At 69.4% G+C, this 112,019-nt stretch carries 109 protein-coding genes, 1 tRNA gene and 4 pseudogenes (2 of these 114 cut by a window edge); 62 read left to right on the forward strand and 52 right to left on the reverse strand.

The genetic code is table 11. The features are described 5' to 3' along the window. Nucleotides 1-34: the beginning of a non-homologous end-joining DNA ligase gene (gene ligD, locus ACIPSJ_RS13570; RefSeq protein ID WP_359220773.1), read on the reverse strand. Its footprint begins 851 nt before the window's first position; only the first 34 of its 885 coding nucleotides appear in the window; its start codon is at nt 32-34; its stop codon lies off the left edge, out of view. A gap of 68 nt (nt 35-102) precedes the next feature. On the opposite strand from ligD, the gene ACIPSJ_RS13575 reads away from it, so the two are divergent. Together ACIPSJ_RS13575 and ACIPSJ_RS13580 are read left to right on the forward strand one after the other, a co-directional pair. Next, nucleotides 103-1,029 (forward strand): Ku protein, encoded by a 927-nt coding sequence (locus tag ACIPSJ_RS13575; RefSeq protein ID WP_401345639.1) that lies wholly within the window; start codon nt 103-105, stop codon nt 1,027-1,029. A 286-nt stretch (nt 1,030-1,315) separates the two neighbouring features. Continuing rightward, a tRNA-Arg gene (locus tag ACIPSJ_RS13580) sits at nt 1,316-1,387 on the forward strand. Nucleotides 1,388-1,571: 184 nt separating this feature from the next. Here the strand turns inward: ACIPSJ_RS13580 and ACIPSJ_RS13585 are convergent. The 9 genes from ACIPSJ_RS13585 to ACIPSJ_RS13625 all read right to left on the reverse strand — a co-directional run bounded on the left by ACIPSJ_RS13585 (nt 1,572) and on the right by ACIPSJ_RS13625 (nt 7,713). Next, nucleotides 1,572-2,027 (reverse strand): hypothetical protein, encoded by a 456-nt coding sequence (locus ACIPSJ_RS13585; protein WP_401345640.1) that lies wholly within the window; start codon nt 2,025-2,027, stop codon nt 1,572-1,574. 158 nt (nt 2,028-2,185) lie between these two features. Continuing rightward, entirely contained in the window at nt 2,186-3,580 is a 1,395-nt protein-coding gene (locus ACIPSJ_RS13590) for a tyrosine-type recombinase/integrase (RefSeq protein ID WP_401345642.1), read from the reverse strand. Further along, complete coding sequence (locus ACIPSJ_RS13595) at nt 3,577-3,789, reverse strand: helix-turn-helix transcriptional regulator (RefSeq protein ID WP_401345644.1); 213 nt, start codon at nt 3,787-3,789, stop codon at nt 3,577-3,579. Before ACIPSJ_RS13595 ends, ACIPSJ_RS13590 begins: the two co-directional genes overlap by 4 nt. Continuing rightward, entirely contained in the window at nt 3,779-5,152 is a 1,374-nt protein-coding gene (locus tag ACIPSJ_RS13600; RefSeq protein WP_401345646.1) for a replication initiator, read from the reverse strand. The genes ACIPSJ_RS13595 and ACIPSJ_RS13600 overlap by 11 nt, the downstream gene beginning before the upstream one ends. Then, nucleotides 5,149-5,412, reverse strand: a complete 264-nt coding sequence (locus tag ACIPSJ_RS13605) for a hypothetical protein (RefSeq protein ID WP_401345648.1) — start codon at nt 5,410-5,412, stop codon at nt 5,149-5,151. The genes ACIPSJ_RS13600 and ACIPSJ_RS13605 overlap by 4 nt, the downstream gene beginning before the upstream one ends. Before the next feature lie 104 nt (nt 5,413-5,516). Further along, entirely contained in the window at nt 5,517-5,807 is a 291-nt protein-coding gene (locus tag ACIPSJ_RS13610) for a hypothetical protein (protein ID WP_401345650.1), read from the reverse strand. 32 nt (nt 5,808-5,839) lie between these two features. Continuing rightward, nucleotides 5,840-6,034: a hypothetical protein gene (locus ACIPSJ_RS13615; RefSeq protein ID WP_393799602.1), complete on the reverse strand. Its 195-nt coding sequence runs from the start codon at nt 6,032-6,034 to the stop codon at nt 5,840-5,842. Nucleotides 6,035-6,046: 12 nt separating this feature from the next. Beyond that, nucleotides 6,047-7,366 carry an FtsK/SpoIIIE domain-containing protein gene (locus ACIPSJ_RS13620; RefSeq protein ID WP_401345652.1) on the reverse strand — a complete coding sequence of 440 codons (1,320 nt, stop codon included), beginning with the start codon at nt 7,364-7,366 and terminating at the stop codon, nt 6,047-6,049. Further along, nucleotides 7,366-7,713, reverse strand: a complete 348-nt coding sequence (locus ACIPSJ_RS13625) for a hypothetical protein (RefSeq protein WP_401345654.1) — start codon at nt 7,711-7,713, stop codon at nt 7,366-7,368. Before ACIPSJ_RS13625 ends, ACIPSJ_RS13620 begins: the two co-directional genes overlap by 1 nt. Before the next feature lie 204 nt (nt 7,714-7,917). Between ACIPSJ_RS13625 and ACIPSJ_RS13630 the strand changes: the two genes are divergently transcribed. Continuing rightward, the gene (locus ACIPSJ_RS13630) at nt 7,918-8,658 is read left to right on the forward strand and encodes a GntR family transcriptional regulator (protein WP_401345656.1); all 741 of its coding nucleotides are present in this window, start codon (nt 7,918-7,920) and stop codon (nt 8,656-8,658) included. A 183-nt stretch (nt 8,659-8,841) separates the two neighbouring features. Here the strand turns inward: ACIPSJ_RS13630 and ACIPSJ_RS13635 are convergent, their stop codons facing one another. Continuing rightward, entirely contained in the window at nt 8,842-12,021 is a 3,180-nt protein-coding gene (locus tag ACIPSJ_RS13635; RefSeq protein WP_401345658.1) for a metallophosphoesterase, read from the reverse strand. Between the two features lie 368 nt (nt 12,022-12,389). Here ACIPSJ_RS13635 and ACIPSJ_RS13640 point away from each other — a divergent pair, with 368 nt between their 5' ends. Next, nucleotides 12,390-12,929: an SLATT domain-containing protein gene (locus ACIPSJ_RS13640; RefSeq protein ID WP_401345660.1), complete on the forward strand. Its 540-nt coding sequence runs from the start codon at nt 12,390-12,392 to the stop codon at nt 12,927-12,929. A gap of 720 nt (nt 12,930-13,649) precedes the next feature. Here ACIPSJ_RS13640 and ACIPSJ_RS13645 read toward each other — a convergent pair. Together ACIPSJ_RS13645 and ACIPSJ_RS13650 are read right to left on the reverse strand one after the other, a co-directional pair. Continuing rightward, the gene (locus ACIPSJ_RS13645; protein ID WP_401345662.1) at nt 13,650-13,961 is read right to left on the reverse strand and encodes a hypothetical protein; all 312 of its coding nucleotides are present in this window, start codon (nt 13,959-13,961) and stop codon (nt 13,650-13,652) included. Continuing rightward, nucleotides 13,951-14,502: a bifunctional DNA primase/polymerase gene (locus ACIPSJ_RS13650; protein WP_401346252.1), complete on the reverse strand. Its 552-nt coding sequence runs from the start codon at nt 14,500-14,502 to the stop codon at nt 13,951-13,953. The genes ACIPSJ_RS13645 and ACIPSJ_RS13650 overlap by 11 nt, the downstream gene beginning before the upstream one ends. A 420-nt stretch (nt 14,503-14,922) precedes the next feature. On the opposite strand from ACIPSJ_RS13650, the gene ACIPSJ_RS13655 reads away from it, so the two are divergent. Together ACIPSJ_RS13655 and ACIPSJ_RS13660 are read left to right on the forward strand one after the other, a co-directional pair. Beyond that, nucleotides 14,923-16,170 carry a hypothetical protein gene (locus ACIPSJ_RS13655; RefSeq protein WP_401345663.1) on the forward strand — a complete coding sequence of 416 codons (1,248 nt, stop codon included), beginning with the start codon at nt 14,923-14,925 and terminating at the stop codon, nt 16,168-16,170. Between the two features lie 40 nt (nt 16,171-16,210). Further along, on the forward strand, nt 16,211-16,819 hold the full coding sequence (locus ACIPSJ_RS13660; protein ID WP_401345664.1) for a hypothetical protein: 609 nt from the start codon (nt 16,211-16,213) through the stop codon (nt 16,817-16,819). A 21-nt stretch (nt 16,820-16,840) separates the two neighbouring features. Here ACIPSJ_RS13660 and ACIPSJ_RS13665 read toward each other — a convergent pair whose 3' ends face one another. The 3 genes from ACIPSJ_RS13665 to ACIPSJ_RS13675 form a co-directional block, all read right to left on the reverse strand. Beyond that, complete coding sequence (locus ACIPSJ_RS13665) at nt 16,841-17,770, reverse strand: phosphotransferase enzyme family protein (protein ID WP_401345666.1); 930 nt, start codon at nt 17,768-17,770, stop codon at nt 16,841-16,843. Nucleotides 17,771-18,166: 396 nt separating this feature from the next. Continuing rightward, nucleotides 18,167-18,589 carry a hypothetical protein gene (locus ACIPSJ_RS13670; protein ID WP_401345667.1) on the reverse strand — a complete coding sequence of 141 codons (423 nt, stop codon included), beginning with the start codon at nt 18,587-18,589 and terminating at the stop codon, nt 18,167-18,169. A gap of 154 nt (nt 18,590-18,743) precedes the next feature. Next, complete coding sequence (locus tag ACIPSJ_RS13675; protein WP_401345669.1) at nt 18,744-19,367, reverse strand: hypothetical protein; 624 nt, start codon at nt 19,365-19,367, stop codon at nt 18,744-18,746. Between the two features lie 610 nt (nt 19,368-19,977). On the opposite strand from ACIPSJ_RS13675, the gene ACIPSJ_RS13680 reads away from it, so the two are divergent. Then, a complete protein-coding gene (locus ACIPSJ_RS13680) occupies nt 19,978-20,187 on the forward strand; it encodes a hypothetical protein (protein ID WP_359220763.1) in 210 nt (69 codons plus the stop codon). A 145-nt stretch (nt 20,188-20,332) separates the two neighbouring features. Here the strand turns inward: ACIPSJ_RS13680 and ACIPSJ_RS13685 are convergent, their stop codons facing one another. The 6 genes from ACIPSJ_RS13685 to ACIPSJ_RS13710 form a co-directional block, all read right to left on the reverse strand. Continuing rightward, complete coding sequence (locus ACIPSJ_RS13685) at nt 20,333-21,808, reverse strand: sialidase family protein (protein ID WP_401345671.1); 1,476 nt, start codon at nt 21,806-21,808, stop codon at nt 20,333-20,335. Nucleotides 21,809-22,140: 332 nt separating this feature from the next. Then, the gene (locus tag ACIPSJ_RS13690; RefSeq protein WP_401345673.1) at nt 22,141-22,350 is read right to left on the reverse strand and encodes a hypothetical protein; all 210 of its coding nucleotides are present in this window, start codon (nt 22,348-22,350) and stop codon (nt 22,141-22,143) included. Between the two features lie 58 nt (nt 22,351-22,408). Continuing rightward, nucleotides 22,409-22,684 (reverse strand): hypothetical protein, encoded by a 276-nt coding sequence (locus ACIPSJ_RS13695; protein WP_355721088.1) that lies wholly within the window; start codon nt 22,682-22,684, stop codon nt 22,409-22,411. Between the two features lie 963 nt (nt 22,685-23,647). Then, nucleotides 23,648-23,872, reverse strand: coding sequence for a hypothetical protein (locus ACIPSJ_RS13700; RefSeq protein WP_359220754.1), 225 nt, complete (start codon nt 23,870-23,872; stop codon nt 23,648-23,650). Nucleotides 23,873-23,935: 63 nt separating this feature from the next. Continuing rightward, a complete protein-coding gene (locus tag ACIPSJ_RS13705; RefSeq protein ID WP_355721082.1) occupies nt 23,936-24,154 on the reverse strand; it encodes a hypothetical protein in 219 nt (72 codons plus the stop codon). A gap of 25 nt (nt 24,155-24,179) precedes the next feature. Then, nucleotides 24,180-24,962: an alpha/beta fold hydrolase gene (locus ACIPSJ_RS13710; RefSeq protein ID WP_401345675.1), complete on the reverse strand. Its 783-nt coding sequence runs from the start codon at nt 24,960-24,962 to the stop codon at nt 24,180-24,182. Nucleotides 24,963-25,092: 130 nt separating this feature from the next. Here ACIPSJ_RS13710 and ACIPSJ_RS13715 point away from each other — a divergent pair, with 130 nt between their 5' ends. The 7 genes from ACIPSJ_RS13715 to rho all read left to right on the forward strand — a co-directional run bounded on the left by ACIPSJ_RS13715 (nt 25,093) and on the right by rho (nt 34,280). After that, the gene (locus ACIPSJ_RS13715; protein WP_359220749.1) at nt 25,093-25,611 is read left to right on the forward strand and encodes a response regulator; all 519 of its coding nucleotides are present in this window, start codon (nt 25,093-25,095) and stop codon (nt 25,609-25,611) included. A 114-nt stretch (nt 25,612-25,725) separates the two neighbouring features. After that, entirely contained in the window at nt 25,726-26,724 is a 999-nt protein-coding gene (gene nrtL, locus ACIPSJ_RS13720; protein WP_401345678.1) for an ArgS-related anticodon-binding protein NrtL, read from the forward strand. 19 nt (nt 26,725-26,743) lie between these two features. Continuing rightward, a complete protein-coding gene (lysA, locus tag ACIPSJ_RS13725; protein WP_355721070.1) occupies nt 26,744-28,135 on the forward strand; it encodes a diaminopimelate decarboxylase in 1,392 nt (463 codons plus the stop codon). A 134-nt stretch (nt 28,136-28,269) separates the two neighbouring features. Further along, complete coding sequence (locus ACIPSJ_RS13730) at nt 28,270-29,562, forward strand: homoserine dehydrogenase (RefSeq protein WP_401345680.1); 1,293 nt, start codon at nt 28,270-28,272, stop codon at nt 29,560-29,562. Between the two features lie 6 nt (nt 29,563-29,568). Further along, nucleotides 29,569-30,627: a threonine synthase gene (thrC, locus tag ACIPSJ_RS13735; protein ID WP_393666779.1), complete on the forward strand. Its 1,059-nt coding sequence runs from the start codon at nt 29,569-29,571 to the stop codon at nt 30,625-30,627. A gap of 288 nt (nt 30,628-30,915) precedes the next feature. Next, nucleotides 30,916-31,845 carry a homoserine kinase gene (gene thrB, locus ACIPSJ_RS13740; protein ID WP_355721061.1) on the forward strand — a complete coding sequence of 310 codons (930 nt, stop codon included), beginning with the start codon at nt 30,916-30,918 and terminating at the stop codon, nt 31,843-31,845. Nucleotides 31,846-32,249: 404 nt separating this feature from the next. Next, nucleotides 32,250-34,280, forward strand: a complete 2,031-nt coding sequence (gene rho / locus ACIPSJ_RS13745; protein ID WP_401345682.1) for a transcription termination factor Rho — start codon at nt 32,250-32,252, stop codon at nt 34,278-34,280. A 272-nt stretch (nt 34,281-34,552) separates the two neighbouring features. Here the strand turns inward: rho and ACIPSJ_RS13750 are convergent, their stop codons facing one another. After that, complete coding sequence (locus tag ACIPSJ_RS13750) at nt 34,553-35,236, reverse strand: hypothetical protein (RefSeq protein ID WP_401345684.1); 684 nt, start codon at nt 35,234-35,236, stop codon at nt 34,553-34,555. A 176-nt stretch (nt 35,237-35,412) separates the two neighbouring features. Here ACIPSJ_RS13750 and ACIPSJ_RS13755 point away from each other — a divergent pair, with 176 nt between their 5' ends. From ACIPSJ_RS13755 to ACIPSJ_RS13855, 21 genes are all read left to right on the forward strand, one after another. After that, the gene (locus tag ACIPSJ_RS13755; RefSeq protein WP_359220731.1) at nt 35,413-37,074 is read left to right on the forward strand and encodes a phospholipase A2; all 1,662 of its coding nucleotides are present in this window, start codon (nt 35,413-35,415) and stop codon (nt 37,072-37,074) included. Nucleotides 37,075-37,260: 186 nt separating this feature from the next. Further along, entirely contained in the window at nt 37,261-40,029 is a 2,769-nt protein-coding gene (locus ACIPSJ_RS13760) for a S8 family peptidase (protein WP_401345686.1), read from the forward strand. A 226-nt stretch (nt 40,030-40,255) separates the two neighbouring features. Beyond that, a complete protein-coding gene (locus ACIPSJ_RS13765) occupies nt 40,256-42,007 on the forward strand; it encodes a trypsin-like serine protease (RefSeq protein WP_401345687.1) in 1,752 nt (583 codons plus the stop codon). Between the two features lie 227 nt (nt 42,008-42,234). Next, on the forward strand, nt 42,235-43,350 hold the full coding sequence (locus ACIPSJ_RS13770) for an LCP family protein (RefSeq protein WP_401345689.1): 1,116 nt from the start codon (nt 42,235-42,237) through the stop codon (nt 43,348-43,350). A gap of 165 nt (nt 43,351-43,515) precedes the next feature. Continuing rightward, a complete protein-coding gene (gene rpmE, locus ACIPSJ_RS13775) occupies nt 43,516-43,740 on the forward strand; it encodes a 50S ribosomal protein L31 (protein WP_030672379.1) in 225 nt (74 codons plus the stop codon). Between the two features lie 113 nt (nt 43,741-43,853). Then, the gene (gene prfA, locus ACIPSJ_RS13780; protein ID WP_359220722.1) at nt 43,854-44,930 is read left to right on the forward strand and encodes a peptide chain release factor 1; all 1,077 of its coding nucleotides are present in this window, start codon (nt 43,854-43,856) and stop codon (nt 44,928-44,930) included. 30 nt (nt 44,931-44,960) lie between these two features. Then, nucleotides 44,961-45,806 carry a peptide chain release factor N(5)-glutamine methyltransferase gene (gene prmC, locus ACIPSJ_RS13785; RefSeq protein WP_355721044.1) on the forward strand — a complete coding sequence of 282 codons (846 nt, stop codon included), beginning with the start codon at nt 44,961-44,963 and terminating at the stop codon, nt 45,804-45,806. A 94-nt stretch (nt 45,807-45,900) separates the two neighbouring features. Then, nucleotides 45,901-46,548 (forward strand): L-threonylcarbamoyladenylate synthase, encoded by a 648-nt coding sequence (locus ACIPSJ_RS13790; protein ID WP_217555092.1) that lies wholly within the window; start codon nt 45,901-45,903, stop codon nt 46,546-46,548. Further along, entirely contained in the window at nt 46,545-47,228 is a 684-nt protein-coding gene (locus tag ACIPSJ_RS13795; protein ID WP_355721041.1) for a protein-tyrosine-phosphatase, read from the forward strand. Before ACIPSJ_RS13790 ends, ACIPSJ_RS13795 begins: the two co-directional genes overlap by 4 nt. Before the next feature lie 84 nt (nt 47,229-47,312). Further along, nucleotides 47,313-48,584, forward strand: coding sequence for a serine hydroxymethyltransferase (gene glyA / locus ACIPSJ_RS13800; RefSeq protein ID WP_359220716.1), 1,272 nt, complete (start codon nt 47,313-47,315; stop codon nt 48,582-48,584). A gap of 138 nt (nt 48,585-48,722) precedes the next feature. After that, nucleotides 48,723-50,075, forward strand: coding sequence for an MraY family glycosyltransferase (locus ACIPSJ_RS13805; protein WP_401345692.1), 1,353 nt, complete (start codon nt 48,723-48,725; stop codon nt 50,073-50,075). A gap of 313 nt (nt 50,076-50,388) precedes the next feature. Further along, nucleotides 50,389-50,802, forward strand: a complete 414-nt coding sequence (locus ACIPSJ_RS13810; protein WP_355721034.1) for a hypothetical protein — start codon at nt 50,389-50,391, stop codon at nt 50,800-50,802. Nucleotides 50,803-51,027: 225 nt separating this feature from the next. Further along, nucleotides 51,028-51,849, forward strand: a complete 822-nt coding sequence (atpB, locus tag ACIPSJ_RS13815; protein WP_355721031.1) for a F0F1 ATP synthase subunit A — start codon at nt 51,028-51,030, stop codon at nt 51,847-51,849. Nucleotides 51,850-51,921: 72 nt separating this feature from the next. Beyond that, complete coding sequence (locus tag ACIPSJ_RS13820) at nt 51,922-52,158, forward strand: ATP synthase subunit C (protein WP_019060721.1); 237 nt, start codon at nt 51,922-51,924, stop codon at nt 52,156-52,158. A 38-nt stretch (nt 52,159-52,196) separates the two neighbouring features. Continuing rightward, entirely contained in the window at nt 52,197-52,742 is a 546-nt protein-coding gene (locus tag ACIPSJ_RS13825; protein ID WP_393542354.1) for a F0F1 ATP synthase subunit B, read from the forward strand. Continuing rightward, nucleotides 52,739-53,554 carry a F0F1 ATP synthase subunit delta gene (locus tag ACIPSJ_RS13830; protein WP_401345694.1) on the forward strand — a complete coding sequence of 272 codons (816 nt, stop codon included), beginning with the start codon at nt 52,739-52,741 and terminating at the stop codon, nt 53,552-53,554. The genes ACIPSJ_RS13825 and ACIPSJ_RS13830 overlap by 4 nt, the downstream gene beginning before the upstream one ends. 126 nt (nt 53,555-53,680) lie before the next feature. Further along, the gene (gene atpA / locus ACIPSJ_RS13835; RefSeq protein WP_046730639.1) at nt 53,681-55,270 is read left to right on the forward strand and encodes a F0F1 ATP synthase subunit alpha; all 1,590 of its coding nucleotides are present in this window, start codon (nt 53,681-53,683) and stop codon (nt 55,268-55,270) included. A gap of 21 nt (nt 55,271-55,291) precedes the next feature. Continuing rightward, nucleotides 55,292-56,236: a F0F1 ATP synthase subunit gamma gene (locus ACIPSJ_RS13840; RefSeq protein WP_401345697.1), complete on the forward strand. Its 945-nt coding sequence runs from the start codon at nt 55,292-55,294 to the stop codon at nt 56,234-56,236. Further along, nucleotides 56,236-57,672 (forward strand): F0F1 ATP synthase subunit beta, encoded by a 1,437-nt coding sequence (gene atpD / locus ACIPSJ_RS13845; protein WP_359220708.1) that lies wholly within the window; start codon nt 56,236-56,238, stop codon nt 57,670-57,672. The genes ACIPSJ_RS13840 and atpD overlap by 1 nt, the downstream gene beginning before the upstream one ends. A 134-nt stretch (nt 57,673-57,806) precedes the next feature. Continuing rightward, entirely contained in the window at nt 57,807-58,181 is a 375-nt protein-coding gene (locus ACIPSJ_RS13850) for a F0F1 ATP synthase subunit epsilon (protein ID WP_355721021.1), read from the forward strand. Nucleotides 58,182-58,310: 129 nt separating this feature from the next. Further along, complete coding sequence (locus ACIPSJ_RS13855; RefSeq protein WP_355721018.1) at nt 58,311-58,757, forward strand: DUF2550 domain-containing protein; 447 nt, start codon at nt 58,311-58,313, stop codon at nt 58,755-58,757. 25 nt (nt 58,758-58,782) lie between these two features. Here ACIPSJ_RS13855 and ACIPSJ_RS13860 read toward each other — a convergent pair whose 3' ends face one another. Beyond that, the gene (locus tag ACIPSJ_RS13860) at nt 58,783-60,609 is read right to left on the reverse strand and encodes a glycoside hydrolase family 18 chitinase (RefSeq protein WP_359220704.1); all 1,827 of its coding nucleotides are present in this window, start codon (nt 60,607-60,609) and stop codon (nt 58,783-58,785) included. Between the two features lie 122 nt (nt 60,610-60,731). Next, a pseudogene (locus ACIPSJ_RS13865) lies at nt 60,732-60,875 on the reverse strand (LuxR C-terminal-related transcriptional regulator); the annotation flags it as partial. 97 nt (nt 60,876-60,972) lie between these two features. On the opposite strand from ACIPSJ_RS13865, the pseudogene ACIPSJ_RS13870 reads away from it, so the two are divergent. Beyond that, a pseudogene (locus ACIPSJ_RS13870) lies at nt 60,973-61,205 on the forward strand (hypothetical protein); the annotation flags it as partial. Here the strand turns inward: ACIPSJ_RS13870 and ACIPSJ_RS13875 are convergent. From ACIPSJ_RS13875 to ACIPSJ_RS13885, 3 genes and pseudogenes are all read right to left on the reverse strand, one after another. Beyond that, entirely contained in the window at nt 61,206-61,778 is a 573-nt protein-coding gene (locus tag ACIPSJ_RS13875) for a cob(I)yrinic acid a,c-diamide adenosyltransferase (RefSeq protein ID WP_359220701.1), read from the reverse strand. Between the two features lie 13 nt (nt 61,779-61,791). Continuing rightward, a pseudogene (locus tag ACIPSJ_RS13880) lies at nt 61,792-61,956 on the reverse strand (ABC transporter permease); the annotation flags it as partial. Between the two features lie 3 nt (nt 61,957-61,959). Further along, nucleotides 61,960-62,176: pseudogene (locus tag ACIPSJ_RS13885) on the reverse strand (ABC transporter ATP-binding protein); the annotation flags it as partial. Here ACIPSJ_RS13885 and ACIPSJ_RS13890 point away from each other — a divergent pair. The 4 genes from ACIPSJ_RS13890 (at nt 62,081) to ACIPSJ_RS13905 (ending at nt 66,917) form a co-directional block, all read left to right on the forward strand. Further along, the gene (locus ACIPSJ_RS13890) at nt 62,081-62,608 is read left to right on the forward strand and encodes a TetR/AcrR family transcriptional regulator (RefSeq protein ID WP_401345700.1); all 528 of its coding nucleotides are present in this window, start codon (nt 62,081-62,083) and stop codon (nt 62,606-62,608) included. The pseudogene ACIPSJ_RS13885 and the gene ACIPSJ_RS13890 overlap by 96 nt on opposite strands. A 151-nt stretch (nt 62,609-62,759) precedes the next feature. Continuing rightward, entirely contained in the window at nt 62,760-63,608 is an 849-nt protein-coding gene (locus ACIPSJ_RS13895) for a 3-hydroxyacyl-CoA dehydrogenase family protein (RefSeq protein WP_351321981.1), read from the forward strand. A gap of 186 nt (nt 63,609-63,794) precedes the next feature. Further along, nucleotides 63,795-64,118 (forward strand): STAS domain-containing protein, encoded by a 324-nt coding sequence (locus tag ACIPSJ_RS13900; RefSeq protein WP_053753244.1) that lies wholly within the window; start codon nt 63,795-63,797, stop codon nt 64,116-64,118. A 291-nt stretch (nt 64,119-64,409) separates the two neighbouring features. Beyond that, a complete protein-coding gene (locus ACIPSJ_RS13905; protein WP_401345702.1) occupies nt 64,410-66,917 on the forward strand; it encodes an ATP-binding protein in 2,508 nt (835 codons plus the stop codon). Nucleotides 66,918-67,314: 397 nt separating this feature from the next. Here the strand turns inward: ACIPSJ_RS13905 and nucS are convergent, their stop codons facing one another. Next, nucleotides 67,315-67,986 (reverse strand): endonuclease NucS, encoded by a 672-nt coding sequence (gene nucS / locus ACIPSJ_RS13910; protein WP_355721009.1) that lies wholly within the window; start codon nt 67,984-67,986, stop codon nt 67,315-67,317. A 344-nt stretch (nt 67,987-68,330) separates the two neighbouring features. On the opposite strand from nucS, the gene ACIPSJ_RS13915 reads away from it, so the two are divergent. Next, entirely contained in the window at nt 68,331-68,723 is a 393-nt protein-coding gene (locus ACIPSJ_RS13915) for an SCO5389 family protein (protein WP_355721006.1), read from the forward strand. A 103-nt stretch (nt 68,724-68,826) separates the two neighbouring features. Here the strand turns inward: ACIPSJ_RS13915 and ACIPSJ_RS13920 are convergent, their stop codons facing one another. Then, complete coding sequence (locus ACIPSJ_RS13920; RefSeq protein WP_355721004.1) at nt 68,827-69,855, reverse strand: LLM class flavin-dependent oxidoreductase; 1,029 nt, start codon at nt 69,853-69,855, stop codon at nt 68,827-68,829. 222 nt (nt 69,856-70,077) lie between these two features. Here ACIPSJ_RS13920 and ACIPSJ_RS13925 point away from each other — a divergent pair, with 222 nt between their 5' ends. After that, a complete protein-coding gene (locus ACIPSJ_RS13925) occupies nt 70,078-70,419 on the forward strand; it encodes an ATP/GTP-binding protein (protein WP_359220689.1) in 342 nt (113 codons plus the stop codon). An 11-nt stretch (nt 70,420-70,430) separates the two neighbouring features. Here ACIPSJ_RS13925 and ACIPSJ_RS13930 read toward each other — a convergent pair whose 3' ends face one another. The 7 genes from ACIPSJ_RS13930 to mce form a co-directional block, all read right to left on the reverse strand. Then, complete coding sequence (locus ACIPSJ_RS13930; RefSeq protein WP_401345705.1) at nt 70,431-71,309, reverse strand: ABC transporter permease; 879 nt, start codon at nt 71,307-71,309, stop codon at nt 70,431-70,433. Continuing rightward, on the reverse strand, nt 71,306-72,550 hold the full coding sequence (locus tag ACIPSJ_RS13935; RefSeq protein WP_401345707.1) for an ABC transporter ATP-binding protein: 1,245 nt from the start codon (nt 72,548-72,550) through the stop codon (nt 71,306-71,308). Before ACIPSJ_RS13935 ends, ACIPSJ_RS13930 begins: the two co-directional genes overlap by 4 nt. Nucleotides 72,551-72,670: 120 nt before the next feature. Beyond that, entirely contained in the window at nt 72,671-73,447 is a 777-nt protein-coding gene (locus ACIPSJ_RS13940) for an ABC transporter permease (protein ID WP_359220682.1), read from the reverse strand. A 1-nt stretch (nt 73,448) separates the two neighbouring features. Further along, nucleotides 73,449-74,405 (reverse strand): ATP-binding cassette domain-containing protein, encoded by a 957-nt coding sequence (locus ACIPSJ_RS13945; RefSeq protein WP_359220679.1) that lies wholly within the window; start codon nt 74,403-74,405, stop codon nt 73,449-73,451. 234 nt (nt 74,406-74,639) lie between these two features. Then, nucleotides 74,640-75,575: a cellulose-binding protein gene (locus tag ACIPSJ_RS13950; RefSeq protein ID WP_089098739.1), complete on the reverse strand. Its 936-nt coding sequence runs from the start codon at nt 75,573-75,575 to the stop codon at nt 74,640-74,642. Nucleotides 75,576-75,770: 195 nt separating this feature from the next. Next, nucleotides 75,771-79,619: a polarized growth protein Scy gene (scy, locus tag ACIPSJ_RS13955; protein WP_401345710.1), complete on the reverse strand. Its 3,849-nt coding sequence runs from the start codon at nt 79,617-79,619 to the stop codon at nt 75,771-75,773. A 222-nt stretch (nt 79,620-79,841) separates the two neighbouring features. Then, nucleotides 79,842-80,282 carry a methylmalonyl-CoA epimerase gene (gene mce / locus ACIPSJ_RS13960; protein WP_351714588.1) on the reverse strand — a complete coding sequence of 147 codons (441 nt, stop codon included), beginning with the start codon at nt 80,280-80,282 and terminating at the stop codon, nt 79,842-79,844. 149 nt (nt 80,283-80,431) lie between these two features. On the opposite strand from mce, the gene ACIPSJ_RS13965 reads away from it, so the two are divergent. From ACIPSJ_RS13965 to ACIPSJ_RS13975, 3 genes are all read left to right on the forward strand, one after another. After that, entirely contained in the window at nt 80,432-81,637 is a 1,206-nt protein-coding gene (locus ACIPSJ_RS13965) for an acetyl-CoA C-acetyltransferase (RefSeq protein WP_359224226.1), read from the forward strand. A gap of 39 nt (nt 81,638-81,676) precedes the next feature. Beyond that, complete coding sequence (meaB, locus tag ACIPSJ_RS13970) at nt 81,677-82,633, forward strand: methylmalonyl Co-A mutase-associated GTPase MeaB (protein ID WP_359224228.1); 957 nt, start codon at nt 81,677-81,679, stop codon at nt 82,631-82,633. 156 nt (nt 82,634-82,789) lie between these two features. Further along, the gene (locus ACIPSJ_RS13975; protein WP_401345713.1) at nt 82,790-84,058 is read left to right on the forward strand and encodes an MFS transporter; all 1,269 of its coding nucleotides are present in this window, start codon (nt 82,790-82,792) and stop codon (nt 84,056-84,058) included. 71 nt (nt 84,059-84,129) lie between these two features. On the opposite strand, the gene ACIPSJ_RS13980 is transcribed toward ACIPSJ_RS13975, so the two are convergent. The 5 genes from ACIPSJ_RS13980 to ACIPSJ_RS14000 form a co-directional block, all read right to left on the reverse strand. Further along, nucleotides 84,130-84,606 carry a MarR family transcriptional regulator gene (locus ACIPSJ_RS13980; protein ID WP_355727435.1) on the reverse strand — a complete coding sequence of 159 codons (477 nt, stop codon included), beginning with the start codon at nt 84,604-84,606 and terminating at the stop codon, nt 84,130-84,132. 92 nt (nt 84,607-84,698) lie between these two features. Continuing rightward, a complete protein-coding gene (locus ACIPSJ_RS13985; protein ID WP_355727433.1) occupies nt 84,699-85,496 on the reverse strand; it encodes an AIM24 family protein in 798 nt (265 codons plus the stop codon). Then, nucleotides 85,493-86,143, reverse strand: a complete 651-nt coding sequence (locus ACIPSJ_RS13990) for an AIM24 family protein (RefSeq protein ID WP_359224231.1) — start codon at nt 86,141-86,143, stop codon at nt 85,493-85,495. Before ACIPSJ_RS13990 ends, ACIPSJ_RS13985 begins: the two co-directional genes overlap by 4 nt. A 1-nt stretch (nt 86,144) precedes the next feature. Continuing rightward, nucleotides 86,145-86,777 carry an AIM24 family protein gene (locus tag ACIPSJ_RS13995; RefSeq protein WP_401346254.1) on the reverse strand — a complete coding sequence of 211 codons (633 nt, stop codon included), beginning with the start codon at nt 86,775-86,777 and terminating at the stop codon, nt 86,145-86,147. A 76-nt stretch (nt 86,778-86,853) separates the two neighbouring features. Next, a complete protein-coding gene (locus ACIPSJ_RS14000) occupies nt 86,854-87,180 on the reverse strand; it encodes a DUF6191 domain-containing protein (protein ID WP_359224233.1) in 327 nt (108 codons plus the stop codon). 135 nt (nt 87,181-87,315) lie between these two features. Between ACIPSJ_RS14000 and ACIPSJ_RS14005 the strand changes: the two genes are divergently transcribed. From ACIPSJ_RS14005 to ACIPSJ_RS14025, 5 genes are all read left to right on the forward strand, one after another. Beyond that, the gene (locus ACIPSJ_RS14005) at nt 87,316-87,660 is read left to right on the forward strand and encodes a DUF3817 domain-containing protein (protein ID WP_401345716.1); all 345 of its coding nucleotides are present in this window, start codon (nt 87,316-87,318) and stop codon (nt 87,658-87,660) included. Further along, complete coding sequence (locus ACIPSJ_RS14010; protein WP_401345718.1) at nt 87,657-87,950, forward strand: MTH1187 family thiamine-binding protein; 294 nt, start codon at nt 87,657-87,659, stop codon at nt 87,948-87,950. The genes ACIPSJ_RS14005 and ACIPSJ_RS14010 overlap by 4 nt, the downstream gene beginning before the upstream one ends. A 196-nt stretch (nt 87,951-88,146) precedes the next feature. After that, nucleotides 88,147-88,890 (forward strand): hypothetical protein, encoded by a 744-nt coding sequence (locus ACIPSJ_RS14015; RefSeq protein ID WP_359224239.1) that lies wholly within the window; start codon nt 88,147-88,149, stop codon nt 88,888-88,890. Further along, nucleotides 88,887-89,567 carry a DUF4166 domain-containing protein gene (locus ACIPSJ_RS14020; protein ID WP_401345720.1) on the forward strand — a complete coding sequence of 227 codons (681 nt, stop codon included), beginning with the start codon at nt 88,887-88,889 and terminating at the stop codon, nt 89,565-89,567. Before ACIPSJ_RS14015 ends, ACIPSJ_RS14020 begins: the two co-directional genes overlap by 4 nt. Continuing rightward, nucleotides 89,564-90,214, forward strand: a complete 651-nt coding sequence (locus tag ACIPSJ_RS14025; RefSeq protein ID WP_401345722.1) for a TetR/AcrR family transcriptional regulator — start codon at nt 89,564-89,566, stop codon at nt 90,212-90,214. Before ACIPSJ_RS14020 ends, ACIPSJ_RS14025 begins: the two co-directional genes overlap by 4 nt. Here the strand turns inward: ACIPSJ_RS14025 and ACIPSJ_RS14030 are convergent. Continuing rightward, on the reverse strand, nt 90,211-90,429 hold the full coding sequence (locus ACIPSJ_RS14030) for a hypothetical protein (protein ID WP_359224245.1): 219 nt from the start codon (nt 90,427-90,429) through the stop codon (nt 90,211-90,213). The genes ACIPSJ_RS14025 and ACIPSJ_RS14030 overlap by 4 nt on opposite strands. Then, on the reverse strand, nt 90,426-91,430 hold the full coding sequence (locus ACIPSJ_RS14035) for a DUF5937 family protein (RefSeq protein WP_359224247.1): 1,005 nt from the start codon (nt 91,428-91,430) through the stop codon (nt 90,426-90,428). The genes ACIPSJ_RS14030 and ACIPSJ_RS14035 overlap by 4 nt, the downstream gene beginning before the upstream one ends. A gap of 85 nt (nt 91,431-91,515) precedes the next feature. Here ACIPSJ_RS14035 and ACIPSJ_RS14040 point away from each other — a divergent pair, with 85 nt between their 5' ends. The 4 genes from ACIPSJ_RS14040 (at nt 91,516) to ACIPSJ_RS14055 (ending at nt 95,483) form a co-directional block, all read left to right on the forward strand. Continuing rightward, nucleotides 91,516-92,718, forward strand: coding sequence for an MFS transporter (locus tag ACIPSJ_RS14040; protein ID WP_359224249.1), 1,203 nt, complete (start codon nt 91,516-91,518; stop codon nt 92,716-92,718). Nucleotides 92,719-92,784: 66 nt separating this feature from the next. Continuing rightward, nucleotides 92,785-93,294 carry a MarR family transcriptional regulator gene (locus ACIPSJ_RS14045; protein WP_355727416.1) on the forward strand — a complete coding sequence of 170 codons (510 nt, stop codon included), beginning with the start codon at nt 92,785-92,787 and terminating at the stop codon, nt 93,292-93,294. Nucleotides 93,295-93,360: 66 nt separating this feature from the next. Next, a complete protein-coding gene (locus ACIPSJ_RS14050; RefSeq protein ID WP_401345725.1) occupies nt 93,361-93,699 on the forward strand; it encodes a DUF3817 domain-containing protein in 339 nt (112 codons plus the stop codon). 83 nt (nt 93,700-93,782) lie between these two features. Further along, on the forward strand, nt 93,783-95,483 hold the full coding sequence (locus ACIPSJ_RS14055) for a methylmalonyl-CoA mutase (protein ID WP_401345727.1): 1,701 nt from the start codon (nt 93,783-93,785) through the stop codon (nt 95,481-95,483). Between the two features lie 22 nt (nt 95,484-95,505). On the opposite strand, the gene ACIPSJ_RS14060 is transcribed toward ACIPSJ_RS14055, so the two are convergent. Next, nucleotides 95,506-96,141: a TetR/AcrR family transcriptional regulator gene (locus ACIPSJ_RS14060; RefSeq protein WP_359224256.1), complete on the reverse strand. Its 636-nt coding sequence runs from the start codon at nt 96,139-96,141 to the stop codon at nt 95,506-95,508. Nucleotides 96,142-96,374: 233 nt separating this feature from the next. On the opposite strand from ACIPSJ_RS14060, the gene ACIPSJ_RS14065 reads away from it, so the two are divergent. The 4 genes from ACIPSJ_RS14065 (at nt 96,375) to ACIPSJ_RS14080 (ending at nt 100,628) form a co-directional block, all read left to right on the forward strand. Further along, nucleotides 96,375-97,349: a tetratricopeptide repeat protein gene (locus ACIPSJ_RS14065; RefSeq protein ID WP_359224257.1), complete on the forward strand. Its 975-nt coding sequence runs from the start codon at nt 96,375-96,377 to the stop codon at nt 97,347-97,349. A gap of 621 nt (nt 97,350-97,970) precedes the next feature. Then, nucleotides 97,971-98,603 (forward strand): DUF6230 family protein, encoded by a 633-nt coding sequence (locus tag ACIPSJ_RS14070; RefSeq protein WP_355727408.1) that lies wholly within the window; start codon nt 97,971-97,973, stop codon nt 98,601-98,603. Between the two features lie 116 nt (nt 98,604-98,719). Further along, a complete protein-coding gene (locus ACIPSJ_RS14075; protein WP_359224259.1) occupies nt 98,720-99,274 on the forward strand; it encodes a DUF6114 domain-containing protein in 555 nt (184 codons plus the stop codon). Continuing rightward, nucleotides 99,264-100,628 (forward strand): hypothetical protein, encoded by a 1,365-nt coding sequence (locus ACIPSJ_RS14080; RefSeq protein WP_401345730.1) that lies wholly within the window; start codon nt 99,264-99,266, stop codon nt 100,626-100,628. The genes ACIPSJ_RS14075 and ACIPSJ_RS14080 overlap by 11 nt, the downstream gene beginning before the upstream one ends. 98 nt (nt 100,629-100,726) lie before the next feature. Here ACIPSJ_RS14080 and pyk read toward each other — a convergent pair whose 3' ends face one another. From pyk to pta, 3 genes are all read right to left on the reverse strand, one after another. After that, a complete protein-coding gene (gene pyk, locus ACIPSJ_RS14085) occupies nt 100,727-102,157 on the reverse strand; it encodes a pyruvate kinase (RefSeq protein WP_359224263.1) in 1,431 nt (476 codons plus the stop codon). A gap of 73 nt (nt 102,158-102,230) precedes the next feature. After that, on the reverse strand, nt 102,231-103,439 hold the full coding sequence (locus tag ACIPSJ_RS14090) for an acetate kinase (RefSeq protein WP_401345732.1): 1,209 nt from the start codon (nt 103,437-103,439) through the stop codon (nt 102,231-102,233). Beyond that, the gene (pta, locus tag ACIPSJ_RS14095; protein WP_401345734.1) at nt 103,436-105,526 is read right to left on the reverse strand and encodes a phosphate acetyltransferase; all 2,091 of its coding nucleotides are present in this window, start codon (nt 105,524-105,526) and stop codon (nt 103,436-103,438) included. The genes ACIPSJ_RS14090 and pta overlap by 4 nt, the downstream gene beginning before the upstream one ends. A 206-nt stretch (nt 105,527-105,732) precedes the next feature. On the opposite strand from pta, the gene ACIPSJ_RS14100 reads away from it, so the two are divergent. Then, on the forward strand, nt 105,733-106,758 hold the full coding sequence (locus ACIPSJ_RS14100) for an ATP-dependent 6-phosphofructokinase (RefSeq protein WP_355727397.1): 1,026 nt from the start codon (nt 105,733-105,735) through the stop codon (nt 106,756-106,758). Between the two features lie 112 nt (nt 106,759-106,870). Here the strand turns inward: ACIPSJ_RS14100 and ACIPSJ_RS14105 are convergent, their stop codons facing one another. From ACIPSJ_RS14105 to ACIPSJ_RS14120, 4 genes are all read right to left on the reverse strand, one after another. Beyond that, a complete protein-coding gene (locus tag ACIPSJ_RS14105) occupies nt 106,871-107,587 on the reverse strand; it encodes an XRE family transcriptional regulator (RefSeq protein WP_401345736.1) in 717 nt (238 codons plus the stop codon). Between the two features lie 100 nt (nt 107,588-107,687). Then, nucleotides 107,688-108,518: a carbohydrate ABC transporter permease gene (locus ACIPSJ_RS14110; protein WP_359224271.1), complete on the reverse strand. Its 831-nt coding sequence runs from the start codon at nt 108,516-108,518 to the stop codon at nt 107,688-107,690. 8 nt (nt 108,519-108,526) lie between these two features. Further along, entirely contained in the window at nt 108,527-109,399 is an 873-nt protein-coding gene (locus ACIPSJ_RS14115) for a sugar ABC transporter permease (RefSeq protein ID WP_359224273.1), read from the reverse strand. Then, the gene (locus ACIPSJ_RS14120; RefSeq protein ID WP_359224275.1) at nt 109,396-110,763 is read right to left on the reverse strand and encodes an extracellular solute-binding protein; all 1,368 of its coding nucleotides are present in this window, start codon (nt 110,761-110,763) and stop codon (nt 109,396-109,398) included. The genes ACIPSJ_RS14115 and ACIPSJ_RS14120 overlap by 4 nt, the downstream gene beginning before the upstream one ends. A 180-nt stretch (nt 110,764-110,943) precedes the next feature. Between ACIPSJ_RS14120 and ACIPSJ_RS14125 the strand changes: the two genes are divergently transcribed. The 3 genes from ACIPSJ_RS14125 to ACIPSJ_RS14135 form a co-directional block, all read left to right on the forward strand. Next, nucleotides 110,944-111,360, forward strand: coding sequence for a PPOX class F420-dependent oxidoreductase (locus ACIPSJ_RS14125; protein WP_401345738.1), 417 nt, complete (start codon nt 110,944-110,946; stop codon nt 111,358-111,360). A gap of 346 nt (nt 111,361-111,706) precedes the next feature. Continuing rightward, nucleotides 111,707-111,973 carry a type II toxin-antitoxin system Phd/YefM family antitoxin gene (locus tag ACIPSJ_RS14130; protein WP_359224281.1) on the forward strand — a complete coding sequence of 89 codons (267 nt, stop codon included), beginning with the start codon at nt 111,707-111,709 and terminating at the stop codon, nt 111,971-111,973. Beyond that, on the forward strand, nt 111,966-112,019 hold the beginning of the coding sequence (locus ACIPSJ_RS14135) for a type II toxin-antitoxin system RelE/ParE family toxin (protein WP_401345740.1). The gene runs 210 nt beyond the window's last position; 54 of the gene's 264 nt are visible here — the first part of the coding sequence; the start codon lies at nt 111,966-111,968; its stop codon lies beyond the right edge, outside the window. Before ACIPSJ_RS14130 ends, ACIPSJ_RS14135 begins: the two co-directional genes overlap by 8 nt.

The following is a 112,019-nucleotide window of genomic DNA, read 5'->3' on the forward strand; positions in this document are numbered from 1 at the left end:
CCCTCCGCCCGTCCACCTCAGTGATCGGCGTCATACGATGACAATCTCACACAAACCTCTCCTGCCCCGACCCCCCCGACCGTCGGCCGGAAGGAGCCACAAGTGCGATCCATCTGGAACGGCGCGATCTCCTTCGGTCTCGTCAGCATCCCGATCAAGCTGGTGAACGCCACGGAGAGCCACTCGATCTCCTTCCGCCAGGTCCACACCGAGGACAACGGCCGCATCCGCTACCGCAAGTTCTGCGAGCTGGAGGACCGCGAGGTCACCCAGTCGGAGATCGGCAAGGGGTACGAGGACGCCGACGGCACGATCATCCCGATCACCGACGACGACCTCTCCCACCTGCCCATCCCCACCGCCCGCACCATCGAGATCGTGGCCTTCGTCCCGGCCGAGCGCATCGACCCGCTCCAGATGGACGCGGCGTACTACCTGGCCGCCTCCGGCGCCCCCGCAGCCAAGCCGTACACCCTGCTCCGCGAGGCCCTGAAACGCAGCCACAAGGTCGCCATCGCCAAATACGCCCTCCGCGGCCGCGAACGCCTCGGCATGCTCCGCGTCGTCGGCGACGCCATCGCCATGCACGGCCTCCTCTGGCCCGACGAGGTCCGCGCCCCCGAGGGCATCGCCCCCGACACCGACGTCACCGTCCGCGACAAGGAACTCGACCTCGCCGACGCCCTCATGGACACCCTCGGCGAGGTCGACCTGGAGGACCTCCACGACGAGTACCGCGACGCACTGGAAGAGGTCATCGCCGCAAAGGCGGCGGGCGAGACCCCACCGGAAACCCCCTCCACCGCACCGGCCGGCAAGGTCCTCGACCTGATGGCAGCCCTGGAGAAGAGCGTGCGAGCAGCGAAGGAGTCGCGAGGAGAGCCGGCGGAGGCGGAGATCACCCCACTACCCAGCAAGAAGCAGACGCCGAAGAAGACCACAGCCAAGAAGACAACCCCGAAGAAGCCCACAACAACGAAGAAGCCCACGACGGCAAAAAAGACCACCCCCCGCAAACGCCCCGCCTAACACCAACACACCCCAAACCAACGCACCGAACCACACAGTCAGCCCCCAGCCGCACGCATACCCTCTCCCCCCGACATCGAAAGCCACGACGACACCACCCACCACCGTCCCTGCCGCCGGCATCCGCGGAGCCGGACCCCCTGCAGCCTGGCGCAACCCTCACGCCAGCCACGATCAGCTTCGCCCCACCCCAAGCCCACCCACCGCCCGGAAACCCGTTCATGAACACCCCGCACGAGCTGGTAGTGTTCTACCCGTCGCCGCGAGCAAGCGCTCAACGCCAGACGCCCCCGTAGCTCAGGGGATAGAGCAACGGCCTCCGGAGCCGTGTGCGCAGGTTCGAATCCTGCCGGGGGCACTTCGCATGAGGTGCCTAAAGACCCCGCCGCCAGCGTGTTCGCTGGGTGCGGGGTCTTGTTGTTGGTGCAGGGGGATGCGGCTCGACGCAGCCTCATGACAGTGATCACGTAATGACGACGTAATGATCTTGTCGGGCTTTCAGGCAGGTCAATGGCATCTTTCAGGCCCTCCGAGGCAACCTCCTAAAGATCCAAAGCAGCAACGAAGACAGAGAATGTGGGCGCCACGACGCGCCACTCGTATGACACGGGGTCCGTCCGGACGTAGCTGCCCACAACCCGTGGGTCCGCGGGGTCGGTGCGGTAGTCGAGGGCCAGGGCGACATCATCGCCCAGCACGCGGTTCACCGCGATGAAGAACGCCTGCTCGACGTCCAGCCAGGGCAGTTCGACCGGCGTCTCCTGGCTACTGCCCCACGCCACGTGCAGAAAGGCGGAGTACGGCTCGTCGTCGAAGGTGTCCAGTGACCTGGACTCGGATTCCATCTGCTCCGTGCTTCTCAGGAAGTCAAGTGGACTCTCGAACCACGGGATCAGTCTCGCCATCTCGACGTCGCCCGGATGGCGCCACCGGCCCTGATCGAGCAGGAACGTCAGCTGTGCGGGCAAGGTCAGCCCCCGGACCGTCGCGTACTCCATGACGGACAGCGTGGCACAGCCGGTGTCGACCTCGACGGCCCTTGGCCAGCCACTACTGATCAACTGCTCAGCACACCGGTATGAACTCCCTGTCCCAAGATGAGCGCGAGCTCCGGATCTCTCCGGAGCTCGCGCTCATCGCAGTCCTGCGGGCCGTTTCACGTCTCGTTCTCGGTGTCGTCCTCCTCCCCCAGACCCTTCAGGATCCGGTCGTTCATCACCTGCTCCTGGCCATCGATGCACTTGGCGTAGATCTTCAGGAGGACGTCCACCGAGTGGCCTGCGCGAGCCGCCACCTCTGGGGCGGGAACGCCCGAGTTGAGCCACTGGGAGACGCCCGCGTGCCGGAGGTCGTACGGACGAGCCGCCAGGACGGAGCCGACCTGTTCGGGTGGGAACGCCAAGGCTCGGGCCTGCTTCCACGCGCGCGAGTACGACGAGGCGGCGATCACGTTGCCCCGCTCGCTGGAGAACAGCCGGCCGTCGTCGGCCGTACCGAACTCCTTGATGTGATCCTGAAGCAGTCGCACGAGCGGGGGCGGTATCGGCACGATGCGTACCTCACCGTCCGCCCGCTGCTTCAGGCCGCGCCGATCGTGTGCCTCGCCGGAGTCGGTCCACGCCTTACCGGCGGTGGGCCTGGTCTCTGCCAGATCAATCCGGCCCCAGCCCCTTTCCGGAAGCGTGCAGTCCGAGAGTCGCAGTCCGAGCGCCTCACCGGGGCGCATGGCCGCGTAGTACAGGCAGCCGAAGAACGCCCGTAACCGCCGGCCGCTCGCCCGCTCATACCCTCCGACGTACGTGACCGCCGCCATCAACTCCCGCGCCTGCCGGGGGTTGACCACGACCCGACGGTCAACCTCCTGCACCGCTCGCTTCCCCCTCTTACGCCGCACTCGGCTCAGCGGGTTCGAGGGCAGCGCCTCCAGCTCAACCCCGTATTCGAGAACGTTGAAGACCACCGCACGCCGCCGACGGTACGTCTGCGTCGCCGCAGGCTTGCCGTCGAGCTTCCGCGTGAGCGCGTCGATCAGGTCGTGCACCCGGGTGATCTCCTGAAGCTCGGCCACCGGGAGCGACGCCTTCTCGATCCATTTCGCTGCTGCCGTGATCTCCTCGGGCCGCTCGCGGTCCCTCCGAGGCGGAGGCAGGACGTACGAACGCAGTGCCCGCCGCAGATCCGCCGGGACAGGACGCCCCCGGACCGACTTGACCAGCGCGGGCATGACCGTTGCCAGGGCATCCGTCATACTGTCCCGCTGCTTCGCTGACGCCTCGGGCCACCGGGCATCGAGGTACCTCAGCGCCAGCTCCAACAAGGACAGAGCGGCCTTGCCCCCGCGCAGGGAGTCGGGCAGACCGGTCACCGTGTCGAAGGGCTCGCCCTTGTCCGCCGCCCGAAGCAGCTTCGCCCGGAAGCGATCGGCGAGCGCCGTGGTCTTGTGCGACTCGTGGAACGGCTCGCCGTCCACGGACCACCGGACGAGGTACGTCGGTTTCTTCGCCGAACGGTTGATGCTGAGCTTCCAGATGACGACCTTGTACGACTTCACGACGCCGCCCCCTCCGCCCGCTCCTCCAACCAGTCGTTCAGCACGTCCCGCCGAACCCGGAGCTCCCCGTTCGGCAACCGGATGCATGCAGGGGCGATACGCAGTTCCCGCCAGCGGTAGAAGGTGCGCCGGGAGATACCGCCCAGTTCGTCGAGCACCTGCCGCACGGTGAGCAGCTCAGCCGCCCTACCTCGGTTCTCACGCGCCATGACGACCACCGCCGTCCCGCACAGCGGCAGCCAGGAGCGCCGCCGCCGGCGAATAGCCGCGCCCCGCGTAGCGCCACTGGCCGACCGTGACGGTCGAGCAGTCGGCCAGACCGAGGGACGCCCGCTGCTGCTCCGCGCGATGGTCGGCACTGGCCTGCCGAAGCGCGGTCAACGTGGTCGAGTACCGGCGTGACTTGGTCGAGAAGTGCCCGCCGTACCCGAGCATGTGAGCCCAACGGCGCAGCCCGAGCGACTCGAACTCCGGCAGGCCACCGAGCCACCAGCACGTGCCGATCATGCGCAGCACGTGTGCTCGCACGGGCAGCATGACCAGGTCCCGCGCGTGATAGATCCGACCGTCCACCGCGCCAGCGGACTCCGCCCCCTTCGTGGCGTACTTGGCGATGTAGCCCGCCACGGCCGCCGCGGAGGCAGGCCGCTCCTCTGCATCCGGTCGGTACGTGGTGACCGGTCGTGCGTCGACCTGCTTGCCGAAGCGGATCTCCCGGTGACCGACGACGCCCGCCCCCGGAGCGGTCAGCTGCACCCGGCCGGCCACCGCCCTCACGGCATCCATTAGGACCGGCACGGTCGCCCAGCCCGGCGGGGACGAGTCGGGACCGTCCGGTCCGTCGAGCCGGATCACGCCATGGAAGTGGACCAAGCCGCGCCGCTGGTATTCGGCGACCTTCGCGTACGAGAGCCGAGCGACTTCCCCGAACTCCGTGCGCGACACCCCGACCCGCCGTGCGACCTCCCGCCGTAGCTCCAGCCCGAACCGGTGCCAGAGCCGACCAGCGAGCGCATGCCAGAGGACGGCGCCCGCGTAGTCGTAGCAGCGCGGGCAGAGCGGTTCACCGAGGCGGGGATCGTCGGCCGAGTGGTGCGCACGGCATCCGATGGGATACCCGTGGGGGCAGCGCTCTCCGGGCCGACGGGGACGACAGGCGCGTACGAGCCCGTCGCGTTCCCGGCGCGTGTGGACCGGGCCGAAGCCGGGAGCGGTGAGCGTGGCGAACACGCGCGGGTGCCCGCTGACCGCCTCCGTGACGTTCTTGCCGCCGACGAGTCCGGCCCGGACGAGTTGGTACGTGTCCGCCCGGTACAGCGCCGAGCAGGCAGGGCAGACCGTTGCCCGCCGGTTGCCACAAGCGATCAGCATTCGACCGCCGTAGACGTCCGACCCGTACGAGAGCAGAGCCGTGCCGGTGGTTGTGTCGAAGACAGTCGCCGAACCGACCAGGTGAATCGGATTGGTGCAGCCACCGAGCCGGACTATGTTCCGGCGCCAAGCGGCGAACTCCGGTTCCGCAGCCCTGGCGACCAGGGCCGCAGCGCTCCCCGGTACGAGAGAGGTGGTCATCGGCGACCACCCCCGCCGCCACCGAACGCGTGCCCCATCACGGCCGAGATGCCCTCCGGCCGAGTCTTGGCGCTGAAGCGCAGCGTCGGATCCGTGAGCCAGAGCGCCGCAGCGTGCGCGGGGCACAGGCGGTGCTCCGTGTCGTCGAGCCCAACGAGGACGATCTGTTCCCGTCCGGCGCAGGTCGAGACCTCCGAGTCACGCTGCCTGAGTTCGCAGTCGGGCAGCGGGGATTTGCGCGAATGATGCGCGCTGGTCAAAGTGTGAGTGCTCCTTTCACTGCTCATGTGGCGGATGGAGTGGGTTCCTGACGGGGTCGGGTTTGGCGACTTCGCGCCCCGTCGGGAGCCCTTCGTACGGGCGATCACTGCTGTTCCTCGGGCGGGATCGCGACTACGACGTACGCGATCGGTCCGAACTCACGGCGTGCGTCGAAGTACCCCTGGCCGAGGTCCTCCGTCGGCACGCCGAGCGGAGCGGCAACGGACTCCACTCCCTCTCGCCGACCGGCGGAGTCGGATGCGTCCACCAGGACGGCGACGGGTGCACGCCGCGGTACGACGACCGCGGGGTTGGCTGTCAGGAAGTCGATCAGCTCCCGCAGACCGGCCAGGAACTCGGCGCGATCACCGGAGCGGATGACGTACGCGGACACGGGGTGTCCCCCTCTCGGGTCAACGGGGTTTTTCAGAAGCGGAGTTGGCCGAGGAAGCCGTTCACGCCGTCGAGGACCGTCTGAACGAACGGTGCCGCCACGGTTTTGGCCAGCAGGAAGCCGAAGGCTCCGCAGAGCAGCGTGTCGGCCCACCTCAGGTACCGGATGCGCAGGAGGAACCAGATCAGCAGGCCGAGCAGCAGAGCGGCGGACATGGACACCAGCACGACAGGCCCCTTTCACAGCGCTTCGACGTGCAGCTCGGACAGGACGGGAGTCAGGTGCGCGTACTCGGCAGCGACGGCTTCGGCCTCCGCTTCCGTGATCAGGTGTGACCGGGCTCGTTCCCAGCCGTCGCCGGAGGCGAGGACGGCCGTACCGGCCTGTTCCGGGGTGATGGCCTGCGCCACCTTGAGCGCGTCCGGGTTGAGGTCGCCGAGCGCCATTTCGGCCGTACCGGGGTCGGCGACGCGATGGCAGACCCGGCCGCCGAGTTGTGCCCGCAGGGCGGTGACGCCGGGCCCCAGGTCGGAACCGACACGCTGGCCGGCGACGACCAGGAACACCCCGAGGGCCGCGCCCAGTTGGGCCAGTCGGATGAGCGCAGTTCCGGCCGCCTGCGCTTCGTCCTTCTCGTTCCGGTTCGCGACGAGGAACAGTTCCGCCAGCTCATCGACGATCACGACGACGGGAACAGGGCGTTCCTCGTCGGGCAACCCCCAGATGTTGCGGACGCGAGCCGCTCGGCAGACGGTCATCCGGTCGAGGGTCATGTCCACGAGCGCGGTCAGCAGCCGGACCGCCTGTTCGCGGTTGGTGGCGAGGGCCGACAAACGCGGCTCGTAGAGGGACAGTTCCATGCCGCCCTTGCAGTCGATCCCGACGAGGGCGACGTGCTGCGGAGCCAGACCGGCCACGAGGGCGTTGATCAGGGTGGACTTGCCGGAACGGGTGGCCCCCACGATCAGCCAGTGAGGCACGCGCCGCAGGTCGACCACCCACGCGACCCCGGTCTCCAGCACGCCCACGGCCACCCGCAGCAGATGACCGGGCCCCCGCTGCTTCGGAACCCGGGGATCGGCCAATGGATCGGCCGCCGACGCGACGATCCGTACGACCCCTGGCTTCCAGGAGGTCACCCGCACCGCGTGAACCTGCCAGTCCTCCGCCATGGCGGGCGCAGCCTTGACGAAGTCCTCCGGCACCTGGCCCGGCAGCAGTCGCACCAGCACGACGAAGCCTCCGGAGGCCGGTCGTATGAGACCGTGCCGGGGTACTCGCGGCTGCGGCGGAGGCGCCCCGTTGCCGACGAGCCCGGACACGACGGTCAACGCCGGCCGCCGACTCACGGCGAGGCCGCACCCGGCCATCAGAGGCCGCCAGGTCCGCATGACCCGTAAGGCGGCGGCCGGGAAGCCGAGTAACAACCACCATGCGATGGGGTAGCGGCGGCGCAGGGCCGGGCCCGCCAGAAGCAGACCCAACCCCAGCGCTGCGGCCACCACCAGAACCCAACTCGGCCCGGTGGAACCGGCCGAAGTGGTGGCGGCGAAGTTCATCACTGCCCGGCCCCCTTACCCGCCGGAGCGGGAGCGCTCAGAGGCCGAATCTCCGCCGCGCGGAAGGCGATGCCGTGCCGTCCCTCGTTCTCCCAGGGTGTTGCGACCAGGTCGCGCACGGCGACCGGCATGCCGAGCTGCACACCGGCCGGCTCACCGGCCACGCTCACGTTCACGACGTCCGCCGACGCTCCGGCCATCAGGCAGAGGCCGACTTGGTACATGGTCTTGCCGGTCTCACGGTCCACCCGCAGCTGACCGGTCTCTCGGTTGGCGACCCGCGGAGCCGGGGGCACGGCGCAGATGATCCCCGTGTACTTCGCGGTGTCGATCGGAAGGCTTGCCACTGTTCGTCTCTCCTCGTCTCAGGCACCCGGAGGCCGATCCTCCGGGCTGCTAGACCACCCGTACTACGGGTGACACCAACAAGAGTGGCGACCCGTAGTACGGGTTGTCAACCGCCTTCGAGTGGGAGAAGCTATGACCATCCATGGACGGCACGTACCAACCACGGATGGAAGAAGCAGCGACCACGGCCACGGAGGGCCCGCATGCCGCCGAAGGACACGCAGCCGAAGTACCGGCAGATCGCCGACTACCTGCGCGATGGCATCTTGGACGGCACCTTCCCGGCCGGCCAACCGCTTCCGTCGGAGGAGGCGTTGGCGAAGCAGTTCGGCGTGACGCGCCCCACAGTCCGTCAGGGCCTGGCCGAGCTAAGAGCGTCCGGTCTCGTCGAGGCCATCATGGGCCGCGGCACCTTCGCCCGCTCCCCGCACAGCCGCCCCGGCCTCACCCGCCCGCGCGGCGTACGACGAGCATCGGACGGCCGCTACATCGAGGCCGACGGCATCCGCTGGACCGACGCCGAACCACCAGTCGCGACCCGCACCGACGCCCCGTTGGTCCTCGCGGACCTGCTCCGCATTCCGCCGGGCGAGCCGATATTCACGTACGACGCCCTACAGACGGCAGACAACGGCCACCTCCGCCAACTCCACCGGACGTACGTGCCGTTCTCGGTGCTCATCGACACCAAGTACGAGGAAGAGGCGCCTCCGCCGGCACCGGAGCTCTACTCCGCGCTCGCCGACCTGGGCCACGAACTCCACTTCACCGAGTACATCCGCACCCGCATGCCCCTACCAGACCAGGCCCAGGCACTGCGACTGTCGGACGGGGTGCCACTCCTGCACGTCCTCCGCGTGACCCTCACGGAGGGGGACAAGCCCTTGGCCCTGGAGGAATTCCACCTACCGGGCGACGAGTTGGAACTGTCCTTCAGGCTGTAGTCAGGGCTCTGGTGGCTCACACTTTCTCTACATTATCAAGGCGGCTCGCTCTGCGAGCCGCGCCCGGGCCCGGCTGATACACCGGCCGCTGTGCACCACCAGAAAATACTGATAGTGCATGGCGACTTTTTCACAACACCGGCAGGAGCGGCCCCTCGCAATGGGCTTGGCCGCCCACTGAGACTAAATCCCGGGTCCTATGAGTCCATCGGACTCTCCACTTGCAGACGTCGGGCTAATCATTTTTCGTTGACGTTGATTACGAAGCTCTCGACCGATTCGTGCACGAACCTCCTCACGAACTGCGTTATCCGGAAACGTCCGCAAAGAAACCAGGCAGGATGAGATTATTCCCTCCAGTTCCCGTTGACGACCAGGCTGAGTATTCGGATCCATATAAACTCCGGTGGAAATAAACCGGATAGCCTCTTGAACAGCCTTCCTTTCTCCGTGTCGACGCAGAACTTCCTTCGCGTACTTAACCCATTCCGGGTGATTTATTTGCTGCGAAAAAAGTACCCCTAGGAGGGCTCGCCCCGGATCGGCGGTGAAATTATCGTCCTTCATCGCCTCCGAAATCCCCTGAGAAAGTCGTGCAGTAGCCATCGAGTCAGCCATGGCAGCCCAAGCGGACAAAATTGGGGCCAAAACCATGACCCGCTCCACTATCTCAGCGGTATCGTCCTCCGACACACCAGCGGTGCGCAGCATGCCCTCTAGGATATCCGAGGAAGTGAAGAACTCTCGCATGTTCCCGGATATTATAGCGGCGAAATTAGCCCTCCCCTCAATCGCATCTCGAAGGACGCTGCTCTTCAGCGGTATGTCCTGCACCAGCTCACTGTTGCGCAAGACAGACGACATGAGATCCAAAGACTCCGCAAAATCGGCGAACTTGTTTCTGCGCCGAACGATTTCCTCATCTTCATCTCTGATGGAGAAGAGTGCGTCCATCTGATCGAGCATGTCCTCGATATCCCGTTCCGATTCCTCCGAATCGCCCGGAGTGGACTTTTCTGACGGGATCACCTTACTCAAGAGCTTTGCAGTATCGTCGTCGCCTCCCCAACCTTCTTTGAGCGCCGTACTTGCAAATAGGTCGACACCCCCCAGGCCCATATTGTCGCGACACTCCGTATAGAGATCCCACACATGCCGCAAGAGCTCTTTGTCGCTTCGCCTGAGTGCGGCAACATGACGGATTACAGGCGCGTACAACAACGCATCTGATAGGACGAGTTGTCGAAGGTCATCCGAGTCTTGAACTCCCTGTGCAGCCAGGAGGTACATAAACATAAGATGCCGAAAATAAATCTTTTGATCTCGCTCCACGAGAACGCGCCGCGCGACAAATGATTTGATTACATCACCCGGAGGCTCAGACCAACCAACAGCCTCAAAGTAGTCCAGAAGAAACCGTTCGACTTCTATGCGGGGCAGGCGTCTGACGTTATCTCTGATAAACTTCTCCGCCAGGCAAGAAAGGATGTGCTGTCGCTGCCTGTAGTCGAGTTTGTGATCACGCTCCTCGCCTTCTTCTCCGCGCCCCAGGAGCATTCCCAGATAAGCCTCCAAGACCGCTGTATCGTTTTCTCCCTGGGCCACCGATTTTCCTGCGGCTACGATAGAAACGAGTGCGGCGATAATAGAGGGTGTACGCGGGAGACGCTCGCGCTTCAGAAGCGACAGGACAGCTCCTACAGTTTCTTCCGCATGTTCCGTCCCCGATAGCGCGACAAGACTTCTAATCTCTCGGCGACCAAATACACCCAAGTAGCGCGTGCATGGTGTGATACCTTCACTTTGGAGCAACTCCACTATCAAGTTCTCGTCGTCTCGTCGACAACCGATAGCGAATATGTGGTCTGGCTGCGCGCGAATAAATTCCATAATGCGCTGGGTCTTACGGGTGCGCGCCACATCAGTAACATCGATGGCCAAAGCCATCTTAGGCAGGGGATCTCTCGGCCCAGCGGGGATGCCCGCAAGAGCCAATTCTTTACGTACAGCCGCCGACAGTGGGTCCTTGCCCGGCCCAATTTCTCCTTTATCGACCAAGACAGGTGTCAGGTTAGGGTCCAGGGCGTAAGCTTGATAGACGAGCCACTGCAGTGCACTTGTGAGCCCACTGGAATCTTCACCCACAAATACAAAATGCCTGTCGGTTGCAAGTCGTTCCCTGACGTCATCCCGTTCAATCGCATTGACGCCTTCCTCCGGGTCACTTGCTGACAGGTATTGTTCCAACGGCAGAGGGAGTAGGACTGGCGGGATCAACAGATCATTGATATTTGCGTCCGCAGGGCTATCCACGGCCAGAATGCTTCGTTCTTTAACGGTGTCCAGCAACGCCGACGCAGCGAGGTCGGCGGAGCTGTGAGTTATCGCGACAGAGGCAATCTGTTGTGTTTCTTCAAAGCTGAAATTTATTTCTCCTCCTGGCGCAATATTCACCGCCATGTCGAAGTCATCGCGCATCTCGTAGTAAGTGCGCATACCCACATTGCCGCCGGACAAATCTGGCTTAACATTTATGATCGAGTAGGAATTTTCGTACTCGCGAGAGTTATACAGAGAACCTGCTGCACTGTGAACAAGATTTCCAAGGGTGCCCTGTATGGCGCGAGGTTCATTGACGTGTGTGTGTCCCGTGCATAGAATCTGAAAGCCCTTGTTCAGTTCGCGCTTTGCGTCGTTCTGATCGAACTCAGCCAGCCAGTCAATCGGATGATGCATTACCGCGATGCGTATGTCCGCCCCAGCCGCAGCGTCGGCCGCCATCGAAAGCTGCCGGTCGCCCACTATCAGGTGCGCGCGATCCGCGTCGTCGCCGGCTCCCGTAGCCCTCCACGCCGAGTTTAGCGTCACGACGGCAACGGATTTCCCTTCAACGGAGAATCTATGGACAGACGCCAATGGAGATATATTCTCAACTTCAGCGCCTTCGTAGTAATCCTCGTGAAATTGTCGCCACGGGCGCATCCTGTCGATCGCCCTCATGAGGTTGCTTTCGCTATCTAGGAGATAATTTACAGAGCCTCGATCTGAGAGTCGAGCGCGCATCCCGTCTTCGGCATATTCATCAATAAGTGAAATATCGACATCGTGATTGCCTGGGGCGATAATAATTCGAGAACGATCAAGCGATAGCATTTCTTGAATCGGGTCAAGCAAGTGGCTGCGGGCAAAACTGAACTGATCCGCCTGTGCGCTGAAAGCTATATCTCCACTGAGTATAACGGCATCAATCTGCTCTTGCGTGTGCTGCAATTTCAAATCACGCAAGAACGCGTTCACGATCTTGCCTTGGTCTGCTTGCCACGCAGGGCGGATGTGAAGATCGCTAATGTGGAGTATGCGCATGGCTTGAATCCCAGTCCGTGTCAGCAACGTGTGGATGCCGTTAGAGGGGACACTACGCTGGGTCGGATCCTCGCGGACCCGCTTGTCGAACCTGCCTGCACAGCATGGTCCCAAAAATATAGTCAATTTTACCGTAAAGGTAAAATCGCACATATGGCGCATAATGCTATATATAGCCCTTTATTGCTGGTGCCGACCCGACTCCTGTGGTCATGCGGTGTAAGGAAAAGGCAGGATAGTATGCGCTCCTACTTCAGTGACTTGTGCGATCAGAAAGCAGGGGGTCGACGGTGTGGTCTCGGCGGATATCAGACTTGCATCCCTCCAGGTTGAAGGGATTTCCATCCCCTCAGGACAGTCGCCTAGCGATGGTTGTTGAACTTTTCACCCTCGCCGAGAGCTACGTGATCGATACTTCCATATGGTATCTTGAGCGCCGAATATCGCCTTCCCGGAAATCCAAGCTTCTCCGCGCTGTCGCGGCAGTGTCCGTAATTATCGGAGCGGTTTTGCCATTGATACATTCAGCGGCGCCCGCTCTGGTGTCTGCGGAATGGGGCTTCGTCTTTCTTGCCTTGGGTGGCGGGGCTGTACTATTTGATCGGGTTTTTGGGTACTCGGCATCCTGGACTCGATACATCAAGGCCGGACTCCTTCTGCAACAGTCTCTGGCGGATGCTCAAATCAAGTTTTCAAGGGCCTATCTGTCTGTAAATATCGAATCTCCCACTGGTCAAGAGATAAATTCTTTGCTGGATATAGTTTCAGCTCTTCGAGGGGAAGCCGGCAAGGCAGTCGAAGACGAGACCAATTCGTGGACTGGTTACATTTCCGAAAGCGTGGAGGAGCTGACACGGTCCACAGGCAGGGGGGCTTCGATTTCCGTGCAAGCGAAAAGTGATCGGTAGGCCTTGGTGGAGGTCGGCAGGGCCTTCAACATGGCTAAGGCCCGAAGGGGTGCAGCGAGACACACGCGTGCCTGATCGGTCGGCGCACCGACCATTTTGGCTGGCTTTCTTTGGCGGAGGAACCTACTAAACCCAGTTGGGGCCTCTGTCCAGCGTTTGATCAAGAATGGCAGCGCTCCAGGCATGCGCCGGCCTGCCGCTTCGTCCGGGCTGCGGCGCTGGGGCGCCGGTCCCGGCCGAGCGGCAGACGACAGACGAAGGGTCGGCGTGCAGCAGAAGGCCCCGCACATCGGCCGTCGGGGGAGGCGACGATGTGCGGGGCCGGCCCGGTCGACCGCAGGAGCCTGCCAGCACTGCGGCCGACCGGAGTCTCATCGGTCGATAGGTTCAGGCTGCTGATGACCTTCGGCGGATTGGGCGCCTCGCTGTCGGCAGTGCGTCGGGGCTCGTCTCCGCCTCTGCCGCGAGGCCCGAAGTGATCAATTCGGCCAGCACCATTGCCGCCTCCGGCCGGATGGTCCCAAGGTGTACCAGGCCGTCGCCGGAGACATTCACGTCAGCCGCGAGGCCAGGGAAGTCCGACTCCACACCCAGGGCCGATAGTTGTGCGGCCAAAGCGCGTGCGCTGCGTCGAGCCTGACCCCAACCACGGACGTAAGGAACTCCGGGCATCAGGTTCTCGGCGCGCTTGGCGACGACTCCCCGTCGGTCGGTCATGGCTCAGTCCTCTCCTGCGCGATGTTCGGTGGCGCCGTCGCCGCTCTTCTCAAGCCGCTGCACGCCCGTAGCCAGCCCCAGGCGCAGCAACTCGGCCAGCCGCTCCGCGGTCGCCGGCGAAATCCGCCCGAGTTCGACCAGGCCGTGCCCGAAGGCGTTCAAGTCGGCGCGCAGATAGGGGAAGTCTTTCTCCATCCCCGCGCGGATCAAGGCGTCTCGTAGAGCGGTCGTGGCATTGCGAGCGGCATACCAGCCGTCCCTTTCCAAAGGTGACCAGGTGGCAGCGTCTCGCCGTTCCGAGGTGTCATCCGGCATCGGCCGCGCTCCCCTCGAATGTGGCCTGAGCCAAGGCAGCGGCAGACGGGTAGCGCTCCCCATACCGGTCCACACGAGCGAGCAGTTCGGCGGAAGCAACGAGCATCGTGGCCAAGGCGACCGGGCGGAGCGGGTTGGCGATCGGTCGACGGGTCGGGGCACGGAGCCACTCGTAACGGTCACCGGGCATAGGCATAGGGCCGGGGACGACGACCACCGATCCGCCGCTCAGGTAGCGGTACGAAGGGGGAGTGCCCTCTTCGCGTTCGAGGTAGTGAGTGAAGTCCTCCCGGCTCTGTGAACCAAGGAAGAAGCCCACCCGCCGGCTCCGGTGATCGAGCACCGTCGGGCCGAACGGCAGTCCTCGCCGAAGCAGCTGATCGAACGCCTCCATACCGACTCGCTGCTCGACGGTCACCATGTCGAAGAGGTGGCCGGTCGGGAGCATGTAGGGCGCCTGAGGATCGTCCGCCCAGGTAGCCCGGCAGTCCGTAGGATCGTCAGCGGCAGCGGAGAGCCATTCGATGCCCCTCCTCGTCATCCTCTGCACGTCATCTCACCTCGGTCAGAACCGGAGACAGTTGCGGCTGCGACGCCGCCTTGTGTCCAGAGTCGAGGTCAGCCCCCTGGCCAGGGCAGATGACGAGAGGTGACGGGGGATGACGCGTCACGCGTGGACGCGTCATCCCCCGTCATGGGGCCAACGCCCTTCGGTCTCTGACTACTTGCAGCGCGCGGTCATGAACAGCGCGTACATTCGGTCGTAAGGTCAGAGAACCGTGCGCCCCGGAAGTCGCGCCCGTTCACAGGCGGGGAGGGAATGGTCACGTCTTCGCTGGAATCGACCAGCGTTCGCTTACGGCAAGCCCGCGTGACCCGAGGCTGGAGCCAGCCGCGGTTGGTCCGGGAGTTACGCCAGGCTGCCATGCGCCGTGGCCATCAGCTCCCGTCCGACGCGAGCGTGAAGCGCCGCGTCGCCAGCTGGGAGAACGGACACAGCGTGCCGGACGACTTCTACGGTCCGCTTCTGTGCGAGGTCTACGATCTCAGCGCCGCCGAGCTGGGGCTGAACCACGAAGGCGAGCGGGACACGGGCCTCTTGGACGCCAGCTACCCCGGGAGCCCCGAAGGAGCGATCGAGACCGTCGGTCAGTTGTGGCGCGCCGATCTCAACCGGTACGAGCCTCTGCTGCAGGCCGAGCCGTCCGAGCCAGCTTGGAACGAGGCGTCGCTTCGGTGGTTGGTCGCGCCCGAGCCGGCTGTTCCTCAGCAGCGTCGGGACGGCATGCGCGTCGGTCTCGGAGATGTGGCCGCCATCAAGACCACCGCGGACATGTTCGCCCAGTTGGACGACCGGTTCGGCGGCGACCATGCACGGCATGCAGCTGTGCAGTACCTCAGCACCGAAGTGACGCCACTCCTCCGTGGGCAGTACAACGAACAGGTTGGCCGAGCTCTCTTCTCCACCGTGGCGGAGGCAACGCTCCTGGCCGGTTGGATGTCCTACGACGCCTGTCGGCACGGCTTGGCACAGAGGTACTTCCTCCAAGCTCTCCGGTTGGCCCAGGACGCCAATGACCGCCGACTCGCCGGAAGCATTCTGTCCGCCATGAGCCATCAGGCAACGTTCCTCGGCCGATATACGCAGGGTGCGACGCTCGCCCGTGCTGCTCTCATGGGTATCTCTCCCGTGGCCACGCCCACGCTTCGCGCCCAGTTCCACGCCATGGAGGCACGCGCGCTTGCCCGGACTGGAGACGTTCGGGCTTGTGAAGCCGCCTTGAGCGCGGCTACGAAGGCGCTGGAGAGCCGGAACAACGACGACGAGCCCGAGTGGATCAGTTATTTCGACGAGGCAGAGCTTGCTGCAGAGGCCGCCCACTGCTTCCGTGACGTCAACAGCGCCCGGCAGGCCGTCGCTCATGCCGAGAACGCCATGAGCGGCAGCCATGTCCGGAGTGACTTCTTCGCAACCATGGTTCTCGCCGACGCCCACCTCCGCGCCGGCGACGTCGAGGAGGCATGCCGGGTGGCACTTGACGCGCTGGACCTGGGCGAGCAGCTCAAATCGGCGCGATGCGTCAGCTATCTTGCGGAGTTCCGTCAGAACCTCGCGGTGGCCAGCAGCAGCGCCGATGCGCAGGCGTTCACCGAGCAAGCCAGGGAACACAGGTTATGGGTGGCGGCAGCCCCGACATCGGCAGTCTAATTCTCACCCAGATCGCCCAGCACGGAGAGAGGATCTATTCATGGGTGACCTGCTGACGCCCATCATCGCGGCTGCTTCAGCTCTGCTGGGCGTCGGTCTGACCGGCGCCATTAATGCTCGCTCCGATAAACGCAAGGACAAAGCTCTTGAGCGGCAGCAATTGCATCAGGAGGCCGTTCAGGAGCGCAATCACATACGTGAGCTTCATGCGGAACATAAGAAATGGCTGCGCGAGCAAAGACTGGCCGCGTATCAGTCGCTGTTGACTGCCATGGCCCAAGCGCGTGAGGCAAATTGGCAATACTTCAACGTGCTGCAATCGACTTCCTCCCCCTCGCCCGACTCTCAGGAGAAGAGAACCGCAGCGCGACAAGCACGCAGCGTGGCCAGTCAAGCAAGCCACACAGTCCAGTTGGAGGGCCCTGAGCCGGTCTCAGCTGTTGCTGTGCGCTGCCTGGCAATCATGGAGCTTGAATACGAACGTGTTGCCACTCTCGTAGAGGGCGCGCTCACCAACAACCTGAGCCCGCAAAGGGAAGCGGAAATACGCGCGGCATTCACGGACGGCGATCAGGAGTATAGCGATGTCATGGACCTGTTCGTTGAGACCGCAAGAGGAGCACTCGGCGAGATCCTAGCCGTCGGCTAGGGCCGGCAGTGTAGATAATCACTAGAACGGGCCCCATTCGTCCCGCCCCTGTCCGGTGCGAAGGGACCGCACCCGACGAGCGAATTCCGCCGCGGCTGAGTCGCTGGTCGTGACCTGGTGGCCGAGCCACGCGACCATCATCAGCTCGCGCAGGTCGGCGAGGGTGTCGTACCCAGGCCAGTTCATCAGGTCGAAGCCGTAGCGATGAACGAACTCCGCGTACTCCGCCTCGGTGTGCCAGTGGTAACGCTCGTAGAACATCGCCGTCAGGACCAGATCCCACTCACGCGGAGCGAGCGCGACGCCGTCGAGATCGATGAGCACAGCGTGCCCGTCGCGGTGGCGGAGGATGTTTCCGATATTGGCGTCGCCATGGATCATGCCGAAGGGGAGGACGAAGTCCAGCCGGTCGTAGTCCTTGGCGAGTCTTGTCGCTCGCTCGTCCAGGAACGTCCGGTCCTCATCCGAGATGCCGTCGAGGCCTTCCATGGACGCCGTCAGCTTGGCCAGCGGGTCGAAGTACGGCAGGCCGAGAGAATCGGGTTCTTCGAGCCAGTGTAGACGGCGGAGCAGGTCGGCCAACTCGCCGACCGTTGCGTACTCCTCGCGCTCCTGGACGCTCTCCCAGAAGGTGACCACGCGGTCGGCGATGACGAGCGGCTGGGCTATCGAGGCCGGCACGCGCATGGCGGGGAAGTCCTGTGTCTCCAGCCACCTGGCCGCGCCCACGGCTCGATCCATCTCAGTGAGGACGGAAGGATCACGCGCGATGCGGATTACGACGGGTAACGAGGTGAGACGGTAGACGGCGTTCGAACCGAGCCGCAGCAGCTCGGCGTCTCGGGAGTCCAGCCCGGCCGTCGCGCAAGCCTCCTGGAGCACGGGCCCCAAGCCCTCCGCAGTGAACTCCGTGCCGTCGCCGTCCGGTCGCCCGCTGCTACCCGAGATCATGCCTCGACCATACGGGCCGGGCCGGGACCTCAACAGGGCACCCGCGTAATAGGGGCGTAATGATCTTGCGTGGCGGAGTCCTGGCGATGCCTTCCGCCGCAGGTCACAGGATCAATCGCGTCAGCAGCTCATCTGGGCTCCGGAGCCGTGTGCGCAGGTTCGAATCCTGCCGGGGGCACTTCGTATGAGGTGCCTAAAGACCCCGTCACCAGCGGAAACGCTGAGGTCGGGGTCTTCGCGTATGTGCAGTCAGATGCAGCCCGAAGCGGCTCCATGTCGGGGTCTGTGGGCGAGGCGCGGACGGGGTCTTGGGGCATCACGCCAGGTGAGGCTCGCAAATCGACGTACCCTCGGAACAGGTGCGGGGCCACATCGCCAGGCGCTACTGGTTCCCTGCTAGTCGGTGGTGACGCCCCAGTACCCCATGCGCACGGGCCTACCGTCGCGGTAGAGCACTGTGCAATTCCCTTGGCTTCGGCCCGGGAAGTCCAACCACCCGGAGTCGAGAGCGGCGTTCCACTCCTCGTAGGTGGGCCGGCCGTGAGGAGCCCACGCGCGCACCTCACTATCGGTGAGCGGCCGCATGAACGGACCGTCGTCCGTGTCCTCGGCTTCGATCATGAGGGGGAAGTCCAGCACGGTTCCCGTGCCCCCGGTGAAGATGTACTCCTGCCACTCCGGGTCGTGCCAGAGTTGCTCAACGGACCGTCCCCCGAAGCCGCGGCTGTCCCGCGCCAGCTCGTCTTCCTGGGCCTGCCGGAACGCGGCCGCCAGATCACGCTGATACGGGCCAGTGCGGGCCCATTCGTCGCCGCCCATCCGCATCCTCCCTCCGTTCGAAGTGCTTGATCGAAAGCGGAGTGTAGGAGACGGCACTGACAGGTCATCTCGCCCAGCCGGGGGTCAAGCTCATGCTTTGAAGACCACCCACAGAACACGCATCGAGTACGGCGCTTCGCTGGGACGCACCGGCTCATGCCCGGATCCAAGCCTGACGATGGCGAGCTACGCCGTACACCCGCTCGACCTGCTCGGCCGTCAGCACCCCGGAAAGCGGCGCCAGTGCCGCCACTTCAGGCTCCCTGTACACACGTACGCTGAGCTGCGTGGCGACCACGTTCAAATCGGTCACACCGACAAAGACGAGCATCGGTTCCACCGGTACGGGAAAGCCGCAATAGTGCTCAAGCACGCGAGCTACTCGCTTGGCCTCAGCCCGGCTTTTACGCGCATAGGGTGCCGGCTTCCCGTGATCGACCTTGACTGAGTCGTCACCGACCTCCTGCCAAACCCGGTAGTAGGTCGAGGACGGGACGGTCGTCAGGAGATTCCGAGCCGGTTCGGGGTTCGCGACAACGCGAGGATCGACCTGGTTGGAGACCTTCGGCTTCTGTCGGCGGACGGCCGTGATCGGGTTCTCGCGCAGCTCCCCCAGGTCGACCGCATAGTTGGCAGCGTTGACAAGGGTCCGCCGCTTACGCCGCACTGTCTCGGCTGCCGCAGCCTTGCCGTCGAGCTCGAGTTTCAGCGAGTCAAGCACCGCACGGGCCGTGGCCGGTTCAGCAAGATCGGTCAGCAGTCGCGATGCCTTCGACACCCAGTGAAGGCCGATCGGACGGCCGTCCAGCCCGCTCGTCGAGGAGCTCCACGGTCACGCTGGTGAGTGACTCATTGATGCCGTTGCGCGTATTGGGGGCGGCGTGGGGCCATTTCATGGCGAGGTATCGGGGGGCGAAGTCGTATCAGGACACAGCCGACTTCTTCGGTTCCTTCGAGTCCGGAAGCCCGGATGCCTTGTCGAACTCCTCGCCGGTGCACACAGCAATCAGCCACCTGACGTAGGGGAGTGGTGCGGTGTAGCTGGGGTGGTTCTCTACAGGGTGCACACGGGCAAGACAGGCGAGTGCTGGCCCCCAGGGAGTGAACCTCGCGGAGTGGCTGACGGGCACGCTGGCAGGAAGCCTGACGGTGGACACAGTGCTGGAGAGCCAGCCCACTTCGTAGACCAGCTTGAGCCCACTACCTGCTTGGGCCGGTGTGTTCCTGCAGGCCGGGAGCAATTTCGGGGCCAGGGGCGCCGCACCGCCGCGCACCCGGTAGCGACATCGCGATATCACCCGAATGGCCCAACGTGACGTGCCACCCACTTGGGTGAAGATCAAACTGGCTAGTGCCCCGACCGAGGTAATCCGTGAAAGGGGAACCACATGCGCATTCGTCGAATCCTCGCCGCCGTCATCGCTACGGCAGCCCTCGCCGGACTCGGCCTCGCAGGCGCCGCCACCGCCACCGCCGCCACGGCACAGGGTGCCTCGTCCTACGTCACCCCTTCTCAGTGCAATCAGGGCGGCGGAACGGCCGATCTGGCGAACAACGTCTGCAAGGGCGGTACGCACGACGGGGAGACGATCGACTGAAACCCACAAGGCGCCCCGCAGCCACGCGCCGCGGGGCGCCCGCCCCCGCGCGAGCGTGAGCGTAGGGGGAGTCGCAGGGACCGTGCCGACCCGTCGGGCACGTCAGACAGGTCCGAGTCGACCCACCTCGCGGCGTCCGTGTCGGTCAGGGGGTGCGGAGGCTGCCGGTGTACACGTCCGTACGGTTCTGCGGGGCGCCGGAGTTGGTGAGGGTGAGCACGGGCCGTACGCCCTTGCCGTCCGCTGCCAGGCCTTGGTAGTCGCCGAGGAAGTAGCCCCCGGAGAACGGTGCCTGGAGCCAGTCGAAGACCCGGGAGATCCGTCGTTCGGTCCGGAGTTTCGGGTTTCCGTGCCGGAGCGTGGCCAGTTGGTAGGCGGTGGGGAGGGTGGTGGTGTTGCCGGGCTTGAGGAAGCGCAGGTCGTAGTAGGTGAGCGCGACCGTGCCCGCCTCGGTGACCGCGATCGACGGGGAGAAGGCCGGAACGTTCTTGGGGCTGATCAGCTCCGGGGTTCCCCAGGTGTGTCCGCCGTCGGTGGACCGTACAAGCTGGACGGAGTCGAACTTTCCGCCGGAGAAGTCCGCGCCCTCGTAGGCCATGTAGAGCGTGCCTGTCGTGGGGTCGACGGCCGGGCTCGGCAGGGTGGTCCCGTCGCGCAGCGGTTTGGCGGGGTCGTTCGGGTCGACCTCCGGTACGGAGGTGTCCCGGGCCACGGTGACCGGGGCGCTCCAGGTCTCTCCGGCGTCGGTCGAGGTGACCATCTGGTAGTGGGCCTCGACGACGGTGGTCAGGTCGTCGGCGTAGGTGATCCGGTCGAAGAAGTCGTACAGGGTGCCGGTGCGCCGGTCGGCGACGATCAGATGGCCGATGGTCTGGGTGTTGGGTACGGCGCTGGTGTCGACGAACCGGCGGGCCTCGCTCCAGGTGCGGCCGCCGTCGCGGGTGAGGGAGATGTAGCCGGGGCCGTCGAGGGAGCTGGGGCCGGGCGGGTCGTTGTCGAGGCGGTTCCAGACCTGGTAGGCGGTGCCCTTGCGGACCGGGTCGGCGGTGAGGGAGGGCTTGTCGTTGAAGAACGGCTGCTCGTCGACGTGCGTGGTGGTGAGGTTCCGCCACGTGCGGCCGCCGTCGCGGGAGGTGGCGGCCAGGAGGGCGGTGCGCGTGCTCTTCGTGAAGTCGACGCCCTCCCCGCCGGCGTAGACCGTGCCGTCCGGTCCGGTGCTCACCCAGGGGTCGGTGGCCCGTTCGTAGTCCGCGCCGCCGGGAGCGCACAGGCTGAACGGCAGCGTGCTCCGGTGGAACGTGCGGCCGTCCGTGGACCAGCCGGCCACCAGGCCACGGGCGCCGCCGTCGTTCCAGCGGTCCTGCTGGAACACGGTGACCACGCGCCTCGGGTCACGCGGATCGACGGACAGGTACGGCTCGACCTCGGTGCCCGGGTGGACGACGCTGTCGGCGGACCTCGCTCCGATGGTGCACTTCGCGTACGGGTCGCCGTGGGACACCTTGACCAGCAGTGGTGTGCCGTCGGGGTTGCGTTCCGCCGCGGCGGGAGTCGTGCCGGTGACCGTGACGAGCAGCAGCGCGGCGGTGGTGACGGCGGTCAGGGGCAGGCGGACGCGCATGCGGGATCTCCTCCGGGCCTGTCGGCCTGCGTACGGGTCCGCCGTCATCGGGGCGGGCCGGGGCGCGGAGGTGTACCGCCGGAACGCGAGGGTGGGGCGACTCCGCCTGGTCCTTTTCGGCGTGGCGGCCGGGGCCCTTGATGGGCCGAACGACGGAGTCGTCGCCGGGGTCGTGCCCCGGGTCGTCCCCCGGGTCGTCCCCGGGTTGTCCAGGAGCGCGGCGGAGCCGACCGGCGGGTGCACTGTGCCGGTCGGCTCCTTGGTCTGGCTGTGCTGTTACGGCGCTGACGCCATGCCCACCCGTGCCGGTCGCCCTGCGGTGCGGCGACCGGTCAGGTGATCGTCTGCGTGGTCCCGTCGGGCAGCGAGCAGACGTAGCCGGCGTAGGGGCGTGCGACGACCTGCCCGCCGGCGGCCGTGCAGTCGTCTCTGGAGATGTTCGGAGACGAGGCGGCGGCCCCGGCGCCGACAGCGCCGACGGCGCTCACGCCGGCAAGGGTCGCCGCGGCCAGGGCGAGGCCCAGGATTCTTCGTATGCGCATGACTTCCTCCTCCTCTTGGGCGCCGCGTCCGGGCGGTGACTGCCCGGGCGCGGAGAGGCTAACGCGGTTCGTGGGCCGCGGCCCGGCAGGCAGCGGTCGCGGCGCCGCCCGCCACTCCGGCCCCGGTCAGCCCGGTCACGCAACTCTGCAGGTCTCCGACCACGCCACGGCCGCAGGCCGCTGTGACCGAGTCGGAGGCGGTGGCACCGGCCAGTTCGGCCATCTTCGTGCAGGCGGGGATGTCCGCCCGGGCCGCGGGAGCGGCGAGTACCACACCGCCGAAGGTGAGGGTCAGGCCGGTGACGGCACCGGCGATACGGGTCGACGTGCGCATGGGACGCACCTGCCTTCCGGGCTGGTCGCGCGCTCCTGGCCCCGGCGGGCCGGATCCACGCGGTACGGCCGCCTGGCGACGCTCGGTGAGTGGTGCCCGGCCGGTGGGTTCACCGACCCACCGCACGATTCCGAGCCGCCGCATCCATCGCATCCGTACCGGAACGGGGTCGCCAGGCCGAAGGAGAGGGCCCCGGACCGGTCGAGACGCGCGCGGACCGCCACTCGCCGGTCCCTCACTCCAGCGTCGCATCCTCTTCCCCGCCCGTCCTGGGCATCCGAGGGGCCAGGCGGAACCGGGTTTCCTCGGGTCGGTCCGTCCTCGGGTCGGTCCGTCATCGGGTCGGTCCGTCACGGCTCGGTCCGTCCTCGGGTCGGTCCGCCGTCGAAGGCGGCGTCCGGCCACGCCCTGGGGGATCGTCCGGCATGCTGATGGTCATGACCATGTACCGAAAGGCCGATGCCGCGTAGGCGGCCCGGCGTGCTGCGCGCCGAACAGGAACCTCGCGTTGAGTGGAGCGTGCCGCCAGGCCGCATCCACGGTCTCTCCGCCCGAACCAGCGCCGCGATCGACCGCATGGAGCGGCTCTCGGGCGACTACTACGTCTACCCCGGTGCCACCGACCGCGCTCTGCGACGGTATCGGGCCTTCCTGCGAGTGCCGGGGCGACGGCCTCTCTACCCGCGGGATCCGGAGTGCTCGTGCCGGGGCTGTTCCTTCGACGATGTGCGCCATGCCCGTGACGTCCTCGCTGAGGTCGTGCGGCAGTTGCCGCTGCGGCCTCGGGCGGAGCTGGCACACACCGTGCGTGCCCTGGACGACAGGTATGTGATGCGTACGCTGCCGGATCCGTTCGCCGCTGACCGGCAGTGGGGTTCTGAGCTGTGGTGGAGGCGTCGGCTGGCCGGCGGGTAGGAGGCTCGCCGCGCAAGTCCCGTCCACGCCAGCTGATGTGACGGTGTGTCAGCCATCTGTCTCCGGCCCCCAGCGCTCCGGCCCCACCCCGCGCCAATCGATCCACGGTGCTTCCGCGACCTCCGCCGGGTCGACCTCCAGTCCGGCTCGGCGGAGGAACTCGGCGAGGTCGGTGGCGTTGTGGGCGAGGCCGAGGATCTCGCCGTCGACGCGTACGCGGCGGCCGCCCGTGGGGGACGGGGGATGCACGATCACGCGTATCGGTCCGGCCATGCCTTCAGGATCTTCCGGGACGTACGGTCCCGCACTCCGGCTTGTCATTCGGGGACCCTCGGTTCAGTGTCCGGACGGCGGGACGTGCCGCGGGTGGCGCAGCTCCCACCATGCCGCGGGGCTCGGTCGCCGTTGCTGCCAGTAAGGGTGGAAGAACAGCTGGGTCGACAGCCGATGCAGCCGTCGGCGCAGCTCGGTGCGGCCGGGCCGCTCGGCGAGCTGCCGGTAGGTGGCGCTCCATTCCTGCTGCGCCCGGGCCAGGTCGGCGGGAAACGATCGCATGCCCGAATTCAAGCACGTGTTCGATTTACGCGTCCATCGGTGCCCGGTCGAGTGCGGTGGCGGTGGCTCGGGCGAACGCGTCCGGGTTGTCCAGCATGATGTTGTGGCCGCAGTCGGGGATCGGGACCACGGTGACGCCGGACGCGGTGAGGGTCTCGGTGCCGGGCAGCGGAGCGTCTGCTTCCGGCAGCAGGTAGGTGCGGGGGATCCGCAGGGCCAGGAGGAGTTCGCGCATGGTGGGGGTGGTGCCGCGGGTGAGGTGGACGGCGCTGCGGTGCAGGGCCTCGCGGCCGGCGAGGCGCATGGTGGACCACCAGTGCGGGCCGGCCAGGTCGCGGATCTCCTGCCAGCCGCCGGCCAGGAACTCCTCCTCGGAGCGGGCGGCGATACCGCTGCTGCCGAGGGCGCCGGGCCGGGGCGTGATCGGGTCGAGGTTGGCGTCGACCAGGACCAGCCGGGAGACCAGGTGCGGGTGGCGGACGGCCAGGACGATGGCCACCGAACCGCCCATGCTGTGGGCGATCAGGTCCGCCCCCGTCACATCCGCCTCGGTCAGGGCCCGGGCCAGGGCGTCGGCGTGTGCCTCCAGGGTGTAGTCGAAGGCCGTGGGGCGGTCGCTGATGCCGTGCCCGAGGAGGTCGATCAGGAGTGAGCGGTGGCCGGCCAGCGAGGGGTGGACGGCGGTCTCCGTGAAGTAGGCGGGCGAGCTGGCGCCCAGACCGTGGACGTAGACCCGGGTGGGCTCGCGCCCGGGGAGTTCGACCCAGCGGATCCGGTCACCCTGGGGCGTGGCGGCGGCGCTGTGCACAGTCCGGCTCCTTCGCTCGTCTTCCCTCGCCACGACCGGTCGCGGGATCGACGGCGGGATCGATGGCAAGATCGGTAGAGCGAGAGGCTAGCCGCCCGGCCGCCCGGCGGGCACGGCTCGCCCGCACGAGGTGGAAGTCCGGAAAACCCGGACGCGGTGGCCGGTCCGGACCTACTCTCGAGTTGTGCCAGGCGCGTCGGGGCGGGTGCTTGTTGTGGACGACAACAAGGTCATCCGACAGCTGATCAGGGTCAATCTCGAACTGGAGGGTCTCGAGGTCGTGACCGCGGCCGACGGTGCCGAGTGTCTGGAAGTCGTTCATCGGGTACGACCCGACGTGATCACCCTCGATGTGGTCATGCCCCGGCTCGACGGACTGCGGACGGCCGCCCAGCTGCGTGCCGATCCACGAACCCGTGATCTTCCGCTGGCCATCGTGTCTGCCTGTACGCAGTACGAGGTCGAGACCGGCCTCGACGTCGGCGTCGACGCGTTTCTCGCCAAGCCCTTCGAACCGGCCGAACTCGTCCGCATGGTGCGGGAGTTGATGGAGCGGCGGACGGGGCGGCAGGAGCGCGCGCAGGAAGGGGAGGACGGCGAGGTCGAGTACTCCGGGGAGCGGGCCGGGGGCAACCCCGTCTACCCGTGACCGGGGGAGTGCCGTAGACCCGCCCGTCACGGAGTCCTGGACACACCGTCCACATGCCGGACCGTCCCCGAACCGACTCGCCTACCCACCCCCCTCCTCCCCTACGCTTGTCCCGTGACCCCCGTCGAGCTCTCCCGTACCGTGCTGCGCGCGGTACGTCGTGCTGTGGACGACGGGGAGCTCAGCGTCAGCGTGCCGCAGTGGGCCGCGGTGACCCCGCCGGGGCCCGGAGGCTGCGGGGACTACGCCACGAACATCGCGCTGCAGCTCGCCCGGCCGGCCGGGCAGCCGCCGCTGCGGGTCGCCGAGATCCTGCTGCCCCACCTCGCGAACTGCGCCGGCGTCGACGACGTCGTCGTCACCGGACCCGGGTTCCTCAACATCAGCCTCAGCTCCGCCGGGTCGCCCACGGCCACCCTGGTCGCGGAGATCCGCGCCCTCGGGCCCCGCTACGGCCACGGTGACGCTCTCGCCGGGCAGGTGGTCGCGCTGCGGGTGCCGTACGAGATCCGGGCCGAGGTCGTCGCCGACGCCGTGGTGCGGATCGTCGCCGCGCAGGGCGGGCGCGGTGAGGTCGATCACGGCGACCCCGTGAACCTGCGGCCCGTACCGGCACCGGAGGACCCCCTGCCGCTCGGGCCGGACGCCGCCCAGTGGGCTCTGCTGCATCCCGCCGCCCACGACCGGCCCCGGATCACCGCCGACCACCTGGTGCAGCGGGAGGGCAACCCGCTGTTCCGGGTGCGGTACGCCCACGCCCGCACCCGCGCCGTCGGGCGCGGCGCCGGACGGCTCGGGTTCGCGGCCGTCCCCGGCGACGCGGTACACGGCGACGCCGCACCTGGTGACGGCACGAGCGCCCTCGTCACCGCCCTCGCCGACTACCCCCGCATCCTCACCGCCGCGGCCACCCACCGCGCCCCCGACCGGCTCGCCCGGCACCTCGTCACCGTCGCGGATGCCGCCCTGCCGTACCTGACGACCGTGCTGCCCCGCGGCGACGAGAAACCCTCGGCCGCCCACCGTGCCCGGCTCGCCCTCGCCGAAGCCGCCGGGACGGTGCTGGCCGGCGGCCTGTCCCTGCTCGGCATCGACGCACCCGATCACCTCTGAAGAGAGCGCCAGAAGAGCAATGAGCCGTTCCGCACACCCTGCCGGGCCCCGGCACGCCGACGTCCTTCCCGAGGGCCACTACGCCGCTCCGCCCACCGACCTCAACGCCCTCGACCCCAAGGTGTGGGCCCAGACCGTCAGCCGTGGCGAGGACGGTGTGGTCACCGTCGGCGGTGTCGACGTGAAGACCCTCGCCGAGCAGCACGGCACCCCCGCCTACGTCCTCGACGAGACCGACTTCCGCGCCCGGGCCCAGGCCTGGCGCGGCGCCTTCGGCCCGGACGCCGACGTGTTCTACGCGGGGAAGGCGTTCCTGTCCCGTGCCGTCGTGCGCTGGCTGCACGAGGAGGGGCTCAACCTGGACGTGTGCTCCGGCGGTGAGCTGGCCACCGCGCTGTCCGCCGGCATGCCCGCCGACCGCATCGCCTTCCACGGCAACAACAAGTCGACGCACGAGATCGAGCGGGCGGTCGACGCCGGTGTCGGGCGGATCGTGCTCGACTCCTTCCAGGAGATCGTCCGGGTCGCCCACATCGCCCAGTCCCGGGGCAGGCGCCAGCGCGTGCAGATTCGTATCACCGTCGGCGTCGAGGCCCACACGCACGAGTTCATCGCCACCGCCCACGAGGACCAGAAGTTCGGGATCCCGCTGGCGGGCGGGCAGGCCGCCGAGGCCGTGCGGCGGGCGCTGCAACTCGACGGGCTCGAACTGATCGGCATCCACTCGCACATCGGGTCGCAGATCTTCGACATGTCCGGGTTCGAGGTCGCCGCGCACCGGGTCGTGGGGCTGCTGAAGGACATCAGGGACGAGCACGGCGTGGAGCTGCCGGAGATCGACCTGGGCGGCGGACTCGGGATCGCGTACACCAGCGACGACGACCCGCGCGAGCCGCACGAGATCGCCAAGGCGCTGACCGAGATCGTGTCGCGGGAGTGCGAGTCCGCCCGGCTGCGTACGCCCCGGATCTCGGTGGAGCCCGGGCGGGCCGTCGTCGGGCCGACGGCCTTCACCCTGTACGAGGTCGGCACCGTCAAGCCCCTCGACGGGCTGCGCACCTACGTCTCCGTCGACGGCGGCATGTCCGACAACATCCGGACCGCGCTCTACGACGCCGAGTACAGCGTCGCTCTCGTCTCGCGGACCAGCGACGCCGAGCCGATGCTCGCCCGCGTCGTCGGCAAGCACTGCGAGAGCGGGGACATCGTCGTGAAGGACGCGTTCCTGCCGGGCGACCTGGCACCCGGTGACCTGATCGCCGTACCGGCGACCGGCGCCTACTGCCGGTCCATGGCGAGCAACTACAACCATGTGCTCCGGCCGCCCGTCGTCGCGGTGCGCGACGGCGAGGCCCGGGTGATCGTCCGCCGGGAGACGGAGGAGGACCTCCTGCGTCTCGACGTCGGCTGAGAGGGGCGGAAGATCTCCTGTCTTCCGCCTCCCGAAAATGAAATAGATGTCTCACGATCCGGACGAAGGGTAGAAACTGCCGTCCAGTGAGTGAGACTGGTCCAACCGTAGACGGTATGAGGAAACGAGGTCGGATGATGCGTACGCGTCCGCTGAAGGTGGCGCTGCTGGGCTGTGGGGTTGTCGGCTCAGAGGTGGCGCGCATCATGACGACGCACGCCGACGACCTCGCCCAGCGGATCGGCGCCCCGGTGGAACTCGCCGGGGTCGCCGTGCGGCGGCCGTCCAAGGTCCGCGAGGGCATCGACCCGAACCTGGTCACCACCGACGCGACCGCCCTGGTCAAACGCGGGGACATCGACGTGGTCGTCGAGGTCATCGGCGGTATCGAGCCCGCCCGCACCCTGATCACCACCGCCTTCGAGCACGGCGCGTCGGTCGTGTCGGCCAACAAGGCGCTGCTCGCCCAGGACGGCGCGGCCCTGCACGCGGTCGCCGAACAGAACGGCAAGGACCTGTACTACGAGGCCGCCGTCGCGGGCGCGATCCCGCTGATCCGGCCGCTGCGCGAGTCCCTCGCCGGCGACAAGGTCAACCGGGTGCTCGGCATCGTCAACGGGACCACCAACTTCATCCTCGACAAGATGGACAGCACGGGGGCGGGGTACCAGGAGGCGCTCGACGAGGCCACCGCGCTCGGGTACGCCGAGGCCGACCCGACCGCCGACGTCGAGGGCTTCGACGCCGCCGCCAAGGCCGCCATCCTCGCCGGGATCGCCTTCCACTCGCGGGTCCGCCTCGACGACGTCTACCGCGAGGGCATGACCGAGGTCACCGCCGCCGACTTCGCCTCCGCCAAGAACATGGGCTGCACCATCAAGCTGCTCGCCATCTGCGAGCGCGCCGGCGACGGCGGCTCCGTCACCGCGCGCGTGCACCCCGCCATGATTCCGCTGACCCACCCGCTCGCCTCGGTGCGCGGTGCGTACAACGCCGTCTTCGTCGAGTCCGACGCGGCCGGCCAGCTGATGTTCTACGGGCCCGGCGCCGGCGGTGCGCCCACGGCCTCCGCGGTCCTCGGCGACCTGGTCGCCGTCTGCCGCAACCGGCTCAGCGGGGCAACGGGGCCCGGCGAGTCGGCGTACGCCGCCCTGCCCGTCTCACCGATGGGCGATGTCGTCACGCGCTACCACATCAGCCTCGACGTCGCCGACAAACCGGGTGTTCTCGCCCAGGTCGCCACCGTGTTCGCCGAGCACGGGGTTTCCATCGATACGGTTCGGCAGACCGGCAAGGACGGCGAGGCCTCCCTCGTCGTCGTCACCCATCGGGCCTCCGACGCCTCCCTGTCCGGGACCGTCGAGGCGCTGCGCAAGCTCGACACCGTGCGGGGTGTCGCCAGCATCATGCGGGTTGAAGGAGAGTAACCAGCAATGACCCACCAGTGGCGCGGAATCATCGAGGAGTACCGGGACCGGCTGCCCGTCTCCGACACCACGCCGGTCGTGACGCTCCGCGAGGGCGGCACGCCCCTCGTGCCCGCGCAGGTGCTCTCCGAGCGCACGGGCTGCGAGGTCCACCTCAAGGTGGAGGGCGCGAACCCGACCGGGTCCTTCAAGGACCGCGGCATGACCATGGCCATCAGCAAGGCCAAGGAGGAGGGCGCGCAGGCGGTCATCTGCGCCTCCACGGGCAACACGTCCGCCTCCGCCGCCGCGTACGCCGTGCGCGCGGGCATGGTCTCGGCCGTGCTCGTCCCGCAGGGCAAGATCGCGCTCGGCAAGATGGGCCAGGCGCTCATCCACGGCGCGAAGATCCTCCAGGTCGACGGCAACTTCGACGACTGCCTCACCCTCGCCCGCAAGCTGAGCGAGAACTACCCGGTGGCGCTGGTCAATTCGGTCAACCCGGTGCGCATCGAGGGCCAGAAGACGGCCGCCTTCGAGATCGTGGACATGCTCGGCGACGCGCCCGACATCCACGTCCTGCCGGTCGGCAACGCGGGCAACATCACCGCGTACTGGAAGGGGTACAAGGAGTACGCCGGTGACGGCATCTCCGCCAAGACCCCCCGGATGTGGGGTTTCCAGGCCTCCGGCAGCGCCCCGATCGTGCGCGGCGAGGTCGTCAAGGACCCGTCGACCATCGCCACCGCGATCCGGATCGGCAACCCCGCCTCCTGGCAGTTCGCGCTCGCCGCGCGGGACGAGTCCGAGGGCCTCATCGACGAGGTGACGGACCGTGAGATCCTGCGCGCCTACCGGCTGTTGGCCGCGCAGGAGGGGGTTTTCGTGGAGCCCGCCTCCGCCGCCTCCGTGGCCGGTCTGCTGAAGGCCGCCGAGCAGGGCAAGGTCGACCCCGGCCAGCGCATCGTCTGCACGGTCACCGGCAACGGCCTGAAGGACCCCGACTGGGCCGTCGCCGGCGCCCCGCAGCCGGTCACCGTGCCGGTCGACGCGGCCGCCGCGGCCGAGCGCCTCGGGCTAGCCTAGAGAACCGCTCAAGGGGTACTCGAGACGTACCCCAGGAGTGCCTCAGAGGCAGGGAGTGCGAGGGCACTCCCTACGAAGGGGGCACAGGGGGCTTACGACACGCATCGTGCGCCTCCTGTGCGCCCTATGTCGCCACAGAACCTTCCTTCGATAGGCTGTACCGAACCCGCCCGCTGCATATGCCTCCGCATATGGCGCGGTGCCGCGCCGTCTCCACGGCCCGAGGGTCGTCACGTACCTATCGAGTGTCATTCGACCATCACGCAGCTCAAGGAGAGTCATCGAGCGATGGCCGGTCCAGCGTTCCGCGCCGCCGCCGTCCGGGTGCGCGTCCCCGCCACCAGCGCCAACCTCGGCCCGGGCTTCGACGCCCTGGGCCTCGCGCTGGGGCTCTACGACGACGTCGTCGTCCGGGTGGCCGACTCAGGGCTGCACATCGACATCGCGGGTGAGGGCAGCGAGACGCTGCCGCGCGACGAGAGCCACCTTCTCGTCCGCTCCCTGCGCACCGCCTTCGACCTGCTGGGCGGACAGCCCCGCGGCCTGGAGATCGTGTGCGCCAACCGCATCCCGCACGGCCGCGGCCTCGGCTCCTCCTCCGCCGCGATCTGCGCCGGCATCGTCGCCGCACGCGCCGTCACCATAGGCGGCGAGACCCGGCTCGACGACGCCGCGCTCCTGGAGCTGGCGACCGAGATCGAGGGCCATCCCGACAACGTCGCGGCCTGTCTGCTGGGCGGCTTCACGCTCTCCTGGATGGAGTCCGGCGCCGCCCGGGCGATCAGGATGGAGCCCGCCGGTTCCATCGTTCCGGTGGTTTTCGTGCCCGGGAAGCCGGTCCTCACCGAGACCGCGCGCGGACTGCTCCCGCGCACCGTGCCGCACGTCGACGCCGCCACCAACGCGGGCCGTGCCGCCCTGCTCGTCGAGGCCCTCACCCGGCGCCCCGAGCTGCTGCTGCCCGCCACCGAGGACCGTCTCCACCAGGAGTACCGCGCCCCGGCGATGCCGGAGAGCGCGGCACTGGTGGAGCGGCTGCGCGCCGACGGGATCCCGGCCGTGATCTCCGGCGCCGGCCCCACCGTGATGGCGCTCGCCGACGCCGAGAGCGCCGACAAGGTGCAGGCCCTGGCCGGTGCGGACTGGGCCGCCAACCGCCTGGACCTGGACCTGTACGGCGCGAGCGTGCTGCCGCTCGCGCCCTCGAGTGACATGTGACGCGCACGATTGCCGGATTTGGAGAGGGGGAATGTTTGTTGGATCCGGTAGTGTTAACCTCAAGTCTGCACCCGACCCCACCATGGCGAGGTGCTTCGTGTCCCCGTCCGGGACAGACATTCTTCCGGGAGTCTCCCAAGCCACTCAGCGTTTCGTATGTCGTACATGGGCAGTACGCCGTACGCGGGCACTGAGCGGGCCGCTGGGCACGCTCCGGAATTGGTGCGACCTCGCCTCGTGACACCGGGTGCCACGGCTGCGGAAGCGCCGTCATCAGAAATTCTCTCCGCCGCTTTGGCGGACCACCGCCCCGGCACGGTCCACACAGCAAGGACCGAAAGCCGGACAGCACAACCGGTCGCCGAGCCAGACAGGCCGACGTCCGCTCCAGGGAAGGACCCTTCGTGAGCGACACCACCGATCTGATGGGCGCACGTGTCGAGGAGACCGCTGCCGCGCCCGCCACGGACGCCTCCGCGCCTGCCACCGGTGCCGGCTCCCGGCGGCGCCGCGGTACCGGCCTCGAGGGCATGGTGCTGGCCGAGCTTCAGCAGGTCGCATCCGGCCTCGGCATCAGGGGCACCGCGCGGATGCGCAAGAGCCAGCTGATCGAGGTCATCAAGGAGGCGCAGGCCGGCGGGGGAGCCCCCGCCAAGGCCGAGACGGCCACCGAGACCAAGCCGAAGCGCCGGGCCACCTCCAAGGCCCGTACGGGCGAGGACGCCGCCGAGAAGAAGGCGGAGCAGCCCGTCGCGGCCCCCGCCGAGCAGGCCGTGGCCCAGCAGCAGATCGAGATCCCCGGCCAGCCGGCCAGCGAGGACGCGCCGGCCGAGCGCCGCCGTCGCCGCGCCACCGCCGAGGCGGGCAGCCCTACCGCGAACGGTGCGGACACGATCGTCGCCGAGGCGAAGAGCGAGCCGAAGGCGGAGACCCCCGCCGCGCAGCCGCAGCAGGGCGAGGCCAAGGGCGACGCCGCTGACGGCGAGGGCCGCGGCCGCCGCGACCGCCGTGAGCGTGGCCGTGACCGCGACCGCCGCAACAAGGGCGACGAGCAGCAGGGCGGCGGCCAGGGCGGTCGCCAGGACCAGGGCGGTCGCCAGGACCGGCAGGACCGGCAGGACCGTCAGCAGCAGCAGCCGCAGCAGCAGGGCGGCGGCCGTCAGGACCGCAACACCGGTCCGCAGGACGAGGACGACTTCGGTGACCGTCGTGGCCGCCGTGGCCGTTACCGGGACCGCCGTGGCCGCCGTGGCCGTGACGAGATCGGCGGCGCCGAGCCGCAGCTCGCCGACGACGACGTCCTGATCCCGGTCGCGGGCATCCTGGACATCCTCGACAACTACGCGTTCATCCGGACCTCCGGCTACCTGCCCGGCCCGAACGACGTGTACGTCTCCCTCGCCCAGGTCCGCAAGAACGGCCTGCGCAAGGGCGACCACATCACCGGCGCGGTCCGTCAGCCCAAGGAGGGCGAGCGGCGCGAGAAGTTCAACGCGCTGGTCCGCCTCGACTCCGTCAACGGCATGGCGCCCGAACACGGCCGTGGCCGCCCGGAGTTCAACAAGCTGACCCCGCTCTACCCGCAGGACCGGCTCCGTCTGGAGACGGACCCGGGCATCCTCACCACCCGCATCATCGACCTCGTCGCGCCGATCGGTAAGGGCCAGCGCGGTCTGATCGTGGCCCCGCCGAAGACCGGCAAGACCATGATCATGCAGGCGATCGCCAACGCGATCACGCACAACAACCCCGAGTGCCACCTGATGGTCGTCCTGGTCGACGAGCGTCCGGAAGAGGTCACCGACATGCAGCGGTCGGTCAAGGGCGAGGTCATCTCCTCGACCTTCGACCGTCCGGCCGAGGACCACACCACGGTCGCCGAGCTCGCCATCGAGCGTGCCAAGCGTCTGGTGGAGCTGGGCCACGACGTCGTCGTGCTGCTCGACTCGATCACGCGTCTGGGCCGTGCGTACAACCTGGCCGCGCCGGCCTCCGGCCGCATCCTGTCCGGTGGTGTCGACTCGACCGCCCTGTACCCGCCGAAGCGCTTCTTCGGCGCGGCCCGCAACATCGAGGACGGTGGCTCGCTGACCATCCTCGCCACCGCCCTGGTGGACACCGGGTCCCGCATGGACGAGGTGATCTTCGAGGAGTTCAAGGGCACCGGCAACGCCGAGCTCAAGCTCGACCGGAAGCTCGCCGACAAGCGCATCTTCCCGGCGGTGGACGTGGACGCGTCCGGCACCCGTAAGGAAGAGATCCTGCTCGGCAACGAGGAACTGGCCGTCGTCTGGAAGCTGCGCCGGGTGCTGCACGCGCTCGACCAGCAGCAGGCGATCGAGCTGCTGCTCGACAAGATGAAGCAGACGAAGTCGAACGTCGAGTTCCTGATGCAGATCCAGAAGACGACGCCGACGCCCGGCAACGGCGACTGAGTGTTGTCGTCCAGGTCGTAAAGCAGGGAAAAGGGCCGCCCTCCGCAAGCAGCGGAGGGCGGCCCTTTTCGATGTGCGGCACCTTTACCTCCACTTTGCCAAGGTGAAGGGGGTGGCAGTGGGATCGGTGAGCGTGGACGGGCTTATTAATATGGCCGAGATCGTTCGGGGCTGACCTGATCCGGCAGGGCATTCGGCGCCGGGCTCCACTCGGAGAGTCGATCAGGCTCCGTCGGTGCGGCCGGAATCCGGTCTCGGTGGAAGGCGGGCGGTCACGTCCCGTCGGACAACAGCTTCTTGACTGCGAACGATCCGGTGGCGGGCGCTGTACACGGGGTGACATCCGTTTCCTCGCCCGCCGCCGTACCCGCCTCGCAGAGTCGGCCGCCCTTCTCGCGCAGGTCGAGGTAGAAGCGCGTGACCTTGCCGTCCTGCTGGAGGCCGTGGATGCGCTCGTCGATGTAGCCGAGGCCGTTCAGGCTCTTGCGAACCTTGGCGGGGGTGGGGTCCGGGACCGCCTGCAACGCCTGGATGATGCGCTGTTCGTGCTGGACACTCGCACACCGGTCCCGGTCGCTGAGTTGAGCCTCTGTGGGGGCGCCGGGCTCGATCGGTTCAGCCGGGGGAGTCTCGCCAGGGGCGAGGGTCTGCTCCCCCCCTTCCGGACCGGTCGGTTCCTCTTCCGTGGGTCCGGATGCGGACTCGGTGGTCGAGGAACACGGCCGCGCGACCTTGTCGAGCATCGCCGCGAACGCCGCCTGCTCGGGAGTCGACCGTGTGGCACTCCCGCTGTCGCTCGAGGCGTTGCCACTCAAGCCGTTGCCGCCGCAGCCGGTTAGTGCCAGTGCGGCGAGGGCGGCGGCCACGATGACGCGCCGGCGGTGGGCGAACGCGCTGATGGGGGCAGCGATGGGTGTCATGCGCGCAGTCTCCAGTCGCCACTCCACGCTGCGCATGAGTACGCGTACTCATTTACACGGGCTTTTCTCGGTCAATAGGCGCCGCTTTACCCGTCCATGGGAAGCGGGATTTTGTATTCCGTTTCTGATGCTTGTGGAAGTGATCGGAGTTGATCTAGTGTCCGCGGTGATCATTCAGGTAATTCACGCTTTGCTACACGAGGGGGGAACTCGTGCGCAGAATTGCGATACCCGTATTCGCCGCGCTGTCCTTGTCCCTGCTGCTCCCACAGGAGATTGCGGGGGCGGCGCCTGCGGGCACGTCGCTCGCCCTGGCGGCCACGGTCGTCGATCCGCCGCTGGCGGAAGGCGAAACCGAACAGGTCGGTCCCGGGGTCTACTCGACCGCGGACAAGTCCTTCGAGATCTACGAGACGGATGTGGCAGCAGGCCTCATGAGCCGCAGCCACACGGTCAACGCCCAAGCGGGCGGTGTCGCCAAGCCGGAGTCCGCACCCGCCTCCCGCCCGGAGATGGGCGTCTTCGGTCCGGGCTGGGAAGCCGAGTTCATGGGCGGCCAGCTCAACCGCAAGCTGGAGCAGAAGGCCGACTCCGTCGTCGTCACCGACCTCGACGCGAACGTCCCGATCACCTACGCGCTGACGAGCAGCGTCGACTTCCCGAGCGGCGGCGGAGTCCAGAAGTACGCGACCACCGCGGGCGGCAAGCTCACCGTGACCACCAGGTTCGACGAGGCGGCCGGCACCCTGGTGTCCACCGCCGCCGAGGTCATCGGCGCGCCCGCGTCGACCGTGGACGCGGACCAGTCCGCCGACACCGACGCCGGCGCTGCCGTCGGCATCGCCACCCTGACCCCCACCTACACGTGGAAGCAGATCACCGGGGCTACCGACACCTGGCGCGTCACCGGCGTCGGCAACGTCGCCGACGGCAGCCTCTCCACCGCCGGCTACGACGCCCAGGGCCGCATCTCCACCGTCAAGGAGGCCGCCGCCGGGGACACCCCTGAGCAGTCGCTGTCGGTCAAGTACTCGGCCGCCACCACGGCGACCGGCACGACTCTCGGTGAGTTCGCGGGCCGCGCCAAGGAGATCAGCCTCACCGTCGGCACCACCACGCAGACGCTCGCGCGGTACTCCTACGACGCCTCGGGCCTGCTGCGTTCCGTGGTCAACCCGGTCGAGGCCGCCGAGCCGGTCGCGTCGTACGCCTACGACTCCACCGGGCGGGTGTCCGACGTCACCTCGCCGTCCAACGGTGCCTGGGAGCTGACCTTCCCGGGTGACTCGGCCGCCCCGAACGTCGAGAACGACGGCCCCGCGCGTCCCACCGCCGAGTCGACCTTCCACGGTGCGGCCGACATCACCAACGCCGCCGCCACCGCCCCGCCGGCCACGGACTTCACCAGCGGGGAGATCTCCGACCCGGAGGCCTACCCCCGCCACTGCAACCGCGCGACGGACTGGCTGTGGTACCTGGAGGACGGCTGCGCCGCGTGGGCCGCGCACTACGGCTGGCACAAGCCGCTGTGGAAGCAGACGCCGACCGGCAACTGGGTCGTGGGCATCAACAACGACGGTTGCAGTACCCCGGGGCCCAACATCAGCAAGCCGGGCGGCTTCAACTTCCGGAGCGCGTGCGACATGCACGACTACGGCTACGGCCTGATCGGCAACACGTACAAGGGCTACAAGTACTACCTCGACCGCAGCAAGAAGTCGAACGTCGACAACGCCTTCCACACCACGATGAAGACCTACAGCTGCAAGGCGTACTTCATCCTGAGCCGGCCCGATTGCTACAGCTACGCGTACATCTACTACAAGGCCGTGGGTCTGAAGGGCAACCCGAAGAACGGCGCCAACGCCACGTGATCCGCAGTACTGCCTTCTGACCGATCACGCCCACGAGCGGTCTGGCCGGACGACGGAACCTTTCGCCGTCCGGCCATTTCGCGCTCGGCTCCTCGCTCTTTCCCGCATACGCGTCAGCGGGCTCAGCCATGCCCGCTTCCCACCGGAGTTTCAGTGAATAAACCCCTATGGACCACGGTCGTCACCGTGGTGACGGCCTTGACTCTCGGCGCCGTTCCGGCCCAGGCCGCTGTGCCAGACAGTGCCGCGGCGGCCGCGGCGACCGGTGATCCGATCGATCCGCCGCTGTACGACGCGACCTCGTCCGGCGGCATCGCCCGCGTCAACGTCGTCACCGGGAACCGCACGGACCTCTCCGCCGCGGCGTCGGCCGGTGAGACGGTGCAGTCGTTCAAGACCCTGCCGGTCGTCACCCTCAAGGTCGACCGCGGCGGGCTGGACCAGCTGGCCGCCCAGCCGGGTGTGGTCAGTGTCACGGAGGACGTCCCGGCGCGGCCGTCACTGGACGAGAGCGTCCCGATCATCGGCGCCGACCAGGCCTACGCACAGGGCCTGACCGGTGCGGGCAGCGTGGTGGCCGTCCTGGACACCGGGATCGCCACCCATCACCCGTTCCTCAAGGACCGGGTCATCTCCGAGGCGTGCTTCTCGACGACCGACCCCGACCTCGGCGCCACCAGCCTGTGTCCTGACGGGACCGACCACCAGGAGGGGACGGGCTCGGCCGACTCCGGGACCGGCCCCTGCGCGACCATCACCGAGTGCGACCACGGGACACACGTGGCCGGCATCATCGCAGGCAACGGCGAGGGCATCACCGGAGCCCCCAAGCGCGGTGTCGCCCCGGGTGCGAACATCGTCGCCCTCCAGGTGTTCAGCAAGTTCGACTCCGAGGACTACTGCGGCCCCGGCGCCGCACCGTGCGTGGGCAGTTTCACCAGTTCCCAACTGGCCGCCCTGGAGAAGGTGCTGCAACTGCGGCAGTCCGGGACACCGGTGGTGGCGGCGAACCTGAGCCTGGGTGCCGGCCGGTACGCCTCCGCCTGCGAGAACGACGCGCGCAAGGCAGCCATCGACAGCCTGCTCGCCGCCGGGGTCGCCACCGTGGTCGCGGCCGGCAACAGCGGGTACACCGACGCGGTGAGCGCCCCCGGCTGCGTTCCCTCAGCGATCACGGTGGGTGCCACCACCGACGACGACCAGCTGTCCGCGTTCACCAACCGCGGCCCGCTGCTGGATCTCCTCGCTCCCGGTACGAGCATCGTCTCCTCGGTTCCGGGGGACGGGTACGCCTCGAAGAGCGGCACCTCCATGGCCGCGCCGCATGTGGCCGGCGCGCTCGCGATCCTGCGGCAGGCGTTCCCGAACGACAGCGTCGCGAACCTGGAGGCACGGCTGGAGAACAGCGGAAAGACCGTCTCCTACACGGGCGCCGACACGCCTCGCATCGACGTCGCCCAGGCGCTCGGCGCCACCGTTCAGCCGGCGACGACCGGCAGCGACTTCAACTGCGACAAGAAGGAGGACATGGCCGTCGCCGACCCCGAGGCGACCGTCGGCGGTGACGCCAAGGCGGGCCTCGTCCGGGTCGTCCACGGCGGTGGCAAGGGCACGTCCGAGCTGAACCAGGACCTCGCCTCGGTGCCCGGCGACGCCGAGCCGAACGACTACTTCGGCGACTCCCTCGCCACCGTCGACTACAACAAGGACGGCTGCACCGACCTGGTCGTCGGCACCTCCCGAGAGGACGTCGGCAGCGCGACGGACGCCGGCACCGTGGACGTGATCTACGGGGCCTCCGGCGGTCTCGGTACCGGCAAGGCGGCACTCCACCTCGAACAGGGCACGGGCGCCGAGGGCATCCTCGCCGCGTCCTCGGAGTCCGGCGACCGCATGGGCGCCGCCGTCGCCGCCGGCCTCACGCTCGACCAGGAGCCGTACCTGGTCATCGGGGTCCCCGGTGAGGACATCGACGGCAAGGCGGACACAGGTGCCGTCTTCTATCTGCGCGGCAGCGTCAACCGGACCCTGGTCCAGGGCAGTTCGGGCGTGGCGGGAACGCTGGAGGCGGGTGACAAGTACGGGTCCTCCGTGGCCGCGAGCCCCGAGTACGTAGTGGTCGGCATACCGGGCGAGGGCCTTGTGGCCACCCCCGGCCCGAACGCGTCCGAGGCGGTGGCGGGTCAGGTCGACGTGATGACCCATGAACTGAACGACAGCGGCGTCCCGGCCCATGCGGGATCCGTCGACGAGGTCAGCCCGTACATCAGCGACCAGGCCGAGGCGGGGGACCAGTTCGGTGCGTCGGTCTCGGCCGCTCAAGCCCTGTACTACAGGGGCCTCCCGTGGCCGATCCGGGCCACGTACATCGGCATCGGCGTCCCGGGTGAGGACCTCACCTACGGAGGGGCGAACAAGGCCGACGCCGGACGTGCCGTCGTGGTCAGGGTGGACAAGGTCTTCGGGATCTCGGAGGTCAACAGCGGCTACGACCAGTCGCCCGACGACGTCTCCGGAGCACCCGAGGCCGGCGACCGCATGGGCGCCCAGGTCACCCTCGCCAACCGGGACCCGGCGTCGACCGTGACCGACGCGAGCCTGGTGATGGCCGTCGGCGTCCCGGGCGAGGACATCGGCACCGTCGCCGACGCGGGCGCGGTGCACGTCTTCGGTCTGTACAGCGCGCCGGGCGTCGCCGACCGGTGGATCGAGGCCGGCAACGGTACCGGCATGCCGGGAACCCCGACCGCCGCGCACGCGGTGGGCACCAGCCTGCACGGCACGCGGGCCGGCCTCTACATCGGCATGCCCTACGGACCGGGTGCCTATGGCTCCCTCTACGCGATGCCGTGGGCGAACGTGACCGGAGGCACCGCGCAGCCGGTCACCACCTACGCCCCGGGTACGGGCGGACTTCCGGCCGCCGGACTGCGGTTCGGCATGTCCGCCCGGTGAACGACGGCACTGCGGACGCGTAGCCCCGGTCATCCCGGAGCAAAGAAAAAGGCCGCCCCCCGCAAGACGCGGGGGGCGGCCCTTCGCGTTTCCTTCTGCGATGTACGATCACGCCCTTCGGTCAATTGACCGATTCACGAACTCCTGATCCCGAGGGGGGACTTAGGTGGGTACACCCACGTCCGGGAGCGGTCGTCACAGACGCCGGATACGTTTCGCTCTGCCCGTGGCCGCGGCCGGAATCGCCGCCGCCGTCACGGCCGCACTGATCTCGACGTCCGCCAGCGCGGCCACCCAGCCGGTGCCCACGGTCAAGCCGGTCGTCAGCACGCCGTCGCAGGCCACGCTGAAGCAGCGCGTCACCGACGCCGTCGCCGCCGTCAACGCCAAGTCCACCACGACGAAGACGTCGAGCAGCGGTTCCGCCGTCTCGCCGAAGATCATCGGTGGCAGTACGACCACCATCTCCTCGGCGCCCTGGATGGCCCAGCTCTGGTACGACGGCACCGACATCAGCTTCTTCTGCGGCGGCACGGTCGTCTCGCCGACGAAGATCCTCACCGCCGCGCACTGCGTCAAGGACGAGAACGGCAAGGCCTACAACTGGGCCGCCTACGGCACGGTCATCACCGGCACCGCGAGCCTGCCCGACAGCACCGGTGTGCACGGCGGCACCCTCACCGGCGTGGCGCGCCAGTGGAACCACCCCTCGTTCAGCCCGACGACGATCAACAACGACATCGCCGTGCTCACCCTGGACGTCCCGGTCAAGGCCACTCCGATCAGGCTGACGACCAGCACCGACACGGCCTCCTACAAGGCCGGCACGAGTGCCAAGGTCTACGGCTGGGGCCGTACCAGCTCCACCTCGGACGACATCTCCCCGACCCTGAAGACCGCCACCCTGCCGATGCAGTCCGACAGCACCTGCTCGGGCTACTTCGGCAGTCTGTACACCAAGACCCACATGGTCTGCGCCGGCAAGCCCGCCACCGGCTCCGACACCGGCTCCACCACCACCTGCAACGGTGACTCCGGCGGCCCGCTGGTCGTCGGCGGCCGGATCGTGGGCGTGGTCTCCTGGGGTGTCACGGACGGCACCACGGAGTGCGTCGTGAGCGGCTCCTACAGCGTCTTCACGAAGGTCAGCACCTATGTCGGTGCCGCCTACGCGCAGATCACCGACACCAACCTGAGCCAGTTCAACAAGGTCGTCGACGGCAAGGCCGACCTGTTCGCCCGCAAGTCGTCCACCAAGGTCGGCTACGAGCTGGACTCCAAGGGCAGCTCGCTCGCCTCCCGCGTCTCCTGGGGCGACTTCAGCGGCGTCAACGTCATCCTGCAGGCCGACCTCGACCGCGACGGCTACCAGGACCTCGTCTACCGGGTGGCCTCCAGCGGCAACGTCTACTGGGACCACGTCGTGCTGAACAGCGACCGGACCAAGGGCACCTGGACCACGACGAAGCTCTTCACCAACTGGAAGACCCGCAAGGCCATCGTGATCCCCGGCGACCTCACCGGTGACTACCTGCCGGACGTCCTCTCCGAGGACTCCAGCGGGGTGCTGTGGCTGTACCCGGGCAAGGGCAACGGCACCTTCGGCGCCCGCGTCAGGATCGGCAGCGGCTGGAGCCAGTACAACCAGCTGCGCGGCGTCGGCGACTTCAACGGCGACGGCAAGGCCGACCTGCTGGCCCGCAAGAGCACCGGCGGCGACCTGTACCTGTACAAGGGCACCGGCAAGGCCGGCACCGGCCTCTTCTCGGCCCGGGTGAAGGTCCGCTCCGCCTGGACCGGCTTCAACACCCTCGCCGCGGTCGGCGACATGACCGGCGACGGCAAGGCCGACCTGCTGGCCCGTACGACCGGCGGCACGCTGTACCTCTACCCGGGCACCGGCAAGGGGACCAGTGAGATCTTCGGCACAAGGAAGTCGCTCGGTACCGGTTTCCAGCAGTACGACATCTTCGGCTGACATGGCTGGTGAGCGGGGGTTCGCCCCACTTGCCCGATGACTCCCGATCACTCAGTGTGCCCATCGCTCCACGCGGTGGGCACGCTGCGTTGTGCAACCCTTTCCCGAGTTTCGCCGTCTGACCAGGCGGAGCGACGATGGTCCGGTACGTGCCGATGATCCGGGTACGCCGGACCTGACCCTGAAAGCAGGGGGTACCGAGCAGTCGCAGGAGAACAGAGGAGCCCATGTCCGCGGAGAGCACACCCGGTCCGGGCATACCCGGGCCCGGCACGAAGGCCACGAACCACCGCAAGCCCCGAGGGGCGGGCCGCAGGGCGCTTCTCGTCACGGCCTGGACGGCGGCGGGCATCCTCGTGCTGGGCGGCACCGGCGTCGGGTACCTGTACTTCAAGCTCAACGGCAACCTGAAGACCGTCGACATCAACCAGGCGCTCGGCAGCGACCGCCCCACCAAGGTCGACAACGGCTCCGAGAACATCCTGGTCCTCGGCTCGGACTCGCGGTCCGGCGCCAACAAGAAGCTCGGCGGCGGCGCGGACGACGGCAGCGCCCGCTCCGACACGGCGATGATCATCCACGTCTACGAGGGCCACAAGAAGGCCAGCGTGGTCTCCGTCCCCCGGGACACCCTGATCGACCGCCCGTCCTGCACCGACGCGCAGGGCGTCAAGCACTCCGCCGCGACCGGCGTGATGTTCAACTCCGCCTACTCCACGGGCGGCGCGGCCTGCGCGGTCAAGACGGTCGAGTCGATCACCGGCATCCGGATGGACCACTACCTGGAGGTCGACTTCTCCGGCTTCGAGAAGCTCGTCGACGAGCTCGGCGGGGTCGAGGTCACCACCACCAAGGCCATCGACGACCGGGAGAGCCACCTCGACCTCAAGGCCGGCACCCACACGCTCACCGGCCGGCAGGCGCTCGGTCTGGTCCGCACCCGGCACGGCGTCGGCGACGGCTCCGACCTGGGCCGCATCCAGCTCCAGCAGGCGTTCGTGAAGGCCCTGATCAACCAGGTCAAGCAGGTGGGCATCTTCACCAGCCCCAAGAAGCTGTACGACCTGGCCGACACCGCGACCAGGACTGTCACCACCGACTCCGACCTGGGCTCGGTGAACTCCCTGATCGACTTCGCGAACGGCCTGAAGTCCATCAGCGCCAAGAACATGCGCATGGTCACCATGCCGGTCGAGTACGACCCGTCCAACCCGAACCGGGTGATCGTCGCCGAGGCCAAGGCCAAGCAGGTCTGGAAGGCGCTGAAGAACGACGAGCCGATCCCGGCGTCGGCGACGAAGGGCACGGCGACGGGCCAGGCCAAGGGCGTCGTGACGTCGTAGTCCGGCCGCGCGACGAGCCCCCGCCGGCCCGCGGGGAATAGATCACCGCACCCCTCGGTTTTGGGGGATGCGGTCAGTCCTGGCAGACTGATACGTCGGCCCCGGTTCACGCCCCGCAAGCCCGCGAAGGCGACCCGGTGCCCTCCCGAAATCTAGGAGAATCCCTTGAAGCGCGACATCCACCCCGAGTACGTCGAGACGCAGGTCAGCTGCACCTGTGGCGCGTCGTTCACGACTCGCAGCACCATCCAGTCCGGCACCATCCGTGCTGAGGTCTGCTCCGAGTGCCACCCGTTCTACACGGGCAAGCAGAAGATCCTCGACACCGGTGGCCGTGTGGCCCGCTTCGAGGCCCGCTTCGGCAAGGCTGCCGCCGGCTCCAAGAAGTAGCGAGCCCTCTTTCGCCGGTCCACGGCCACGCCCCCGTGAGGGGTGTGCCCGGGACCGGCGTTTTTGGTCGCCCGCCTTCCCTTCCGTCGCAGTAGCAGTATCAGGAGCCCAACATGTTCGAGGCCGTCGAGGAACTCGTCGTCGAGCACGCAGACCTGGAGAAGAAGCTCGCCGACCCGTCGGTCCACGCCGACCAGGCCAACGCGCGCAAGCTGAACAAGCGCTACGCCGAGCTCACCCCGATCGTCGCCACGTTCCGCTCCTGGAAGCAGACCGGCGACGACATCGAGACCGCGCGTGAACTGGCCGCCGACGACCCCGACTTCGCCGCCGAGGTCAAGGAGCTGGACAAGCAGCGCGACGAGCTGACCGAGAAGCTGCGGCTGCTGCTCGTGCCCCGGGACCCGTCCGACGACAAGGACGTCATCCTGGAGATCAAGGCGGGGGCGGGCGGTGACGAGTCCGCGCTGTTCGCCGGTGACCTGCTGCGCATGTACCTGCGGTACGCCGAGCGCGTCGGCTGGAAGACCGAGATCATCGACTCCACCGAGTCCGAGCTCGGCGGCTACAAGGACGTCCAGGTCGCCGTGAAGACCAAGGGCGGCCAGGGCGCCACGGAGCCCGGGCAGGGCGTCTGGGCGCGGCTGAAGTACGAGGGCGGTGTGCACCGCGTGCAGCGCGTGCCGGCGACCGAGTCGCAGGGCCGGATCCACACGTCCGCGGCCGGTGTCCTGGTCACGCCGGAGGCCGAGGAGGTCGACGTCGAGATCAACCCGAACGACCTGCGGATCGACGTCTACCGGTCCTCCGGGCCCGGCGGGCAGTCCGTCAACACCACCGACTCCGCGGTGCGCATCACGCACCTGCCCACCGGAGTCGTGGCCTCCTGCCAGAACGAGAAGAGCCAGCTGCAGAACAAGGAGCAGGCCTTGCGTATCCTGCGCTCCAGGCTGCTCGCCGCGGCGCAGGAGGAGGCGGAGAAGGAAGCCGCCGACGCCCGCCGCAGCCAGGTCCGCACCGTCGACCGCTCCGAGAAGATCCGCACGTACAACTTCCCGGAGAATCGCCTCTCGGACCACCGTGTCGGCTTCAAGGCGTACAACCTGGACCAGGTCCTGGACGGCGACCTCGACGCGGTGATCCAGGCCTGCGTCGACGCGGACTCGGCCGCGAAGCTGGCAGCTGCATAAGAGGTACGAGTTACTACACGGAGGACCAGCGTGAACCTGCTGCTCGCCGAGGTGGCCCAGGCCGCCCAGCGGCTGGCCGACGCCGGCGTGCCCTCGCCGCGCAACGACGCGGAGGAGCTCGCCGCGTTCGTGCACGGCGTGAAGCGGGGCGCGCTGCACACCGTGCAGGACTCCGACTTCGACGCCCGCTACTGGGAGGCCATCGCCCGCCGCGAGCAGCGCGAGCCGCTCCAGCACATCACCGGGCGGGCATATTTCCGGTATCTCGAACTCCAGGTGGGCCCTGGCGTGTTCGTGCCCCGGCCGGAGACCGAGTCGGTGGTCGGCTGGGCCATAGACGCGGTGCGCGCGATGGACGTGGTCGAACCGTGCATCGTCGACCTGTGCACCGGCTCCGGCGCCATCGCGCTCGCCCTCGCCCAGGAGGTCCCGCGGTCCAGCGTGCACGCCGTGGAGCTGTCCGAGGAGGCGCTCCAGTGGACCCGCAAGAACGTGGCGGGCTCCAGGGTCGACCTGCGCCAGGGAGACGCCCTGGACGCCTTCCACGACCTCGACGGCCATGTCGACCTGGTGATCTCCAACCCGCCGTACATCCCGCTCACCGAGTGGGAGTACGTCGCCCCCGAGGCCCGCGACTACGACCCGGAGCTGGCCCTGTTCTCCGGCGAGGACGGCCTGGACCTCATCCGGGGCATCGAACGCACCGCGCACCGGCTGCTGCGCCCGGGCGGTGTCGTCGTCATCGAGCACGCCGACACCCAGGGCGGCCAGGTGCCGTGGATCTTCACCGAGGAGCGGGGCTGGGCCGACGCGGCCGACCACCCGGACCTCAACAAGCGCCCCCGCTTCGCGACCGCGCGCAAGGCGCTGCCGTGAGCACCCCCCAGACTGTTTGCCGCAAGTCCCGGAATCCCCGGAACCGGATGTCCCGGAAGTACGTGTACTTCGTGTACGAGGAGGCCCGCTAGACATGGCACGGCGATACGACACCAATGACGCGACCGACCGCGTGACGGGTCTGCGCGAGGCCGCGTCCGCCGTCCGCCGGGGCGAACTGGTGGTGCTGCCCACCGACACGGTGTACGGCATCGGCGCCGACGCGTTCACCTCGGAGGCGGTCGCCGACCTGCTCGACGCCAAGGGCCGGGGCCGCAACATGCCCACCCCCGTGCTGATCGGCTCCCCGAACACGCTCCACGGTCTCGTCACCGACTTCTCGGAGATGGCCTGGGAGCTCGTCGACGCGTTCTGGCCGGGCGCCCTCACCCTGGTCGCCAAGCACCAGCCGTCCCTGCAGTGGGACCTCGGCGACACCCGGGGCACGGTCGCCGTCCGCATGCCCCTGCACCCGGTCGCCATCGAGCTGCTCACCGAGGTCGGCCCGATGGCCGTCTCCTCCGCCAACCTCACCGGCCACCCGTCCCCGGAGACCTGTGACGCGGCGCAGGAGATGCTCGGCGACTCCGTCTCCGTGTACCTCGACGGCGGCCCGACCCCGGGCAACGTGCCCTCGTCCATCGTCGACGTCACCCGCGAGGTGCCGCTGCTGCTGCGCGCCGGCGCGATCTCGGCGGAGGAGCTGCGGAAGGTCGTACCCGACCTCGAGGTGGCGAATTGACAGCCCCTGACGCGGGGCGTGGCATAGGCAACGGGGAGAGCGCGGCGGAGATCACGACGACGTTCGTGGGGCTGCCTCGTGACAGCTTCCGGATCCTCCATGTCAGCACCGGCAACGTGTGCCGCTCGCCGATCACCGAGCGGCTGACCCGCCATCTCGTGACGGACCGGCTCGGCACCTTTCTCGGCGGCGGGCTGATCGTGGAGAGCGCGGGCACCTGGGGCCACGAGGGCGCCCCCATGGAGGCCAACGCGGAGGCCGTGCTGGCCGACTTCGGCGCGGACCCGACCGGGTTCGTGGGGCGGGAGCTGCTCGACGAGCACGTCATCCGCGCCGACCTGGTGCTGACCGCCACCCGTGACCACCGCGCCCAGGTCATCTCCATGGGCCACTCGGCGGGCCTGCGCACCTTCACCCTGAAGGAGTTCACCCGTCTGGTCCGCGCGATAGACCCGGCGACCCTGCCGCCGCTCACCGAGGGCGTGGTGATCCGCGCCCGCGCCCTGGTCCGCGCGGCGGCGGCGCTGCGCGGCTGGCTCCTCGCGCCCACGGCCGAGGCCGACGAGGTGTACGACCCGTACGGCGCCCCGCTGCCGTTCTTCCAGTCCATCGGGGACGAGATACACGAGGCGCTGGACCCGGTCGTCACGGCGCTCACCGGCGTCCCGGCACGGATGTAGCCCGAGGCGCCGCACACACCGCGCACCCCACGCACCCCGGGCCTACATTGGACCTACGTCACCGTCGACCGCCCGGAGCCCGTCATGCCGGTCACCCCTACCCTCGATGAGGCCGGTCCGCTGCTGCGGCGGCAGGACCCGGAGCTGGCGGAGATCCTGCTGGGGGAGCTGACCCGGCAGTCGACGTCGCTGCAGCTGATCGCCGCCGAGAACTTCACCTCCCGGGCCGTGCTGGCCGCGCTCGGCTCACCGCTCGCCAACAAGTATGCCGAGGGCTACCCGGGCGCCCGCTACCACGGCGGCTGCGAGATCGTGGACGTCGCCGAGCGGCTCGCCGTGGACCGGGCCAAGGCCCTCTTCGGCGCCGCGCACGCCAATGTGCAGTCCCACTCCGGGTCCTCCGCCGTGCTGGCCGCCTACGCCGCCCTGCTGCGCCCCGGCGACACCGTCCTCGCCCTGGGGCTGCCCTACGGCGGTCATCTCACCCACGGGTCGCCGGCCAACTTCTCCGGCCGCTGGTTCGACTTCGTCGGGTACGGGGTGGACGCCGAGAGCGGGCTCATCGACTACGACCAGGTGCGGGCGCTGGCCCGCGGCCACCGGCCCAAGGCGATCGTGTGCGGTTCCATCGCCTACCCCCGCCACATCGACTACGCCTTCTTCCGCGCCGTCGCCGACGAGGTGGGCGCGTATCTGATCGCCGACGCCGCGCACCCCATCGGGCTGGTCGCCGGGGGAGCGGCACCCAACCCGGTGCCGTACGCCGACGTCGTGTGCGCGACCACCCACAAGGTGCTGCGCGGCCCCCGTGGCGGGATGCTGCTGTGCGGATCGCCGGAGCTGGCCGAGCGGCTCGACCGGGCCGTGTTCCCGTTCACCCAGGGCGGCGCGCAGCTGCACACCATCGCCGCGAAGGCGGTCGCGTTCGGGGAGGCGGCAACACCGGCGTTCACCGGGTACGCCCATCAGGTGGTCGCCAACGCGCGGGTTCTCGCGGCCGCGCTGGCCGACCAGGGGCTGGCGGTGACCACGGGCGGCACGGACACGCATCTGATCACGGCCGACCCGCTGCCGCTCGGCGTGGACGGGCGGGCCGCCCGGGGCCGGCTGGCCGCGGCCGGGATCGTGCTGGACTGCTGCGCCCTGCCGCACGGCGACGCCCGCGGGCTGCGCCTGGGCACCGCCGCCGTGACCACCCAGGGCATGGGGGAGCCGGAGATGACCCGGATCGCGGCCCTCCTCGGCGCCGTGCTGCGCGGCGGGGCGGACGGGGCGCGCGTGCGGGCGGAGGTGCGCGGGCTCACGGCCGGGTTTCCGCCGTATCCCGGCTGGGACGGGGTAGGCGGAGGGTCGTAACGAACCTGGTGAAGACTGTCTTATGTCCGGCTCACAGCCACCCGTGCAACCATCTTCGCTACCCGGAAGTCCCCATGCATATGCGTCCCTCGCTAGGGTGTGGGGCTGTGATGGCCAGCGAGACCTGTGGGGAAGCCCGTGCGTGAATACCTGCTGACGCTCTGCATCACGGCCGCGGTGACGTATCTGCTGACAGGGCCGGTACGGAAGTTCGCGATCGTGGCCGGGGCCATGCCGGAGATCCGGGCACGTGACGTGCACCGAGAACCCACTCCGCGGCTCGGCGGGATCGCGATGTTCTTCGGCCTGTGCGCGGGTCTGCTGGTCGCGGACCACATGACCAACCTCAACGAGGTCTTCGCGAAGTCGAACGAGCCCCGGGCCCTTTTGAGCGGTGCGGCGCTGATCTGGCTGATCGGCGTGCTCGACGACAAGTTCGAGATCGACGCCCTGATCAAGCTGGGCGGTCAGATGATCGCCGCGGGCGTCATGGTCATGCAGGGTCTGACGATCCTGTGGCTGCCCATCCCGGGCGTCGGCACGGTGGCGCTCACCCCGTGGCAGGGCACCCTGCTGACGGTGGCCCTCGTGGTCATCACCATCAACGCGGTGAACTTCGTCGACGGCCTGGACGGCCTGGCCTCCGGCATGGTGTGCATCGCCGCCGCGGCGTTCTTCATGTACGCCTACCGGATCTGGTACTCGTACGGCATCGAGGCCGCCGCCCCGGCCACGCTGTTCTCGGCGATCCTGATGGGCATGTGCCTGGGCTTCCTGCCGCACAACATGCATCCCGCGCGGATCTTCATGGGCGACTCCGGCTCGATGCTGATCGGCCTGGTGCTGGCCGCCGGTGCGATCTCCGTCACGGGCCAGGTCGACCCGGACGTGATGAACCTGTTCGCCGGGTCCGAGCGCAACACCGTCCACCAGATGGTGCCGGTCTACATCCCGCTGCTGCTGCCGCTGACGATCATCGCGGTGCCGGCCGCCGACCTGGTCCTCGCCATCGTGCGGCGCACCTGGCGCGGCCAGTCGCCGTTCGCCGCCGACCGGGGCCACCTGCACCACCGGCTGCTGGAGATCGGCCACTCGCACAGCCGGGCCGTGCTGATCATGTACTTCTGGTCGGCGCTGATCGGCTTCGGGGCGCTGGCCTACTCGGTGAACTCCGCGTCCATGTGGATCGTGCTCGGGGTGGTGTTCCTCAGCGCGATCGGCCTGGCGCTGCTCCTGCTGCCGCGGTTCACCCCGCGCGCCCCGATGTGGGCGCAGGCCGTCGTGCCGCCCCGCTACCGGCGCCGCCGGTCCGCCCTGGCGGCCGAGGCGGCCGAGGCGCCGGAGGCGGGATCCCCGCAGCCGGCGGCGGCCGTCGAGAAGCCGGAAAGCGACGAGTACCGCTCTCCGGTGTCCGCCCCGGCCAACGGCGCGACCGCCATAGGAGCCCGTTCGCGCTTCCTGGATCGGCGCACTTCCGAGACCTCCCGCTGACCCTGCCAAGGTAAGAATCTGACTAGAGCATTGCCAAGTCGTGGGGGATCAAAGACCCCCAATACCAGACACAACGGCTCGGTTTTCGCTCGGACGGGCACGTTCACTCTCATGTGTGACAGCTGGCACACCTACCAGGTAAAGACCTCATCAAATAGTTTGTGATACGGTTCACGAGAACCCCGGACAGAGCCGAAGGACCCAAGTGCGATGGTCCATTGGCGTGAGGTCGGCGTGAGGTTTTCGCCCCTCCGACCGGGACTACGCTCGTCCATGACGACACCTGCCCCCCTGTGAAAGCGGAGTTGCCGCCATGCCGTCCAATGACGCCCGGAACCTGGCCCAGGCCGCCGTACCCACGGCCGCCGTCGGCGTACTCGCCGCCGTTGTCAGCGGTGTGGTCGCGGGTGGCAAGGGGGCTCTCGGCGCGGTCGTCGGAACGCTGGTGGTGATCCTCTTCATGGGAATCGGCCTCTACGTTCTGCAGCGCACCGCGAAATCGCTTCCGCACCTGTTCCAGGCCATGGGACTGATGCTGTACACGGCGCAGTTGCTGGTCCTGTTCATCTTCGTCGCGGCCTTCAAGGACACGACGCTGTTCAACCCCCGGGCGTTCGCCGCCGCTCTCCTGGCGGGCACCCTGACGTGGATCGCCGCCCAGGCGCGCGCCCACATGAAGGCCAAGATCCTCTACGTCGAGCCCGAGAAGACCGGGCAGCCGTCGTGAGAGGTAGGGCCGGGATAAAGCCGCACGAGAGATGCTGCTATCGTCCGGTGCCAACTGCGGCATCGCGGGCGCGGGCATCTGAGCTGACGCCTGCTCAATCGCGAGGCGAGATGCCCCCCAGCCGCCCCCACATCCGTAACACCAGTCCCGTGCCGAACCGCGGCCTTGCGCCGCGCCGACACAACGAGGTTGCCGTACCTATGCGCCACGCTGAAGGAGCCCGCGGTGAGTGCTGACCCGACGCAGGTGCTCGCCTTCGAGACCGACTGCCACATCTTCGACGGCTGTGGCTTCCCGGCTCCCGGCTTGCACTCGTTCCTGTTCAAGCCCCTCTGGGGTGATGCCGACAGCAACCTGTACTTCAACAAGACGATGCTGCTGGCGCTGCTCGGCTCGGTCATCATCGTCGGCTTCTTCTGGGCCGCGTTCCGCAAGCCGCAGGTCGTTCCCGGCAAGCTGCAGATGGTCGCCGAGTCGGGCTATGACTTCATCCGCCGCGGTGTCGTCTACGAGACCATCGGCAAGAAGGAAGGCGAGAAGTACGTTCCACTGATCGTCTCGCTGTTCTTCTTCGTCTGGATGATGAACCTCTGGTCGATCATTCCGCTCGCCCAGTTCCCGGTGACGGCGATCATCTCGTACCCGCTCGTCCTGGCACTCATCGTCTACGTCCTGTGGGTCTCGCTGACCTTCAAGCGCCACGGTTTCGTCGGCTTCTTCAAGAACGTCACCGGCTACGACAAGTCGCTCGGTGCGGTCCTGCCGCTGGCGATGGTCATCGAGTTCTTCTCGAACCTGCTCGTCCGGCCGTTCACCCACGCGGTGCGACTGTTCGCGAACATGTTCGCGGGCCACACCCTGCTGCTGCTCTTCACGATCGCCAGCTGGTACCTGCTGAACGGCATCGGCATCGCCTACGCCGGCGTCAGCTTCATCATGACCATCGTGATGACGGCCTTCGAGCTCTTCATCCAGGCCCTGCAGGCGTACGTCTTCGTCCTGCTGACCTGCACCTACATCCAGGGCGCGCTCGCCGAGCACCACTGAGCGCCTCGCACCCCACACCTGCTAGTCGTCCGGTGGCCAACCCCCGCCGGCATCAGAAAAGAAGGAAGAATCATGGCTGCCACTGAGACCCTTGCCGCTGTCTCCGGCTCGCTCGGCTCCATCGGTTACGGCCTCGCTGCCATCGGCCCCGGCGTCGGCGTCGGCATCATCTTCGGCAACGGCACCCAGGCGCTGGCCCGCCAGCCCGAGGCGGCCGGTCTGATCCGTGCCAACCAGATCCTCGGCTTCGCCTTCTGTGAGGCGCTCGCCCTGATCGGTCTGGTCATGCCGTTCGTCTACGGCAAGTGATCTGTCGATCAACCACTGACTAGACGAAAGGCACTGATATGAGCCCCCTGGTTCAGCTGGCGGCGGAGGAGGCCGAAAACCCCCTCTTCCCGCCGATCCCAGAGCTCGTCATCGGCCTGATCGCCTTCGTCATCGTCTTCGGCTTCCTCGCCAAGAAGCTCCTTCCGAACATCAACAAGGTTCTGGAGCAGCGCCGCGAGGCGATCGAGGGCGGTATCGAGAAGGCCGAGGCCGCGCAGACCGAGGCCCAGAGCGTCCTTGAGCAGTACAAGGCGCAGCTGGCCGAGGCCCGCCACGAGGCCGCGCGCCTGCGCCAGGAGGCTCAGGAGCAGGGCGCCACGCTCATCGCCGAGATGCGCGCCGAGGGCCAGCGGCAGCGCGAGGAGATCGTCGCCGCCGGTCACGCCCAGATCGAGGCCGACCGCAAGTCCGCCGCGCAGTCGCTGCGTCAGGACGTGGGCCACCTGGCCACCGACCTGGCCGGCAAGCTCGTCGGTGAGTCCCTCGAGGACCACGCCCGGCAGAGCCGTGTGATCGACCGCTTCCTCGACGAGCTCGAGGAGAAGGCCGAGGCGGCTCGATGAACGGAGCGAGCCGCGAGGCCCTGGCAGCCGCACGCGAGCGTCTCGACGCGCTGACGGACTCGACGTCCGTGGACGCGACGCTGCTCGCCGACGAGCTGGCGGCCGTCACCGCGCTGCTCGACCGCGAGGGCGGCCTGCGCCGGGTCCTCACCGACCCGGCACAGGCCGGCGAGGCGAAGGCCGAGCTGGTCCGGCGTCTGATCGGCGGCCAGGTCTCCGAGACCACCGCCGACCTGGTGTCCGGCCTGGTCCGCTCCCGCTGGTCGCAGCCCCGCGACCTGGTGGACGCGCTGGAGGAGCTGGCGAACACCGCCGACCTCACGGCCGCGGAGAAGTCCGGCACGCTGGACGACGCCGAGGACGAGCTGTTCCGGTTCGGCCGGATCGTCTCCTCCAGCACGGAGCTGCGCGCCGCGCTGACCGACCGCAAGGCCACCGTCGCCGCGAAGACCGAGCTGCTGCACCGGCTGCTCGGAGGCCGCGCCAAGCCGGTCACCGAGCGTCTGGTCACGCGCCTTGTGACCGTGCCGCGGGGACGTAGCCTGGAAGCGGGCCTGGAGGCCCTGTCCAAGCTCGCCGCGGAGCGCCGCAGCCGTGTCGTCGCCGTCGTCACCTCGGCGGTGCCGCTGAGCGAGCCGCAGAAGCAGCGCCTGGGCGCCGCCCTCGCGAAGCTCTACGGCCGCACGATGCACCTCAACCTCGACGTCGACCCCGCGGTCGTCGGCGGGATCCGGGTGCAGGTCGGTGACGAGGTCATCAACGGTTCCCTCGCGGACCGGCTCGAGGACGCGGCCCGCCGCATGGCGAGCTGACACCGAACTCAAGAGCAGTACGTACTTACGACGGCCCGGGTTGGGCCGTACAAGAAGAATCCTGGGGGTCGCCCCCAGACCCCCCAAGTGAAACTTCGGGCCCAACAAGGAGAGCAGGGAACCCAGATGGCGGAGCTCACGATCCGGCCGGAGGAGATCCGGGACGCGCTGGAGAACTTCGTCCAGTCGTACAAGCCGGACGCGGCCTCGCGCGAGGAGGTCGGTACGGTCACCCTTGCCGGCGACGGCATCGCGAAGGTCGAGGGTCTTCCCTCGGCCATGGCCAACGAACTGCTGAAGTTCGAGGACGGCACCCTCGGCCTCGCGCTGAACCTGGAAGAGCGCGAGATCGGCGCCATCGTCCTCGGTGAGTTCAGCGGCATCGAGGAGGGTCAGCCGGTGCAGCGCACCGGTGAGGTCCTCTCCGTCGCGGTGGGCGAGGGCTACCTCGGCCGCGTCGTCGACCCGCTCGGCAACCCGATCGACGGCCTCGGCGAGATCGAGACGTCCGGCCGCCGTGCCCTGGAGCTTCAGGCTCCCGGCGTCATGGCCCGTAAGTCGGTGCACGAGCCGATGGAGACCGGCTACAAGGCCGTCGACGCCATGACCCCGGTCGGCCGCGGCCAGCGTCAGCTGATCATCGGTGACCGCCAGACCGGCAAGACCGCCCTGGCCGTCGACACGATCATCAACCAGCGCGACAACTGGCGCTCGGGCGACCCGAAGAAGCAGGTCCGCTGCGTCTACGTCGCCATCGGCCAGAAGGGCTCGACCATCGCCTCCGTGCGTGGCGCCCTGGAAGAGGCCGGCGCGCTGGAGTACACGACCATCGTCGCCGCCCCGGCGTCCGACCCGGCCGGCTTCAAGTACCTGGCGCCGTACACGGGCTCGGCCATCGGCCAGCACTGGATGTACGACGGCAAGCACGTCCTCATCATCTTCGACGACCTCTCGAAGCAGGCCGACGCCTACCGCGCCGTGTCCCTGCTGCTGCGCCGCCCGCCGGGCCGTGAGGCCTACCCGGGTGACGTCTTCTACCTGCACTCCCGTCTGCTGGAGCGCTGCGCCAAGCTCTCCGACGACATGGGCGCCGGTTCGATGACCGGTCTGCCGATCGTCGAGACCAAGGCCAACGACGTCTCGGCGTTCATCCCGACCAACGTCATCTCCATCACCGACGGCCAGTGCTTCCTGGAGTCGGACCTGTTCAACGCCGGTCAGCGCCCCGCGCTGAACGTCGGTATCTCCGTCTCCCGAGTCGGCGGTTCCGCGCAGCACAAGGCGATGAAGCAGGTTTCCGGCCGCCTCCGTCTCGACCTCGCCCAGTACCGCGAGCTGGAGGCGTTCGCCGCCTTCGGTTCCGACCTGGACGCCGCGTCGAAGTCGCAGCTGGAGCGTGGCCAGCGTCTGGTCGAGCTGCTCAAGCAGGCTCAGTACCAGCCGATGTCCACCGAGGACCAGGTCGTCTCCGTGTGGGCCGGCACCACCGGCAAGATGGACGACGTCCCGGTCTCCGACATCCGCCGCTTCGAGAAGGAGCTGCTCGAGTACCTGCACCGCAAGGAGCAGGGACTCATGACCTCCATCAAGGAGGGCGGCAAGATGTCGGACGACACCCTCACCGCTGTTGCCGACGCGATCGCCGACTTCAAGAAGCAGTTCGAGACCTCGGACGGCAAGCTTCTCGGCGAGGACGCCCCGGCCGCGGCCAAGTGACGTAAGGAAGGGACCTGACTCATGGGAGCCCAGCTCCGGGTCTACAAGCGTCGCATCCGATCCGTCACCGCGACCAAGAAGATCACCAAGGCGATGGAGATGATCGCCGCCTCGCGTGTGGTCAAGGCGCAGCGCAAGGTGCGGGCCTCCGCGCCGTACGCGACCGAGCTCACCCGCGCGGTCACGGCGGTCGGTACCGGCTCGAACACCAAGCACCCGCTGACCACCGAGGCGGAGACGCCGACGCGTTCCGCGGTGCTGCTCCTCACGAGCGACCGCGGTCTCGCCGGTGCCTTCAACTCCAACGCCATCAAGGCCGCCGAGCAGCTGACGGCGCGCCTTGAGGCGGAGGGCAAGGAGGTCGACACGTACATCGTCGGCCGCCGCGGTCTGGCCCACTACAACTTCCGCGAGCGCAAGGTCGTGGAGTCGTGGTCGGGCTTCACCGACGAGCCCTCGTACGCGGACGCCAAGAAGGTCGCGGCCCCGCTGATCGAGGCCATCGAGACGGAGACGGCGGACGGCGGCGTGGACGAGCTCCACATCGTCTACACCGAGTTCGTGTCGATGATGACGCAGACGGCGCTCGGCGACCGGCTGCTGCCGCTGAGCCTCGACACAGTGACATCAGCGGCTGCCGCCGCGGGCACGGAGGCGGGCGCCGCCAAGGGCGACGAGATCCTCCCGCTGTACGACTTCGAGCCCTCGGCGGAGGACGTCCTCGACGCCCTGCTGCCGCGCTACGTGGAGAGCCGTATCTACAACGCGCTGCTCCAGTCGGCGGCTTCGAAGCACGCCGCCACGCGGCGCGCGATGAAGTCGGCCACCGACAACGCGGGCGAGCTGATCAACACGCTCTCCCGTCTTGCCAACGCGGCCCGCCAGGCCGAAATCACCCAGGAAATCAGCGAGATCGTCGGTGGCGCCAGCGCCCTGGCCGACGCGACCGCGGGGAGTGACCGATAATGACCACCACTGTTGAGACCGCGACGGCCACGGGCCGCGTCGCCCGGGTCATCGGCCCGGTCGTCGACGTGGAGTTCCCCGTCGACGCGATGCCGGACATCTACAACGCCCTTCACGTCGAGGTGGCCGACCCGGCCAACGCCGGCGAGAAGAAGACGCTGACCCTGGAGGTCGCCCAGCACCTGGGTGACGGCCTGGTCCGCACCATCTCCATGCAGCCCACCGACGGTCTGGTCCGCCAGGCCCCGGTCACCGACACCGGCGACGGCATCACCGTCCCGGTCGGCGACTTCACCAAGGGCAAGGTGTTCAACACCCTCGGTGAGGTGCTGAACGTCGACGAGCAGTACGAGGGCGAGCGCTGGTCCATCCACCGCAAGGCCCCGAACTTCGACGAGCTCGAGTCGAAGACCGAGATGTTCGAGACCGGCGTCAAGGTCATCGACCTTCTCACCCCGTACGTCAAGGGTGGAAAGATCGGTCTGTTCGGTGGTGCCGGCGTCGGCAAGACGGTGCTCATCCAGGAGATGATCTACCGCGTCGCCAACAACCACGACGGTGTCTCCGTGTTCGCCGGTGTCGGCGAGCGCACCCGTGAGGGCAACGACCTCATCGAGGAGATGGCCGACTCGGGCGTCATCGACAAGACCGCCCTGGTCTTCGGCCAGATGGACGAGCCCCCGGGCACCCGTCTGCGCGTCGCGCTGGCCGGCCTCACCATGGCCGAGTACTTCCGTGACGTCCAGAAGCAGGACGTGCTGTTCTTCATCGACAACATCTTCCGCTTCACGCAGGCCGGTTCCGAGGTCTCGACCCTGCTCGGCCGCATGCCCTCCGCGGTGGGCTACCAGCCGAACCTGGCCGACGAGATGGGTCTCCTCCAGGAGCGCATCACCTCGACCCGTGGTCACTCGATCACCTCGATGCAGGCGATCTACGTCCCCGCGGACGACCTGACCGACCCGGCCCCGGCCACCACCTTCGCCCACCTCGACGCGACGACGGTGCTCTCCCGTCCGATCTCCGAGAAGGGCATCTACCCGGCCGTGGACCCGCTGGACTCCACGTCCCGGATCCTGGACCCGCGCTACATCGCGGCGGACCACTACAACACCGCGATGCGCGTGAAGACGGTCCTCCAGAAGTACAAGGACCTCCAGGACATCATCGCGATCCTCGGTATCGACGAGCTGGGCGAGGAGGACAAGCTCACCGTCCACCGTGCCCGTCGCGTGGAGCGCTTCCTGTCCCAGAACACCCACGTCGCCAAGCAGTTCACCGGCGTCGACGGTTCGGACGTCCCGCTGGAGGAGTCGATCGCGGCCTTCAACGCGATCATCGACGGCGAGTACGACCACTTCCCGGAGCAGGCGTTCTTCCTGTGCGGTGGCATCGAGGACCTGAAGGCCAACGCCAAGGAGCTGGGCGTCTCCTGAACACCCTGAGTTCTCCGGAACTCCTTGTGTTCTTCGTGTGAGGGGGCGGGCGCGTCCCGCCCCCTCTCTCACGCCCCTTAGAATTGACCCCAACACCCGGCACCCCTGCCGGGTGGTGACCCGAGGAGCCACCCTTGGCTGCTGAGCTGCACGTCGAGCTCGTCGCCGCGGACCGCCAGGTCTGGTCCGGCGAGGCCACCCTGGTCGTCGCGCGCACCACGTCCGGCGACATCGGCGTCATGCCCGGTCACCAGCCGCTGCTCGGTGTGCTGGAGTCGGGCCCGGTGACCATCCGTACGAGTGAAGGTGGGACGGTCGTCGCCGCGGTGCACGGCGGTTTCGTCTCGTTCGCGGACAACAAGCTGTCGCTGCTGGCGGAGATCGCCGAGCTCTCGGACGAGATCGATGTCCAGCGCGTGGAGCGGGAGCTGGAGCGCGCGAAGGCGGAGGGCGACGCCACCGCCGAGCGGCGCGCCGACGTCCGCCTGCGGGCGGCGACCGCTCGCTGACACACTGCGCGTATGCGTTGACGTAACTCAGCCGCGGCTGGGACCGGAGCCATCCGGACCCAGCCGCGGCTGAGGTAGATCTGGGTCTTTTTACGTTCCATTACCTAGGAGACGGGGAGGTCGGTGCCGATGGTCCTCGCTCTGACTGTGGCCGGAATCGTGGTCGCGCTGGTGGTACTGGGACTTTTCCTCTTCGGCCTGCGCCGCAGACTGATCCAGCGCTCCGGCGGCACCTTCGACTGTTCCCTGCGCTGGGACGTCCCCGAGAAACCGGACGCCAGCGGAAAGGGCTGGAGCTACGGCGTGGCCCGCTACAACGGCGACAGCGTCGAGTGGTACCGCGTCTTCTCCTACGCCTACCGCCCCCGCCGGGTCCTGGAGCGGGCCCAGATCGAGGTGGCCGGCCGCCGCCTCCCCGAGGGCGAGGAGGAACTGGCGCTGCTCTCGGACGCCGTGATCCTCGCCTGTACCCATCGGGGCACCCGCCTCGAACTCGCGATGAGCGAAGACGCGCTGACCGGATTCCTCGCGTGGCTGGAAGCAGCCCCGCCCGGTCAGCGCGTCAACGTCGCTTAGTGGTGCTTTTTACCCGTGGTGCCTTTTACGACAGCCCGGAGTTGATGGCGCTCACCAGCTCGCCGTTGCTGGTGTCGCCGCTGAACTCCCAGAAGAACGCGCCGCCGAGGCCCTGGGTCTTGGCCCAGCTCATCTTCCCGGCGATGGTCGACGGGGTGTCGTACGACCACCAGTTGCTGCCGCAGTGCGCGTACGCGGTGCCCGCGACGGTGCCGGTGACCGGGCAGGACGTCTTGAGGACCTTGTAGTCCTCGATGCCCTGTTCGTAGGTGCCGGCCGCCGCGCCCGTGGCCGTACCGCCCGGCGCGTCCTGCGTCACGCCCGTCCAGCCGCGCCCGTAGAAGCCGATGCCGATCAGCAGCTTGCTCGCCGGTACGCCCTGCGCCTTGAACTTGGCCATCGCGTCGGCCGTGTCGAAGCCGGCGGTCGGGATGCCCGAGTACGAGGTGAGCGGGGAGTGCGGGGCCGTCGGCCCGGTGGTGGCCCAGGCGCCGAAGAAGTCGTACGACATCACGTTGTACCAGTCGACGTACTGGGAGGCGCCCGCGTAGTCGGTGGCGTCGATCTTGCCGCCGGCGGAGCCGTCGGCCGTGGTGGCCGCGGTGACCAGGTTGCCGGCACCGAACTTGGCGCGCAGTGCGGACATCAGGTTCTTGAAGGCCGCCGAGCCGCTGGTGTCGCAGCTCAGCCCGCAGGCGTTCGGGTACTCCCAGTCGATGTCGATGCCGTCGAAGACATCGGCCCAGCGCGGGTCCTCGACCAGGTTGTAGCAGGAGTTCGCGAAGGCGGTCGGGTTGGCCGCCGCCTGCGCGAAGCCGCCGGACCAGGTCCAGCCGCCGAAGGACCACAGGATCTTGATGTTCGGGTACTTGGCCTTCAGCTCGCGCAGCTGGTTGAAGTTGCCGGCCAGCGGCTGGTCCCAGGTGTCGGCGACACCGCTGACCGACTGGTCGGCGGTGAACGTCTTCTGGTAGTCGGCGTAGGCGTCACCGATCGCGCACTGGCCGTTCGTCACGTTGCCGAAGGCGTAGTTGATGTGCGTGATCTTCGCCGCCGAGCCGGACGTCACCAGGTTCTTGACCTGGTAGTTGCGGCCGTAGATGCCCCACTCGGTGAAGTAGCCGAGCTTGACCTTGGAGCCGGTGGTCGGGGGAGTGGTGGTGCCGCCGGTGGTGTGGACGGCGACCGCGCCGCTGACCGGTCCGGTCTGGTTCGCGGTGTCGCGGGCCTGGACCGTGTACGAGTAGTCGGTGCCGGCCGTGAGCCCCGTGTCGGTGTACGACGTGGTGGTCACGGTGGAGACGACCTTGCCGTCGCGCAGCACGTCGTAGTTCTTGACGCCGTTGTCGTCGGTGGCCGCGGACCAGGCGAGCTTGACCGAGGTGTCCGTGATGGACGACGCGGTCGGGGTGCCGGGCGCGGAGGGTGCCGCGTCACCGGGGACGGTGGTGCCGCCGTCGCAACTGGCGCCGTTGACCAGACAGTTGCCGGGCGAGCCGGAACCGGCGCCGTTGAAGCCGAAGGAGACGGAGCCGCCGGGGGCGATGGTGCCGTTGTAGGACTTGTTCTTGGCGGTCCAGTGGGTGCCGGAGGAGGTGACGTCCGCGTCCCACGCGGAGGTGACCGAGGTTCCGGAGGGGAAGTCCCACTCGACGGTCCAGGAACTGATGGAGGTGGTGCCGGTGTTCTTGACGGTCCAGCTGCCGCCGAAGCCGGTACCCCAGTCCGAGGACTTGGTGTACGTGGCCGTGGCGGACGTCGCGGCCTGGGCCGGGCTCGCGAGGCCGACCAGGCCGGCCAGGGGGAGCAACAGGGTCGCGAACCCCGCCGCGGCTCTGTGTCTGAAGCGCATGCTGCGCCTCCCTCTCTCGGGGATGACGTGGGCATGACTGAGCCTTCATGCCCATGGTGCCGAGAGAATAGAAAGGTCTGGACCACCGGTCAATAGGTCTGGACCACTTCTGTATACGGCGATCAGATCCCCAACTCCTGTGCCGGCACGGCCGCTTGCACCCGGCTGTGCGGCCCCGCCTTCGCCGGCAACCGGCTGACGTGGGTCTTCGCGGTGGCCTCGGCCAGGTCGAGGCGGACCGCGAACTCCGCGTCGGACATCCCCTCGGCTCCCGCACCGGCCGCGCCGCGAACTCGGCGATCAGCCGCCGCACCTCCGCCAGCCCCGCGCTCGCCGTCCTCCCGGATGACGCCGAGCGCGTCCCTGGCCGGCGCCCCGCGCCCTCCGGGGCCGGCCCGCTACGGCACGGCGCGCGCCCGCCACGAGGGCCGCCTGTGGGTGCGTACGGTCCTCATGGCGGCGGTCGCCTGCGCCCTGCTCCAGGGCGCCGCCCGGTACGTCGGCGACGGCGACACCTCGTCGCTGCGGACCTTCCGGTGGGCATCCACGGCCCGGTCGCGCCGGCGTACGTCGTGCGGCCGAGGAGGCGGCCCGCGTCAGCGCTCCCCGCCGGGGACCCACAGCACGTCCCCGACCTCCTTGTTGGCCGTGCGGGCCAGGATGAACAGGAGGTCCGACAGCCGGTTGAGGTAGGTCGCGGTCAGCGGGTTCATCACCTCTCCGTGCACCTCAAGGGCGGCCCACGTCGACCGCTCGGCCCGCCGGACGACCGTGCAGGCCTGGTGGAGCAGGGCCGCGCCCGGGGTGCCGCCCGGGAGGATGAAGGAACGGAGCTTCTCCAGGCGCTCGTTGAAGCGGTCGCAGTCCGCCTCCAGCTTGTCGACGTAGAACTGCTCGACCCGCAGCGGCGGGAACTCCGGGTTCTCCACCACGGGTGTGGACAGGTCCGCGCCGACGTCGAAGAGGTCGTTCTGCACCCGGGTGAGCACCGCGACGACCTCGTCCTCCAGACCGCCCAGCGCGATCGCCGTCCCGATCACCGCGTTCGCCTCGTTGGCGTCCGCGTACGCCGAGATCCGCAGATCGGTCTTGGCGACCCGGCTCATGTCCCCGAGGGCGGTGCTGCCCTGGTCGCCGGTCCTGGTGTAGATGCGCGTCAGATTGACCATGTGACCAGCGTAGTTACGCGCCCGCCGTACGGAAGACGCGTGTGCCCACTGTCACGGCCGGTGTCGCGAAGGTGACGGCGACCAGGGCGCCGTGGAGCATGTGCGCGCTCGTGTACGAGCCCGCGCAGGCGTCCCGGACGGCGTCCGTCAGGTAGCGGAACGGAACCAGGTGGGAGAGCGCCCGCACCGGGACCTGCGGGCCGACGCCGCCGGATCGGGCGGCGTGACCGCGGACGCGGCGCACTCCGGCCGGGTCGGCGGCCGGCCCCGTTCGGGCCGAGGAAGCCGAGGATCTCGCGCTCGTGGACGGTGAGGTCGACACCGCGCACGGCCGCCACCGGGCCGCGCCTGGTCGGGAAGGTGCGGGCCGGTCCGGCCCCGCCGGCGACTGCGTCCACGACTGCTTCCCGGCCAGGGAGGACCTCTTCCTCGGCCGTTCCGCCGGGCTGGCCGACCGGCCGGCCGGCTGGGTGCGCGGCCGCCGCGAGGGGGAGTCGGCCGCCGTCGCCGTGCTGCGGGAGCTGCGGGGTGAGGTGGAGGCGGTCTCGCCGCGGATCGGGCTGATGTCCGGCTGTGCCAGGTTCCTGCGGATCATCCATGAGGCGCCCGCGCTGCGCGAGGAGACCGGCGCCGCCGTCGGCGACCCGATGCCGGAGCTGATCGCCGGTCGGCCCAACCGGTTGCACAACTCGGTCATGGCGGTCATCAGGCGCGAAATGGTCAAGGGGTGTGATCCGCGCGAAGTGTCACGAGAGGTACCGGCCCTTCTCGGCGACATCGAGGACCTGTTGAGCGGGAAGGTCCTCAACTGCGCCGTGCGTGGCGCGTAATGAGCGGTGCCGCCGGTCTCCTCTGACGGGACGTGACGGTTGTCTCACCCCCTGAGACCGTGACACGCATTACTTACCGGGTTGCCCGGCCCCCGACGAGCGCTAGGGTCCGCCCAAGAGCCATACCTAAACAGCGTGTAAGGGGAGCGGAGTGGCACGGAAGCTTGCCGTCATCGGTGCCGGCCTGATGGGTTCCGGCATCGCCCAGGTCGCCGCACAGGCCGGCTGGGACGTGGTCCTGCGTGACGTCACCGACGAGGCGCTGGACCGTGCCGTCGGCGGTATCCAGGCCTCGTACGACAAGTTCGTGAGCAAGGGGAAGCTGGAGGCGCACGACGCCGACGCGGCCCTGGCCCGCATCACCACGACCACCGACCTGGACGCCGTCGCCGACGCGGACATCGTGGTTGAGGCGGTCTTCGAGAAGCTGGAGGTCAAGCACGAGATCTTCCGCGCGCTCGACAAGATCGTGCGCCCGGACGCCGTGCTCGCCTCCAACACCTCCGCCATCCCGATCACCAAGATCGCGGCGGCCACCGAGCACCCCGAACGGGTCGTCGGTGTCCACTTCTTCTCGCCGGTGCCGATGATGCAGCTCGTCGAACTGGTCCGCGGTTACAAGACCAGCGACGAAACCCTCGCCACCGCGCGGGAGTTCGCCGAGTCCACCGGCAAGACCTGCATCGTGGTCAACCGGGACGTCGCCGGCTTCGTGACGACCCGGCTGATCTCGGCGCTCGTCGTCGAGGCCACCAAGCTGTACGAGTCGGGCGTCGCCACCGCCGAGGACATCGACCTGGCCTGCAAGCTGGGCTTCGGTCACGCCATGGGCCCGCTGGCCACGGCCGACCTCACCGGCGTCGACATCCTGCTGCACGCCACCGGCAACATCTACACCGAGTCGCAGGACGAGAAGTTCGCCCCGCCGGAGCTGATGCGCCGGATGGTTGACGCCGGTGACATCGGACGCAAGAGCGGGCAGGGCTTCTACACGTACTGAAACATCAGTGCGTACAGCCCCTGACCGCCACTGAAAGCGCACAAGCCCTGGGGCTTTCACCCCAGGGGGTGAATTCGGTATCGGTTCGCTTACAAATGGCAACCTCTGGCCGCCGAACGCAGTCAGAGGTTGCATCACCGGACATCACATTTCACGGAGTAGGACACGCACTCTCGGGGAGCGCATATGTACATCAGGGGCGACCACGCCGAGCTGGTCGTCGGGGGCCGCCTCGACGTACGCAGCGCGGCGGACGCCCGTACGGTCCTGCACACGGCCGTCGACGACGGAGTCGGCGATCTGGTGCTGGACCTGTCCGAGCTGGACTCCTGGGACGCCACCGGACTCGGGGTGATCATGGGGGCCCACCGGCGGGCCGGCCGCTGCGGCCGCCGCCTGGTGCTGCGCGGTGTGCCACCGCAGATGCAGCGCCTGCTGGTGGCCACCCGGCTGCACCGGATCCTGGCGATCGAGGGGGGCATCGGGGTGGAGTCACTGCCCCGGGTGTGACACCGGGACGGGCCGTGCGGTGGTGATCCGGTGTGCACCGGGCGACGGGGGTGACCCGGACGGACCGCGCACAAGCGCATGTCAGACGCAATCCTCACGAGACTGTGATGTCCCGGACGGCGCGGTACCCCGGACTGTCGTAGATACTGTGCCAAGGTTTAAGGTTCGGTCGCCCGCCGCCCTTGCCACCCTTCGAGCGCGGGCCCGGACCAGAAGCGACAGCGCGGTGTGCAACAGGCCGGGAGGGGCCGGAATTCACGGCACACGACGCTTTTGGGGGGCTAGGAACCTATGGACCCGATCAACCCGGGACCCGAGGGGTACGGCCAGGACGGTGACGGCAGCACGCCGCGCCAGCGCCCGCCCAGGGAATCCCTCACCAACGACTTCGGCCAGAGCACGCCGGCCACGGCCCGCACGGCCCGGCTGGTCTCCGGCGACTTCCTGCTGACCGTCAACCCGGTCGACGGGAGCGAGATAGAACCCTGCCCCCCGGCCGAGCGCCCCGCCAGACCGGAGAAGCGCACCGCCGACGAGCGCGCCGAGTACGAGCGTGCCGCCCGGCCGCCGGTACCGCCCGGCCCCGTCCAGCCCGAACTGCACCTCCTGGAGCGCCAGGACGACCGCGAGCGTCTCGTACGGCTCCTCGCCCGCGGCCGCTCCGTCCGGCTCACCGGCCCCGCCGGCTCCGGCCGCACCGCGCTGCTCGACCTGGTCGCCGACGACTGCTCCGACCTCGCCCCCGACGGCGTGGTCCGCCTCAGCGGCTTCCACCGCACCTCGGACGACCTGCTCCACGACCTCTTCTACGCCGTCTACAAGGCGCCCGGGCACCGCCCCGACCACGACGAACTCCTCGGACTGGTCCGGGACATCGGCGCCGTCGTCGTCCTCGACGACATCGAGTTCGGCGGCGCCGGACTCGACGAGCTGATCGACGCCACCCCCGAGTGCGCGTTCCTGATCGGCGCCACCCCGGAGGTACCGGCGCCGTCCGCCGACTCCGCCGTCGAGGAGGTCTTCCTCAGCGGCCTGGAGCGGGCCGGGGGCGTGGACATCCTGGAGCGCGCGGTCGGCCGGGTGCTCACCGAGGAGGAGGCCAACTGGGCCGGCGACCTCTGGTTCGAGTCCGAGGGCCTGCCGCTGCGGTTCGTCCAGGCCGGCTCGCTGCTGCGGCAGCGGGACCAGCTGCGGGCCAGCACCGGCGCCGTCGACGAGCTGGGGGTCTTCCAGGACGCCATCCCGGTCGACGCGCCCTTCGACGCCGAGGCCACCGACGAGGTCCCGCTCCCGTCCCTCGGCGAGGCCGCCGCGCCCGCCCCGCTGCTCGCCGCCCGGCTGAGCACCTCGGCCCGGGCCACCCTGCGCTTCGCCGTCGCCCTCGGCGGCGAGGTGCCGCACCAGGCCCACCTCCCCGCGCTCGTCGGGGACACCCACGCGGACGCCGCTCTCGGCGAACTGGCGGCCTGCGGGCTGGTCTCCCCGGTGGGTTCCCGCTACCGGCTCGCCGCGGGCGTCCTGCAGCAGCTGGAGGCCGCCGGCTACGGCGATGACACCTCGGCCCGGGCGCTCACCGCCGCCCAGCACTACGCCTGGTGGGCCGGGCACCCGTCGGTCACCCCCGAGCGGGTCTGCGCGGAGGCCGACGCGATCCTCGCCGCTCTCACGGTCCTGGTCCCCGACACCGTGCCCCCGGGCGAGGACGAGGAGTCCACGCCCGTACGACTGGCCCGCACGGCCGCGCCCGCGTTCGCGGCGGGGCTGCACTGGAGCGCCTGGGAGCGGGCGCTGCGGGCCGGCGCCGAGGCCTCCCGGCTCGCCGGGGAGGTGGGCGAACAGGCCTACTTCCACCACGAGCTGGGCATCCTCGCGCTCTGCGGCGACCAGCTGGACCGGGCCCGGGCGGAACTGGAGGCCTCGATCGGCCTGCGCGGCGCCCTCTCCGACAAGCGGGGCACGACGGCGGGCCGGCGCGCGCTGGCCCTGGTCGCCGACCGCTCCGGCGAGGTGCTGCCGCTCCTCGCCGCGATGGCGGGCGACGAGATCCCCGACGCCCGCCACGAGGAGTCCATATCCCCGGCGGGCGGCGTCACGACGCCCTTCCCGGCCGTCCACTCCCCGGTCTCGGAGACCCTGATCACCCACCGGGTCCCGGCGCAGCCGGCGCCGGCCCAGGGCAACGGCCTGGTGCGGATGGCCCGCCGCAACCTGGTGGCGGTCGGCGCGGGCGTGCTCCTCACCGCGGTCCTCGGCACGGTGGTGGGGCTGGGCATGACCTCCCACGACAACGCCGACGACCCGGCCAACAACGTCAGCGTCAACCCGTCGGCGAGCGAGGGCACGGGCGACGGCAGCCTCGGCGCCGACCCCAAGCAGAGTTCCGGCACCGGCGACTCCGGCACCACCTCGGCCAAGCCGACGGACCCGGGCCCCGACGGCACCCTCGGCACCTCGGACGACCCGACCCCGCCCACGGACACGGTGACTCCGTCGGACACGCCGTCGGGCACGAAGGGCACGTCCGGCGGGGGAACCCCGAGCACGTCCAGCAAGCCGACGACGAGCAAGCCGACGTCTCCGACGACCCCGGGGTCGCCTTCGACCGGTACACCGAGCGGCGGGTCCACGACGACGGCTCCCCCGACGGGCGGCTCCACGGCCCCCAGCGACAGCGCGGACCCCACGCCGACCGACGCCTCCAACTCGGCCAGCGGCCCGGTCTCCGACTCCCCGTCGGTCACCACGTCGAGCGCATCGGAAGGCACCAGCCCGGGCACATCCACCGGCACGGTCATCTGAGCCACGACCGAGGGCCGGTCTCCCACACGGAGACCGGCCCTCAGCCGTGCCCGGCACTCGCCACCGGCCTGAGCGGCGCTCGGCACCGCCGGTCCGCGCCGTCGTGGCGGAGCGCCGTCGCGGCGGATCGAATGGGGGCCGCATCTACGGCGGCAGCCCCATCGAACGGGGGCTGTCCGACGTCGGCTGCCGCATCGAACGGGGGCCAGCTGCCTCGGCAGCTGCAGCCTCACTGAACAGGGCCATGCCGAGGCGTGAGCCTCGTGGAACGGGGGCTGTCCCGGCGGCGGTTGCCGCATCGAACGGGGGCCGCCCCTGGGGGCGGGAGTGCCGTTGAGCGGGGCCGTGCCGGGGCGGCGGCCTCATTGGGCGGGGGGCGCCCGATGGCGGTTGTCCGTCAGAACAGGCGCAGTTTGTCGTCCTCGATGCCGCGGAGGGCGTCGTAGTCGAGGATGGTGCAGCCGATGCCGCGGTCGGTGGCGAGGACCTTGGCCTGGGGCTTGATCTCCTGGGCGGCGAAGATGCCGCGGACGGGGGCGAGATGGGGGTCGCGGTTGAGGAGTTCGAGGTAGCGGGTGAGCTGTTCGACGCCGTCGATCTCACCCCGGCGCTTGATCTCGATCGCGACGGTCTGGCCCTCGGCGTCGCGGCAGAGGATGTCCACCGGGCCGATCGCCGTCATGTACTCGCGGCGGATGAGGGTGTAGCCGTCGCCGAGGGTCTCGATGCGGTCGGCCAGCAGCTCCTGCAGGTGCGCTTCCACGCCGTCCTTGATGAGGCCCGGGTCGACGCCCAGCTCGTGCGAGGAGTCGTGCAGGACCTCCTCCATCGTGATGATGAGCTTCTCGCCCGCCTTGTTGATGACGGTCCAGACGCCCTCCTCGTCACCGGCCCCCTCCTTGAGCGTGCACGGCGGCGACATCCAGTTGAGGGGCTTGTAGGCCCGGTCGTCGGCGTGGATGGAGACGCTGCCGTCCGCCTTGACCAGGATCAGGCGGGGAGCCGAGGGAAGGTGGGCGGTGAGCCGGCCGGCGTAGTCGACGGAGCACCGGGCGATGACGAGACGCATGGTCGGCAACGCTACTCGACGCCCCACCCCTCACGCGATTCGCCCACCCGTCTCCCGCCACCACCCTCAACCGAGGCCCTCCGGGCCGCCCCTCTTGAACACCAAACCCGACCAGGCCCCCCACCGACCGCTGCTGCTGGGTCGTCTGAACACCCCTGTTCAAACCTGGCCGATTGTGTGCCTAAAGGGACCGTCGCATATACGCAATCTCCTGGTGGGGTCACCGTCCGTTGCCTACCGTAGTAAACGGGAGGTCGCGATGTGTGTACTCAGCGTGTTCGGTATCGCGAACTCCCTTACCTGTCCGGCAACCCCCGCTGTCCGGGGGTGCGAGAGGAGAACCCATGTCGCTCGACGTCTCACCGGCCCTACTCGAACAGGCCGAGCGAGGCGAGGTCGACGAAGCAGAATTCGTCGACTGCGTCCGGACCTCCCTGCCCTACGCGTGGGAGATGATCAGCTCCCTGGTGGCCCAGCTGAAGGTGGACGGCGGAGCCTTCGCCGACAACCAGACGCCTCCGCCGGACGAGCAGGCACGCGGTCAGCTGCTGCGTGCGCTCGCGAGTGACGCCATACGCGGCGCCCTGCAGCGGCACTTCGGTGTGCGGCTGGCCTTCCAGAACTGCCACCGGGTTGCGGTGTTCCCGCTGGACGCCTCGGTCGACGAGACGCTGGCCCGCTTCACCTCGGTGCGCAGTCAGTTGCTGAACCAGTCCCCGGAGCTCCGGGACTGCTGACGCGGAGCTCCGGTACTGCTGACGCAGTGAGCCGCTTGCTTGCCGCTCCACACGCGGGAGGTGCATCAGTCACTGGGGCGGCAAGCTCTCCGCGGCACCGCGGTCACCGGAGGTGCGGCAGTACCTCGGCACCCAGCCGTCGTACGTTCTCCTCGGTGGCCGCGAGGTCTCCCGAGCCTTCGGTCAGCAGGGCGAAGCGGGAGATGCCGGTGCGCTCCGAGGTCGCGGCGAGCCGGTCGGCACAGAGCCGCGGGGTGCCCACCGGGTGCAGCCCGCAGAGCAGTTCGGTGTACGCGAGCGGGTCTCGCATCGAACGGAACCGGCCGTCCACGGTCACATGGGCCTCCAGGCCCTGCTTCAGCCAGCCCGGCATCGCCTTGGTGAGCGTCTCCACCGCCTCCGTGCGCCGGTCGGCGATCTGGCAGACGCCGGCCGAGACATGGGCCGCGCCGGAGATCTCCTCGCCCGGCCGCCCGGCCGCCCGCGCGTACTGCCGCCACAGGGCGACCATCTCGGCCTTCTCCTCGTCCCCGACGTGCATCCCGAGCAGCATCGGCAGCCCCTGCTCGGCGGCCAGGCGGACGCTCGCCTGCGAGGTGCAGGCGACCACGACCTCCGGCCCCGGCACCTCCGTCAGCGCCTCCGAGGGGCGCGGCACGACCGGGACCTCACGGAACGAGAAGCGCGGGCCCGAGGCCGACACGGCCGGCTCGCGCAGCCAGCGCATCAGCAGATCGAGTGATTCGGGGAAGCCGCGTTCGTACGCCTCCAGTCCGGATCCGAACACCTCCAGATCCACCCAGGGCCCGCCCCGGCCCACGCCCAGGGTGAAGCGGCCGCCGCTCGTCACGTGCAGCAGCGCGGCCTGTTCGCCGAGTGCCACCGGGTGGACCGTGGGCAGTACGCTGACCGCCGTACCGACCCGGAGGCGCTGGGTGCGGCCCAGCAGTAAAGCCGCCAGCGTGACCGCCGACGGGCAGGTGCCGTACGGCACGAAGTGGTGCTCGGCCAGCCAGACCGCGTCCAGCCCGGCCTCCTCGGCCACCTCCGCCGTGCGCACCGCCCGGTGCAGGGCCTCCCCCTGGCCCTGGCCCGGGAACTGGGCCGCCAGCACAAAACTTCCTACGTGCATCGCATTTCCTGCTTTCCTGGCTCCGACCCGGAGCTCCCCCTCCCGGCATAACCGTCTGACACGTGCCGAGGACACGGCCTGGCGAAGAGATTTGCGGATTGTCTGGAGAATGGGTCGCCCTGGAGGGGGACTTGTGGGGGTTGGTGCCCTACGCGTACCCCCGTGCGCGCGTCGTAGGCTGGACGCAGCCCTTGCTTCCTGTATAGCCCCGAGAGGTGTTCCGTGTCCCCGCGTCGCAACCGACCCCAGGGCCCGAATGGAGCCTCCTCCTCCGGCCGGAGCTCCGAGGACGACCGCGCGGACCGGTACGGCGGCTGGCAGTCCACGGAGGACTGGCAGGGCGAGGAGTGGAACGTACGGCATGTGGCGGGCGCCAGCGCGGTCGGCAAGACGTACCGCTGCCCGGGCTGCGACCAGGTGATCCCCTCCGGCGTCCCGCACGTGGTGGCCTGGCCCGAGCACTCGGGCGTGGACGAGCGCCGGCACTGGCACAAGGCCTGCTGGAACGCGAAGGACCGCCGCACCACGCGGGTGCGGCGGTCCGGTAACGCGCCGAAGTTCTGAGAGCCGTACGGCTACACGTCCCGCTTCTCCAGCAGCGCGCAGGCGCCCGCGAACACGACGGCCGTCACGCCCAGGATGATCCACAGCGGGTCCCAGCCCGAAGGGCCGTCCTGGCTGAGCGAGTTGGAGTAGAAGATGCTCATCTGGTTCGGGATCGAGTACTGGAACAGCGCCGTGCGCACCTTCTCCAGCGACGACGAGAACATGAACAGCGCGATCACCAGCGGGGCGAGCACCGCGCCGATCATGATGGTGATGGCGCCCGCCGAGTGCCGGATGACCGAGCCGATGAGCAGGGCGAGCAGCCCGAGCAGCGCGATGTAGAGGCTGACGCCGACGGTCGCCTTCAGCCATTCCCCGCCGGTCGGCGTCCGGGCGTTGTCGCCCAGGATCGACACCTGTGTCATGGCCACGAACGAACTGGCCGCGAGGGTGATCACGAAGGCGACCGCGAAGAAGACGATCGACTTCGCGGTGAGCACCCGCAGCCGGGACGGGCAGGCGACCGTCGTCGTGCGGATCATGCCGGTGCCGTACTCGGAAGCCGTGGTCAGCACGCCCAGCGTGATGACGCAGATGGAGCCGAGCAGCAGTCCGAAGAAGCCCAGGGACAGGGCGTTCTCCCCGCCGAGGTCCTCGGCGGAGGAGCCGCTGACCACCGCGGCGGCGAGCAGGCCGATGCCGACGACGAGCAGGACGAACACGCCGAGCGTCCACATCGTCGAGCGCACCGACCGGATCTTCGTCCACTCGGAGGAGATCGCGTGCCCGAGGTGGGTGCGCACCACCGGGATCGGCGAGGTGTAGCCGGGGTACGGACCGCCGGGCGCCGCCTGCCAGTCGGGCGCGGCCGGGGTCGCCTGCGGCATCGGGGGCTGGTGGGTGCTCATCGGGCGTCCTCGGGCTTGGTCAGGTCGGCGGGGGCGGAGGCGGGCGCGGCGGGGGCCGTGGAGGGCGCGGAGACCGGCTGTGACGATTCGGCGGCGGGCGCCGGGGCGGGCGCGGGCGCCGGGGCCGCGTAGGGGTTGTACGGCCCCTGCGGAGCGCCGTAGGGCCCCGCGGGCGCCCCCTGCGCCCCGTACGGGTTCGTGAACGGGGCGCCGCCCTGCTGGGGCGGCGGCGGGGCGTACCAGCCCGGCTGGCCCTGCCCGGGCACCGGCATGGGCGGCTGGGCGCCCGGCGGCAGCGGCTGCTGGAGACCGGCCTTCTGGTCGATGCTGGACCGGTAGTCGACGGCGCCCTGGGTCATCCGCATGTACGCCTCCTCGAGCGAGGCCTGGTGCGGGGAGAGCTCCCACAGCCGTACGTCCGCCTCGTGCGCGAGGTCGGAGATGCGGGGCAGCGGCAGGCCGGTCACCCGCAGCGCGCCGTCCTGCTCGGGCAGCACATGGCCGCCGGCCTCGGTCAGCGCCGAGCTGAGCTTCTCGCGCTGCTGGGGCTCGGTGTCCGGGGTGCGCACCCGCGCGAAGTCGGCCGAGTTGGCCGAGATGAAGTCCGTCACACTCATGTCGGCCAGCAGCTGGCCGCGCCCGATGACGATCAGGTGGTCGGCGGTCAGCGCCATCTCGCTCATCAGATGCGAGGAGACGAAGACCGTACGGCCCTCGGCGGCCAGCGACCTCATCAGGTTGCGCACCCAGAGGATGCCCTCGGGGTCGAGGCCGTTGACCGGCTCGTCGAAGAGCAGCACCTGGGGGTCGCCGAGCAGCGCGGCGGCGATGCCGAGCCGCTGGCCCATACCGAGCGAGAAGCCCTTGGAGCGCTTTCCCGCCACGTCCTGCAGACCGACGACCCCGAGCACCTCGTCGACCCGGCGGGCCGGGATGGCGGACAGCTGGGCCAGGGAGAGCAGGTGGTTGCGTGCGGAGCGGCCGCCGTGCACCGCCTTGGCGTCGAGCAGCGCGCCGACCTGGCGGGCGGCGTTGGGCAGCCTGCGGTACGGGTAGCCGCCGATGGTGACGGAACCGGCGGTCGGGTTGTCCAGACCCAGGATCATCCGCATGGTCGTCGACTTGCCCGAGCCGTTGGGCCCGAGGAAGCCGGTGACGGCTCCCGGCCGTACCTGGAAGGAAAGGTTGTAGACGGCGGTCTTGTCGCCGTAGCGCTTGGTCAGGCCGACAGCCTCGATCATGCTCCGCACCCATCGAAAGGATCAGGACAGCAGGGCAGACGCCCCCGTAAGGGTTAGGAGGATATCCGGGCGCTGACGGTTCCCATCAAGAGCTGGCAAAGCCGGGCGGTACCGATCAGGTCACTGGGCGTCCCGTTTCTTCAGCAGGACATAGCCACCGGCCAGCGCGGCGATCACCCACAGCCCCATGATCCCGAGGCCGCCCCACGGCCCGTACGGGACGTCGTCCCCGACCCTGGGCACCACCTGCATGATGTGGCTGCCCGCCTGGTCCGGCAGGAACCGGCCGATCTTCTTGGTCGCGTCGACGTTGCCGAGGATGTTGGAGATCAGGAAGAAGAACGGCATCAGGATGCCCAGCGACAGCATCGGCGAGCGCAGCATCGCGGCCACGCCCATGGAGAACACCGCGATCAGCGTCATGTAGAGCCCGCCGCCGATGACCGCGCGCAGCACCCCCGGGTCGCCGAGGTACGCCCGGTGCGAGCCGAGCATCGCCTGCCCGAGGAAGAAGGCCGCGAAGCTGGTGACCATGCCGGCCGCCAGGGCCAGCGCCGCCGCCACCCCGATCTTGCTGAACAGGAAGGTGGCCCGCTGCGGCACGGCGGCCAGCGAGGTCCTGATCATCCCGGTGCTGTACTCGTTCGAGACGACCAGCACCCCGAACACGATCATCGCCAGCTGGCCGAGGGTCATCCCGGCGAAGCTGATGTTCGTGGGGTCGAAGGAGACCCGCTCACGCACGGGCATGTTGCCGAACGCGTGGTTCGCCAGCGCGGAGAGCAGCATCCCGAGGGCCACGGAGACGACCACGGCCAGGGACAGCGTCCACACGGTGGAGGCGACGGACCGGATCTTGGTCCACTCGGACCGCACGGCCTGGGTGACGACCGCCATGTCACGCCCCCTTGTCCCAGCCGGTGCCCCAGGCCTGCGGCACCGGGGGCGAATCGGTGTGCGCGTGGTACTCCACGGACTCCGCCGTCAACTGCATGAACGCCTCCTCCAGCGAGGCCTGCTGGATGCTCAGCTCGTGCAGCACGATCCCGTTCTGCGCGGCCAGCTCCCCGATCGGTTCGGCCTTCCCGCCCTCCACCTCCAGCGCCCCGGTCCCCGTCTCCACGACGGTGATCCCGGCCCCGTGCAGCACGTCGAGCAGCCGCTCGCGCTGGGGGGAGCGGACCCGGACGTACGAGCGTGAGTTGGCCCGGATGAAATCGGCCATGGAGGTGTCGGCGAGCAGCCGTCCCTGCCCGATGACCACGAGGTGCTCGGCGGTCAGCGCCATCTCGCTCATGAGGTGACTCGACACGAACACGGTCCGGCCCTGCGCGGCGAGCGACTTCATCAGGGTCCGGATCCAGTGGATCCCCTCCGGGTCGAGCCCGTTCACCGGCTCGTCGAACATCAGGATCCGGGGATCGCCCAGCAGCGCCCCGGCGATCCCCAGCCGCTGCCCCATCCCCAGCGAGAACCCCTTGGCCTTCTTCCGTGCCACGGCCGTGAGCCCGACGGTGTCGAGCACCTCGGCCACCCGGCTCTTCTCGATCCCGTTGCTCTGCGCGAGGCACAGCAGATGGTTGAAGGCACTGCGCCCGCCGTGCACGGCCTTGGCGTCGAGCAGCGCGCCGATGTACGTCAACGGGTCCTTGAGCTGCTCGTACCGCTTGCCGTCGATCCGCACGTCGCCGGCCGTCGGGTGGTCCAGCCCGAGGATCATCCGCATGGTGGTGGACTTCCCCGCACCGTTCGGCCCGAGGAACCCGGTCACGATGCCGGGCCGGACGGCGAACGTGAGGTGGTCGACCGCCGTCTTGTCGCCGTACCGCTTCGTCAGGCCCTCCAGCTCGATCATGCGGCCACGCTAAGACGGGGGTGCAGGGGGTGCCACCCGAGGCCTTCGGCCGGGTTCGGGTCGTGTGTGGTTGCTCGCGCAGTTCCCCGCGCCACTAAAGGGGCGCCTGCTGCAGCGCCCCTTTTCTTTTAGGGGCGCGGGGAACTGCGCGACCAGCCCCCACCGGCCCGCAGCCGAACGACGAAGGCCCGCACCCCCCGAAGGAGATACGGGCCCCTGATGTCGCGCTAGCGGTTACCGGGACTGCTGCGCCGGAACCCCACGGGAGATCGGCTCGTCCTCGGCCGGCGAGCTGGCGGCGGCCACGGCCGCGCCCGTCAGCGTCGCCAGCATCTCGCGGACGTTCGTCAGCTGGGCGTTGATCGAGTCGCGGCGGTTGGTCAGCGCGGCGAGCTCACGCTCCGATTCCGAACGGATCCGGTCGGCCTTGGCGTTCGCGTCGGCGACGATGTCCTCGGCCTGGCGCTGAGCCGTCTCGACGGTCTGACGCGCCCGGCGCTCGGCGTCGGTGCGCAGCTTCTCCGCCTCCAGCCGGAGCTGCTCCGCGCGGTGCTCGATCTCCGCGAGGCGCTTCTCGGCCTTCTGCTGGCGGGACGCCAGGTCGCGCTCGGACTGCTCGCGGCGCTTGGCGAGGTTCGTCTCGAAGTCGGCGGCGGCCTGCGCGGCCTTCGCACGGGTCTCCTCGAAGAGGGCGTCCGCCTCCTCGCGCTTGGACTGCGCGTCCTTCTGGGCCTCGGAGCGCAGCTGCGACGCGTCGCTCTTGGCCTTCTCGACGATCCGGACGCCCTCGTCCTCGGCCTTGGCCTTGCGCTCCGCAGCGAACGATTCTGCGTCGTTGCGCACCTGCTGGGCCGCCGACTCGGCGAGCTCACGGTGCTGCTCGGCGGCGCGACGGGCCTCCTCGCGCAGGTCCTTCGCCTCCTCCTCGGCGAGGCGGAGGATCTTCTCGACACGCGCGCCGAGGCCGGCGTACGACGGCTCCGCGTCGGTTACCTGAGCCTGGGCGTTCTGCGTCTCGAGGTGGAGCTCCTCGATGCGCTTTTCCAGAGCGGTGATGCGGGCGAGAGCGCTGTCACGGTCGGAGACGAGCTTGGAGATCCGTTCGTCCACCTGAGCGCGGTCGTACCCACGCCGCACTAGCTCGAAGCCGTAGGGGGAAGTGTCGCTCATGGGGTTCCTGTCGAAAGAGACCGGTGAGGTGATAGGGGGAATCCTAGGGGCCGAAGCGGTGTGTCATCGAGCGGATACGTGTTTGATCTGGAGAATGACACCCCTTTTGAGTGGCGACCTGTGAGATCGCTTGCCAAAGCCTCTGCCGCAGATTTAATCAAAAGCCCCAGAACACTACAGAACCGACTCCGGTCTCTAGCCTTCTGATGCCTTGCCACCCGATCGGGGCGCGCCCACCGAACTGCCCGCCTTGACTCCGCCGTCCTTGCCGGCCGACGGGGTCTCGAAGGACTCCAACGCCTCCAGGACGTCCTGGACACGGGAGATCTCGCCGTTGATGTTCTCCCGCCGGCGCTCCAGGATCTCCAGCTCGCGCTTGCCCTCCTCGACCGTGCGGCGGGCCTCGCGGATCGCCTCGGCCTTGAGCTCCTCGGCCTCCCGCACCAGCGTGGCCTTCTTCTGCTCGGCCTCCTTGAGCAGCCCCTCCGCCTTCTTGACGGCGGCGATCCGGACCTTGCCCGCCTCGGAGTTGGCCTCCGAGACCAGATCCTTGGCCTTGGCCTGGGCCTTGGCGAGCTGCTCCTCGGCGGCCTTGATCAGCGCGTCGCAGCGGTCGCCGGTGGACTTCATGGTCTCGGCGGCCTCGCGGCGGGCCCGCTCGTGCAGCTCCTCGATCTCGGTGGTGATGCGCTCGCGCAGCTCCTCCGCCCGCTCCCTTATGGCGGTGGCGTCCCGGCGGGCACCGACGAGCAGCTCGTCCGCGTCCGTACGGGACTTCTCCACCCGCGCGTTGCCCTCGACCGTGGCCTCGGACACCAGCCGGTCGGCCTCCTTGCGGGCCGCGCCCACCATGGTGTCGGCCTGCGACTCGGCGTCCGCGGTGGTCTTGTGGGCCTGCGCCTGCGCCTCGGTGAGCAGCTTGTCGGCCTCGGCGGTCGTCTCGTTGATCAGCGTGTCGACCTGCTCGGCCACGTCCTGGCGCCGCTTGTTGGCGTCCTTGCGGGACTCGTCGAGGGTCCGCTCGGCCTCCTCGCGCGCGGAGTTGAGCAGGCGCTCGACCGCCGCCTCCGCGTCGGCCTTGAGCCGCTCCGCGTCGTTGCGGGTGCGGTCGGCGTGCAGCTGGGCGGAGCCGACCGTCTCGGCGGCCTCGGCGCGCAGCCGCTCCGCGTCCCCGGTGGCGTCCGAGATCAGCTTCTCCGCCTTGGCGATCGCGTCGGCGCGGACCCGGTCGGCCTCGGCGATGGTCTCGTTCTGGAGCAGCTCCGCCTCGTTGCGGGCCTCCGTGATCAGGGTGTCGGCCTGGGTCGCCGCGTCCGAACGGATCCGGTTGGCGTCCTCCCGGGCCTCGGCGCGCGAGCGTCCCGCGTCCTGTTCGGCCTGGGCGATGGTGTCGGAGGCCTCGGTGCGCACCCGCTGGGCGTGCGCGGACGCCTCCGAGCGCAGCCGCTCCGACTCGGCCATGGCGTCGGCGACCGTCCGCTCGGCCAGCGCCTTCGCCGCCTCGGACGCCTCGCTCGCCTCGCGCCGGACCCGGCTCGCGTCCTCGCTGGCCCGCTCCCGCTCGGCGTAGGCGTCGGCGCGGACCCGGTCCGACTCCTCCTCCGCCTCCCGCCGGGTGCGGTCCGCCACGTGCTCGGCGGCCGAGCGCAGCCCGGAGATCTCCTCCTGCGCCTGCTCGTGCAGCCCGGAGACCGAGTCGCGGACCTGCTGTGCGTGCTGCTCGGCGGCCGAGACCATCTCGGTGGCCCGTCGGTCCGCCTCCTCGACCAGCCGCACCGCCTCGGCCTGCGCCTCCTCGACCCGGTTACGGGCCTGGGCCAGCAGATCCTCGCTCTGCTCGCGGGCCCGCTCGCGCTCCTGGTCGGCCTCCTGGCGGGCGGAACCGAGCAGCTCCTCGGCCTCGCGGCGCCGCCGGGCGGCCTCCTCCTGCGCGGCGGCCAGCGTCTCGGACGCCTCGGTGGACAGCCGCTCGGCCGCCGCCTGCGCCTCGGCACGCACCCGGTCGGCGGTGTCCTGGGCCTCCTGCTTCAGCCGCTCCGCCTCGGCCGCGGCCTCGGACCGCAGCCGTACGGCGACGGCCTCGCCCTCCGCGCGGGACGCGGACGAGTCGGCGGCCGCCTCGTCACGCAGCCGCTGGGCCTCCGTCTCGGCCTGCTGCTGGAGCGTACGGATCCGCTCGGCGGCCTCGGACCGCAGCCGCTCGGTCTCCTCGCCGGCCTCCCGGCGGATCCTGGCGGCCTCCTCGCGGGCCTCCGTGAGCGCCTGCTCGGCGCCCGTGAGCCGGTCCTCGGCCTCGGTGTGCAGCCGGGTCAGCTCGTCGGCGGCCTCGGCGCGCCGGGCCTCGACGCCCCGCTCGGTCTCCGCGCGCAGCTCGTCCGCGGCCCGCTCGGCGTCCGCCTTGAGCCCCTCGGACTGCTCCAGGACCTCGGTACGGTGCCGCTCGGCCTCCTGCCGGGTGCGCTCCAGGGTCTCCTCGGCCTGCCGGCGCAGCGTGGTCGCGCGCTCGATGGCCTCGGTGCGGACCTTCTCGCTGTCCGTGGTGGCCGTCTGCCGCAGCTCGTCCGCGTCGGCCTTGGCCTTGGCGAGCAGCTCCTCGGCGGACCGGGCCGCCTCCTCGATCTGCTGGACGGTCTCGCGCCGGGCCTCGGCCCGGATCGACTCGCCCTCGGCGACCGCGTCGGCCCGCAGCTGCTCGGCCTCGCCGCGCAGCCGGCGGGCCTCCTCCTGCAGCTCGACCGTCTTGGCGCGGTACTCCTTGGTGTCGTCCTTCGCCGCGCCCTTGAGGCCCTCGGCGGTGTCGTGCGCCTCGGCGCGCAGCCGGTCCGCCTCGGCCTCGGCCTCGGACCGGATCCGCTCGGCCTCCTCGACGGCGCCCTTGGTGGTCTGCCTGGCCTCCTCCGAGGCCCGGTTCAGGACGTCCTCGGCGGTCTTGGCCGCCTTGGACAGCTGGGAGGCGCTCTCCTCGGCGGTGAGCGTACGGGCCTTCTCGGAGGCCTCCGCGATGATCTTCTCGGCCTCGGCCCTGGCGTCCGCGACGACCTGCTCGGCCTCCGCCTTGGTCGCCTCGGCGTCCTTGGTGGCCTCGCTGACCAGCCGGGCGACCTGCTCCTTGGCCGTCTGGGTGCGCTGCTGGTTGGTGGCCTCGGCGCTGGAGAGGGCCTTCGAGGCGTTCGCCTCGGCCTCGGTGACCAGCTTCTCGGCCTCGGACTGCGCCTTGCGCAGCGCCTCCTCGGCCTCCGCGATCCGCTGCTCGGCGGCCCGGCTCAGCTCACCCGCCTGCCGACGGGCCGAGTCCGACTCCGTCGCGGTGGAGTTACGGAGCTGCTCCGCGTGGTCGGTGGCCTCCTGGGCCTGGGTGGACGCGGCGTTCAGCAGCCGCTCGGCGTCCCGGCGGGCGCGCAGCAGGATCTGCTCGGCCTCGGTGCGGGCCGCCTCGGCGTCGCTGGTCAGCCGCTGGCGGGCCTCGTCGGTCAGCCGCTGGGCCTCGGCCCGGGCGGCCGTCATGGCCTGCTCGGCCTCGGCCCGCGACTCGTCGAGCAGCCGCCGTGCCTGCGACTCGGTCCGGGCCCGCAGCTGCTCGGCCCAGGCCACGTTCTCGTTGACGTGCGACTCGACGGTCCCGCGGCGTTCGGCGAGCTCCTGGTCCAGCTGCTGGCGGCGGGTCACCGCCTCCTGGTGCAGCTCGGCCTGGAGCCGCGCGGCCTGCTCGGCGTGCTCCTGGAGGATCCGCTGGGTCTGCGCCCTGGCCTCGGCGGCCACCCGCTCCGCCTCCTGGCGGATCTGGTCGGCCTGCATCTGGGCGTTACGGAGCAGCTGCTCGGCGTGGTAGCCGAGGTCACCGCCGTCGAACGCGGGCCGGGACATGATGGTGCGCCGCGCCTCGTGCAACTTGGCGCGCAGCACCTCGACCTGGTAGCCGAGGTCCTCGGCATGCTGGATCGCCTTTTCCCGCTCGGTCTTCAGCCGTTTCATCTCGGCTTCGAAACGAGTGAGGTGGTCGACGTCAGCCGCCGGCTCTCGCTCCTGGCTCTCGTAGCCCCGCACTGCGCGGTCCCATCCGTCCCCTGGTCGCAACCTTCTCCGAACGAGCTCCGTCCATCCGCCGAACGGGGCCCCCGGGGAATGGTGTCAGATCAACGGCGGAGCACGGGCTGCTGCCCCGACGCTCGTCCCCCGAAACCCGGACCCCGGCATGCGGCCGCCCCGGCCCTGCGAACGTGCGAAGGGACGACCCGCCCCAACCCTACCGGCCCATATGTACGAGGGTCAGTGCTCAGGTGACTCAACAGCCGCCGAAGTGACCAGTTCTGTCAGTACGCCGTGGCAATCCTTTGGGTGCAGGAAGGTGATCCGCGACCCCATGGAGCCGATCCGTGGCTCGTCGTACAGAACGCGTACGCCCTTGGACCGGATGTCGGCCGCGTCCCCGTCCACATCCGCCGTACCGAAGGCGATGTGGTGCACGCCCTCGCCGTTCTTCGCGAGCCACTTGCCGACCGCCGAGTCCTCCCGCGTCGGCTCCAGGAGCTGCAGGTAGGAGGCGCCCCCGTCGGACGTCTCGTTGATCTTGAGCATGGCCTCGCGCACGCCCTGTTCCTCGTTGACCTCGGTGTGGAACACCTCGAAGCCGTACGTGGCCTTGTAGAACTCGACGGTCGCGTCGAGGTCGTGACAGGCGATCCCGATGTGGTCGATTCGCGTCAGCATGGATTCAGTGCAGCGCTACGACGATGGTTACGCAACGTGCCAGCGATCACACTGACGGCCCGATGACGGCACGGAGTGCCACGCAATACATTCGAAGTAAACCCTCGTTCACTCCTCGGCAGTGCAGCCGGTAAGGGGATTCACCGCTCATGACCTCTGGAACCTCTGGAACCACCTCGGTGATCGTCGCGGGCGCCCGGACGCCCATGGGACGACTGCTGGGCTCGCTGAAGTCCTTCTCCGGAGCCGACCTCGGCGGCTTCGCGATCAAGGCCGCCCTCGACCGTGCGGGGATCGGGGGCGACCAGGTGCAGTACGTGATCATGGGTCAGGTGCTGCAGGCCGGCGCCGGCCAGATCCCGGCCCGCCAGGCCGCCGTGAAGGCCGGCATCCCGATGAACGTCCCGGCGCTCACCATCAACAAGGTGTGCCTGTCCGGCCTCGACGCCATCGCGCTGGCCGACCAGCTGATCCGCGCCGGCGAGTTCGACATCGTGGTCGCGGGCGGCCAGGAGTCCATGACCAACGCCCCGCACCTGCTCCCCAAGTCCCGCGAGGGCTTCAAGTACGGCGCCATCGAGATGCTCGACGCGATGGCCTACGACGGCCTCACCGACGCCTTCGAGAACATCGCCATGGGCGAGTCCACGGAGAAGCACAACACCCGCCTCGGCATCCTGCGCCCCGAGCAGGACGAGATCGCCGCCCTGTCCCACCAGCGGGCCGCCGCCGCGCAGAAGAACGGGATCTTCGAGGCCGAGATCACCCCGGTCGAGATCCCGCAGCGCAAGGGCGAGCCGGTCGTCTTCAGCAAGGACGAGGGCATCCGCGGCGACACCACCACGGAGTCCCTGGGCAAGCTGCGCCCCGCCTTCACCCGCGACGGCACCATCACCGCCGGCACCTCCTCGCAGATCTCGGACGGCGCCGCCGCCGTGGTCGTCATGAGCAAGGCCAAGGCGGAGGAGCTGGGCCTCCAGTGGCTCGCCGAGATCGGCGCCCACGGCAACGTGGCCGGCCCGGACAACTCGCTCCAGTCCCAGCCGTCGAACGCCATCGGCCACGCGCTCAAGAAGGAGGGCCTGGAGGTCGGCGACCTGGACCTCATCGAGATCAACGAGGCCTTCGCCGCCGTCGCCGTCCAGTCAATGAAGGACCTCGGCGTGTCCACGGAAAGGGTGAACGTCAACGGCGGCGCCATCGCCCTCGGCCACCCCATCGGCATGTCCGGCGCCCGGCTCGTCCTGCACCTCGCCCTGGAGCTCAAGCGGCGCGGCGGCGGGGTCGGCGCGGCCGCGCTGTGCGGTGGCGGCGGCCAGGGTGACGCACTGATCGTGCGGGTACCGAAGGCCTGAGTACGTTTCCCTGAGCGAACGCGCGCGAACGGAGCTGTGATGCAGGACGTCTCCACACTGGTGGCCCAGGCCAGGGCGGGCCGGCCCCGTGCGGTGGCCCGGCTGATCTCCCTGGTGGAGGGGGCGTCACCACAGCTCAGAGAGGTCATGGCGGCTCTGGCGCCACTGACCGGGAACGCGTATGTCGTAGGCCTGACGGGCTCCCCGGGAGTCGGTAAGTCGACCTCCACCTCGGCGCTCGTCAGTGCCTACCGCAAACAGGGAAAGCGGGTCGGCGTCCTGGCCGTCGACCCGTCCTCCCCCTTCTCCGGGGGCGCCCTCCTCGGCGACCGCGTCCGCATGTCCGACCACGCCTCGGACCCCGGCGTCTACATCCGCTCGATGGCCACCCGCGGCCACCTCGGCGGGCTCGCCTGGTCCGCCCCCCAGGCCATCCGGGTCCTGGACGCGGCCGGCTGCGAGGTGATCCTCGTCGAGACCGTCGGCGTGGGTCAGTCGGAGGTCGAGATCGCCTCCCAGGCGGACACCTCCGTCGTCCTGCTCGCCCCCGGGATGGGCGACGGCATCCAGGCCGCCAAGGCCGGAATCCTGGAGATCGGCGACGTCTACGTCGTCAACAAGGCCGACCGGGACGGCGCCGACGCCACCGCCCGCGAACTGAACCACATGCTGGGCCTCGGCGAGTCCCGCGGCCCCGGCGACTGGCGCCCGCCGATCGTCAAGACGGTCGCGGCCCGCGCCGAGGGCATCGACGAGGTCCTGGAAGCCCTGGAGAAACACCGCGCCTGGATGGAGGAGCGGGGCGTCCTCGCGGAACGCCGCCTCGCCCGCGCCTCCCGCGAGGTCGAGACGATCGCCGTGACCGCCCTGCGCGAACGCATCGGCGACCTCCACGGAGACCGCCACCTGGGCGCCCTCGCCGAACGCGTCGTCGCCGGCGAACTGGACCCGTACCGCGCGGCGGACGAACTGGTGGCGGGCCTGACGGAGGGCTGACGGCGGCCTGACCATGGCCGGTCCCCGGCCGCCGCTGCTAACTTGACCGGCATGTTCCTCTCCTGTGCGTAAGAGCGCACCCCGCGCCGCGAGCACCCCGTGTGCCGCGGCGCGCTCCGGTGTCCCCTCTTCCGCCTCCGCCAGAGGAACCCCCTCATGTCCGCGCTGACCTCATCGCGCCCTTCACCTGCCCGGCGGCCCTCGTACGCCGCCGTCCTGCGCGTCCCGCACGCGCGCCGCACCTTCCTGGCCGCCCTCGCGGCCCGTCTCTCCTACGGCACGGTCTCGCTGTCCGTACTGCTCTCCGTGACCAGGGCGACCGGCTCCTACGCCGTCTCCGGTCTGGTGATGGCCCTCTTCGGCGGCACGGTGGTCGTCCTGCTGCCCGTCCGCGCGACCCTGGTGGACCACTACGGCCCACGGCGCGCCCTGCCGCCCCTGGCAGCCGCCCACAGCGCGCTGCTCTGCCTTCTGGCCGCCCTGACCTGGCGCCCCGGCGCACCCCCGGCGGCCCTCGCCACGGCCGCCGCGCTCACCGGCTGTGTCGCACCGCCGCTCGGCCCCACCATGCGGGCGGTGTGGGGCCGGCTGGTCGACGACCCCGCCCTGCTGCGGCGGGCGTACAGCCTGGACGGGGTCGCCGAGGAACTGCTGTTCGTGTCGGGCCCGGCCCTGGTGGGCCTGCTGCTGCGGTTCGGCCCGCCGCCCGCGGGGCTGCTGCTCAGCGCGGTGCTGATGCTCACCGGCACGTGTGCGTTCGTGAGGTCACCGGCGGTGCGGGGAGCGGTCCCGCCGAAGAGGGAGAAGGGGCGGTCGCCCGGTCCGTTTCCGGCGGCGCCGGTGGTCGCGGCCGCCGGTCTGGGACTCGCGCTGAGCGCGGCGGACCTGCTGGTGATGGCGTTCGCCGAGCAGCGGTCGTACGGCTACGGGCTCGTCCCCTGGGTGCTGGCCGCGCTCTCCGCGGGCAGCGCGGTGGGCGGGCTGCTGAACGGGGCGGTGGAGTGGCGCCGCCCGGCGGGGGAGCGGCTGGCGTGGCTGTCGGCGGGGCTGGGGGCGGCCCTGGTGGTCGCCGGGCTGGCGCCGGGGATGTGGACGCTGGCCGGGGCCATGGCGGTGGCGGGGGTGTTCGTGGCTCCGATCCTGACCACGGCGTATCTGCTGGCCGACGAGACGGCGGCGGAGGGGGAGCGGACCCGGGCCGGGGCGTGGGTGAACGCGGCGGTGAACGCCGGGAGTTCGGGTGGGTCGGTGGCGGCGGGGGTGGTGCTGGGGGCGGTGCCGCTGGGGGTGTGCTTCGCGCTGTCGGGGAGTGTGGCGGTGGTGTCCGCCGTTGGGGTGCGGGTTGTATCCCGGCTGCGGGGCGGTGGGGGCTGGTCGCGCCCGCGCGGCGGTAGCCGCACATCCGATACAGCCCCGCGCCCCTGACGGGGCGCTGCAGCGAGCGGCGGACGAGACCTGAACCCTCGTCCGCCGCTGCCTTCAGGTGCTGTCTGTCGTCACGGGCGCCCGCGCTGGCCGCGCAGGTGCTCGGCGATGGGCTTGAGGCCCTTGTCCAGCTCTATGAGTGCCTCCGGCGACAGCAGGTCGATGAAGTGCCGTCGCACGGAGGCGACATGATGTGGCGCCACCTTCTTCATGGTCTCCATGCCGTGCTCGGTGAGGACGGCGAACAGCCCCCGGCGGTCGGACTCGCAGTTCTCGCGGCGGACCAGGTTCGCGTTCTCCATACGGGTGATCTGGTGGGAGAGCCTGCTCTTGGACTGGAGGGTCGCGGACGCGAGGTCGCTCATCCGCATCCGGTACTCGTCCGACTCGGACAGATTCACCAGGATCTCGTAGTCGTTCATTGTCAGGCCGAACGGCTGCAGGTCCTTTTCGAGCTGGTACGTCAACAGCCTGTTGACCTCCAGGTGGGTGCGCCAGGCGCACTGCTCCGCATCGGTCAGCCAGCGCGTGGCCGTCTCGGTCTCCATGTATGAAGTCTACCTAAAATGTTGAAAGGCGAACTAGTGACGGTGGTGTGACTGTGCGCACGCGTTCGATGTCACACTCCGCAGACTACCGCTCACAGCCCGAAGCGACGCTGGAGGTCCCCCAGCTGTCCGGGAAGGCGCGGTGTGCCCTGCTGCTGTGAATGACCTGTGAAGGGCCCGCCTCCGCCGGGTACTCCGGGCTCGTGCGGAACCGCTCCCGTGGCCTGCTCGGCCATCAGGGTCTCGGTGGACTGGAGCAGGACCGTACCGGCCCCTACGAACTCGAACTGATGCTCCTCTCCGGAGGCCCCGCCGAGGCCTGTCAGTGCACGTAGACCGCCCATGACACCGGTCATGTAGCCGTGGTCGTAGTGGTGGCACGGGGAGGGGCAGTCGGCCCATCCCACCAGCGCCTGCGGGTCCACCCGGATCGGGGGTTCCATGAACACCACCGGACCGTTAGATGCAGCCACAAACTTTCCGGTTCCGATAAGGGTCAGAAAACCCGGCACGATCGACTGTTTGAGCGCGAGACTTGGCTGAAAAGCGAGCAGGTTGCCGGAGCGAATGGTCAGGTTGCCGTCGTCGAGGTCGTACGAATTGACGTCGAAGGCCCGGTCGGCGAGGAGCATCTTGCCCGAGCCCTCCGCCACCACCCAGTCGCTCGCGTGCAGAGGCGAATGGAACGAAGTGCGGACCAGACGGTCCAGCCGGCCGTGTCCGACGCCGTTGAAGTCGATCGAACCGTAGTAGGCGATCATCTTCCCCTTCTGCAGGAACCACTGGCCGCTCTTGAGCTCCACGCAGAAGGTGTATTTGTTGACGTTGTCGTCGACGGGGAGGGTCATGGGGTCGTACACGACCGGGCCGGCCGCTCCGTATGCGCTCACAGCTTCTCCTCGGACGCCTGCACGTACACCATGCCGTTGCCGCTGAGCTCCAGCTGGAACGCCTCGCCGGAGCCGCGGCCCACCATGTCCCGCCAGCCGAGCGCGGACGAGAGTTTGTTGCGCACGTCGCCGTGGTGGGCGACGTAGGCCTGGGGGTCGACATGGACCGGGCGCTGCGGGGTGATCGGGATCTCGAAGACCCCGCCGTGGGCCATCACGGCGACCGCGCCGTGGCCCTGGAGGGTCGTGGTGAACAGGCCCTGGCCGGTGACCTGGCCGCGCACCATGCCCATCACCCCGCCCTGGGAGCCCATGAACATCGTGCCCTGCTGGAGCGTGCCCTCGAAGGCGAGCAGCCGGTCCGCCTCGACGTAGAGGGTGTCGCCGGTGAGGGTGATCACGTGCACGTGGTGGCCGCCGTGCCCGAAGAAGACCGTGCCGCTGCCCTCGACCGACATGAGCGGGGTCGCCTCGCCGGCCACCCGGCGGCCGAGCATCGACATCACCCCGCCCTGGCCGCCCTGGATGTTGGGCGTGAAGGACACCTCGCCCTTGTAGGCGAGCATCGCCCCGCGCTGGCTGTACAGCCGCTGCCCGGGCAGGACGGTCGCCTCGACCATCTTGGAGTTCACCTCGCGCAGTGCCATGTCACACATCACCCGCGATCGTGTTCCGCTCGCTCGGCTGCACGTACACCAGGCCGTCCCCCTCGAACCGGATCTGGAAGGCCTCCCCGCCGCCCTCCCCGAAGAGCGTGCGGAATGTCACACCGGACTGGAAGGACTGGCGGAGGTTGCCCTGGTGGGCGATGTACGCGCCCGGGTCGACGGTGAGCGGGTACTGCGAGCTCACCCGGAGCACGACCGCCGGGCCGTCGGACGTGATCGCCGCCTGGCCGTGGCCCTCGACCGTGGTGGTGAACAGGCCGTTGCCCTGGGAGGCGCCGCGCAGGCCGGTGAAGGTGGTGCCGGTGCGCAGGCCGGCGTCGGTCGCGAGCAGGTTGCTCGACTCGACGTACAGCTTGTCGCCCTGCAGGCCGACCAGGTTGATCTCGGACGCGCGGTCCGCGAACCAGCACGTCCCGTGCCCCTTCACCTCCATCACCGTCATCTGCTCGCCGGTGAGCCGCCGGGTCACCATCCCCCGCAGTCCCTCGCCGCCGCCGCTCAGCTTCTTGAACGCCATCTGCCCGTCGTACGCGACCATCGAGCCGTTCTTCGCCTTCACGGCGTCCCCGGTCATCTCGACGGCGAGCACCTTGCTTCCTTGAAGTCGGAACATCGCCACGCTGCGAAGGTAGCCGCAGGCAGACGGCGGCGACAGGTCCCGTGGGTGGACCTCGACCCGGATCCACCCCTTAGGGGCGGGCCCCGCGCTCGCCGGGCAGGCGTATCACGGCGGTGCCGGCCGTCAGGTCGACGGTGGAGCGGGGCGGGGCGCCGTCCTCCTCGTCGTCGCGCAGCACCAGCGCGCTCTGCCGCTCCTTGAGCTCGTTCTGCTTGCCGGGGGAGAGGGCCGCGTGCAGCTGCTCGAAGCCCGTCGCGGAGATCTGGCCCTGGCGCGCGGAGTTCCGCCAGGGCAGCACCCCGGCCCGGCCGGCCCGCATGAGCAGCTGGTCCACGAAGGCCAGGACGGTGAGCACCACCACCAGACCCGGCAGGGTCATGAAGAAAACGAACTGCATCCCGCCCCGTCCCCTCCGTCGAGGGACCCGGCCTCCCACCCCCGCGCCGGACGGGCGAGGCTCCTTTGCCACAATGGGTGAACGTTTGTGCTCGCGTTCACAAAGAGTGGACGTCACTCCCACCGAAGGTGACTCGTGGACATCAAGACCGCCACCGCCATCCGCCGCCTCCGCCTGGTCTCCGCCCCGGAGGCCGTGTCCTTCCTGATCCTCCTCGTCTGCTCGGTGCTCAAGCGGACCACGGACTTCAACGCGGTTCCCGTGATGGGCGCGGTCCACGGTGTCCTGTTCATCCTGTACGTGATCTTCTGGGCGGACGCCTGGAACCGCGCCAAGTGGCCGCTGGGCACCGGACTCCTCTACTTCGTCCTCTCCGTCCTGCCGGCGGGTGGTTTCTTCGCGGAGCGCAAGCTGCGCCGCGCCGCCGAGGACGAGGTCATCGCCGCCCGCGCCCGCCAGGAGGGCGTGGTGAAGGCATGATCGTCGCCTTCTCCGTGACGCCGCTGGGCGTGGGCGAGGACGTGGGGGAGTACGTGGCCGACGCCGTCCGGGTCGTGCGCGAGTCCGGGCTGCCCCACCGCACCGACGCCATGTTCACCTCGATCGAGGGCGAGTGGGACGAGGTCATGGACGTCGTGCGGCGTGCCGTCGCCGTCGTCGAGGAGCGCGCCCCGCGCGTCTCCCTGGTCCTCAAGGCGGACATCCGGCCCGGCGTCACCGACGGGCTGACCAGCAAGGTGGAGACGGTCGAGCGGCACCTCGCCGAGTAGTCGACCCTTCCCCGGCCTTCCCCGGCCCCTCCCTCGGCCGTCCTTCGGCTCTCCCGGAAACCCCGGCCCGCGCGGGCCGGGGTTTTCTTCGGCCCCGCGATTGAGCGATCGCTCAAAAGCGAGTACCGTCCTGTCCGGGGATTTGAGCGACCGCTCAAAATAAGCTCGGAAGACCAGGTGACGGGGGTACGACGCCATGGGGCTCTACATAGAGGCGCACATCCGCGCCGACCTCGACGAACTGTGGGCACGCACCCAGGACCCGGGGCGGCACCAGCGCTGGGACCTGAGGTTCACCGAGATCGACTACCTCCCACGGGTGACGGGCGAGCCGCAGCGCTTCCGTTACGCCACGCGGGTGCTGCCCTTCCTGACGATCGCCGGCACCGGTGTCTCGGCGGGGGAGAAGGAGCGCCCCGACGGCACCCGAACCTCCGCCCTGCGCTTCGCCTCCCCGCACCCGCTCTCGCTGCTCGCCGAGGGCGGCGGCTACTGGCGGTACGTCCCGGTCGCCGACGGCGTCCGCTTCCTCACCGGCTACGACTACCGGCCCCGCTGGGGCGCCCTCGGTGCGCTCGCCGACCGCCTGGTCCTGCGCCCGCTGATGGGCTGGGCGACCGCCTGGTCCTTCGACCGGCTGCGGCTGTGGCTGGAACGCGGGATCACCCCGGAACGGGCCCGGTGGAACTGGCTGGCCGAGATGGCGGCCCGGGCGCTGACGGTCGCCGGCTGCGGCACCGCCCTGATCCGGGGCCGGGTCCCCGACGCCCTCCCGCCCACCGTCGCCTTCCTGGTCCCGCTCCTCCTGGTCGTCGCCCTCTTCCTGGCCCTCTGCACCCCGCCCCGCGCCACCACCCCGGCCGCCCGCCGCTGCCTGCGCACCCCACCCGTCCGAGTGACCGCCCCGCGCGTCCTGAGCACCCTGGAGAAGCAGCCGTGACCTCGATGTTCCGCACCGTGATGGGCCCCGACTTCGACCGGCTGCACCCGCAGCTCCAGCGCCGGTTCTCGGTCGGCCTGACGAGCGGCGAGGCCTGCACCGGCCACGGCGTGATGGACCGGATCTGGCACGGCGGGGCCTTCGTGAAGCCGTTCCTGGCGCTGGGCACCACCCGCAACATCCTGGTCCCGAGGGCCGCCCGGAACGTGCCCTTCAAGATCGAGAATGTGCCCTACGCCGACACCTACGGCCGTGAGACGGTGACCTTCGTGCGCACCTTCGACCTGCCCGGCCGCCCCCGCCGCTTCGACGCCCAGATGGTGCTCAGCCCCAAGGGCGACCGCATCCTCGACTACCTCGGCACCCACCAGCACCTCGCCAGCGAGCTGCACTTCCACGCCGAGTCCGACGGCTCCCTGCTGATCCGCTCCGGCGAACACCGGTTCAGGGAGGGCCCGGTGGACGTCCGCGTCCCCGAACTCGTCGGCGCCACCGCCGAGGTGCGGGAGTCCTACGACGACCGGGCCGGCCGTTTCCGTATCCGGGTGCGGGTCGTGAACCGGTACTTCGGGCCGCTCTTCGGCTACCAGGGCTCCTTCGAGGCGTCGTACACCGACATCCGCGGCTGCGGGGTGCGACCCGGACTGCGGCCCGTCCGCGAGGAGTCGCGCGCGTGAGCCCGGAGACCGCCAAGTCCCTGGAGACGAAGCACAAGCTGCTGGAGGGCGCGCTGCGGACGCTCACCGAGCAGGGCATCGCCAAGACCTCGGCCCGTACGGTGGCGGCGGCGGCCGGGGTCAACCAGGCGCTCGTCTTTTACCACTTCGGATCCGTGGACGAGCTCCTCGCCGCCGCCTGCCGGTACGGCGCCGAGCAGGCCGTCGACCGCTTCCGCCCCCGCCTCGCCGCCGTCGGCTCGCTCTCCGAACTGCTCACCGTGGGGCGGCAGATCCACGAGGAGGCGCGCACGGGCGGCCATGTCGCCCTGCTCGGGCAGCTGCTGGCCGGCGCGCAGACCCACGAGGCGCTCGGGCCCGCCACTGCGGCCGGGCTCGACCTGTGGATCGCCGAGATCCGGACGGTGCTGGTCCGGGTTCTCGCCGCCACGCCCTTCGGGGAGTTCGCCGACCCGGCCGGGCTCGCCCGCGCGGTCGCCGCGTCCTTCGTCGGCATCGAGCTGTACGAGGGCGTCGACCCGTCCGGCGCCCACGCGGCCCTGGACGCCCTGGAGCAACTCGGCGCCCTGGCCGCCGCGCTGGACGAACTCGGCCCGGTCGCCCAGCGCGCGGTCCGCCACCACCTGCGCCGCACGAACCGCCGCTAGGGCCGTTGCCCCGGCTTCGGCGGCAGATGCCGGACCACGAGCGCGACGGCCGCCTCCGCCGTGGCGGTCCGGCCCGGCTCGGTGTGGTCGCCGCCGTAGACCGTGCACGGCGACGGACCCCCGTGGCTCGGGAACGGGTACGAGTCCCGCAGCCGCGGCTCGGCGTGGGCCGCCCGGGCGGTGGCCGCGTCGGGTGCTCCGGACAGGGGCCTCATCGTGGCGCGGGCCCGCTGTCCGAGGTCCCGGACGCCAGGGCGATGCCCAGTGGGGTCCGCTCGTACAGCACCTGGTGGCCGTAGCGGCGCGAGGTGAGCAGGCCCGTGTCGCGCAGGGCGGCCAGGTGGGCGGAGACGGAGGAGGGGGCCAGTCGCAGCCGGTGGGCCAGGGCGGTGGTGGTGGCGGGGTCGGTGAGGGCGGTGAGGACGGCGGCCCGGCCCCGGCCGAGGAGTCGTACCAGCGCGTCGGGTGTGGTGGCGGCCGGGTCGGTCCACAGGCCGCCGATGCCCCGGGCCGGGTAGACCAGGGTCGGGCGGGCCGGCGGTTCGAAGGTGCTGATCACGTCCGGCCAGGTGAACACGCTCGGCATCAGGACCAGGCCCTGCCCGCCGAGGCGCCGCTCGTACACGCCCGCCGACTCCACGGTCAGCGTCCCGGCCCGCCAGCCGCAGCGGTGGTGGATCTCCGGCAGCAGTCCGCCGAGGCCCACCTCCGCCAGCCGCCGGGAGTGGAAGGCGATGTCCGCCTCCAGCAGGGCCCGCAGCCGGGGCCAGTCCGGGGCCACCAGGACCCGCCAGGCCTCCTCCAGCAGGTCCGTCAGCTCCCGGACCAGGCGCGACGGATCGGCCAGCCAGGCCCGGGCCGTCGCCGACTCCCGTGCGCCCGGGGTGTCCGCGAGCGAGCGGGCGGTGTCGGCGCGGGCCGTCTCCGGGTCCACCGCCCGCAGTACCGCCAGCTCCTCCTCGACGGAGGCCGCCGGGCCGGTCGGCGGCGGCACCAGCCAGTCCGGGGAGTGACCGCGCCGGGGCATCAGCAGCCACAGCGGGGTCAGGTCGAGACCGGCGGCCACCGCCCGGATCCGCCGCAGCCAGGGCGCGTGGTAGCCGTGCCGGTCCGGCCGCCGCAGGGTGCGCACCGCCTCCTGCGTCTCCCACAGCGGCGACACGGCGAACCGGCACCGGAGGAAGTCGTCCTCGTCGAAGTGGAGGTGGGAGGGCATGGCGGGGTCCTGTGGGGAGGTGCGGAAGATTCGGCTGGTGCCGAAACTCTAAGCGCCGGGCGCCGGTCCGGGCACGCTGCCGTCCATGTCCGCACCTGCCCTTCCCCGGCCCGTCGGCTACGGCCGGGTCCTCGCCGTTCCCGAGTTCCGTGCCGTCTTCGCCGCTCATGTGCTGTCGATGCTCGGCGTGATCGTCAGCGAGATCGCGCTGTCCGTGCTGGTGTACGACCTCACGGGGTCGCCGCTGCTCAGCGCGCTGACCTTCGCGCTCGGCTTTCTGCCGTACCTGGTGGGCGGCACGCTGCTGGCCGGGGTCGGCGACCGGTATCCGGCCCGCCGGGTGCTGGTGGTGTGCGACCTGGTGTGCGCGGGGTGCGTGGCCGTGATGGCGCTGCCGGGGACCGGGATCGGGGTGCTGCTCGCGCTGCGCTGTGCGCTCGCCGTCGTCTCGCCGGTGTTCGCCGGCACCCGGATGGCGACCCTCTCCGACATCCTGGGCGGCGGCGACCTGTTCGTGCTCGGCCGTTCCCTGCTGCGGATCGTCGCGCAGAGCGCGCTGCTCGTCGGCTACGGCCTCGGCGGACTGCTGCTCGCCGTGCTCGCCCCGCGCCACGCGCTGCTGATCACCGTCGCCGGCTTCCTGGCCTCGGCCGTGCTGCTGCGCCTGGGCACCCGGCCCCGCCCCGCCCGCCCCCGGGCCCCGGAGGGCGGCGGCACCCGCCGCCTCCTCGCCGACCGCCGGATCCGCCTCCTTCTCCTTCTCTTCTGGGTCCCGGCGATGTTCGCCGTCGTCCCCGAGGCACTCGCCGCCCCCTACGCCGACGGGCTCGGCGCCGGATCCCCCGGGCTCGGCCTGCTGATGTGCGCGCTGCCGGTCGGCACGGTCGCCGGGGAGCTGTACGCGGGGGCCCGGCTCGGCCCGGCCGCCCGGGAGCGGATCGCCCTCCCGCTGGTCTGCCTCACCCTGCTGCCGTACCTGGGCTACGCCCTGCATCCGTCCCTGGCTCTCTCGCTGCTGCTCCTGCTGCTGGCGGGGGCGGGGTCGGCGTACACGCTGGGCCTGGACCAGTGGTTCGTGCGGGCCGTGCCCGAGGAGCTGCGGGGGCGGGCGATGACGGTGCTCAGCGCGGGGCTGATGACCGTCCAGGGTGTCGGTATGACGCTGGCGGGGGTGGCGGCGGAGGCGGTGGGGGTGCGGGCCGCGGTCGCGGGGGCCGGGGTGGTGGGCGCGCTGTGCTGCTGGGGGCTGGCGGTGGCGGCCCGGCGGGCGGTGCCGCGGGTGCCGTGACGGCAAAGGTGCCCGAAAGCCGAGACACGGCTGACCGCTATATGACCGGCCGGTAGGGTCGGTGACGTGCCCAAGCCACTCAGTCTCCCCTTCGACCCCATCGCCCGAGCCGACGACCTCTGGAAGCGGCGCTGGGGAAACGTACCGTCGATGGCCGCGATCACCTCGATCATGCGGGCCCAGCAGATCCTGCTGGCCGAGGTCGACGCGGTGGTCAAGCCGTACGGGCTGACGTTCGCGCGTTACGAGGCGCTGGTGCTGCTCACCTTCTCCAAGGCCGGTGAGCTGCCGATGTCGAAGATCGGCGAGCGCCTCATGGTGCACCCCACCTCCGTCACGAACACCGTCGACCGGCTGGTCAAGTCCGGCCTGGTCGACAAGCGCCCCAACCCCAACGACGGGCGCGGCACCCTCGCCACCATCACCGAGAAGGGCCGCGAGGTCGTCGAGGCCGCCACCCGCGACCTCATGGCCATGGACTTCGGCCTCGGCGCCTACGACTCCGAGGAATGCGCCGAGATCTTCGCGATGCTGCGCCCGCTCCGGGTCTCGGCGCACGACTTCGACGAGGAGTGAACCCGCTGGCGGCACACGGGTGACCCGCCCCAAGATCTACCCGAACGGGTGGTTACGCTCGTCCTCATGAAAAAGAGCGTGCTGACCCGCTACCGTGCCCTGGCTTATATCACCGGTGTGCTGCTGGTGCTGCTGTGCCTGAGCATGATCGGCAAGTACGGGTTGCATATCGACGGTGCCGGCGACGTCACGCGGGTCGTCGCCATCGCGCACGGCTGGCTCTACGTCGTCTACCTGGTCTTCGCCTTCGACCTGGGCTCCAAGGCGAAGTGGCCGGTCGGCAAGCAGCTGTGGGTGCTGCTGGCGGGGACCATCCCGACGGCCGCCTTCTTCGTGGAGCGCAGGGTCACCCGTGAACTCGACGCCAAGGTGACCGAGGGCTCTCCCGCCGTCGCCAAGGTCTAGATCCGGGCCGTACCGCCGTACGGAACACCCGTACGGCGGTTCTTCGTCGACATTTACTTGGACGTCCTAGTAAATTCGATGGTATGGACGCTGACGCCATCGAGGAGGGCCGCCGACGCTGGCAGGCCCGGTTTGACGCGGCTCGTGCGCGGGGCGCGGACTTTTCGACGCTCTCCGGGGATGTGGTGGAGCCGGTGTACGGGCCCCGGGACGGGGACGTGTACAAGGGGTTCGAGCGGATCGGGTGGCCGGGGGAGTACCCGTTCACGCGGGGGCTTTATCCGACGGGGTACCGGGGGCGGACCTGGACGATCCGGCAGTTCGCGGGGTTCGGGAACGCCGAGCAGACGAACGAGCGCTACAAGATGATTCTCGCCAACGGCGGCGGCGGGCTGTCCGTGGCGTTCGACATGCCGACGCTCATGGGGCGGGACTCGGACGATCCGCGCTCGCTCGGTGAGGTGGGGCACTGCGGGGTGGCCGTCGACTCCGCCGCCGACATGGAGGTCCTGTTCAAGGACATCCCGCTGGGCGACGTCACGACGTCGATGACGATCAGCGGTCCGGCGGTGCCGGTCTTCTGCATGTACCTGGTCGCCGCCGAGCGGCAGGGCGTCGATCCGGCGGTGCTCAACGGCACGCTCCAGACCGACATCTTCAAGGAGTACATCGCCCAGAAGGAGTGGCTCTTCCAGCCCGAGCCGCACCTGCGGCTCATCGGCGACCTGATGGAGTACTGCGCGGCCGGCATCCCCGCCTACAAGCCGCTGTCCGTGTCCGGCTACCACATCCGCGAGGCCGGGGCCACGGCCGCGCAGGAGCTGGCGTACACCCTCGCGGACGGCTTCGGGTACGTCGAACTGGGGCTCAGCCGCGGGCTCGACGTCGATGTCCTCGCACCCGGCCTCTCCTTCTTCTTCGACGCGCACGTCGACTTCTTCGAGGAGATCGCCAAGTTCCGCGCCGCGCGCCGGATCTGGGCCCGGTGGATGCGGGACGTGTACGGGGCGCGGTCGGACAAGTCGCAGTGGCTGCGCTTCCACACCCAGACCGCGGGGGTCTCGCTGACCGCCCAGCAGCCGTACAACAACGTGGTGCGTACGGCGGTGGAGGCCCTCGCCGCCGTGCTCGGCGGGACCAACTCGCTGCACACCAACGCGCTCGACGAGACGCTGGCGCTGCCGAGCGAACAGGCCGCGGAGATCGCGCTGCGCACCCAGCAGGTGCTGATGGAGGAGACCGGGGTCGCCAACGTGGCGGACCCGCTGGGCGGTTCCTGGTACGTCGAGCAGCTCACCGACCGGATCGAGGCCGACGCGGAGAAGATCTTCGAGCAGATCAAGGAGCGCGGACTGCGCGCCCACCCCGACGGACGGCACCCGATCGGGCCGGTCACCTCCGGGATCCTGCGGGGCATCGAGGACGGCTGGTTCACCGGCGAGATCGCCGAGTCCGCGTTCCGGTACCAGCGGGCGCTGGAGAAGGGCGACAAGCGGGTGGTGGGCGTGAACGTCCACACCGGGTCCGTCACCGGAGACCTGGAGATCCTGCGCGTCTCGCACGAGGTGGAGCGGGAGCAGGTGCGGGTGCTGGGAGAGCGGAAGTCCGCGCGCGACGAGGGTGCGGTGCGCGCCGCCCTGGACGCGATGCTGGGCGCCGCCCGCTCCGGGGCCAACATGATCGAGCCGATGCTGGACGCCGTACGCGCCGAGGCGACCCTGGGCGAGATCTGCGGGGTGCTGCGCGACGAGTGGGGGGTGTACACGGAACCGGCCGGGTTCTGACCCCCTCAGGCCCGAGCGCGCCTCAGCGGGCTTCGGCGTCGCCCGCCGCGCCCGCCAGGCCCAGCAGCAGGATCCGCGTCAGGCTGTGCACCCACTCCTCGTCCGCCGGCTTGCCGCTCACCAGCGCGCGGTGCACCACCGAGCCCGCCACCAGGTCGAAGATGAGGTCCGCCGTGCGGTCCGCCTCGCACGGGTCGGGCTGCTCGGGGAGTTCGCCGCGCCGCTGGGCCCGCTCGCGGCCCTCCACCACCAGCCGCTTCTGACGGTCCACGATCGAGGCGCGGATACGTTCCCGCAGCGCCTCGTCCCGGGTCGACTCGGCCACCGCCGCCATCAGCCCGCTCTTGGCCTCCGGGCGGTCCAGGATCGCCGCGAACTGGAGCACCACGCCCTCGATGTCGTTCGCCAGGCTGCCGCGGTCGGGGAGTTCGAGCTCGTCGAACAGCTCCGCGACCGCGTCGACGACCAGTTCGTTCTTGCCGGCCCAGCGGCGGTAGAGCGTCGTCTTCGCCACCCCGGCGCGGGTCGCCACGTCCCCCAGCGTGAGCTTGGACCAGCCCAGTTCGACCAGCGCCTGGCGGGTCGCCGCCAGGATGGCCGCGTCCGCGGCGGCGCTGCGCGGGCGTCCGGTACGGCTGGCGGGGGTGCGGCTCTGCATTCCACGACCATAACCGGCGGTTCATGTGATGCCGTGAGGGAGATCACCGGAATGTGGTGTCGCCGGGACCCGCGAAGGGATTACGCTACGGGTCGTAGCGAAAGCTCGTGGGTGACCGCACGGGCGACGACCATGAGGCGTGGGGTGGGGACCCGGCGCCGCAGAAAGCGCACAGCGGAACTGTCTTTCACAACGCTTTTCACACACACGCGGGAACGGGGGAGGATAGACGCATGCAGCCACGGAACATGTCCATGAGCGGCGTCGTCGACCTCGCCGCGGTGAAGGCGGCCCAGGAGGCCAAGGCCAAGGCCGAGCAGACGCGCGCCGAAACGGCCCGGCAGGGTGGTGCCGGCGCCGTCTCCCCGGCCGATCTGGTCATCGACGTCGACGAAGCCGGCTTCGAGCGCGATGTCCTGCAGCGGTCCGCCGAAGTCCCCGTCGTCATCGACTTCTGGGCCGAGTGGTGTCAGCCCTGCAAGCAGCTGAGCCCGGTCCTGGAGCGACTCACCGTCGAGTACAACGGCCGCATCCTGCTGGCCAAGATCGATGTCGACGCCAACCAGATGCTGATGCAGCAGTTCGGGATCCAGGGGATCCCCGCGGTGTTCGCCGTCGTCGCCGGGCAGGCCCTGCCGCTCTTCCAGGGGGCGGCCGGCGAGGAGCAGATCCGCGGCACCCTCGACCAGTTGATCCAGGTCGCCGAGGAGCGCTTCGGGCTGACCGGGCTGGTCGTCGACCCGGACGCGCAGCCGGGTGCCGCCCCGGCCGAGACCGCGATCCCGGCCGGTCCGTACGACGCCCTCCTGGAGGCCGCCGTCCAGGCGCTGGACGCGGGTGACTTCGGCGGTGCGGTCCAGGCGTACCAGAACGTGCTGAGCGACGACCCGGCCAACAGCGAGGCCAAGCTGGGGCTCGCCCAGGCCGAGCTGCTCAAGCGGGTGCAGGGGATGGACCCGCAGCGGGTGCGCGAGGACGCGGCCGGCAAGCCGGGCGACGCCGAGGCGCAGATCGCGGCCGCCGACCTGGATCTGGTGGGCGGGCATGTCGAGGACGCCTTCGGGCGGTTGATCGAGACCGTGCAGCGGACGGCCGGGGACGACCGGGACGCCGTACGGCGGCGGCTCCTTGAGCTCTTCGAGGTCGTCGGCACCGACGATCCCCGGGTCGTGGGGGCGCGCCGGGCGCTGGCGCGGGCGCTGTTCTGACCAGTCGCTAAACGTCACGTCCTGTGATGCCCGAGTGAAAGATTTGCCGACGAGGTGTCACGGCGGCCGCTCTTTACCAAATCTTGGTAATCGCGGCCGCTGTTACTCGCAGTAAATCAGGGGCGTTGATCTGTCTGGTTCCGTCCACGGATCAACAGTTTTGTTCTCCCCCTCGAAGCCACCCAGAGTCGCTCTCCGAGACCAGCGGGTCGTCCTTCGGTTATCCGCCCGTTACTACCCAGTAACGAAGCCCCTTGTGCGGGCGGCGAGAATGCACCACGATCGGCGACGCTCGGTCCATTCCCGTACCCCAACAACCAGTCGGGCCCGCGGGTTCATCTGGGTCCCCACCGAGCAGAGTCGGCGGCAGTGGCGCCGGCTCTTGGGCAGGGGGGTCTTCGCCTGAGGCGAAGCCTGTCCAGCAAGGTTGTGCGTGATGCGTGTCAGGCGCGACCAGTGGTTGTCGCTCGGGGGTGATCGCCGGTGATCGAGGTGCGGTTCGCGCCTGTGAGCTCGGGCGCTCCCCTTCCGAGGACGTAGCACTTCTCCCATCCCTGCCCGGTTGAGCCGCCGTTGGGGGCAAGTCCGGGCCAGGAGATGTACGTCCGAGAAGGAGGAAATATGGAGTCCCAGGTGCGTGGCGGGACCAGATGGAAGCGGTTCGCTGTGGTCATGGTGCCCAGCGTCGCCGCCACGGCGTGTATAGGTGTCGCCCTCGCGCAGGGCGCTCTCGCCGCGTCGTTCAGCGTTTCCGGTCAGTCGTTCAAGGTGACCGCGGACCGGCTCGACGGCACGGGCTTCGAGCAGTACGGAGCTCTTGACTCGGGCTACACGCTCAGCGGCGACAAGACGGTTCACCCCGTCGCTGTCTCCGCGTTCAAGAGCGCGAAGATCCAGAACATGTGCCAGTCCGTGGTCACGCCGAACATCCCGATTCTGGGTTCGGTCAGCCTCACGCTGAAGGCCGGTGCCGACGCCCCGGTCGAGGCGTCGAACCTCTACATCGACCTCGACGACCTGAGCGCCGACGCGACGTTCACGAACATCGACATCGGTGTGGCCGCCAAGGACGCCAGCAAGGGTCCGGGCATGAAGGGTGGCAGCGAGCAGGCCAACCCGTACGGCTTCTCGCAGCAGGCCGACTCGGCCACGCTGACCAACGTGAAGCAGACGGCGTGGGCCACCACCGCCGGAACCTTCAAGCTGAGCGGTCTGCACATGTCGGTGTCGACCGGAACGCACGAGTGCTACTGAGCACTCAATGAACGGGCGGGGGGCCTTACGGACCCCCGCCCGTCCACACTCCGGGCGTGCTTCACGCGCGGTACACATCACCACCACAGCAACACCGCACCAGGGAGCTGTTTTCCATGAGCGCCGAGACCCCTGCCGCCGCACCCGGTCAGTTCAGCCACCGGAGGCAGCAGTTCCGTGACTGGCGGGGAACGCGTCCGTTCTGGGCCGGTCTCTTCGTCTTGCTCAGTGGCCTTCCGATCATGTACTTCCCGTACGCGCATCTCCAGCTCGGTCATCTCACGATCGCGATGTCGACCACCGCGGGTGCCGGATCCCTGATCATCGGTGTGCTGCTCGTCGTCCTGGGCATCAGCCTCTGGTTCCAGAAGCACGTACGGACCTTCGCGGGAGTCGCCGCGATCCTGCTCGCGCTGGTGTCCCTGCCCGTGTCCAACTTCGGCGGCTTCGTCGTGGGCTTCCTGTTCGCCCTGGTCGGCGGAGCGATGGCGGTGGCCTGGTCGCCGGGTGTCCCCCCGCAGCCGCAGCCGGAGGGCGACGTCCCCCCGGCCGGGAGCGACACCCCCGACGAGGTCACCTACTTCACGGGTGCGGACGGCGTGGACGAGGCGAATGACCTGTCAGGAACGAGCCCGCTGGACGGGGCGAACGGGAGGCACAGTGCCGGCTGACGAGGTGACCCACGGGACTGGGGTGGACGAGTCCCGTGTGAGAACCGGGCCGCGCCACGCGGCACCAAAGAAGCCGCTGTTCACCAGGTTCCACATGCCGGCGGGCAAGGCGATAGCCACCGTGGCGATGCCGACGGCCGTGCTCATGGGCATGGGCTTCACATCGACGCTCGCCCTCGCCGACAGCAACAACACGTCGTCGCCGACCTCGAAGAGCCTCACGGCCGACGAGTACAAGGACTGTGTCTCCGCGCTGGAGTCCTCCTCGCCCTCCGCCTCGGCGAGCGCGAGCGACGACGCCACGGACTCGGCGACGCCGTCCGCCACGGCGTCGGACGACAAGAAGGACTCCACGTCCTCCTCGGACACGTCCTCGTCCTCGGATTCAGGTTCCGACGACGCGGCCACGCCGACGCCGTCCGCGTCCAAGTCGTCCTCGACGTCCGGCTCCTCGGACTCGTCGGGTTCGTCCGGCTCCTCGGACTCGGGCAGCACGGCGAGCCCGTCGCCGTCCGCCTCCGAGAGCAGCAGCAGCGGTGGCGGACTGCTGGACTCGATCGGCGACGCGATCTCCGGCATCCTCAGCGGCGGCACGACGACGTCCACCTCGTCGAGCTCGACGGCCACCGAGAGTGCGACCCCCTCGCCCTCGGCGACCTCGGACTCGTCGTCCTCGGACTCCTCGTCGAGCAAGGACAGCGGCACGTCCGGCACCGCCAAGGACACCGTCTCCGAAGCGGCCAAGACGGTCACGGACACCGTGAAGGACACCACCGACACGGCGACCAAGGCGGCCGACGACGCCACCAAGGCGGCCGCGGACGCCGCCACGGACACCGCCTCGCCGAGCGCCTCCGCGAGCGCGAGTTCGTCGGCCGACGACTGCCCGGTCGCCACCGACGACGAGAGCGGCGTCGACAACAAGGTGCCGGTGGCGGACGACCCCTGGTACCTGAGCGCCAGCTCGCTGCTGCTGAAGAGCGCCGACTACCAGGGTGTGGTCGAGGTGAAGACGGCCAGCGGTGAGAAGAAGAAGGTGCTGAAGTACGTCATCTCGGGCGGCACCGACATCGGCGACCTGCACCAGACGGTGAAGGACTCGCTGTCCGGCAAGACGTACCACGTCCAGGCCGCCTCCGGTTCGACGTCGACCATCCGCGACGGCGACACGGTGATGTACACGGAGTCCATCTCCGGCAACCTGTTCGGTCTGATCCCGATCACGTTCGACCCGGACAACCCGCCGCCGCTGAACATCCCGCTGATCTACTTCACCAACGTGAAGGTCGTCCAGGCCGGCCAGTTCGGTGGCACCCTGCACGTGCCCGGGATGCACGTGTACACGACCGACTGAGCGCACCCACAAGCCCGTTCGGGAGCCGCGCAACACCTGAGGGCGCCCCCTGTCGCAGGGGGCGCCCTCAGCGCCGTACAAGAGCCTTCGCGGGTGCGTCAGTTGCCGGCGGTGCCGCCGATGTGGTGGACGCGGAGCATGTTGGTGGTGCCGGAGACACCGGGGGGCGAACCGGCCGTGATGATCACGGTGTCGCCCGGGTTGAAGCGGTTGATCTTGGCGAGCTCCATGTCCACCATGTCCACCATGGCGTCCGTGCTGTTCACCAGCGGGACCACGTGCGACTCCACGCCCCAGCTGAGGGTGAGCTGGTTGCGGGTGTTCTCGTCGGTGGTGAAGGCGATGATCGGCTGCTGGGCGCGGTAGCGCGACAGCCGGCGGGCGGTGTCACCGGACTGGGTGAAGGCCACCAGGCCCCGGCCGCCCAGGAAGTCCGCGATCTCGCACGCGGCACGCGCGACCGAACCACCCTGCGTACGCGGCTTCTTGCCCGGCACCAGCGGCTGCAGGCCCTTGCTCAGCAGCTCCTGCTCGGCCGCGGCGACGATCTTCGACATCGTCTTCACGGTCTCGACCGGGTACGCGCCCACGCTCGACTCGGCGGACAGCATGACCGCGTCGGCGCCGTCCAGGATCGCGTTGGCCACGTCGGAGGCCTCGGCGCGGGTCGGGCGCGAGTTGGTGATCATCGACTCCATCATCTGGGTCGCCACGATCACCGGCTTGGCGTTGCGGCGGCACAGCTCGATCAGGCGCTTCTGCACCATGGGGACCTTTTCGAGCGGGTACTCGACGGCGAGGTCACCACGCGCGACCATCACGGCGTCGAACGCCAGCACGACGCCCTCCATGTTCTCGACCGCCTGCGGCTTCTCCACCTTGGCGATGACGGGGACCCGGCGGCCCTCCTCGTCCATCACCCGGTGGACGTCGTTGACGTCCTTGGCGTCCCGCACGAAGGACAGCGCGACCATGTCGCAGCCCATGCGCAGCGCGAACCGCAGGTCCTCGATGTCCTTGTCGCTCAGCGCGGGCACGTTGACGGCCGCGCCGGGCAGGTTGATGCCCTTGTGGTCGGAGACGACACCGCCCTCGATGACGATCGTCTTCACCCGCGGGCCCTCGACGTCCAGGACCTTCAGCTCGACGTTGCCGTCGTTGATCAGGATCTGGTCGCCGCGCGAGACGTCGCCCGGCAGGCCCTTGTAGGTCGTACCGCAGATGGTCTTGTCGCCCGGGACGTCCTCGGTCGTGATGACGAACTCGTCACCGCGCTCCAGCTCCACCGGTCCCTCGGCGAAGGTCTCCAGACGGATCTTCGGGCCCTGCAGGTCGGCGAGGACCCCGATGGCACGGCCGGTCTCCTTGGAGGCGGCCCGGACGCGGTCGTACCGCCCCTGGTGCTCGGCGTGCGTGCCGTGGCTGAAATTGAACCGGGCCACGTTCATGCCGGCCTCGATCATGGAGACGAGCATCTCGTGGGTGTCGACCGCGGGGCCGAGAGTACAGACGATTTTCGAACGGCGCATGGGGCGATCCTATCGGTTTGTTTCGCTACGGAATATTCCGTCTGGTGGAAGATACAAATGGGCGTTAAGCTGCTCAGCTGTTATTTCCGACCAGTGCGTACGTCTGGGTGGCGATCTCCAGTTCCTCGTCCGTCGGCACCACCGCGACCGCGACCCGTGCCCCCGCCGGCGAGATCAGCCGCGCCCCGTCCGCGCGCACCGCGTTCCGCTCCGGGTCGACGGCGAGCCCCAGCCCCTCCAGACCCGCCACGGCCGCCTCCCGCACCGGGGCCGCGTTCTCGCCGACCCCCGCCGTGAAGGCCACCGCGTCCACCCGGCCGAGGACGGCGCAGTACGCACCGATGTACTTCTTCAAGCGGTGAATGTAGATGTCGAAGGCGAGCCCCGCCTCTTCGTCACCCTCGTCGATCCGGCGCCGGATCTCCCGCATGTCGTTGTCACCGCACAGACCGAACAAACCACTCCTCTTGTTGAGAAGAGTGTCGATCTCGTCCATGGACATTCCGCCAACTCGCGCCAAATGGAAAATGACGGCCGGATCCAGATCACCGGAACGGGTTCCCATCACCAGTCCCTCCAAAGGCGTCAGCCCCATGGAGGTGTCCACGCACTTCCCGCCCGCCACCGCCGAGGCGGACGCCCCGTTGCCCAGATGCAGCACGATGACGTTCACCTCTTCCGGTGCCTTCCCCAGCAGCCGCGCGGTCTCCCGCGAGACGTACGCGTGCGAGGTGCCGTGGAAGCCGTAGCGGCGGATGCGGTGCCGGTCGGCGATCTTCGGGTCGATCGCGTAACGGGCCGCGGACTCCGGCATCGTCGTGTGGAACGCCGTGTCGAAGACGGCCACCTGCGGCAGGTCCGGACGCAGTGCCCGCGCGGTGCGGATACCGGTCAGGTTGGCCGGGTTGTGCAGCGGGGCGACCGGGATCAGCCGCTCGATCTCGGCGAGCACCTCGTCGTCGATCACGGTCGGCTCGGTGAAGAACATCCCGCCGTGCACCACCCGGTGCCCGATCGCGGCCAGCTCCGGCGAGTCGAGCCCGAGCCCGTCCTTCGCCAGCTCCTCCGCCACGGTCTTCAGGGCCGCCTCGTGATCGGCGATCGGCCCGTTCAGCTCGCGGGTCCCACCGGTGGTGAGGCAGGAGTGCTTCAGCCGGGAGGCCTGCTCGCCGATCCGCTCGACCAGACCCACCGCCAGCCGGCTGCTGTCCCGCATGTCCAGCAGCTGGTACTTCACCGACGAGGAGCCGGAGTTGAGGACGAGGACACGGGTGCGGCTCACTGCTCGGACGCCTTCTCGCTGGGGTTCTGGGCCTGGATCGCCGTGATGGCGACGGTGTTGACGATGTCCTGGACGAGAGCGCCCCGGGACAGGTCGTTGACGGGCTTGCGCAGCCCCTGCAGCACCGGCCCGACCGCGATCGCGCCGGCCGACCGCTGCACGGCCTTGTACGTGTTGTTGCCGGTGTTGAGGTCCGGGAAGATCAGCACACTGGCCTGCCCGGCGACCTCGGAACCCGGCAGCTTGGTGGCGGCCACGCTCGGCTCCACGGCCGCGTCGTACTGGATGGGCCCCTCGATCTTCAGGTCGGGCCTGCGCGAGCGCGCCAGCTCGGTCGCCTCCCGCACCTTGTCGACGTCGACGCCCGAACCGGACGTACCCGTCGAGTACGACAGCATCGCGATCCGCGGCTCCACCCCGAACTGGGCGGCGGTACCGGCCGACTGGACGGCGATGTCGGCGAGCTGCTCGGCGTCCGGGTCCGGGTTCACCGCGCAGTCGCCGTAGACCAGCACCTTGTCGGCGAGGCACATGAAGAACACCGAGGAGACGATCGAGGACCCCGGCTTGGTCTTGATGATCTCGAAGGCCGGGCGGATCGTCGCCGCCGTCGAATGCACGGACCCGGAGACCATGCCGTCCGCGAGCCCCTCCTGGACCATGAGCGTGCCGAAGTAGTTGACGTCCGAGACCACGTCGTAGGCCAGCTCCACGGTCACGCCCTTGTGGGCGCGGAGCAGGGCGTACTGCTCGGCGAAGGTGTCGCGCAGGGGGGAGGTGGCCGGGTCGATCAGCTGGGCGTCGGCGAGGTCGATGCCGAGGTCGGCGGCCTTCTTGCGGATCTGGTCGACGGGGCCGAGCAGTGTGATGTCACATACCCCCCGGCGCAGCAGCACCTCCGCCGCGTGCAGCACCCGCGCCTCGGTCCCCTCCGGCAGCACCACCCGCCGCTTGTCGGAACGCGCCTGTTCCAGCAGCTTGTGCTCGAACATCATCGGGGTGAGCCGGCCGCTGCTCGGCGCCGAGACCCGCTTGTTGAGGCCGGCGGTGTCGACGTACCGCTCGAACAGGCCGAGCGCGGTCTCCGCCTTGCGCGGGGTGGCCGCGTTCAGCTTGCCCTCCAGGGAGAACAGCCGACCCGCGGTCGGGAAGCTGTTGCCGGCCACCGAGAGGACCGGGGTGCCCGGGGCGAGGCGGGCGGCGAGGGTGAGGATCTCGTCGCTGGGCCGCTCGTCGAGGGTGAGCAGCACGCCGGCTATCGGCGGGGTGCCGGCGCTGTGCGCGGCCAGCGAGCCGACGACCAGGTCGGCGCGGTCGCCCGGGGTGACGACCAGGCAGCCGGGGGTCAGGGCGGGCAGGAAGTTCGGCAGCATCGCCCCGCCGAACACGAAGTCCAGGACGTCCCGGGCGAGCCCCGAGTCGTCGCCGAGCAGCACCTTCGCGTCGAGCGCGTGGCTGATCTGGGCGACCGTCGGCGCGGACAGCGCGGGTTCGTCCGGCAGCACGTACACCGGCACCGGCAGCCGCCCCTCGATCCGCTCGGCGATCTCGTCGCGGTCCTCGCGGGCGACCCGGTTGGCGACCATCGCCAGCACGTCGCAGCCGAGGCCGTCGTACGCCCGGAAGGCGTTGCGGGTCTCCGCCAGCACCGACTCGGTGTTCTGGTCGCGGCCGCCGACCACCGGGATCACCGAGGCGCCGAACTCGTTGGCGAGCCGCGCGTTGAGGGAGAGCTCGTCCGGGAACTGGGTGTCGGCGTAGTCGGTGCCGAGGACCAGGACGACGTCGTAGTCCCGCGCCACCAGGTGGAAGCGGTCGACCAGGGTGGAGACCAGTTCGTCGGCGCCGCGCTCGGCCTGGAGAGCGGACGCCTCGTGGTAGTCCAGGCCGTAGACGGTCGCCGGGTCCTGGGCGAGGCGGTACCGCGCACGCAGCAGCTCGAACAGGCGGTCGGGCCGGTCGTGGACGAGGGGGCGGAACACACCGACCCGGTCGACCTGCCGGGTCAGCAGCTCCATCACGCCCAGTTCGACCACCTGGCGGCCGTCGCCGCGGTCGATCCCGGTCACGTACACGCTGCGCGTCACGTGTGCACTCCGTCTCTGTGTAGTACTGGTGCTCTGTGTAGTACCTGGTGCGGCCGCATAAAAATCGCCCACCGGGGTGAGCGGAACCCTCTTGACAATACCCCCGACGCCGGATAAGGCGCCCGTCAGGATTTCACCGCCCCGCGTGGCATGAAACAATCGGATCGGCTCACCGGCAACGACAGCGAGCAGGAGACACACCAACCATGCGCATCGGAGTTCTCACCGCAGGCGGCGACTGCCCCGGCCTGAACGCCGTCATCCGATCGGTGGTACACCGCGCTGTCGCGCAGTACGGCGACGAGGTCATCGGCTTCGAGGACGGGTTCCGGGGTCTGCTCGACGGCCACTACCGCACCCTCGACCTGGACGCCGTCAGCGGCATCCTGGCCCTCGGCGGCACGATCCTCGGCTCGTCGCGACTGGAGCGGGACCGGCTGCGCGAGGCGTGCGACCGGGCCACCGACATGGTCGAGGAGTTCGGCATCGACGCGCTGATCCCGATCGGCGGCGAGGGCACGCTCACGGCGGCCCGCATGCTGTCCGACGCGGGCCTGCCGGTCGTCGGCGTCCCGAAGACCATCGACAACGACATCTCCTCCACGGACCGCACCTTCGGCTTCGACACCGCGGTGGGCGTCGCCACGGAGGCGATGGACCGGCTCAAGACCACCGCAGAGTCCCACCAGCGGGTGATGGTCGTCGAGGTGATGGGCCGGCACGCCGGCTGGATCGCCCTGGAGTCCGGCATGGCCGCCGGCGCCCACGGCATCTGCCTCCCCGAGCGGCCCTTCGACCCCGCCGACCTGGTCAAGATGGTCGAGGAGCGGTTCTCCCGCGGCAAGAAGTTCGCCGTGGTGTGCGTGGCGGAGGGCGCCCATCCCGGCGAGGGCACGATGGACTACGGCAAGGGCGAGATCGACCAGTACGGCCACGAGCGCTTCCAGGGCATCGGTACGGCACTGGCGTACGAGCTGGAGCGGCGGCTCGGCAAGGAGGCCAAGCCGGTCATCCTCGGCCACGTCCAGCGGGGCGGCACGCCCACGGCGTACGACCGGGTGCTGGCGACGCGGTTCGGGTGGCACGCGGTGGAGGCGGCGCACCGGGGTGACTTCGGGAGGATGACCGCGCTGCGGGGGACGGACATCGAGATGGTGCCGCTCGCGGAGGCGGTGACCGAGTTGAAGACGGTGCCGAAGGACCGGATGGACGAGGCGGAGTCGGTTTTCTAGGCTGCGGTTCGTTTTCGGCTGCGGGTGAGTGGGGGCTGTTCGCGCCCACGCGGCGGAGCCGCATATCGAATACAGCCCCGCGCCCCTTGCGGGGCGCTTTAGCCGGGGGCGTTCAGGAAGTGCCCTTCTCCACCGTGTTCCAGAAGTGCATGACGATGCCGGCCAGGAAGTCCTCGCCCAGCTTCTGTATCCGGTTCGTCGCGGTGAAGTCGCCCCATGACAGCGTTGTCGCCAGTTGTGCCTGGTACGACTCGTGCAGCTCGCCGAGTGTCTGTTCGATGAGTCGCTTGTCCAGGGGGATCAGCTTGCAGACCTGCCGGACGTAGGGCTGCCGCCGGGTGGTGGTGACGGCGCCGCGCAGCAGTTCCGCCAGTTGCTCCTCCTTCCCCGTGAGCGCGATGACGTCCGGCAGGGAGAGGCGGAGGAAACCGGCCAGGGCGACGGTCAGGCGGTCGGTGCCCCGCCACTCCTCGTCCTCCTCCAGCTTCAGGTACGGGAGGAGACCGAGACCGAGGGCCGCCGCCACGTCCTCCGGGGCCAGGCCGCGGGCGATCCGGTGTTCGCGCAAGGTCCGCGGGCGGCCGATCAGTTCGCCCGGGGTGCACCACAACACGCCCGCGAGGGCAGTCAGTTCGGGACTGGTGGGAACCAACTCCCCGCCCTCCCAGGCGAGTACGAGATCCGGGGTGGCGTACGGCATGCCGTACGAGGCTTGTAAGTCGTACGCCACGTGCTCGGGCCCCATGCCGAGCGCCGCACGGAATCTGCGGGCGGCGGGGGCGTTGAAGGGGGGGCCTGGCTGGTTCGGCAGAGCTGGGGGTCGGCGCACAGCCGACAAGGTAGGGGTGCGCGAGGGTATTGACTACGGTCCGTTCGGCCAGGAACACGGATTGTGGGAGCGTACGGATTCACGAGCGATGCTTACCTGTTCATCCCTTGACGGCGCCGCCCAGTGCGAACCCGCCACCCAGCCGCCGCGCGACCAGCACGTACAGCAGGATCACCGGCGTCGAGTAGATGACGGAGAACGCGGCGAGCTGGCCGTAGGCGACCATGCCACGGTTGCCGAAGAAGTCGTTGATGCTGACGGAGGCGGGCATCTGGTCCGGCGAGAGCAGCAGCATGAACGGGACGAAGAAGTTGCCCCACATCATCACGAAGGCGAAGACGGTGACGACGGCGAGCCCGGGTCCCATGAGCGGCAGCACGATCCGCACCAGTGACTGGGCGGAGTTGGCGCCGTCCGTCCAGGCGGCCTCCTCCAGCTCCTTCGGTACGCCGTCCATGAAGTTCTTCATCAGCCAGATGGCGAAGGGGAGTTGGGAGGCGGCGAAGAACAGGATGGTGCCCTGCATGGTGTCGATGAGGTTGATCCGTACGAACAGCGCGTACACCGGCACCATGATCGCGGTGATGGGCAGACTCGTGGCGAAGAGGATGGACAGCAGGAACGGGCGGTTGAGCCGGGACCGGTAGCGGGAGAGCGGGTAGGCGGCGAGGGCGGCGCAGACCACGGTGAGCGCGGTGGCGCCCCCGCACAGGACCAGGCTGTTGAGCAGCGGGGTGTAGGTGATGTCCGGGGTGAGGATCGCGTCGAAGTTGGCGAAGGTGAACCCGTCCGGGATCCGGACCCGCAGACCGGCGTGCGGATCGACGGCGGAGAGCAGCACCCAGGCGAGCGGGAGCACGAAGGCGGCGGCCACGATCAGCAGCCCGAGGTCGGCGGCGAGCCGGCGGGAACGGCGTTGGCGGCGGGGCATGTCCGGGTTCACACCTCCGTGCGCAGCAGTCGCATGTAGACGACGGAGAAGAGCGAACCGACCAGGAGAAGGAGCAGCGCGACCGCGGTCCCGTACCCGATCATGCTGTTCTGGAAGGCCTGTTCGTACATGAACAGGGGCAGGGTCTGGCTCCTGTCGCCGGGCCCGCCCCGGGTCATCACCCAGATCAGCCCGAAGACGGAGAGCGTCTGGAGGGTGTTGAGCATCAGGTTCGTCCCGATGGACCGCCGGATCATGGGCAGCGTGATGTGCCACATCCGGCGCCAGCCGCCGGCGCCGTCCACCTCCGCCGACTCCTCGATCTCGGTGGGTATCTCGTCGAGGGCGGCGGAGTAGACCAGCATCGAGAAGGCGGTGCCCCGCCACACGTTGGCGAACGAGACGGCCAGGATGGGCAGCGTGAACAGCCAGTTCTGGGACGGCAGACGGAGGAAGTCCAGGATGGCGTTGAGGGTGCCCTCCCGTCGGAAGAACGCGTACAGCAGGAACCCGGCGACGACCTCCGGCAGCACCCACGCCGTGATCACGATCCCGCCGGTGAGCGTCCGCACCGGCTTCGACGCCCGCCGCATCAGCGCGGCGAGCGCCAGCCCCAGCGTGTTCTGCCCGACGAGCGAGGACAGCACGGTGAAGACGAGGGTCAGCCAGACGGCGTTGAGGAAGGCGTCGTCGTGGAACGCCCGGCGGAAGTTGGCGAGACCGACGAAGGAGGAGTGCGCCTGGCCGGTGAGCTGGAGGTCGGTGAAGGCGATCCAGGCGCAGTAGACGATCGGCCCGCCGAGGAAGAGGAGGAGCAGGACCAGCGCGGGGGTGAGGGGGAGGGCGCGGGGCAGGGCGCGGGCGACGCGCCGGGTGGTCACTGGGTGACCACTTGGTCGTCGGTGACGTCCTTGAGCGTCGAATCGTAGGTACTCGCCGCCTTGTCGACCGAGGCGTCACCGGTGGTCACGCTCTCCATGGCCTCCTGGATGGCGGTGGAGACCTTCGGGTACGCCGGGTAGGCGGGCCGGTAGTGGGTGCTGGCGACGAGATCGGTGAAGAACTCGATGCCGGGCTGGGCGGCCGTGTACGACGGGTCGCCGGCGACGTCCTTCCGCACCGCGATCCCGGAGTTGGCGATGTACCACTTCTCGGCGTTCGCCTTGGTCTGCATGGTCTTGATGAAGTCGAAGGCGAGGTCGGGGTTGCCGGCCTTGGCGGGTATGGACCAGGTCCAGCCGCCGGACATGCTCACCTTGCCGGGGGCCTGCCCGTGCTGGGTGGGCATGTAGGCGAGCCCGAGCTGCTTCGACCAGTCGGACCACTCGTGCCCGCTGCCCTTGCCCCATGACTGCGGCAGCCAGGACCCGTCGAGGTTGATGCCCACCTTGCCCTGGGGCATCAGCTCACCCCAGAGCGTGTTGCGGTAGTTGGGGTCGAGCGCGTCGGAGACGTCCGGGCCGAGCTTGTCCTTGTACACGGTCTCGACGAAGGACAGCGCGTCCTTGAACCCCTGCCCCCCGGCGATCCACTTCTTGCTCGTCTTGTCGTACAGGGGGTCGCTGGTCCCGTCGTCGGTGCCGTACAGCAGCATCTCGAAGCCCTGCATGCTCGCGGTCTCGCCGGCCGGCTTGCCGGTGTAGACGTTGAGGGGGGTGACGCCGGGGACCTTCGCCTTGATGGTGCGGGCGGCGGCGAGCACGTCGTCCCAGCTCTTCGGCTGCCAGTCGGCCGGCAGCCCGGCCTTCGCGAACACGCGCTTGTCGAACCAGAGCCCGCGGGTGTCGGTCCCGTCGGGCACGCCGTACGTCTTCCCGTCCTCGCCCTTCGCGGCCGTCTTCGCGGTGTCGATGAACTGCCCCCAGTCGCCCCACTTGGCGAGATAGGAGTCGAGGGGCTTCAGATACCCGCTGGTGATGTCGGAGTTGATGAGGAAGGTGTCCTCGTACACGAGGTCGGGGGCGGTTCTCGGCGACCGGAGCATCTGCTGCAGCTTGGTGTAGTACTCCGAGTCCGTGGCCTTGATGGGGACGAGCTCGACCTTCTTCCCCGGGTACTCCTTCTCGAACTGCTTCTTGATGTCCGCGAGGTAGTTGTCCGTCACCTTGACGGAGTTGTCCATCGACTGCTTGAAGGACACCTTCACGGTGTCCGGGCTGCTCCCCGACCCACCGCTGCACGCGGTGAGGGAGGCGGCCGAGGTGACGAGGGCGAGGGCAAGGATGCTGACGGCGGTGGGGCGCACGGGCACGACCTCCTCGGCGGCCACTGCGCTGTGGCCTGGGGGTTCGTCTCTTGCCGTGTGAAGGTAAGTGGAGTGGTCTAGTCAGGTCAATGAGCGTGCGGGGGTTTGCTGGGGAAGGCTGTCGCGCGGTGCGGCCGTCACTTGACCTCAAGCAGGCTTGAGGTCCTACGGTCCACAGGCATGACCTTCACCGCCAAGGAGCGCGAGTACCTCGGTACCCAGTCGCTGGCCCGCCTCGCCACCTCCGGCCCCACCGGCCCCCAGGTCCGCCCCGTCGGTTTCAGGCTCAACGCCGACGGCACCATCGACATCGGCGGCCCGAACCTGCGCGCCAGCCAGAAGTACCGCAACGTCCAGGCGCGCCCCGAGGTCTCCCTGCTCGTCGACGACATGACCCCCGACGAGCCCGGCGCCGTCAAGCCCGGCTGGGGCCGTGGCGTGGAGATCCGGGGCCACGCCGACCTGCTCACCCTCGACGAACCGCCGCTCGCCCCGGACTTCTTCAGCAACGACGTGATCCGCGTCCACCCCCGCCGCGTCATCAGCTGGCACATCGACCCGGACCGGCCGGCGGGCCACGCACGCGACGTCGTCTGAGGTCGGACAGCCCTGGAGGAGGTGGTCGGCTCCGCCGGCTTTGATGTCGCGAATGAGGGCGCGGAGGGCTTCGCGGGTGCCGGTGAGGCAGGCGGTGGCGGGCGCTGACCGCGTGCGCCTGCCGGTTCATGCCGGGGGAGGTGTACGAGTCGCTGCGTTACCGGGAGGGTTCGCTCCGGGTCGCCCTCTACGGCAGGCATGGCGTCAGCCTGGGATCTTGGCGGCTTTGTCGCGGGTGTCGGCGGCCTCCGCGGGAGCGTTGGCGGCGGGCGTCCTTGGTGAGGGTCAGGTCGGCAAGGGAGGTGAGCGCTTGTGTACACATGGGGCATCTGGTACTTTTGATCGTATGACGCAGATGCCCATAGAGTCCATCCGTGACGTGCGTGCCCACCTGGCCGAGGTGGTTGAACGGGCTGATCGTGACGACACTCCGACGGTCATCACTCGACGGGGCAGGGAAGTCGCCGCGGTCGTGTCGATCGAGGTGCTGCGCAGGTACCAGGAATGGGAAGAGCGCGAGATCAACCGGATCATCGACGAGCGCATGGCGAATCCGGCTGCCGGCGTCCCGATCGAGGACGTCATGAAGGAAACACTGGCACGCAGTGAGTGAGTACCGAACCGTTTTCAGGCCTGAGGCGCAGGCGGAGCTGCGCAAG

The organism is Streptomyces sp. NPDC090088 (assembly GCF_044747345.1).
Lineage (GTDB): Bacteria > Actinomycetota > Actinomycetes > Streptomycetales > Streptomycetaceae > Streptomyces.

Bases quoted from the DNA above. Each gene is read 5' to 3' on its own strand.
- ACIPSJ_RS13685 (WP_401345671.1), bottom strand. From the start codon at position 21,808: ATGCGCGTCCGCCTGCCCCTGACCGCCGTCACCACCGCCGCGCTGCTG.
- ACIPSJ_RS13750 (WP_401345684.1), bottom strand. From the start codon at position 35,236: ATGCGCAGCGTGGAGTGGCGACTGGAGACTGCGCGCATGACACCCATC.
- ACIPSJ_RS13790 (WP_217555092.1), top strand. From the start codon at position 45,901: ATGGCACGGCGATACGACACCAATGACGCGACCGACCGCGTGACGGGT.
- ACIPSJ_RS14040 (WP_359224249.1), top strand. From the start codon at position 91,516: ATGTCCGCACCTGCCCTTCCCCGGCCCGTCGGCTACGGCCGGGTCCTC.
- atpD (WP_359220708.1), top strand. From the start codon at position 56,236: ATGACCACCACTGTTGAGACCGCGACGGCCACGGGCCGCGTCGCCCGG.
- ACIPSJ_RS13635 (WP_401345658.1), bottom strand. From the start codon at position 12,021: ATGCGCATACTCCACATTAGCGATCTTCACATCCGCCCTGCGTGGCAA.
- ACIPSJ_RS14035 (WP_359224247.1), bottom strand. From the start codon at position 91,430: ATGCCCTCCCACCTCCACTTCGACGAGGACGACTTCCTCCGGTGCCGG.
- ACIPSJ_RS14050 (WP_401345725.1), top strand. From the start codon at position 93,361: ATGAAAAAGAGCGTGCTGACCCGCTACCGTGCCCTGGCTTATATCACC.
- ACIPSJ_RS13665 (WP_401345666.1), bottom strand. From the start codon at position 17,770: ATGATCTCGGGTAGCAGCGGGCGACCGGACGGCGACGGCACGGAGTTC.
- ACIPSJ_RS13965 (WP_359224226.1), top strand. From the start codon at position 80,432: ATGACCTCTGGAACCTCTGGAACCACCTCGGTGATCGTCGCGGGCGCC.
- ACIPSJ_RS13810 (WP_355721034.1), top strand. From the start codon at position 50,389: ATGCCGTCCAATGACGCCCGGAACCTGGCCCAGGCCGCCGTACCCACG.
- ACIPSJ_RS13945 (WP_359220679.1), bottom strand. From the start codon at position 74,405: ATGATCGAGCTGGAGGGCCTGACGAAGCGGTACGGCGACAAGACGGCG.
- atpA (WP_046730639.1), top strand. From the start codon at position 53,681: ATGGCGGAGCTCACGATCCGGCCGGAGGAGATCCGGGACGCGCTGGAG.
- ACIPSJ_RS14110 (WP_359224271.1), bottom strand. From the start codon at position 108,518: ATGCCCCGCCGCCAACGCCGTTCCCGCCGGCTCGCCGCCGACCTCGGG.
- ACIPSJ_RS13630 (WP_401345656.1), top strand. From the start codon at position 7,918: ATGCCGCCGAAGGACACGCAGCCGAAGTACCGGCAGATCGCCGACTAC.
- ACIPSJ_RS13975 (WP_401345713.1), top strand. From the start codon at position 82,790: ATGTCCGCGCTGACCTCATCGCGCCCTTCACCTGCCCGGCGGCCCTCG.
- ACIPSJ_RS13650 (WP_401346252.1), bottom strand. From the start codon at position 14,502: ATGACGAGGAGGGGCATCGAATGGCTCTCCGCTGCCGCTGACGATCCT.
- ACIPSJ_RS13825 (WP_393542354.1), top strand. From the start codon at position 52,197: ATGAGCCCCCTGGTTCAGCTGGCGGCGGAGGAGGCCGAAAACCCCCTC.
- ACIPSJ_RS13990 (WP_359224231.1), bottom strand. From the start codon at position 86,143: ATGGCACTGCGCGAGGTGAACTCCAAGATGGTCGAGGCGACCGTCCTG.
- ACIPSJ_RS14130 (WP_359224281.1), top strand. From the start codon at position 111,707: ATGACGCAGATGCCCATAGAGTCCATCCGTGACGTGCGTGCCCACCTG.
- pyk (WP_359224263.1), bottom strand. From the start codon at position 102,157: ATGCGCCGTTCGAAAATCGTCTGTACTCTCGGCCCCGCGGTCGACACC.
- ACIPSJ_RS14075 (WP_359224259.1), top strand. From the start codon at position 98,720: ATGAGCGCCGAGACCCCTGCCGCCGCACCCGGTCAGTTCAGCCACCGG.
- ACIPSJ_RS14010 (WP_401345718.1), top strand. From the start codon at position 87,657: ATGATCGTCGCCTTCTCCGTGACGCCGCTGGGCGTGGGCGAGGACGTG.
- ACIPSJ_RS14015 (WP_359224239.1), top strand. From the start codon at position 88,147: ATGGGGCTCTACATAGAGGCGCACATCCGCGCCGACCTCGACGAACTG.
- thrC (WP_393666779.1), top strand. From the start codon at position 29,569: ATGACCCACCAGTGGCGCGGAATCATCGAGGAGTACCGGGACCGGCTG.
- ACIPSJ_RS13640 (WP_401345660.1), top strand. From the start codon at position 12,390: ATGGTTGTTGAACTTTTCACCCTCGCCGAGAGCTACGTGATCGATACT.
- ACIPSJ_RS13680 (WP_359220763.1), top strand. From the start codon at position 19,978: ATGCGCATTCGTCGAATCCTCGCCGCCGTCATCGCTACGGCAGCCCTC.
- ACIPSJ_RS13645 (WP_401345662.1), bottom strand. From the start codon at position 13,961: ATGCCGGATGACACCTCGGAACGGCGAGACGCTGCCACCTGGTCACCT.
- ACIPSJ_RS13930 (WP_401345705.1), bottom strand. From the start codon at position 71,309: ATGAGCACCCACCAGCCCCCGATGCCGCAGGCGACCCCGGCCGCGCCC.
- ACIPSJ_RS13940 (WP_359220682.1), bottom strand. From the start codon at position 73,447: ATGGCGGTCGTCACCCAGGCCGTGCGGTCCGAGTGGACCAAGATCCGG.
- ACIPSJ_RS14100 (WP_355727397.1), top strand. From the start codon at position 105,733: ATGCGCATCGGAGTTCTCACCGCAGGCGGCGACTGCCCCGGCCTGAAC.
- ACIPSJ_RS13730 (WP_401345680.1), top strand. From the start codon at position 28,270: ATGATGCGTACGCGTCCGCTGAAGGTGGCGCTGCTGGGCTGTGGGGTT.
- ACIPSJ_RS13700 (WP_359220754.1), bottom strand. From the start codon at position 23,872: ATGGCCGGACCGATACGCGTGATCGTGCATCCCCCGTCCCCCACGGGC.
- nucS (WP_355721009.1), bottom strand. From the start codon at position 67,986: ATGCGTCTCGTCATCGCCCGGTGCTCCGTCGACTACGCCGGCCGGCTC.
- ACIPSJ_RS13950 (WP_089098739.1), bottom strand. From the start codon at position 75,575: ATGAGCGACACTTCCCCCTACGGCTTCGAGCTAGTGCGGCGTGGGTAC.
- ACIPSJ_RS13840 (WP_401345697.1), top strand. From the start codon at position 55,292: ATGGGAGCCCAGCTCCGGGTCTACAAGCGTCGCATCCGATCCGTCACC.
- ACIPSJ_RS13915 (WP_355721006.1), top strand. From the start codon at position 68,331: ATGTCGCTCGACGTCTCACCGGCCCTACTCGAACAGGCCGAGCGAGGC.
- ACIPSJ_RS14065 (WP_359224257.1), top strand. From the start codon at position 96,375: ATGCAGCCACGGAACATGTCCATGAGCGGCGTCGTCGACCTCGCCGCG.
- ACIPSJ_RS13600 (WP_401345646.1), bottom strand. From the start codon at position 5,152: ATGACCACCTCTCTCGTACCGGGGAGCGCTGCGGCCCTGGTCGCCAGG.
- ACIPSJ_RS13660 (WP_401345664.1), top strand. From the start codon at position 16,211: ATGGGTGACCTGCTGACGCCCATCATCGCGGCTGCTTCAGCTCTGCTG.
- mce (WP_351714588.1), bottom strand. From the start codon at position 80,282: ATGCTGACGCGAATCGACCACATCGGGATCGCCTGTCACGACCTCGAC.
- meaB (WP_359224228.1), top strand. From the start codon at position 81,677: ATGCAGGACGTCTCCACACTGGTGGCCCAGGCCAGGGCGGGCCGGCCC.
- ACIPSJ_RS13855 (WP_355721018.1), top strand. From the start codon at position 58,311: ATGGTCCTCGCTCTGACTGTGGCCGGAATCGTGGTCGCGCTGGTGGTA.
- ACIPSJ_RS14000 (WP_359224233.1), bottom strand. From the start codon at position 87,180: ATGCAGTTCGTTTTCTTCATGACCCTGCCGGGTCTGGTGGTGGTGCTC.
- ACIPSJ_RS13980 (WP_355727435.1), bottom strand. From the start codon at position 84,606: ATGGAGACCGAGACGGCCACGCGCTGGCTGACCGATGCGGAGCAGTGC.
- ACIPSJ_RS13830 (WP_401345694.1), top strand. From the start codon at position 52,739: ATGAACGGAGCGAGCCGCGAGGCCCTGGCAGCCGCACGCGAGCGTCTC.
- ACIPSJ_RS13995 (WP_401346254.1), bottom strand. From the start codon at position 86,777: ATGTTCCGACTTCAAGGAAGCAAGGTGCTCGCCGTCGAGATGACCGGG.
- ACIPSJ_RS13620 (WP_401345652.1), bottom strand. From the start codon at position 7,366: ATGAACTTCGCCGCCACCACTTCGGCCGGTTCCACCGGGCCGAGTTGG.
- ACIPSJ_RS14060 (WP_359224256.1), bottom strand. From the start codon at position 96,141: ATGCAGAGCCGCACCCCCGCCAGCCGTACCGGACGCCCGCGCAGCGCC.
- ACIPSJ_RS13695 (WP_355721088.1), bottom strand. From the start codon at position 22,684: ATGCGCACGTCGACCCGTATCGCCGGTGCCGTCACCGGCCTGACCCTC.
- prfA (WP_359220722.1), top strand. From the start codon at position 43,854: ATGTTCGAGGCCGTCGAGGAACTCGTCGTCGAGCACGCAGACCTGGAG.
- ACIPSJ_RS14055 (WP_401345727.1), top strand. From the start codon at position 93,783: ATGGACGCTGACGCCATCGAGGAGGGCCGCCGACGCTGGCAGGCCCGG.
- ACIPSJ_RS13595 (WP_401345644.1), bottom strand. From the start codon at position 3,789: ATGGCGCGTGAGAACCGAGGTAGGGCGGCTGAGCTGCTCACCGTGCGG.
- ACIPSJ_RS14070 (WP_355727408.1), top strand. From the start codon at position 97,971: ATGGAGTCCCAGGTGCGTGGCGGGACCAGATGGAAGCGGTTCGCTGTG.
- ACIPSJ_RS13705 (WP_355721082.1), bottom strand. From the start codon at position 24,154: ATGCGATCGTTTCCCGCCGACCTGGCCCGGGCGCAGCAGGAATGGAGC.
- glyA (WP_359220716.1), top strand. From the start codon at position 47,313: ATGCCGGTCACCCCTACCCTCGATGAGGCCGGTCCGCTGCTGCGGCGG.
- ACIPSJ_RS13820 (WP_019060721.1), top strand. From the start codon at position 51,922: ATGGCTGCCACTGAGACCCTTGCCGCTGTCTCCGGCTCGCTCGGCTCC.
- ACIPSJ_RS13670 (WP_401345667.1), bottom strand. From the start codon at position 18,589: ATGGGCGGCGACGAATGGGCCCGCACTGGCCCGTATCAGCGTGATCTG.
- lysA (WP_355721070.1), top strand. From the start codon at position 26,744: ATGAGCCGTTCCGCACACCCTGCCGGGCCCCGGCACGCCGACGTCCTT.
- ACIPSJ_RS13905 (WP_401345702.1), top strand. From the start codon at position 64,410: ATGGACCCGATCAACCCGGGACCCGAGGGGTACGGCCAGGACGGTGAC.
- ACIPSJ_RS13920 (WP_355721004.1), bottom strand. From the start codon at position 69,855: ATGCACGTAGGAAGTTTTGTGCTGGCGGCCCAGTTCCCGGGCCAGGGC.
- ACIPSJ_RS13875 (WP_359220701.1), bottom strand. From the start codon at position 61,778: ATGGTCAATCTGACGCGCATCTACACCAGGACCGGCGACCAGGGCAGC.
- ACIPSJ_RS14125 (WP_401345738.1), top strand. From the start codon at position 110,944: ATGACCTTCACCGCCAAGGAGCGCGAGTACCTCGGTACCCAGTCGCTG.
- thrB (WP_355721061.1), top strand. From the start codon at position 30,916: ATGGCCGGTCCAGCGTTCCGCGCCGCCGCCGTCCGGGTGCGCGTCCCC.
- ACIPSJ_RS13690 (WP_401345673.1), bottom strand. From the start codon at position 22,350: ATGCGCATACGAAGAATCCTGGGCCTCGCCCTGGCCGCGGCGACCCTT.
- ACIPSJ_RS13860 (WP_359220704.1), bottom strand. From the start codon at position 60,609: ATGCGCTTCAGACACAGAGCCGCGGCGGGGTTCGCGACCCTGTTGCTC.
- ACIPSJ_RS13770 (WP_401345689.1), top strand. From the start codon at position 42,235: ATGTCCGCGGAGAGCACACCCGGTCCGGGCATACCCGGGCCCGGCACG.
- ACIPSJ_RS13585 (WP_401345640.1), bottom strand. From the start codon at position 2,027: ATGGAGTACGCGACGGTCCGGGGGCTGACCTTGCCCGCACAGCTGACG.
- ACIPSJ_RS14030 (WP_359224245.1), bottom strand. From the start codon at position 90,429: ATGAGGCCCCTGTCCGGAGCACCCGACGCGGCCACCGCCCGGGCGGCC.
- ACIPSJ_RS13900 (WP_053753244.1), top strand. From the start codon at position 63,795: ATGTACATCAGGGGCGACCACGCCGAGCTGGTCGTCGGGGGCCGCCTC.
- ACIPSJ_RS13935 (WP_401345707.1), bottom strand. From the start codon at position 72,550: ATGATCGAGGCTGTCGGCCTGACCAAGCGCTACGGCGACAAGACCGCC.